Consider the following 112,660-nt stretch of genomic DNA (forward strand, 5'->3'; position numbering starts at 1 on the left):
AACACCCCCCCCCGGGCTCGGTCCACGCCCACCCGGCATAGGACCCCACCCCGCCCGGGAGCCCGGCCACGTTAGGTCCCCGGAGATGGGGGCGCGCCCGGGGGGCCCCCCCCCCCCGCCGGGCACGACCGGCTCAGTCCCCAGGCACACCCCACCCCGAGTACGGCCAGCCCGCCCCACGCCCACGAGGGCCGGGCGTCGAAGGCCAGCCCGGTCAGCACGTTCCCGCCGGCGATCCCCAGCCCGGCGATGCTGCTGTAGCAGCCGTAGTAGGTGCCCACCAGCCGCTCTCCGCCCAGCGTGGTGATCGTGCCCATCTCGAACGGGTAGACGATCATCGTCCCGAGCGTGAGCAGCGCCGCGCAGCCCGCCAGCGCCACCGGCGAGCCGGGGAGGAGCGCCGGGGGCGCGAACGCCACCCCCATCACCGTCAGGCCGCGCGCCATCGCCTGCCGGGCGCTCCATCGGGCCTTGGCCCAGGCGGTGATCCGCACCTGCCCGGCGATGGTGAGCACGCCGGAGAGCACGAACAGCAGCGTCACGCCGAGCTGCCCGCCGCCGCTGCGGGCCATCTCCAGCGGCAGCGCCAGGTAGACCTGGAAGCCGAGCACGTAGGAGCCGGACATGACCAGGGCGAAGCCCAGGAAGCGCCGGTTGCCCAGCACCTCGCGCCAGTCGCGCCACATCGACTGGGCCGCCGGTCCGCCTCGCCGTACCGGCAGGGCCCGGGCCTGGGCGACGGCGAGCAGCGCGAACAGCGCGGCGGCCACCAGGCAGGCGGTGCGGAAGCCGGCGCCCGACAGCAGCAGCCCGAGCGGCGGGCCGAGCAGGATGCCCGCCTGGTAGAAGACGTTGAACAGGGCGAACGCCTCGACCTTGCGCTCGCCCGCCTCCACCGCGAGGTAGGCGCGGGCGGCCGGGTTGAACAGCGCCCCGGCCAGCCCGGTCAGCGCCGAGGCCAGCAGCAGGAGCGGCAGGCTCTCGGCGAGGCCGAGCAGCGCGAACCCGGCCGTGCGCAGGGCCAGCCCGCTCAGGATCATCGGCTTGTAGCCGAGCCGGTCGGCCAGGCTGCCGCCGAGCAGGAACAGGCCCTGCTGGCTGAGGTTGCGCACGCCGAGCACCAGCGCGACCAGCCAGGCGGCCAGGCCGAGCCCGCCGGACAGGTGCCCGGCGAGGTAGGGCATGAGCAGGTAGAACCCGGTGTTGATGGTGAGCTGGTTGACCAGCAGCAGCCGTACCGGCCGGTTGAAGGAGCGCGCCTGCGCGAGGGTGGCCCTCATGCCAGCGGGTCCAGGACGGTCGTGCACCGCGTCCAGCGGGTCGCCTCGGCGTGTCCGGGATGCGGCACCTCGTCCGGATCGGCGGCCGGTGCCCGGACCAGCAGGCCGTGGCGGCGGCAGTAGGCGTCGTTGTAGATCGTGTCGGCGTACCGCTGCGGCCCGTCCGGGAAGATCGCCACGATGCGGGTGCCGGGCGGCTCGGTGCGGGCCATCCACGAGGCGACCAGCGCGACCGCGCCCACGCTCCAGCCGCCGCCCGCGTACCGCCCGGCGGTCAGCCGGCGGCAGGCCCAGACCGCCTCGCCGGGCGCGACCCAGTGCACCTGCTCGAAGGCGGCGTAGTCGACGTTGCGCGGGTGGATGCTGCTGCCCAGCCCGCGCATCAGCCGGGTGCGGGCGGGTTGGCCGAAGATGGTCGAGCCGACGCTGTCCACGCCCGCCAGCCGCAGTCCCGGCAGGTCGCGGCGCAGCGCGCGATAGACGCCCGCGCTGTGCCCGCCGGTGCCCACGCTGCACACCAGCAGGTCGATCCCGCCGAGCTGACCGGCCAGCTCCTCGGCCAGGCTCTCGTAGGCGGCGACGTTGTCGGGATTGTTGTACTGGTCGGGGCAGTAGGCGCCGGGCCGCCGGGCCAGCAGCGCCGCGACCCGGGTGCGCCGCGCCTCCTGCCAGCCGCCCGCCGGGTGCGGCTCGCGGACCAGCTCGACGCGGGCGCCGTAGGCCCGCAGCAGCCGGACCATCGCCGGTTCCATGCCGGGGTCGGCGACCAGCGTCACCGGGTGGCGGTAGGCGAGCCCGGCCAGCGCCAGGCCGAGGCCGAGCGTGCCGCTGGTCGACTCGACGATCGGCGCGCCCGGTTCCAACTCGCCGCGTTCACGGGCGCGGGCCAGCATGTGCAGGGCGGGCCGGTCCTTGATGCCGCCGGGGTTGCGGCCCTCCAGCTTGGCCCAGAACCCGGGGCCTTCCGGGGCGGCCGAGCGGAGCTCGGGGATCCACAGGATCGGGGTGTGGCCGACGAGGTCGGCGGGTGACAGGCAGGCGCGAGTGAGGTCCATCCGGCTTCCTTGGTCTGCGCGTGGACGTGACAGGTCGGAGCGGGACCTGTCACCTTCGCGAGGTCGTGACAGGTCGGAGCGGGACCTGTCACCTCCGCGAGGTGCAGAGCAGGAGCAGCGGATCGGCCACCGCCGGTACGGCAGGCGGCGCCCCGGCGGCGGGCCCGGCGACCGGGGCCTCCGGCGGCACCGGCAGCCACCCTCGCACCAGCCCGTCGAGGGTCAGCTCGGCGGCGCTGGTTCCGGGCGCGGGCGGCACCACCGGAGCGTCGCACTGGTCGTGCTGATGGTCGCTGTGCGTGACCGGGGCGGCCTGGGCGGCGGTCGCGGAGTGCGGGCCCGGCAGGCACATCAGCAGGCAGGCAGCCAGGATCATCACCAGGACCGCACGACCTGAGATGACCATGCGTGGATGCTATCTCACCTACAGTGACCGATCATGCGGGCGGCCTGCCGCTCAGCCGTCCCCGGCGGATTGCGCGGGACGGGCCGCGCCGCGTCGTAGGCCAGCGTGAGCAGCCAGAACAACGCCGGCAGCCGCCGGTAGACCCGCATCCGCGCGACCTCCCCGGCCTCCAGCGGGAACGCGGCGAGGAAGGCGGCGGTGTCGAACTCCGTGTCCACCCAGGCCGAGGTGCTCGACGATGCTCGCCAGCTCGTAGGCCCGGTCGCTGCGGCCGGACTCCTCGAAGTCCAGCAGCCGGATGCGGGAGCCGTCCCAGAGCACGTCGGCCAGGTTCCCGTCGCCCGGGCCGAAGACCGGCTCGCCCGGCTCCGGCAGGTCCTCCGCCAGCCACGGCAGTGCCCGCTCGAAGGCCTCCCGCACCACCGGGGGGCCGGGTGGCGGGGTGCTGCTCCACTCCCGCAGCCGGGCCAGCAGGTCGGCGGGGCTGCCTCGCCGTACCGGCAGGTCGCGGGCGGGCACCTCGGCGAAGACCTCGGCCAGCAGGGTGAGGGCCCGCCATTCGGCCTCGCTGTGCCCCGGTCCGGCGAAACGCTTGCGCACGGTGGTCTCGCCGAGGAAGAGGTCGCGCTCTGGACGAAGGCCCGAGTTCTCTGTCACGATGACAGCATGATCGACAGAAAGGGCGCATCCGCCCTCGTGCGATGAGAGATCCGGCGCAGCGCGAAGCTGCCGGGATCCGTGCTGACTGGCTGGACCACGCGTGCTCCACGCGGCCGGCCGACCGAGCGGCCGCCGAGACGGCCATCTCCGGGCTCTACCGCCTGATCGGGCGGGATCGGCCCCGCTTCCACTGGGTCTCCTCGCCGCTGGCCGCCCTGGCCACGCTGCCGCCGGGCGTGCGCGGCAACGGCGACCCCGCCGACCATCCCGTGGCTCGCGAGCTGACCTCGGCCTCCCTCGACCTGCGGCTGGTCTCCACCGGACACGTGCCGGCGGCGCTCGACCGGCTGGTGAGCTGGGAGATCAGCCGGCCGCTGGCCGCCACGGTGGAACGAGTCCTCCACCCCGCGCTCCGGGCCGCGGACGAGCGCCGGAGCCGGTGGCGGGCTCCGTGGTACGAGACGCTCTCGCCGGCCTGGGTGGCGCACCTCGACGCGCTGGCCCGCCTGGGCGGCGGGCCCGTGGACGAGCGGCTCGGGCTGTGGCGGGCCGCGATGCGCCAGACGAGCTGGTGGTGGCCGCGCGACGGCGTCTGCGTGATCACCGAACGCCCCGTGACGCTGCACACCGAACCGGCAGAGGCGGGCGCGTTGCGCCTGCACGCCGACGCCGGCCCGGCCGTCCGGTACGCCGACGGCTGGGAGGTGCACGCCTGGCACGGCACCGTGGTGCCGCGCTGGGTGATCGACGCGCCGAGCGTCGGGCACATCGAGCGCGAGCCGAACATCGAGGTCAGACGCTGCGCCATCGAACGCCTCGGCTGGGGCGAGTACCTCGACCGGGCCGGGCTGCGCCTGGTCGCCACCGCCGCCGATCCCGGGAACCCCGGCTCGGAGCTGCGCCTGTACGACTACCGGCCGGGCAGCCGGGTGCTGCTGGCGGTCAACGGCTCGCTCGAACGCGACGGCACCCGCCGCCGCTACGGCCTGACCGTGCCCGGCTTCCTCGACGACCCGGTCGCCGCCGCGGCCTGGTCCTACGGCCTGCCGGCCGCCCACTACGCCCAGCTCGCCCGCCGGACCTGAAAGGTGATCTCCATGACCGTGACCCTCGCTTCGCTGACCCGGCAGACCGGGCTGACCGTGCTCGACCACCTGGAGCAGTCGGTGCGCATCCCCGTCGTCGACGGGCTCCAGGCCCAGGGCGACCTGATCGTCGTCCCCTTCGACCTGCTCGCCCGTGACGTCCTGATCCGGCCCGCCGCCCTCTGGCAGCCGGTCCGGGCCGAAGGCGTCGTGCTGGTGCGCGGCGCCGACGGCGGCAACCCGCACACCCTGGTCGCCGACCCCGGCACCTGCCGCTGGACCACCTCCGTCGCCGACTTCACCCGCCTCACCGTCGGCGTGTTCGAGGCCCGGGAGGTCGTCTACCTCCTGCATCCCGAGCACGGCGCCTCCGGCTGCGCGCCCGGCCGCTACGTCGTGCGCCGGCAACGGGAGTTCGAGGGCGCCTGGGGGAACCGCCTGGTCGCCGACTGAACGCCCACCCGGCCGGGGTCCACTACCCTGGCCGGGTGGAAGGTGTGGTCGAGCTGTTCACCGACGGGGCCTGCCGGGGCAACCCAGGCCCCGGCGGCTGGGGCGTCATCCTGCGGTACGGCAAGCACGAGCGCGAGCTGCGCGGCGGCGAGCCCGACACCACCAACAACCGCATGGAACTCATGGCCGCGATCATGGGCCTGGAAGGGCTCACCCGCCCGTGCGTGGTGCGCGTCCACACCGACAGCACCTACGTGCGCAACGGCATCACCTCGTGGATCACCGGCTGGAAGCGCAACGGCTGGCGCACCGCCGCCAAGGAGCCGGTCAAGAACGCCGACCTGTGGCAGCGGCTCGACGAGGCTCGGGGGCGGCACCAGGTCGAGTGGCTGTGGGTGCGCGGCCACAACGGGCATCCGGAGAACGAGCGGGCCGACGCCCTGGCCCGCCTCGGCTGCGACGAGACCACCCCGCGCGTCTAGCCCGGCCGGGTGGCGAGGCGGATCTGCTCCTCCTCCACGATCTGCCGCGCCAGGTCCTGCTCGGACACGTCCACCGCGTGCGGGCTCGACTCGGCCAGGTCGCTGCGCCGCGCGAAGGCGTCGAACAGCCGGCTCTTGCCGCCGAGGATGGCCAGCAGCCGCTGGTCCACCGAGTCGGCCGCGAGCAGCCGGTGCGTCTGCACCCGCCTGACCTGCCCCATCCGGTGCGCCCGCGCCACCGCCTGCGCCTCCACGCTGGGCTTGAGCTGCGGCTCGCAGAGGATCACCACCGAGGCGGCCTGCAGGTTCAGCCCCACCCCGCCCGCCTGCACCTGCGCCAGCAGGACCGCGTGGCCGGGCTCGGCGCCGAAGGAGTCCACGAGCTGCTGCCGCCGGGCCGCCGGCACGTCGCCGGAGATCGGCCCGTACTCGAAGCCGTCGAGCGCCTCCCCGACCGCGTGCAGGACGTCGTGGAAGAAGGAGAAGACGACCACCTTGAGCTGGTTGGCCTTGGCCTCCTCGACCAGCTCGGTCAGCCGCTTCAGCTTGGCGCTCGTCGCCGGCGTCCGGTAGGCGGCCCGGCGCATCGCCATGAAGTTGCCCGACGCCACCGCCTCCCGGTAGGCCTCCAGGTCGGGGCCGCTGAACTCCACCCACTCGTCGGCGTCCACCCGCTCGGGCAGCTCGGTCAGCACCTCCTCCTGGTTGCGCCGCAGGTAGACCGGGGCGACCGCCTTGCGGAAGGCCTGGGCGCCGGCGACCACGTCGCTGCCGCGCAGGCTCTCGGCCAGCGGCGGCTGCAGGTAGCCGATGAGGGTGCGGAACTCCTCGACCCGGTTCTCCATCGGCGTGCCGGTCAGGAAGAGCACCCGCTCCACCCGCCGGCACCAGGCGTGGACGCTGCGCGAACGCCGGGTCACCGGGTTCTTGGCGTAGTGCGCCTCGTCCACGACCAGCAGGCCGACCGGCAGCTCCGGCGGCACCTCCAGCCGCCACAGGCTGTCGAGCGTGACGATCGCGACGCCGCCTTGCCGTACCCACTCGGCCTGGACGGCGGCGCGCTCGTCGCCGTGCAGCGGGAAGGCGCGCAGCGAGCTGCGGGACTCGATCTCGCGCACCCAGTTGATCAGCACGCTGGTCGGGCAGACGACCAGGAAGTGCGTGGCCTCGGTGGCGCGCAGGTGCGCCAGGACCGCGATGGCCTCGACCGACTTGCCCAGGCCCATCTCGTCCCCGATGATCACCCGCCGCTGGGCCAGCGCGAACCGCGCCCCGAACGCCTGGTAGCCGCGGAGCGAGACGCGCCGGTGGGTGTCGTCCAGCGGCTGGGCCTCGACCTTGGCCAGCAGGTCGCCGGAGAGCGCGCCCGCCCCGCCGGTCAGCGGCTCGCCGGTGAGCTCGCCGAGCAGCGCGTAGTACTCCGCCGCGCGGTGCTCGAAGTCGGACCACGCCTCGATCTCGTGCACCGGCGGACGCATCAGGTCGGTGGTGAGCTCGGTCAGCAGCAGCCGCGTCCCGCTGTTGCGGGCCAGCACGTGCTCCAGCTCCTCGACCGCCGCCAGCGCGCGCCGCCGCCGGGCGGGCAGCGTGAAGAACAGTCGCAACCGGCTGCGGGCCGGCCCGGCCTCGTGCAGCAGGGGCGCCATCCGCTGCTCCAGCCGCCGGGCCAGCTCCAGGCCGCGCGGCAGGTCCGGCCCGGCCGCCACCAGCCGGTGCAGCGCGACCACCAGCGCGGTGAGCGCCGGATCCCGCCGCCGCTCGATCTCGATCCGCACCGGCGCCGACGCGGTCGCCGCCTCCGCGATCTGCCTCGCCGCCGCGTGCACCTGCCGCGCGGTGTGCCTGCCGATCCCCGGCACCAGCTCCAGCCGGTACGGCGGAGCATCCAGGACCGCGGCCACCGTGGTGAACCCGGCCTGCTCCAGCGCCCCCAGCCGCAGCCGCCCCCCGGTCACGTCCTTCAGCCGGGCCACCGGGATCGCCGCCAGCTCGGCCCGCGCCGCCTGTGCCTGCACCTCGTGCAGCCGCCCCCTGGCCTCGGCCTCCACGGCGGCATGCTCGTGCAGGAGCGTGCGGGCCGCGTCGTGCAGGGCGGTGGCGTCCTGGATCACCCTTCCGATGCTACTGAGCGGAGTGTCGGAGGGAGCTGGCAAGATCTCCCTTTGTGACCACACAGTCGAGCGACGGCACCTCGGGCGGCATCTCGGGCGGCGCCCCGGACGGTGACTACGGGGTGCCCGGCCTGCTCGCCGCGGTGCTGGCCGACGTGGCCGCCGAGCGGGTGCGCCAGGACGAGCGGTTCGGCATCCAGGAACACCCCGACGGCACCGGCCCCGACCGCACCCAGGCCGCCGACGCCGCCCGCGCGGCCACCGACGCCGCCAAGGCCGCCGGCCAGGTGACCTGGCGGCACATCCTGCACGAGGAGGTCCTGGAAGCCTTCGCCGAACAGGAAGCCGAGGCCCTGCGCGCCGAGCTGGTGCAGGTGGCCGCGGTCGCGGTGAAGTGGATCCAGTCCCTCGACCGCCGTTCACCGCCGGGCGGCCGGGCGGACGTCAAGGAAAGGGAGTGACGATTTGTCGACGATCGGAACGCTGCAGTGCGTGGTGCTCGACTGCCCCGACCCCCGGGCCCTGGCCCGGTTCTACGCCACCGTGCTCGGCGGTGAGGTCAACCGCCCCGACGGCCGCTGGGCGCTCGACGAGAGCTGGGCGACCCTCCACCTCGACGCCGGCTCGGTCCTGTGCTTCCAGGAGATGGCCGACTACCGCCCGCCGACCTGGCCGGAACCGTCCCGGCCGCAGCAGCTCCACCTGGACGTCGAGGTTCCTGACCTGGACGAAGCCGAGCGAGCGGTCCTCGAAGCGGGAGCCACCCTGCTCGACACCGGCACCCCCGGCCAGAGCTGGCGCGTCTACGCCGACCCGGCCGGTCACCCCTTCTGCCTGGTCCGGCACGCATGACGCCGGCCCGCGTCCTGCACGTGGGCTGCGCGATGTGGACCCACACCCCGTGGCAGGGCCGCTACCTGCCCCACCCGCTCCCGCCGGCCGAGCGGCTGCGCGCGTACGCCACCTGGTGCAACGCGGTCGAGGGCAACACCACGTTCTACGCCACGCCCTCCCTGGCCACGGCCGAGTCGTGGGCGCGGCAGCTCCCGCCGGACTTCCGCTTCCTGGCCAAGCTCCCCAAGCCGGTCACCCACGAGCACCGGCTGTCCGGCGGTGACGACGAGCTGCGGGCCTTCCTCGCGGCGGTCGAGCCGCTCGGCGCGCACGCCGAGACGTTGTGGGTGCAGTTGCCCGGCTCGTTCGGCCCGGAGGACCTGGGCGCGCTGGCCGCCTTCCTGCGCAGGCTGCCCCGGGAGCACCGCTACGCCGTGGAGGTCCGGCACCGCGCGTTCTTCGAGGACGCACGCGCCGCCCAGAACCTGGAGCGGGTGTTAGGCGCGGTGGAGGCGGAGTGGGTGCCGTTCGACACGGTCACCCTGTTCGCCCGCCGTCCCGACACCGACGCCGAGCGGGACGCCTGGACGCGCAAGCCCAGGGTGGCCCGCAGGATGCGGGCGCTGACCGCCCGGCCGATCGTGCGCTACCTGGGCAGGGACGACGCCGAGCGGACCGCAGAGGGCTGGCGGCCGTGGGTGGGGGTGGTCGCCGGGTGGCTGGCCGAGGGCCGGTCGCCGACCTTCTTCGTGCACACGCCGGACAACGCCGAGGCGCTGGAGCTGGCCCGGCGCTTCCACGACGAGGTGCGGGCGGTGGTCCCGGGGCTCGCCCCGCTGCCCGACCCCGAACCGGCCGCGCCACCCACCCTCTTCTAGAGCACCCGGCCCAACCTGGCGGCGTGGGCGTAGTGGTAGAGCGACTCGCTGATCTCCGGCCGGGTGGCGAGCCAGGCCGGCACGGTCTCCTCGACCTCGCGCGGGTAGCTGACGTGCCAGTGCCCGAGCCCGTGCAGAGCCCCCTCGACGCACGCCTCGTTCGGTGAGCTGAGCGTGTCCCGCATGACCGCCAGCAGAGCCTGGTCGATCGGCCGCGCCGCGGGGTCGCCGGGCCGGCCCCAGGTGGAGAAGGCGTCCCACCACATGTAGCAGATGGAGTTGAGCGGCTCGTGCCCCTCGGCGCCGGCATGGCCCAGCACCGGCGCGCAGTGCGGCTCGAACAACCGCCGGTACAGCTCGCGGATCGCCGAGGCGCAGGCCAGCCGTTCCGGCAGCGGCACGTCCTGGTTGTACAGCTCCAGGAAGAGCTCGGAGTTCCCGGCCAGGTGCCACAGCCCGCTGCTCACCTCTTCCGGGGTGTAGTCGGCCAGGGCGCGCTCGGGACGGCGGAGGAAAGCGGTGATCACCGCGATGCTGTCGGCGGGGTCGTCGAGGAAGTCGTCGTCGATGCCGAGGACGAACAGCCGGGTGAGCCACGCGTCGAGGTCGATCGCCACCCGCCGACTGTCCCACCGCCTGCTGCCGGCGTCCAGGAGCCGATCGGCCCGAGTGCGTTGACGCGGCCTGGCAACCCCTCTAGCCTGACATCTACCAATCAGTCGGTAGGTTTTGGAGCCGCCCCGTGCGCAGGCTGATCGTCCCCCTCCTCGCCCTTCTCTGCGTCTTACCGCTCTCGACCCCCGCCGCGGCCTCGCCGGCGCCGGACGTCGAGGCGCGAGGCCTGACCACCCCGCTCACCCGCCCCGTCTGGCTCTGCAAGCCCGGCCAGGCCGACAACCCGTGCCTGACCGGCCGCTACCCCGACGGCTACCACGCCCCGCTCGACACCACCGTGGTGCGACCCGACGGCAGCACCGCCGTCCAGCCCCCGGCCCCGGCCGGCGACCCGGGCGTGGACTGCTTCTACGCCTACCCGACGGTCAACCTGCTCAGCAATCCGATCCTGCTGCTGGGCGCCAACCCGCCCTACGTCCGGGACCCGGAAGTCGCCGTCACCCTCACTCAGCTCCGCGCGCTCGCCGGGCACTGCCGGCTGTTCGTGCCGCTCTACCGGCAGGCGCCGCTCACCTCCTACCTGCTGAGCATCCTCGCCCCGCCGGACTTCGAGACCGGCTACCAGGACGTCAAGCAGGCCTTCGCCGAGTACTGGGCGACCGAGAACCAGGGCCGCCGCGGCGTCATCGTGCTCGGCCACTCCCAGGGCGCCGCGGCCGCGGCCCGGCTGCTGCAGGAGGAGTTCGACGGCGTGCCCGCCCGCACCGACAAGCTGGTCGGCGCCTACCTCGTCGGCACGGGCGTGCGGGTCGCGCTCGGCGGGGGCAACGACGCCGGCTCCACCTTCCGGCACCTGCCCGCCTGCACCCGGCCGAGCCCCGCGGCGCCCGTCCCCAGCGGGTGCGTGGTCGCCTACGCCTCCTACGACCTCGACGGGGCCGACCCCCGCGACGCCGTCCTGGCCAAGGACCCCGACGCCGGGCACGAGATGCTCTGCGTCAACCCCGCCCAGCTCCTCACCGGCGGCCAGGGCCGGCTGCCGATCCGGCCCTGGCTCCCCACCCGCAAGCTCACCAAGGGCGGCAGCCTCGACCTGCTGATGGGCGACTACCAGGCGCCGGACTACCCGACCGGCTTCGCCGCCTACCCCGGCCGGATGAGCGCGGAATGCGTGCGCGACCGCGGCGCGACCTGGCTGGAGATCGACGGCAACGAGCCGTTCAAGAGCTCGCACGCGCAGCTCGGCCTGCACGTGCTCGACTACTCGCTGCCCGCCGGCGACCTCGCCGACCTGCTCGGCGCCCAGACCGCCGCGTGGAGGCAACGCCATGGCGGCTGAGCCGGTCGCCGACCGGCCGGGCTTCACCGAGAAGCTCGCCTTCTTCGCCGGCGTGGCCGGCGGCGCCCTGATGGGCGGCGTCTCGGGGTTCCTGCTGCTCTACCTCACCGACGTGGTGGGGATCGGGGCGGCGGCGGTCGGCACGCTCATGCTGGTGGCCAGGATCGTGGACGGCGCGAGCGACCCGATCATGGGGTACCTCGTCGACCACCTCCCGGTCACCCGCTGGGGCCGGTTCCGGCTGTACGTGCTGGTCGGCGGCCTGCTCTGCGCGGTCTGCCTGATCGCGCTGTTCGCCGCGCCCGCCTGGTTCCCCAACGCCCTGCTCGCCGCCTGGGTCACCTACCTGCTGTGGGGGCTGCTGCTCGACCTCTTCCAGATCCCGGTGACCTCGCTCCTGCCCGTCGTCGCCGGCGACGCCCGCACCCGCGGGCAGCTCGCCGGGATCGTCGGCTTCACCGGCCTGCTGGCCGCCGCGCTCAGCACCGGCCTCACGCTGCCGCTGGTCAAGCTGCTCGGCGGCGGCACCGGGGGGTGGCTCACCTACGTCACGATCGTGGCCGGGGTGGGCTGCGTGCTGGTGACGATCATGGCACTCCGGGTACGGGAGCGGGTCGTCCCGCTGTCGGCCGAGCGCTACCGGCTCTCGGACGTGCGGCGGGTGTTCTTCTCGCACCGGGCGGTGCCGATCCTGCTCACCTCCAAGGTGGCCGTCCAGGCGGCCAGCGGCTCGCTCACCGCGGCCATGCCGTACTTCTTCCTCTACTACATCGGAGACCAGGACTACCTCACGGTGGCGGCGCTGGTCATGGCCCTGCCCATGGTGATCGGCGCGCTGGCGGTGCCGGTCTTCGCGCGCCGGGCGGGGGCCAAGCCGGGCTACCTGCTCAGCCTGGGCCTGTCCATCCTGGGCCTGGCGCTGCTCATGGTGGTGCCGCCGGCTCCCGTGCCGGTGATGCTCTGCTTCGTCGTCACCGGCTTCGGCTTCGGCGGGGCGGTCGCGCTCGGGCTGGTGCTGCTGGCCGAGCTCGCCGACTACACCGAGTGGCGGTACGGCTTCCGCACCGAGGCGAGCCTCGCGGCGATGACCTCGTTCGCCACCAAGGCGGGCGCGGGCGTCGGCGGCGGGCTGCTGGCCTACACGCTGGCCCTGACCGGCTACCGCAGCGGCGGCGTTACGCAGAGCCCCGAGGCGGTGCAGGGCATCCTGTACGCGCAGAGCCTCATCCCGGCGGTCATCGGCCTGGTCGGCGCCCTGGCCTTCGCCTTCTACCCGATAACCCACTCGGTCGCCCACCAGGCCGCCGCGGAGCTCGCCACCCGCAAGGCGGCCCAGCGGGAGGCGGTCGCGTGAAGCACGGCGCCCCGCCCCTTGGCCGGGAGGCGGTCGCGTAGGGCACGACGCCCGCCCCCGGCTCGGGGGCGGGCGTCACCCGAGATGTTCGCGCACCGCGCCGACGACCAGGTCACGCCACTCGCGCGCGGACGGCAGGAGCGCGGTCAGCGACTGCGAGCCGTGCACATGCCCCTCGAACAGCCGGAACTCCGCCTTCACCCTGGACGCCACCAGCCGCTCGGCGTACCGCCGCCCGTCGTCGGCCAGCGGGTCGCACTCCGCGCTGACGATCAGCGCGGGCGGCAGCCCGGCGAGCGTGGGCGCGTGCAGCGGGGAGGCCAGCGGATGGGCGGGGGAGTGCCACCCCAGGTAGGCGGCCCGGCACCAGTAGAGATCTTCGGCGGTGATCAGATGCCCGGTGGCGTACCGCTCGATCGAGGGCGAGGCCCAGGTGAGGTCGAAGGGCGCGATCTCCAGCACCTGCACGGCCAGCGTCGGCCCGTTCCGGTCGCGGGCGAGCAGGGCGACGGCCGCGGCCAGGTTGCCGCCCGCGCTCTCCCCGGTCACCCCGATCCGTTCGGGCCGGAACCGTCCGACGGCCCACTCCAGCGCCCGGTAGCAGTCCTCGACCGGGGTGGGGAAGGGGTGCTCGGGAGCCAGCCGGTAGTCGGCGCTGACCACCGTGACGCCCGCGCGCCCGGCGAAGGCACGGCAGCGCCACTCCGACTCGGCCGCCGAGCCGCTCCACCAGCCGCCGCCGTGGAAATGCAGCAGCAGGCCGGGCCCGCCGGGGTAGACCCGGACCGAGAAGCCCTCGGGCAGGGTCTCCTCGTAGACGCCGTCGATCTCCGGCTCGGCCTCGACGAGCGCCTGGTAGGGGTGGCCGGAGCCGCCACGGGACAGGGCGCGGCGTTCCTCGACGGTCCGCCAGGCGGGAACGGGCCGGGCGTTGAGGGCGTCGAGCAACGGGGCTAGGAGGGGGTCGAGTGGCATGGCAAAAACCTACCAACTGATAGGTCGCTTTGCTAGGCTCGGGCCATGCCCGCCAAGAAGCCGTACGCCGTCGGGATCGCCCGCCGCGCGCAGATCCTCGACGCCGCCCGCGACCTGTTCAGCGTCCGCGGCTACCGCGGGGCCTCCATGCGCGACCTGGCCGCCCAGGTGGGGCTCAGCCTGGCCGGGGTGCTGCACTACTTCCCGTCCAAGGAGGACCTGCTCGCGGCGGTGCTGCAGCAGCGCGACGACGTGGACATCCCGTGGTTCGAGGAGCGCTGGGCCGAACTGGGCAGCTTCCGCCGGGCCATCCGCGAGCTGCAACTGCGCAACATGAGCGAGCCGGGGGTGCTGCGGCTGTTCGTGACGCTCTCGGCCGAGGCCACCGACGCCGAGCATCCGGCGCACGACTTCTTCCGCAAGCGCTACCGCACCAGCCGGGCGCTGTTCGCCGCCACCCTGGCCAAGGCCCAGGAACGCGGCGAGATCGGGCCGCACGCCAGCGGGCCGCTGCTCATCGCCGTGCTCGACGGGCTCCAGGTCCAGTGGCTGCTGGAGCCGGAGTTCGACCTGCTGGGCCAGCTCGACGCCTACCTGGACAGCATCACGCCGTAGCGCGGTGGCCATTGATCGGATGACTCCTCGTCTGGCACACTGGCGTGTGTAAGCGCTTACAGCAACGAGGCGGGCATGGACGTGACGATCTACGAGGTGGCCAGGCGGGCGGGCGTGTCGATCGCGACCGTCTCCCGCACGCTCCGCGGCACCGGCCCGGTGGCGTCGAAGACGCGCGAGAAGGTGCTGAAGGCCGTCGCCGAACTCGACTTCACCCCCAGCCGCCTGGGCGTGAGCCTGGCCGAGGGCCGGCACGCCGCCAACGGCATCGTCTTCCCCGACCTCGCCGGCCCCTACTACGCCGAGGTCCTGCTGGGCTACGAGGAGGTCGCCTCCGAGCTCGGCCGCTCCGTGGTGATCCTGTCCACCAAGGACCGGGACAACGTGCGCGACCTGATCCGCGACCTGGCCGGCCGGGTGGACGGCCTGCTCGTCTTCGGCCAGACCGCGCCCGACGACCTGGTCGCCGAGCTGGTGCGGATGAGCGTGCCGCTGGTGTTCGTGGCCCGCGCGCCGCTGCCGGGGGCCGACAGCCTGCGCACGGAGAACATCGGACCTGCCCGCCTGCTCGCCGGGCACCTGCGCGAGCACGGCTACCGCTCCTACGCCTTCCTGGGCGCGCCCTTCGCCGACGGCGACGACATCTCCGAACGCTGGGCGGGCGTGCGCGAGGTGCTGGGCGAGGCCGTCGAACCCGTGCTCACCGCCCGCTACACCGTCGAGTCCGGCTACGAGGCGGCCCTGCGCCTGCTCGGCAGCGACTCGCGGCCCGAGGCGGTGATCTGCTCCGACGACGAGGTGGCCCTCGGCGCGATCCTCGCCGCCGAGGAGCTCGGCCTCGCCGTACCCGACCAGGTGGCGATCACCGGCTGGGACGACATCATGGCCGCCCGGCACGCCCGCCCCGCCCTGACCACCATCCGCCAGCCCATGCGCGAGCTCGGCGCCGGAGCGGCCCGCGCGCTGGACGAGCTCATCGCCGGGCAGCGGGACGAACCGCGCCACCTCACCCTTCCGGCCGAACTGGTCATCCGTCACAGCTGCGGACGCCATCCCCGATGACAAGGAGCCGAACCCCATGCGCACACCCCTCTTAGCCGGCCTGCTGGCCGCCGCGCTCACCACCACGCTCTCGGCCCAGCCCGCCGCCGCCCGGCCCGGTGACCGGGCGACCCTGCTGAAGTACGCCAAGGACACCTGGACCTCGCTGGCCGCCATGGTCGACCCCGGCACCGGCCTGCCGTCCGACAAAATCACCGGCGACCTGAGGACCCGCGCCAAGGTCACCTCGCCCACCAACATCGGCGCCTACCTGTGGTCCACCCTGACCGCCCGCGACCTGGGCCTCATCAGCCCCGGCGACGCGCAGCGCCGGGCCCGCAAGGTGCTCGACGCGCTGGAGCGGATGGAACGGCACGCGCCGACCGGCCAGTTCTGGAACTGGTACGACCCCGCCACCTTCCAGGTCGTCAGGACCTGGCCGGACAACGGGACCGTGGTCCACCCCTTCGCCTCCAGCGTCGACAACGGCTGGCTGGCCACCGCGCTGATGATGGTGCGCACCGCGCTGCCCGCCCACGCCGCCCGCGCCGACCGGCTGGCGCGCTCGATGAACTTCGCCGCCTACTACGACCCCGCCGCCCGCCCCGACGCCGGCACCGGCCTGCTGCGCGGCGGCTTCTGGCCCGAACCGCCGCCCGGCCAGTGCTCCGTGGAGAGCGACTACGCCGGCACCGGCGTCAAGGTCCACTCCACCTGCCATCACTACGGCTCGCCCGGCGAGACCCGCATCGGCACCTACGTCGGCATCGCCCTGGGCCAGATCCCGCGCGAGCACTACTACGGCCTCTACCGCACGTTCCCCGACGCCGGCTGCGACTGGGCCTGGCAGGACCAGAAGCCGGTCGGCTCGTGGAAGGAGTACCTCGGGGTCAAGGTCTGGGAGGGCACGTACGGCTACCGCGGCCTGCGCTTCGTGCCGAACTGGGGCGGCTCCATGTTCGAGGAGCTCATGCCCGACCTGGTCGTGCCGGAGAGCGCCTGGGCGCCGAAGAGCTGGGGCCGCAACCACCCGGTCTTCGTCAAGGGCCAGATCCAGCACGGCCTCGACGACGCCAAGTACGGCTACTGGGGCTTCTCCCCGTCCAACGACCCGCACGGCGGCTACCGCGAGTACGGCGTGGACCCGATGGGCCTGGACGCGGCCGGCTACACCACCGACCGCGAGCGCACCACGACCGACCCGGGCTACGAGGGCTGCCGCCCGGCCCAGCCGGAACCGGCCGCCTACGGCGACGGCGTGGTCACGCCGCACGCCTCCTTCCTGGCTCTGCCGTACGCGAAGAAGGCGGCCCTGGCCAACCTGGCGAAGCTGCGCGGGAACTTCGACGCCTACGGCCCCGGCGGTTTCTACGACGCCGTCGCCGTGCGCTCCGGGGTGGTGTCCCGCTGGTACCTCGCGCTGGACCAGGGCATGGTCATGGCCGCCCTGGGCAACGAGCTGGCTTCCGGCAACATGCGCCGGTACTTCGGCCGCCCCGACGTCGAGGCGTCGCTGCGGCCGGTGATGGAACCCGAGGAATGGGAGGTCGCCGGGTGAGTACGGCAGAAGCCGCACGCCGTGACTGGGAAGCACGGATCTACCAGGCGTCCGGCGCGGTGGCGCCGGTGACCGAGGTCGTCCTGCCCGCGCCGGCCGGGTTGCGGGCCCGGCCGGGCGCCGGGCACGTCACGCTGACGTGGGAGCCGGTGCCGGGGGCGATCGGCTACCTCGTGCACCGCGACGGCGTCTCGGTCAAGCAGCGCGACGTCGACGTCCCGGCGGTGCCGGGCTGCCGGTACGTGGACACCGGGCAGGGGGAGTGCGCCTACCAGGTGGCCGCGATCGCCGCGATGGACGTGGTGGGTCCGTTCAGCGACCCGGTCACGGCGGGGCCCGCCGAGACCGGCCGCGAGGTGGCCGTCTCGGTGGACGCCCGGGCCGTGACCGGAACGCTCCACCGGCCGTGGACCACCATGATCGGCTCCGAGCACCTGTCGTACCTGCTGTGCCGCGAGGAGTCCGGGGGCCGCCCGATCGGCGAGGAGCTGACCGCGGCCCTGCGGACCATGCGCGAGGAGTTCGGCGTCGAGACCGTGCGGGCGCACGCAATCCTCTGCGACGACCTGGAGGTCTACCGCGAGGTCGACGGCAAGGCGGTGCACGACTTCAGCAAGGTCTTCGAGGTCTACGACACCATCATGGCCTTCGGCCTGCGGCCGGTCGTCGAGCTCGGCTACATGCCGCGTGACCTGGCCACCGACCCGTCCAAGACGGTCTTCGGCTACCAGGCGATCATCTCGCCGCCGAAGGACTACGACGCCTGGGGCGAGCTCGTGCGCGACCTGACCCAGGCCCTCGCCGACCGCTACGGCCTGGAGGAGCTCGTCGAGCGCTGGGCCTTCGAGGTCTGGAACGAGGCCAACCTCGCCGTCTTCTGGTCGGGTACGCCGGAGGAGTACTTCCGCCTCTACGACGTCTCGGCCGCCGCGGTGAAGAGCGTCCACCCCGGCCTGCGGGTGGGCGGCCCCAGCTCGGCGGCGAACGGCTGGGTCGAGGAACTGCTCAGCCACGTCGGCAAGTCCGGGGCCGCGCTCGACTTCGTCTCCACCCACACCTACGGCAACGCGCCGCTCGACTGGCGTCCCGCCCTGGCCCGGCACGGCCGCGAGGACACCCCGATCTGGTGGACCGAGTGGGGTCCCACCCCCACCCACTTCCACGGCATCGGCGACGGCCCGTTCGGCGCCACCTTCCTGCTGCACGGCATGAAGTCGGCGGCCGGGCGGCTGGACGCGCTCTCGCACTGGGTCGCCTCCGACCACTTCGAGGAGCTCGGCCGCCCGCCGCGGCTCTTCCACGGCGGCTTCGGCCTGCTCACCGTCGGCAACCTGCGCAAGCCCCGCTTCCACGCGCTCACCCTGGCCCACCGGCTGGGCCCGGAGGAACTGGCCGCGAGCGTCGAGGGCGACCAGGCCGGCGTCGAGGTCTGGGCCGCCCGCCATCCCGACGGCCGCGTCGGCGTGCTCGTCTGGAACGGCACCCTCAACCAGGCCCAGGCCGACGGCGCCCCGGAACTCTCCCGCACCGTACGGCTGGCCGTCACCGGCCTGAAGGGCACCCACACGCTCACCCATCACCGCATCGACGAGACCCACTCCAACATCCGCGCGATCTGGCAGCGGATGTCCGGCGCGGACTGGCCGGAGGGCGAGGAGTGGGAGCGCCTGGCCGAGGCGAACACCCTCGACGAGCTCACCCCGGCGGCCGAGGTGGAGGGCGACGTCCGCCTGGAGTTCGACCTGCCCATGCCGGGCGTCTCCTTCGTCGAACTCACCCCCGCCTGACCTGACGGGCCTCTCCCCGAGACCGGGGAGAGGCCCGTCGCAGCGCGGGTCAAAGGACGCGGTGGCGTTCCCAGACCTCGCGCAGGCCGGATCCGGCCAGGAGTTCGGCGAGCACGGTGGACTCGGTGGCGGCGCGCTGGTTGGCCAGAGCCACCACCTCGGCCTCGACAGCCCGGGGCACGGCGACGAGGCCGTCGTCCTCGGCCAGAACGGTGTCGCCCGGAGCGATCCGGACGCCGCCACAGGTGACGGGCTGCTGGACGGCGACGACTCGCAGGCGCGCCCGGTAGTCGACGGGCAGGGTGCCGAGCGCGAAGACCGGGAAGTCCAGAGCCAGAACCTTGGCGCGGTCGCGGACGTAGCCGTCGCAGACGACACCGGCGGCGCCGCGGCCCTTGGCGGCCGCAGAGAACAGCTCGCCCCAGCAGGCGGAGCGGGCGCTGCCGCCGGCGGCGATGACGACCACCTCGCCGGGCCGCACCGAGTCGATGAAGTCGATCATGTCGTCGTAGGGATCGGGCCCGGCCTCCTCGGCGGGGGCGAACTGCACGGTCCTGGCCCGGCCGAGGGCCCGCATCCCCGCGCGCAGGGGCCGGATCGCGGGGGACAGGACCTGACCGCGCACCCCGGCCTCGTCCAGGGAGTCGGCGACCTGCGCGGCGGCGACGGAGCTAACGAATGACATGGCCCCGCCCCGGCTGGAAGGCGAAGCGGGCCTCGATCTCCGGCGTCAGCCGTACGCCCAGGCCGGGCGCGGCCGGCGGCAGCAGGTGCGAGCCCTCGATGCGCAGCGGTTCGACCAGCAGGTCCTCGCGCAGCGGGTTGGGCAGCGTGCACAGCTCGATCAGGTCCAGGTGCGGGGTGGCGAAGGCGGTGTGCACGCTGGCCATCAGGTTGACGCCGGTGGACCAGATGTGCGGCACGCAGTCGAGCCCGGAGCCGAAGGCCTGCCCCGCCACCCGCTGGAACTCGGTGATGCCGCCGACCATGCCGACGTCCGGCTGGACCAGGTCGACGCCGCCGGCCTCCATCAGGCGCTCGAACTCCTGCCGGGTGGAGTAGCTCTCCACGCCGGAGATCGGCACCTCCAGCGCGGCGCGGGCGGCGGTGTAGCCCGCCACGTCCTCGGCCCGGCAGGGCTCCTCGTACCAGCGCGGCCCGTATCGCGCCAGATGCTCGCCCACGCGCAGCACGTCGGCGAGCGGCCAGGACCGGCCCGCGCAGCCCTGCACGGCGTCGAGGACGAAGCGGGTGCCCGGCTCCAGCGCGGCCACGACCCGGTCGATCAGGCCGATGGTGCGCTCGGGGCCGGTCATCGCGCGGAACTTCACCGTGGCGAAGCCGCGCGCCTCCATCTCCTTGACCCACGCCAGCACCTGCTCCTCGTCCACGCCGAGGCCGCCGCTGGCGTACAGCTCGACGCTCGGGTGCCGGAGCCCGCCGAGCAGCTCGTGCACCGGCACCCCGGCGGCCTTGCCGGCGGCGTCGAAGGCGGCCACCTCGATCGCGGCGATCACGCCGGAGGCCACCCCGCCGCGTGCCCAGAAGGCGGTGCTGGCCCGCAGCGCGTCGCCGACCGTGCCGGGCTCCTCGACGCTCAGGCCCACGGCGTACTGCCGCAGCGCCTCGACCACGCCCGGTACGGCGAGCGCGCCCATGATGCCCTGCGCCACCTCGCCGAGGCCGGTCACCCCGGCGTCCGTGGTGATCTCCACGAGCGCGGCGTCCCAGGTCTCGATGCGCCCGCCCACCCACTCCAGGGGCGGTTGCCCGGCGTAGTCATGGCTGAGCAGGACGGCGCGGATGTCAGTGATCTTCACATGAACCTCCTATTGGTCCAACCAATATAGCCATCTGAAGGCAAAGCGGTAGCTATCCTTGCGAGGAATGGGAAGATTGGTCGGACTAATGCTGAGCGGCGCGGAGGAACGCCTCCACGCCGGCCACGTGCGCGGCGGCCACCGCGCCCGCCCGGGCCGGATCCCGGTCGCGCAGCGCCTCGAAGATCGCCTCGTGCTCGCGGATCGCCCGGTCGAACACGCCCTGGTCCACCCGGCCCCGCCAGGTGCGGGCGCGCAGCGTGCGGGTGCTGAGCGCCTCGATCAGCGCGGCCAGCACCGGGTTGCCCGCCGCCTCGGTGACCACCGCGTGGAACTGCGCGTCGGCGTGCACCACCTCGTCGACGCTGCCGTCACCGCGCTGCGGGTCGTGCCGCATCTCCTCCAGATGCCCGGCCAGCCGGCCGAGCTGCTCGTCGGTGATGCGGGAGGCGGCCTGCGTGGCCGCGACCGACTCCAGGGCCCGCCGTACCTCCAGCATGTCGAGGACGGTCGCGTCCGCCGACAGCTCCACCAGCATCGCGAAGGTGTCGAGCAGCATCGCCGGGGACAGGCTGGTCACGTAGGTGCCGTCACCCTGCCGCGCCTCCAGCAGCCCGGCCAGCGTGAGCGCGCGGATCGCCTCGCGCAGCGTGTTGCGGGAGACGCCGAGCTGCACCGCCAGGTCCCGCTCGGTCGGCAGCCGCCCGCCCGGCGGGAACTCGCCCGAGGCGATCATCTTCTTCAGGTGCTGGATCGTCTCGCCCGAGGCCGAAGTGCGGGTGCCGTTGCCTGCCACGGAGTCAGCGTAGCCGTACCGGCGCGGCCTGCCGCAGGTCCGCTCCCCGGGTCTCCGGTACGGCCAGCACCGCCACCAGCGAGATGAGCGCGAGCCCGCAGACCAGCGCGGCGATCGGCCAGGAGGCACCGCCGGACCAGGCGAGCACGGCCGAGGCCACCAGCGGGGCGGGCCCGCCGATCAGCGCGGCGGTGGACTCGCGGGCCAGCGCGATGCCGCTGAGCCGGAAGCGCGCCTCGAAGAGCTCCGCGAACAGCGAGGCCTGCGCGGCGTACATCGAGGCGATGCCCACCGCCAGCCCGAGCACCACGGCCAGCACGATCGCGACCGGCGCCCTGCTGTCGACCAGCCAGAACATCGGGAAGGCGAACAACGCCAGGAACCCCGCCCCGAGGAACCAGACCGGCCGGCGGCCGATGCGGTCGGACAACATCCCGAACAGCGGGGTGGCGACGATGGCCAGGGCCGAGGCGCTCACGTTGGCGATCAGGCCGGTGCTCTTGGCGACGCCGAGCGTGGTCGTCACGTAGGACAGCACGAAGACCTGGATCAGGTAGGAGATCGCGACGAACGGCCCGTTGGCCGCCATGGCCAGCAGTAGCCGCTTCGGCTGGTGGCGGATCACCTCGACGACCGGCGCCTTGCCGGTCTCGCCGGTGCGCCGCAGTTCGGCGAAGACCGGGGTCTCCTCGACCTGGCTGCGGAAGTAGAGGCCGAGCGCGACGCCGGCCAGGCTGAGCAGGAACGGCAGCCGCCAGCCCCAGCTCTGGAACTGCGCCTCCGGCAGTGAGGAGATGCCGCTGAAGGTGAGCGTGGCGAGCAGGATGCCGATGAACACGCCGGTGCCGGGCAGCGACGACAGGAAGCCGCGCCGCCGCTCGTCGCCGGACTCGGCCGCCATGACCAGCGCGCCTACGTACTCGGCCCCGGCGCCGAAGCCCTGCAGCAGTCGGAGCAGCACCAGCAGGATCGGGGCGAGCACCCCGATGGTGCCGTAGCCGGGCAGCAGGCCGATCGCGGCGGTGGCGAAGCCCATCAGCAGCAGGGTCGCGACCATCATCGGCTTCCTGCCGATGCGGTCGCCGTAGTGGCTGAAGATCACCCCGCCCAGCGGCCGGGCCAGGAAGCCGACGGCGAAGGTGGCCAGGGAGGCGAGGGTGGCGGCCAGCGGGGAGGTGCCGGCAAAGAACTGCTCGCCGAAGACGAGCGCCGCGGCCAGGCCGAAGAGGGTGAAGTCGTAGTACTCCACCACGCTCCCGACCATGCTCGCGGCGGCGACGCGGTTGCCTGACGCGCTCAAGGAGACTCCAAAGGACGGTCCAATATGAGTGTTGGGAGGGAGTTTTTCGTACGATTTCGTCTCTTGTCTATGGATTGGCCCAACCAATACTGTGCAAGGCATGAGACGCAGCAAGTCGCTGGCGGTCGCCGCCGCCGCCGTGGTGGCCTCGGCCGCCCTCCTCACCCCCGCCGCCTTAGCGCAGGCGCCCTACGAACCCACCGACGAGTCGCTCGCCCGGCACGTCGCCCCCCAGTGGTTCGAGGACGCCAAGCTGGGCTTCTTCATCACCTGGGGCGCCTCGTCCGTCCCCGCCTACGCCCCCGTGGACAAGGAGGACGAGAGCAAGTACGCCGAGTGGTACTGGTCCAAGATGAACACCAAGGACACCGCCACCCAGAAGCATCACCTGGCCACCTGGGGCAAGGACGTCGACTACGACGACTTCCTGACCGAGCACTGGAAGGCCGAGAAGTGGGACCCGAAGAATTGGCTGGACCTCTTCCGGCAGGGCGGCGGCAAGTACTACGTCCTGGTCGCCAAGCACCACGACGGCATCGCCCTGTGGGACAGCGCCTACTCCGACCGCACCACCGTCAAGTACGGCCCCGGCCGCGACTTCACCCGTGAGCTGGTCGAGGCCAACCGGGCCGGCGGCTACGGGCTGAAGGACGGCCTCTACTTCTCGATGCCCGAGTGGTACAATCCCGCCTCGCCCGTCCAGTGGGGCGGCTGGTTCGGCCGCGGCGCGCCCAAGAACCCCTTCACCGGCCAGCCCGTGCCCTACACCGGCTACAAACCGGTCGCCGACTACGTCAAGGACTTCCAGCTCCCGCAGATGAAGGAGCTGGTCGACAAGTACGACCCCGACCTGATCTGGTGCGACATCGGCGGCGTCAACGACTCCAACACCTTCATGGCCTACTACTTCAACAAGGCCGCCGAGCGGGGCAAGGAGGTGACGGTCAACAACCGCTGCGGCAACAAGGCGCACGACTTCACCACTCCGGAGTACGCCGTCGAGCCGGACATCAAGAAGAGCAAGTGGGAGGCCTCGCGCGGGCTCGGCCACTCCTACGGCTACAACGCGCAGGAGGGCCTCGACGAGACCCTCACCCCCGACCAGCTCGTCGACAGCTTCGTGGACATCGTCTCCAAGAACGGCAACCTGCTGCTCAACGTCGGGCCCAAGGCCGACGGCACCATCCCCGAGATCCAGGCCACCCGCGTGCGGGCCCTCGGCGCCTGGCTCCAGACGCACGGCGAGGCGGTGTACGGCTCGCGCCACTGGACGCAGGCCGAGGACAAGGGCGCGACCGTGCCGGTGCGCTTCACCACGCAGCCGCGCGCCTTCTACATCACCGCCCTGGACTGGCCCGGCGAGAAGCTGACGGTCACCGCCCCGGTCCCGGTCAGGGACGGCGACGTGATCACCATGCTCGGCGACCCGCTGCCGCTGCCGTACAAGAAGAACCCGGACGGCACGCTGGAGATCACCACGCGCAAGCCCAAGGGCGCCTACGCCTACACCTTCCGCATCGCCCGGCCCGGCTACCTGCCCTCCATGGAGCGGCTGCTCGGCGTCGAGGGCAGCGTCGCGCCGGCCAGGGCGGGGGAGAACGCCAAGGTCGAGATCACCCTGGCCAACCGCGGCGACAAGGAGATCGCGGCCGGCCGGCTGACCGCCCGCGCGCCCTTCGACACGCAGAGCTTCGCCTTCCCCAAGCTCGCCCCGCACACCCGGCTCAAGCAGACCGTCGAGCTGCCCATCCCGGCCGGGACCCGGTCCGGCTCCTACGAGGTGACGCTGGAGGCCGTCGCGGGCGTGCACGGCGCCTTCAGCGCCACCACGCCGCTCAAGGTCGTGGGGGAGAGCGTCCCGGTGGACCTGAGCGCGGTCTACGACCACGACTCGATCGCCGCCGCGGACGCGCCGAACGACGGCACCTTCGGCAACGCGCCGGTGGCCTACCCGGCCGAGGAACTGCCCGCCGCGGGCGAGATCGTCCACGACAACCTGCGCTTCCGGTGGCCGTCCGGCGCCACCGGCGTCAAGAACAACCTCAACGCCAACGGGCAGCAGGTGCCGATCCCTCCTGGGGCCTACAGCACGCTGCAACTGCTCGCCTCCGCCGGGTATGGCCCCGGCGGCAGCGACGTCACCGTCACCTACGCCGACGGCAGCACCGACGCCGCCAAGCTCACCGTGGCCGACTGGATGACCGGCGGCGATCGCGCGGTCCTCACGACCAGCCACCGCTACCAGTGGGGCAAACTGGCCGACGCGGTCACCAAGGTGTACCGCTACGAGATCCCGGTGAACCCGGACAAGCAGGTCACCGGCCTGACCATCGGCCGGCCGGCGGGCCCGAGCCAGAACACGGCCACGCACGTCTTCGCCGTCACCGCCGAACGCTGATCCCCGGCCCTCTTTACAGCTCCGATCTCTGCCTGCAACATTCCGGGAATGGAACCGCTTCCAAAGACTTGGAAGCGGTTCCAGCCAGAAAGGAGTTCCCATGACCGCCACCATCTACGATGTCGCCCAGCGGGCCGGCGTGGGCATCGCCACCGTCTCGCGCGCTCTGCGCGGCTCGGGATCGGTGCGTCCGGAGACCCGCGAGCGCATCCTGCGGGCCGCCGAGGAACTCCACTTCACGCCCAGCCGGCTCGGCGTCTCCCTCGCCCAGGGCCGGCACGCCGCCAACGGCATCGCCTTCCCCAACCTCAGCGCCCCCTACTACGCCGAGGTGCTGCTGGGCTACGAGGAGGTCACCTCCGAGCTCGGCCGGTCGGTGATCATACTGTCGGCCGGCGGCCGCGGCGTCACGCCCGAGCAGGTGCGCGACCTGGCCGGCCGGGTGGACGGGCTGGTCGTCCACGGCAGGACCGTCCCGGCCGACCTCCTCGCCGAACTGGTCGACGGGGGTCTGCCCACCGTCCTGCTCGCCGGCGCGCCGGTGGCCGGGGCCGACCTGCTCACCACCGAGAACACCGGCTCCGCCCGGCTGCTGGCCGAGCACCTGCTCGGCCACGGCCTGCGCCGCCTCGCCTTCCTGGGCGGCCCGAGCGGGGGACCCGACGTGGACGAGCGCTGGTCGGCCGTGGCCGCCGCGCTCGCCGCCGCCGGCGCCCCGCCGCCCCGGCCCGCCCCGCTGACCGAGTACGGCGTGGCCGCCGCCCGCCGGGCCGCGCTGGACCTGCTCGCCGGGCCCGACCGGCCCGAGGCGCTGGTCTGCGCGCACGACGAGGTCGCCCTGGGCGCGCTCGCCGCGGCGCGCGAGCTCGGCCTCGACGTCCCGGGCGACCTGGCCGTCACCGGCTGGGACGACATCATGGCGGCCGAGCACTCCTGGCCGCCCCTGACCACCGTCCGCCAGCCGCTGCGCCTGCTGGGCGCGACGGCGGCGCGGGCGCTCGACGAGCTCGTCAGCGGAGCCCGCACCGAGCCCGGGCACCGGATCCTGCCCACCGAACTCGTGCTCAGGTCGAGCTGCGGCTGCCGCTGAGCGGGACGCCCCGCAACCGCGCCGACCTGCCACGCCCTGTTGTGTAAGCGGTTACACCCACTCCCCGAGGAGAACCATGAGACTCGCCACCAAGGCCGGGCTCGGCCTGCTGGCCGCCGCCCTGGTCCTGACCGGCTGCGGCCGCTCGACCGGCACCGCCGCCCCCGAGCAGGCCAAGGAGGTCGCCACCGACACCCCCGCCACCGGCACCGTCAAGGTCTGGGCGATGGGCGGCGAGGGCGAGAAGCTCCCGCAGCTCGCCAAGGAGTACGAGGCGGCCAACCCCGGCGTCCGCATCGAGGTCACCGCCATCCCGTGGGGTCAGGCGCACGATAAGCTCGCCGGGGCCATCGCCGCCAAGACCACGCCCGACCTGTCCATGATGGGCACCACCTGGATGCCGGAGTTCGGCAGGACCGGCGCCCTCGACCCGGTGCCCAGCCTGATCGACACCACCAAGTTCTTCCCGGCCGCGCTGGAGCCGCCCACGGTCGACAAGACCCTGTACGGCGTGCCGTGGTACGTCGACACCCGCGTGCTCTTCTACCGGAAGGACATCCTCGACAAGGCCGGCATCAAGCAGGCGCCCAGGACCTGGGCCGAGCTCACCGCCGCCGCCAAGGCCGCCCAGGACAAGGGCGGCGCCAAGTACGGCATGTACCTGCCCCCGGGCAAGGGCGGCGCCGCCGACGTCTACCTGCCGTGGATCTGGCAGCAGGGCGGCGACATCCTCGGCGCCGACGGCACGTTCACCTTCGACACCCCGGAGAGCGTCAAGGCGCTCAGCTACTACCAGTCCTTCTTCACCGGCAAGCTGGCCCCGATGGCCACCCAGCCGGGCGACGCCGAGCGCTGGTTCGTCGACGGCAGCCTGGCCATGCAGATCACCGGCCCGTGGATGGTCAGCAAGTTCCTGGAGCTGGGTGGCCCCGGCTTCGCCGACAAGTTCGCCGTCGCACCCGTACCCGGCGACAAGACCCGCACCTCCTTCGTGGGCGGCGCCGACCTCGTCGTCTTCAAGGACTCGCCCAACCGCGACGCGGCCTGGAAGTTCGTCAACTGGCTGAGCGACCCCGCCGTCCAGGTCAAGTGGTACGGCCTGCAGAAGGACCTGCCCAGCGTGCAGGCCGCCTGGCAGAACCCCGCGCTGCGCGACAACGACAAGGTCGCGCCCTTTGGCGAGCAGCTCAAGGACGCCAAGGCCACCCCGCCGATCGGCACCTTCCAGCAGATCCAGAAGCTCATCGAGGACCAGTCCGAGAAGCTGATCGTCGGCGGCGTCTCGCCCGAAAACACCGCCAAGGCGCTCCAGCAGGGCGCCGAGCGCATCGGCACCGGCGCCTGACATGGCGACGGCCACCCTGCCCGAGTCCGCGCGGCGCGCGGCTGGAGCCCGGGCGCGGTCCTCCGACCGCACCCGGCGGGCGGTCGCGGGCTGGGTGTTCGCCCTGCCCTTCGTCCTGCTCTACGCCGCCTTCGAGCTCTTCCCGCTGATCGTCTCGGTCGTCATGAGCTTCACCGACATGAGGTCGACCGACCTGCGCGACCCGCTGAACATCAACACCGTCGGGCTGGACAACTTCGCCCGCATCCTCGGCGACGCCAAGTTCTGGCAGGCGACCTGGAACACCCTGGTCTTCGTCGCCTTCAGCGTGCCGTTCACCCTGGCCATCGGCCTGGCGCTGGGCATCGCGCTCAACTCCGGCGTCCGCCGCCTGAGGACCGTCTTCCGGATCGGCTTCTACCTGCCGGTGATCTCCAGCGGCGTGGCGGTGGCGGTCATCTGGCGCTACCTGCTCAGCACCGACGCCGGCCTGATCAACTCCGCGCTGCGGCTGGTCGGCATCGACGGCCCGGCGTGGCTCAACGACACCAGGACCGCGCTGCCGTCGCTGATCGCCATGGCGGTCTGGCGGCACGTCGGCTTCGCCATGGTGATCTTCCTGGCCGCGCTCCAGGGCATCCCGCGCGAGTTGTACGAGGCGGCCGAGATCGACGGCGCCGGCCGCCGGCAGGCCTTCCGGCACGTCACCCTGCCGCTGCTCCGCCCGGCGGTGTTGTTCATCGTGGTCATCTCGGTCATCGGCAACCTGCAGTTCTTCGAGGAGCCGTTCATCATGACCCAGGGTGGCCCGCTGGACACCACCACCTCGATCTCTTACCAGATCTATACCACCTTCGGCTTCGGCCAGTACGGCTACGCCGCCGCCATGTCGTGGGTGCTGTTCGTGATCATCGCCTGCCTGACGCTGCTGCAGTTCCGGCTGATGAGGGAGAAGTGATGGCGACCGGCACCCGGCCCGGCGAGTACCGCGGCCAGCCCTGGATCTACGGCGTCCTGGTCGTCGGCCTGGTCGTGGTCTGCCTGCCGTTCGTGTGGATGGTCTTCAGCTCCTTCAAACCGGAGGGCGAGATCTGGCGCTTCCCGCCGACCTTCCTGCCGGAGCGGCCGACCACCGCCAACTACGCCGACCTGCTCACTCAGCTCGACTTCGGGCGGCTCGCGTTCAACAGCGTGCTGATCGCGCTGGTCTCGACCGCGGGCAACCTGCTGTTCTGCTCGATGCTCGGCTACGCTCTGGCCAAGCTGGACTTCCCCGGCAAGCGGCTGGTCTTCGGGCTGGTCATGTCCAAGCTCATGATCCCCGGCATGGTGCTGGTCATCCCCACCTTCGTGGTGGTCGCCGCGCTCGGGCTGATCAACACCTACGCCGGCATCATCCTGCCGGGCCTGGCCGGGCCCATGGGCGTCTTCATGATGCGGCAGTTCATGCTCGGGCTCCCCGACGACCTGGCCGAGGCGGCCCGGATCGACGGGGCCGGCGAGTACCGGATCTTCTTCCGCATCTTCCTGCCGCTGTGCAAGCCGGCGCTGGCCACGCTCGGCATCCTCACCTTCCTCGGCTCCTGGAACTCCTTCCTGTGGCCGCTGATGGTCGCCCAGGACAAGGACCTGTTCACCTTGCCGGTCGGGGTCGCGCTGTTCGCCTTCGACCACCAGAACACCGACTACGGGGTGCTGCTGGCCGGCTCGACGATGCTCGTGCTGCCGGTCATCGCGGTCTTCCTGTTCTTCCAGCGCCACTTCGTGCAAGGCATCGCCACGACGGGACTCAAATGAGAAGGTTCCTCACCGCCACCGTGCTGACCGTGCTCACCGCAGTGCTGCTCGCCACCGGCCTGAGCGGTACGGCGGCAGCCGTACCCGCGCGGTTGCCGGACGCCGACCGCGCCGTCCTCACCCAGTACGCCGCCGACACCTGGAAGTCGCTCGAAGCGCTCGTCGCGCCCGAGACCGGGCTGCCGGCCAGCTACGTCAACGCCGACCTCACCGTCCGCTCGCACCAGACCGGGCCGACCCCGTTCGGCGGCTACCTCTGGTCGGCCACCACCGCCTGGCGGGTCGGCCTCATCGGTCGCCGCGCCGCCCGCGAGCGGGTCGAACGCACCCTCGACGCCCTGGGCCGGCTCGACTACCACCGGCCGACCGGCATGTTCTACCGCTGGTACGACCCCTACACCGGCGGGCTGAAGGACGCCACGCCGGCCTCGACCTTCCTGTCCAGCGTCGACAACGCCTGGACCGCGGTCGGGCTCATGGTGGTGCGCAACGCCTTCCCCGAACTGCGCGGCAAGATCTCCCCGCTGCTCGACCGGATGGACTTCCGCGCCTTCTGGCAGGACGGCGCCAAGGGCGCCAACGAAGGCGGCGGCCTGATGCGCGGCGGCATCTGGCCGGTGCCGCCGGGCGATGCGACCTGCACCGAGAAGGTGAACGGCGTCGACTACACCTGCCACTTCTACGGCGCGCTCGGCGAGACCCGGATGGTCACCTACGTGGCCGTCGCGCTCGGCCAGGTGCCCGGCGCGAAGGCCTACTACGGCCAGAACCGCACGCTCGCGCCGGACGACTGCGGCCAGGAGCAGAAGCCGGTCGGCCGCTACCGCACCTACGGCGGGGTCAAGGTCTGGGAGGGCGCCTACACCTACCGCGGCATGCGCCTGGTCCCCAACTGGAACGGCTCCATGTTCGAGGCGATGATGCCCAACCTGTTCGTGCCCGAGGAGCGCTGGGGCCCGCGGAGCTGGGGCGTCAACCACCCGCTCTGGGTGCGCGCGCAGATCGAGCACGGTCTCGACGAGGCGGGCTACGGCTACTGGGGCTTCTCTCCGTCCAACAACCCGGCCGGCGGCTACCGCGCCTACGGCGTGGACGCGATCGGCATGGGCGCCGACGGCGCCTACTCCGACCAGGACCGGACGCCGGTGGACACCGGCTTCGAGGGCTGCCGCCCGGCCCAGCCCGAGCCCGTGCGCTTCGGCGACGGCACGGTCACCCCGCACGCCTCCTTCCTCGCCCTGCGCTATGCGCCGCGTGAGGCGCTGGACAACCTGGCCAGGCTCAAGCGCGACTTCGACGTCTACGGCCCCGGCGGCTTCTACGACTCGGTCTCGGTCAAGAGCGGCCAGGTCGCCAAGGAGTACCTGACCCTCGACCAGTCGATGGTGATGGCCGCGCTCGGCAACGCCCTGGCCGGCGACCACCTGCGCGACTACTGGAGCCTCGGCCGGCCCGCCGCCAGGATCCGGCCGCTGCTGGCCGCGGAGGAGTTCTCCGCCGCGCCCCGCGAGCAGGGCTGGAGCGCCGACGAGGTCACGCTGCGCCGCTACGCCGCCGACACCTGGCGCTCGCTGGACGCGATGGTCGAGCCCGCCACCGGCCTGCCCGCCGACAACATCGGCGGCGACCTGGCCCCCGCCACCCGCAACAAGTCCACCTCGCCGACCAACATCGGCCTGTACCTGTGGAGCGTCGCGGTCGCCCGCGACACCGGGATGATCAGCGAGGCCGACGCGGTGGCCCGCGCGGGCAAGGTGCTGGCCACGCTCGCCACCCTCGCCCACCACCAGGGCATGTACTACAACTGGTACAACCCGGCCGACGGCCAGGTGGCGCAGAAGTACCCCTTCCTGTCCAGCGTGGACAACGGCTGGCTGGCCGCCGGCCTGATGGTCGCCCGCAACGCCTTCCCCGGCCTGCGCGACCAGGCCCAGGCGCTGCTGTCGCGGATGGACTTCCGGCTCTACTACGACCCGGCCGCCAAGCCGGGCACCGGCCTGCTGCGCGGCGGCGCCTACCCGGCCAAGCCCGACGACGGCCGCTGCGTGGTCGAGGGCCAGGGCGTCTGGTACACCTGCAACCACTACGCCGGCCTGGGCGAGACCCGCATCGCCGCCTACGTCGGCATCTCCCTGGGCCAGCTGCCCGCCGAGCTCTACTTCGGCCCCTGGCGCTCGCTGCCCGACACCACCTGCGGCCAGGAGCAGAAGCCGGTCGGCTCCTACCGGACCCACCTCGGCCTCCAGGTCTGGACCGGCACGTACGGCTACCGCGGCATGCGCCTGGTGCCGAACGCCGGCGGCTCGATGTTCGAGGCGCTGATGACCACCCTGGTCGTGCCCGAGGAGGAGTGGGGCGCCAAGAGCTGGGGCCGCAACCACCCGGTCTTCGTCAAGGCGCAGATCGAGCACGGCCTGACCGAGGCCGGCTACGGCTACTGGGGCTTCTCCCCGGCCAACAACCCGGCCGGCGGCTACCGCGCCTACGGCGTGGACGAGATCGGCTTCAGCACCGGCGGTTACTTCTCCGACCAGCAGAACACCGCCGTGGACGTGGGCTTCGAGGGCTGCCGCCCGGCCCAGCCGCGCCCGGCGACCTGGGGCGACGGCGTCGTCACCCCGCACGCCGCGGCCCTGGCCTACCGCTATGCGCCGCGCGAGGCGCTCGACAACCTCGCGAAGCTGCGCCGCAACCTGGACAGCTACGGCCCCGGCGGCTTCTACGACGCGATCGCCGTCAAGTCCGGCCAGGTCTCCAAGCGCTACCTCAGCCTCGACCAAGGCATGTTCCTCGCCGCCGCCGGCAACGCGCTGACCGGCGACAAGCTGCGCGCCTATTTCACCGCGGGCGAGGCCGAAACCAAGCTCAAGCCCGTGATGGGCCTGGAGGAATGGGAGTCGCACCCATGATCGGCAAGACCCTGCTGGCCCTCGCTCTGCTGCACCCGGCCGCCGTGACCGGGGCGGCCGAACCGTACCGGCCGACCTACGAATCGCTCGCCCGCCACCAGGTGCCGCAGTGGTTCGAGGACGCCAAGCTCGGCATCTTCATCACCTGGAACCCCTCGTCGGTGCCGGCCTTCGCGCCGAAGGAGGGCCGGCCGGCCGGCTCGCCGTACGCGGAGTGGTACTGGAAGGAGCTGCAGCAGAACAAGAGCGGCCCGACCTTCAGGCACCACAGCGAGACCTACGGCCCCGGCGTGGTCTACGACGACTTCCTGCGGCAGTGGAAGGGCGAGAAGTTCGACCCCCGCGCCTGGCTGAGCCTGTTCAAGGCGGGCGGCGCCAAGTACTACACGCTGGTCACCAAGCACCACGACGGCGTCGCGCTCTGGGACACCGCGACCAGCGACCGCAACAGCGTGAAGTACGGCCCCGGCCGCGACATCGTCAAGGAGCTGGTCGAGACCAACAACCGGGAGTTCGGGCTGAAGAACGGCCTGTACTACTCGATGCCCGAGTGGTTCCATCCGAACATGCCCAAGGTGGGTGGCGGCTGGTTCGGCGGCACCGGCCCGAAGAACTGGCTGACCGGCGAGGACGTGCCCTACACCGGCTACAAGCCGATCACCGACTACGTCCGCGACCACCAGGCGCCGCAGCTCAGGGAGCTGATCGACCGCTTCTCGCCGGACGTGATCTGGTGCGACATCGGCGGCTTCGACGTGGACGACAGCCCCAACGTGCACGCCTACTACTTCAACAAGGCGGCCGAGCAGGGCAAGGAGGTGGCGGTCAACAACCGGTGCGGCAGCAAGGTGCCGCACGACTTCACCACCCCCGAGTACGCCGTCGAGCCGACGATCAAGAAGACCAAGTGGGAGGCCTCGCGCGGCATCGGCAGGTCCTACGGCTACAACGCGGCCGAGCTGCCCGCCGACTACCTGAGCGCCGACCAGCTCATCGACTCCTTCGTGGACATCGTCGCCAAGAACGGCAACCTGCTGCTCAACGTGGGACCGAAGGCGGACGGCAGCATCGAGGCGACGCAGGACCAGCGGGTGCGCGAGCTCGGCGCCTGGCTGAAGGTCAACGGCGAGGCGATCTACGGCTCTCGGTACTGGACCCAGGCCGAGGACCCCGGGGCGGGCGTGCCCGTGCGCTTCACCACCCAGCCGCACGCCTTCTACGCCACCGCCCTGGCCTGGCCGGGCGCCGAGCTGAAGCTGACCGCGCCGATCCCGCTCCGCGACGGCGACCAGGTGCACCTGCTCGGGCACCGCCGGCCGCTGAAGTGGACCCGCAACGCCGACGGGACGATCTCCGTCGACACCTCCAGGCTGACCGACCCCGGCAGCCACGCCTACGTCTTCCGCTTCGCCCGCCCGGGCTACCAGCACGCGCTGGAGGCGCTGGTCGGCGTGGAGGCGGCGGCCGTGCAGGCCAAGCCGGGGGAAACGGTCGAGGTGCCGGTCACCCTGGTCAACCGCGGCGACCGCCCCACGACAGCGGGCCTGGTCACCGTCACCGGGCCTGGCGGCAGCCGCGCGGTCGCCAAGGCACCCGCGCTCAAGCCGCACAGCCGCGCGAGCGTGCGGGTCTCCTTCACCGCCCCCGGCACGCCCGGCGAGGCCGAGCTCAAGGTGAGCGTGGTGGTCGGCGGCGGCATCCACCCGGTGTTCGAGACGAGGGCGCCGATCAACGTCCTCGGCCCGGTCACCCCGGTGGACCTGTCGGCCGCCTACGACAACGACGGCATCGCCACGGCGGCGGACCCGGCCGACGGGGACTTCGACGGGGCGGGCTCGACCTACCCCGCCGAGGAACTGCCGGCCCCGGGGCTCTGGGAGAGCCCGCAACGGCTCGCCTTCCGCTGGCCGGCCGCCCAGGACGGGGCGGCGAACAACGTCGTCGCCGCGGGGCAGCGGCTGGCCGTACCGGCGGGCAGGTACCGCAAGCTGCACCTGCTGGCCTCGGCCGGATTCGGCCGGGACGGAAGGACCACGGTGACCGTCACCTACGCCGACGGCTCCACGCAGGCGCTGCCGATGACCTTCGCCGACTGGCTGAGCTCCGGCACCACCCCGGTCGCCGTCGCCACCCGCTACCGCTACCTGGCCAGCGGAGCCAAGGACATCGGCGCCCACGTCAACCTGCACTCCTTCGCCGTCGATCCGGCCAAGGAGGTCGTCTCCGTCTCGGTGGGGAAGGCCACCGGCTTCAACCCCCGGGTGGCGCTGCACCTGTGGGCCCTGACCATGGAGAGCTGAACCCATGCGACCCAACATCGTCTTCATCATGGCCGACGACCACGCGGCCCACGCGGTGAGCGCCTACGGCAGCAAGATCAACCACACGCCGCACATCGACCGCATCGCCGAGGAGGGGGTGCGGCTGGACAACTGCTTCTGCACCAACTCGCTCTGCGCGCCGTCGCGGGCCTCGATCCTGACCGGGACCTACAACCACGTCAACGGGGTGCGCACGCTCTCCACCGAGTACGACTCCAGCCAGCCCGCCCTCCCGGAACTGCTGCGCGCGAGCGGCTACCAGACCGCGCTGGTCGGCAAGTGGCACCTCGGCCACGGCCCGGCGCACGACCCGCGCGGCTTCGACCACTGGACGGTGGTGCCGGACCAGGGCCGCTACCACAACCCGGTGTTCATCCGGATGGACGGCACGCAGCACACGGTGCCCGGCTACGCCACGAACGTCATCACCGACCTGTCGCTCGACTGGCTGGACCGGCGCGATCCGGAGCGGCCGTTCTTCCTGATGGTCCAGCACAAGGCGCCGCACCGGAACTGGGAGCCCGAGGCGCGCTACCTCGACCTGTTCGAGGGGCAGGACCTGCCGGTGCCGGAGACCTTCTTCGACCGCTACGAGGGCCGGGCCGAGGCGGCGCGGGCGGCGAAGATGCGGGTCGCCGAGCACCTGCGCATCGACGACCTCAAGAAGCTCCTGCCGCCCGGGCTGACCGAGGACGAGCAGGCGCTCTGGAAGTACCAGGTTTACATCAAGGACTACCTGCGCTGCGTGCAGAGCGTGGACGACAACGTCGGGCGGGTCCTCGACTATCTCGACGAGCACGGGCTGAGCGAGGACACCCTGGTCGTCTACACCTCCGACCAGGGCTTCTTCCTCGGCGACCACGGGTGGTACGACAAGCGCTTCATGTACGAGGAGTCGCTGCGCATGCCGTACGTCATGAGATATCCGCGCGAGATCCCGGCCGGCGGGACGAACGCGGACCTGGTGGTGAACGTGGACTTCGCGCAGACGCTGCTCGACTACGCCGGCGTCGAGCCCCATCCGCGCATGCAGGGCCGCTCCTTCCGCCCCCTGCTGCGCGGCGAGCGCCCGGCCGGCTGGCGCGAGTCGGTCTACTACCGCTACTGGGAGCACGACGACGGCATCCACCACGTCTGGGCCCACTACGGCGTGCGGACCGAACGGCACAAGCTCATCTACTACTACGCCGCCGGCCTGGGCATCCCGGGCGCCTCCGACCGGGTCTTCGAGCCCGAATGGGAGCTGTTCGACCTCGCCGAGGACCCCTGGGAGCTGCACAACCGCTACCACGACCCGGCCTACGCCGCCGTCCGCGCCGAGCTGGAGGCGGAGCTGGCCAGGATCCAGGCGGAGATCGGAGACACCCCGCATGTACGAGCCGACGCTTGAGTCGTTGCGGCGGCACGAGACGCCGCAGTGGTTCGAGGACGCCAAGCTGGGCGTGTTCCTGCACATGGGCCCCTACTCGGTGCCCGCGTGGGCGCCGGTCGAGGGCTGGCCGGCCGGCAGTGACTACGCCGAGTGGTACTGGAAGGAGCTCAACCGGCCCGGCAGCCCCACCCGCGAACGCCACCGCGAGGTGTACGGCGAGCACGTCGAGTACGACGACTTCCTGCACGCCTGGAAGGCCGAGCGCTTCGACCCGGTCGAGGTGCACGCGCTGATCGAGGCGGGCGGGGCGCGGTACTACGTCTTCGGCGCCAAGCACCACGACGGCGTGGCCCTGTGGGACAGCGCCGTCACCGACCGCACCAGCGTCCGGTACGGCCCGCGCCGCGACCTCGTCGCCGAGGTGGTCGCCGCCACCCCGCCGGGGATGCGGGTGGGCCTCTACTACTCGATCCCCGAGTGGTACCACCCGCGCATGCCGGCCATCGGCGGCGGCTGGTTCGGCGCGGGGCCGCCGCGCAACGCCTTCACCGGGGAGCCGGTGCCGTACACCGGGTACCGGCCGGTCGAGGACTACGTGCGCGACCACCAGCTCCCGCAGCTCCTGGAACTGGCCGACCGGTTCGATCCCGACCTGATGTGGGCCGACATCGGGCTGGGCGGGGTCAACGACTCGCACGCCTTCATGGCGCACTACTTCAACCGGCGGCCCGATGTGGCGGTCAACAACCGCTTCGGCAACGGCGTCTACGACTTCACCACGCCCGAGTACTCGGTCGAGCCGGTCATCCGGCCCGGCAAGTGGGAGGCCTGCCGCGGCGTCGGCCGCTCCTTCGGGCACAACGCCGCCGAGGGGCCCGAGCACCACCTGACCGGGGCGGAGCTGATCCGGCTGTTCGCCGACGTGGTCAGCAAGAACGGGAACCTGCTGCTCAACCTCGGTCCAGCAGCGGACGGAACCGTTCCCGAGCTCCAGCGCCGGCCGCTGCTGGAGCTCGGGGCGTGGCTCGCGGTGCACGGCGAGGCGATGTACGGCTCGGCCCCCTGGAGCCGGCCCGACGACCCGCTCGCCTCGGTCCCGGTGCGCTTCACCACGCAGCCGCACGCCTTCTACGTCACCACCCTCGGCGATCCGGCCGGTGAGCTCCGGCTGCGCGCGCCGGTGCCGGTCGAGACCGGTGAGCACGGGACGCGCACCGAGATCGTCCTGCTCGGGCACGGACCGGCCGGGTGGCGGCTCGACGGGGAGGAGCTCGTGGTGGAGGTGCCGTCTGGCCTGCCGCCCGCGCCCGCCCGGACCTTCCGGCTGGCCCGGCCCGGCTACGACCCGGTGAGCGCGATCCTCCTGGGGGTCACCGTCACCGCCGAGCCGGTGCGGCCGGGTGAGGCGGCGGAGGTCACCGTCACGCTGGCCAACCGGGGCGAGACGCACGCCCCGGCGGGCCGGCTCACCTGCGGGCCGGCCGACCTGGCCACGCCCGCGCTCGCGCCGCACACCCGGCACCGCCTCAGCCTCACCGTGCCCTTCGCGGACGTCGTGATCCGGGTGCAGGTCACCAGCGGGGCCGAGCGCTTCGGGGCGGCGACCGCGGTCGTCGAGCTGGGCGACAGCCTGCCGGTCCGCCTGCCGTACGACAACGTGGGGGCGGTCGCCGGACGGGAGACACAGGCCGGTCCCGAGGTGGCGCGGCACATGGAGCAGGACGCCGGGCCGGCCGGTGAGGCCGTGGCGGGGCAGCCGGGCTTCACCGGGACCGGCGGCACCTACCCCGCCGAGCTCCTCCCTCCCCCCGGGCCGTTCCACTCCCGGCGGGTGCGCTTCGAATGGCCGCGGCACGCACCGGGCCGGCCGGACAACCTGCTGGCCAGCGGCCCCGAGGTCGCCATCCCCGAAGGAGCCCGCCTGCACCTGCTCGCCTCCGCCTACGGCCGGTGGAAACCGGTCGAGGCCCGGCTGACCGTCCGGACCCGGAGCGGCGACCGCCACGAGCACACCCTGCTGGTCGGCGACTGGCGCAACCCGGCCGCCGACCCGATCGCCCTCCACCTGCCGTACGTCCACTCACCCCGCGGCGAGCGCGAGCCGGACGGCTTCGTCTACCACCACACCGTCCCGCTCCCACCCGGCGCGCGCTCCTTCACTCTCACCGGCGACAACGTGCACGTGTGGGCGGTCACCGTGGAGACCTGACACCCCACCACTCGACCTCGAGCCCCTCGGGCGCGTCCACCACCCGCAGCGCGGCGAACTCCCCGGACAGCGGCAGCTCGTTCCAGACCGGATACGGCTGGGCGGTCACCACCGCCAGGTCCTCCCACGGACCGCCCGGAGTCCTGGCCCCCTGGAAGCGGGTGCCGCGGACCGCGTCGAGCGCCTCGGCGACCGGCGCGCTCCACCGGCCCGCCTCGGTGCCGCCTTCCGGGACGCGCGGCCGGAACCGCACGCGGGTCACCCGGCCCGCGCCGAGCCGTACCTCACCGGGCACCCGGTCGAGCTCGGTCAGGAAGGCGTCGGCGTCGGGATAGGCGGGCGGGCCGCAGAAGCGCGCGCCGAGCACCTCCAGCGGCCGGCGCAGGTAGGACTCGAAGTAGGCGTCGGGCTCCTGCTCGGCCCAGTCCGCCCAGACGCAGAGCTGGTAGCCGAGCGGACCGGGCGCGGGCCGCCAGTCCTCGTAGAGCCGGCGCGGGTCGGCCGCCACGTACGGCTTGCCCGCCAGGTTCCCCGGCGCGGTGCGCGGGGTGACGTAGTGCGTGGCCGACGGGCTGGCGATCACCTCGTAGCCGTGCCGGAGGAACCAGGCCAGCCGCTCCTCGTCGGTGTCCCAGGCGACGATCCGGATGTCGCGGTCGGGCCAGAGGTGGAAGTCGCCGCCGGAGGCGCGCTCCCACCAGTTCCACATCTCCGGCCGCCGCCCGCGCGAGCGGACCACGCCGGCCAGCTCGTTCATGAACGCCACCAGCGCGTCGCCCGCGGTGTAGGCCGGGTCGAGGCTGCGGGCGTGGTCGTTGAGCGCGGCGCACGCCGACAGGCCCGGTTCGATCGGCCACTCGTCGCCGCCCAGGTGCACCGCGGGCGTCTCCAGCGCGTCGGTGAAGGCGGCGAGCAGTCCCTTGATCCAGTCGCGGTTGGCCTCGCGGGTGATGTCCATGGTCCAGCCGTCGGTGGGGGAGCCGTGCCAGTAGGCGCCGTCGTTGAAGTGCTCGGCGCCGGGTCCGGTGAAGCGCAGCTCGGGGTGGTAGCGGATGATCGCGGTGGCGTGCGCGGGCAGGTCGATCTCCGGCACCACCTCCACCCCGTGCCCGGCGGCCAGCCGGACCAGGTCGTTGATCTCCTCCGGGGTGTAGCTCCGCTCGGCGGCCAGGCCCTCGTAGTCGGGCAGGCGCAGCCGGAAGGCGTTCCACTCGGTGAGGTGGAGCTGGAGCCGGTTGTAGCCCAGCGCGGCGATGCGCGGAATGAAGGCGCGCAGGTAGTCGAGCTCCCAGTAGCGGCGGCCGAGGTCGAGCATCACACCGCGCACGGCGAGTGGATCATTCATGCTGCGCAGTATCCCCTTTATGGGGACATGTCCACGTGACACGCTCAAGCGGTGAACGATCCCCCGGCCGCGGCAGGCCCTCCGGAGGAGGAGCGGCCGTTCACCATCGACGACCTCATGCGCCAGGACGGCACCCCGCGCGACTGGCGGGACCTGCCCCGCCTGCTGGCCGCCTCCTTCCGCCTGGCCCGCCGGGCCGCCCCCAGGGAACTGCTGTGGGCATCCGGGCTGCAGGTCTTCAACGGCGTCGCGGTGGCCGCGCAGCTCCTGGTCGGCCGCGAGCTGCTGGAGGTGCTGTTCGGGCCCGGCGCCAGCCTGCCCGCGCTGCTGCCCTGGCTGGCCGCCCTGGTCGCGGTCGGCGCGCTGCAACGCTTCGCCGCCATCGCCGAGCAGGAACAGAACGAGCTGCTGCGCGAGCTGGTCAACCAGCACACCCAGAGCCGGATCCTGGGCGTGACCGCCAAGGTGGACCTGGCCGAGTTCGAGGGGCACGAGTTCTACAACCGCCTCCAGCGCGCCACCATGGGCTCGGGCATGCGCACCATGCAGATGGTGCAGGGCCTGTTCATGCTCGCCCGCGCGGTGACCGCCGCGGCCGGCGGGCTGGCCGTGCTCTTCGTGCTCCAGCCGCTGCTCATCCCGCTGCTGCTGCTCACCGCGGTGCCGCTGTGGCTGGTGACCAAGCTGAACAGCCAGGCCACCTTCAGGTTCTTCGTCGGCATGACGCCGCTGGAGCGGGCCCGGCAGTACCTCGCCCACCTGCTCACCGACCGCGGCACGGCCAAGGAGGTGCGGGCCTTCGGCCTGGCCGGCTACCTGCGCGACAAGCACGCCGGGCTGAGCGCCGAGCGGGTGCGCGAGCTGCGCGAGATGACGCGGAAGGTGATGCTGCGCTCGCTGGCCGGAGCGGTCGGCTCCGCGCTGGTGGTCGGGGCGGCCTTCGCCGCGCTCGCCTGGCTGCATCTCAGCGGGCGGCTCGACCTGCCCTCCGCCGGGGCGGCCGTCGCGGCGATGATCCAGCTCGCCGGGACCACCGCCCAGCTCGGCGTCGGCACGGCGCAGCTCTACGAGGCGTCGCTGTTCGTCCGCGACTACGAGGAGTTCCTGCGGCTCGGCGCCGGGCGGGAGGCGCCGGCCGAGTCCGAGACGCTGCCGCCCTTCACCGAGCTGCGGGCCGAGGGGGTCACCTTCGCCTACCCGGGCTCCGCCGTACCCGCGCTGCGCGAGGTGGACCTGACCGTCCGCGCTGGCGAGGTGACCGCGCTGGTCGGGGAGAACGGCTCGGGCAAGACCACGCTGGCCAAGCTGCTGGCCCAGCTCTACCGCCCGGACACGGGCCGGATCACCTGGGACGGCCACGACACCGCCCGCTCACCGCAGCACGAGCAGATCACCGTCATCTTCCAGGACTTCGTGCAGTACCACCTGACCGCCCGCGAGAACATCGCCCTGGGCCGCCACCGGCAGGCCGCCGACGACGAGGCGGTACGGCAGGCGGCCCACCAGGCCGACGCGGGCTTCCTGGAGAAGCTGCGCGACGGCTACGAGACGATGCTCGGCCGGGAGTTCATGGGCGGGGTGGACCTGTCGATCGGCCAGTGGCAGCGCGTCGCGCTGGCCAGGGCCTTCTTCCGCCAGGCGCCGTTCATCGTGCTGGACGAGCCCACCGCGGCCCTCGACGCCCGCGCCGAGCACGAGCTGTTCGTGCGGATCAAGGAGCTGTTCGCCGGGCGGACGGTGCTGCTCATCTCGCACCGCTTCTCGACCGTCCGCTCGGCCGACCACATCTACGTGCTGCACGAGGGGCGGATCGTGGAGCACGGCGGCCACGCGGAGCTGATGGCACTGGGCGGACGCTACGCCGAGCTCTTCACCCTCCAAGCCGCCTCCTATACGTGAGCGTCTTCCGGGCCCGCCTCCTACACGTGACCGAGGCGGCGGATCAGGGTGCCGGCCGCCTCGATGACCTCCATCGCCTCCGCCCGCGTCTCGCACATGGCCACCTCCCGCCCCGCCTCGCCCATCGCGCTGGTGAACATGCCGACCTTGAGCCGCTCGAAGGCGCCGCCCCCGGCCCGCAGCAGCACCGAGTTCTGCCGCAGCCAGTCGCGCCCCCGGCCGCGCCGCAGCGCCTCGAAACCGGGCGGCCCTCCGCCGTCGGAGAAGAGCCGGACCAGGTCGCGCCGCTCCCAGCAGCCTTCGAGGAAGGCCCGCGCACCGGCGGCGAACAGCTCGATCGGCTCGGTGCACCCGGCCGCCTTGGCGGCGGCCACGGCCGAGGCGGAGGCCTGCTCGTGGGCGTTCTGGTGCTCCTCGTACAGCGCCAGGAAGAGCTCGCCCTTGTTGCCGAAGTGGTGGTAGAGGCTGCCGGTGCTGCATCCGGAGCGGCGCACCACCTCGGCGATGCTGGCGTCGGCGAAGCCGTACCGGGTGAAGACCTCGCGGGCCGCGTCGAGGATGCTCCGGCGGGTCTCCGCGGTACGGCTCCACTGCCAGGACATCACTCGATCGTAGCCGCGCGGGCGCTGTCCAGGACGCGTTGCGCGTCACGGTCGAAGAACCCGCGCGCCAGCAGGCAGAGCAGCCCGCCCAGGACCATCGGGATCACCAGCACGAACATGGCGGTGAGCAGCGAGCCGCTGCGGTCGGAGGCGATGCCGACCACCAGCGGGCCGACCGCCGCGCCGGCGGTGGTGAACAGTTGCAGCACCGCGAAGGCCAGGCCGCGCGAGTCGGCTCCGACCACGTCGGCGATGGCGGCGGTCATGTTCGGGATGGCGGTGGCCGACAGGATGGTGAAGACGAGCACCATCACGATCAGCGCCAGGTAGCTGTCCATCATCAGGGCCAGCGCCTGGACCACCGCGCCGAGGGTGATGCCGAGCCCGCCGACCAGCAGCCGGCCGCCCTTGCGGGTGCCGTGCGCGCGGCGGCCCATCCAGGCGCCGAGCAGGGTGCCGATCAGCACGCCGACCACGCTGATCAGGCCGGCCACCGAGCTGGCCTCGCCGAGCGGGACCTTGAAGGCGCGGAAGATGTAGGTGGGCATCCAGTAGGCGATGCCGGCCAGGCCGACGGTGAGCACGCCGATGCCGACCGAGACCAGGGTCAGCGTGGGGATCCGCAGCATCGCCTTGACCTGCCCGGCGAACTTGATCCGCCCGGCCAGCCGGTCGGACAGGCCCTCGGTGGGGCGCGGCCCGACGGCGGTCTCGGGGACCGGCACCGGCTCCTTGCCGCCGAGGGCGATCACCCGGTCGAGGAAGCCGCGCGCGGGCTCGCGCAGCCACCACACCAGCAGGGCGGTCAGCACGCCGGGGATGGCCATGATCATGAAGCCGGTGCGCCAGCCGAGCCCGGCGGCGAGCACGCCGCCCAGCGCGGTGCCGAGGCCGCCGAGGTAGGTGGTCACCCGCACCAGCCCGTAGGCCTTGGGCCGGTTGGTGGGCGGGTAGTAGTCGGCCAGCAGGCTGCCCGAGGCCGGGTTGTCGATGTTCTCGGCGGCGGCGAGCACCGTGCGCATCAGGAAGAAGATCGCGAAGCCGGTGGCCAGGCCGGAGCCGAGCGTGGCCAGGCCCCAGACGAAGACCACGACGGCGATGATCCGGGTGCGGTTGTAGCGGTCGGCCAGCCAGCCGGCCGGCAGCGCCACGACCGCCGCGGCCAGCGCCGCCGCGGTCGGGATCGAGCCGAGCTGGGTGTCGCTCAGGCCCCATTCCGCCTTGAGCAGCGGCAGCATGCCGGACAGGAGATTGGCCTCGACCCGGTCGACCAGACCGACGATGAACAGGACGATCAGCGGGGCCCAGCCGTACGGTGCCGGGTCCATCGCGCTGATTCCGGCGCGTGGCGGCGTCCCCAGCCGCCCGCGATCCGCTGCAACGACCATCGTGTGCTCCCTTGCGCTAGAACCTTTTTCTAAAATTTGGTTCTAGTGGGGGAGAGTGCCACAGATCACACCGCACCGGTAGTCTCCGAAGCTGTGAAAGAGCTGACCGAGCGGGTCAGGCGGTTCGCCGACGAGCGTGACTGGCACCGTTACCACACGCCCAAGAACCTGGCGATGGCCCTGGCCGGCGAGGTCGGCGAGCTGCTGGCCGAGCTCCAGTGGCTGACCCCCGACGAGGCCGCCACCGTCATGGACGACCCGGACGCCGCCGCGCGGCTGCGTTCGGAGCTCGCCGACGTGCAGATCTACCTCGTACGGCTGGCCGATGTCCTCGGCGTCGACCTGATCGAGGCCTCGCACGCCAAGATCGACGTCAACGAGGGCCGCTTCCCGCCGGATCCGCCTGATTGAATGCGCCCATGGCGCAGAATTTCGGTGATCACCAGCTCGGCATCTACCTGTCCGGGATGCTGGAGGCCAAGACCCCCGCCCTCACGACCGACCTGGCCGCCCTGGAGGAGCACGCCCGCCACGCGCTCAGCCCCGAGGCGCTCGGCTACATCGTCCCCAGCGCCGGCAGCGGCGCCACCGCCCGCGCCAACCGCGAGGCCTTCGACCGCTACCGGATCGTGCCGCGGATGCTGCGCGGCGTCGAGCGCGAGCGCGACCTGTCGGTGGAGATCCTCGGCACCCGGATGCCCGCGCCGGTCATGATCGCCCCGATGGGCGTGCAGACCCTCGCGCACCCCGAAGGCGAACTGGCCACCGTGCGCGCCGCCGCCGCGCTCGGCCTGCCGTACATCCACTCGACCATGGCCGCGCACTCCTTCGAGCAGGTGGCCGAGGCGGGTGGCGACGCGCCCCGCTGGTACCAGCTCTACTGGCCGGCCGACGAGGACCTCTGCCGGAGCTTCCTGGCGCGGGCCAAGGCGGCCGGGTGCACCGGGCTGGTCGTCACCCTCGACACCGGGCTGCTCGGCTGGCGGCCGGCCGACCTCGACCGGGGCTACCTGCCCTTCCTCAGCGGCGCCGGGCTGGCCAACTACCTCACCGACCCGACCTTCGCCGGCGTGGACAACCCGGTGCTGCGCTGGGCGGGCCTGTTCGGCAACCCGGGGCTGACCTGGGCCGACCTGCCGTTCCTGCGCACGCACTGGGACGGCCCGATCCTGCTCAAGGGCATCGTCTCGGCCGAGGACGCGCTGCTGGCCGCCGAGCACGGCGTGGACGGCGTGGTGGTCTCCAACCACGGCGGCCGGCAGGTGGACGGCGGCATCGCCGCCCTGGACGCGCTCCCGCGGATCGCCGAGGCGGTGGGGGAGCGGCTGACCGTGCTCTTCGACTCCGGCATCCGCACCGGCGCCGACGCGGTCAAGGCGCTCGCGCTCGGCGCGCGGGCCGTGCTCGTCGGCCGCCCGGTGCTGTACGGCCTGGCCCTCGGCGGCCAGGAGGGCGTGGAACACGTGCTGCGCTGCCTGCTGGGCGAGCTGGACATCACCCTCGCGTTGTCCGGCCACTCCGGTCCCGGCGACCTCGCGGGCCTGGTGACCGGCGGCCCGATGTCGCACTGACTGGGCGCTCGTGGGAAACTTCGGATGTCCCCTACACCAGGAGGTCCTCATGACTGATTCCCAGGCTGAGCCCGAGTCGAGCTCTGACTCGCCGGAAGATGAGATGAAGCGCAAGTTCCGCGAGGCGCTGGAGGCCAAGCGTAACCAGCACGCCAGCGCGGAGGCCGGTGGCAGGGGCAAGGATCCGTCCAAGATCCATGGCGCCCATGGCCCGGCCGCCAACAAGCGTTCGTTCCGGCGCAAGAGCGGTTGATGCGCCCGGACCGAAGGGGTGTGGCCCTGGCCACACCCCTTCGTCATGTCCGGGCGACTTCGCTCGCCCTCGCTGCCCGCCGGGCTCGGGCGACTTTGCTCACACTTTCCGTTGGTCATGTCCCGGCTATTTTGATCACGGTCTTGCCCCTGGCCAGCCCCGCCCGGTTGCGGGCCACGGCCTCCGCCGCCTGGTCGAGCGGCACCTCCACGTCGACCCGCACCCGGTAGCGCTCGGCGTCCAGCAGGTCGGCCAGCGTCTCCAGCAGCACCACGCTCGCGCTGTTCTGGAAGTTGACCGCGTGCACCTCCCGCTCGGCCAGCGCGTCCACGTCCGCCACGCCCTGGGTGGTCAGCGCCATGCCACCGGGACGCAGCAGATCGGTGGCCGCCTCGAAGCCGCCCGCGTCCTGCACCAGGTCGAAGAGCACGTCCAGGCCCTCCGGATGCAACGCCCGCACCTGGTCCGCCACGGGTGAGGCGGTGTGGTCGATCACCTCGTCGGCCCCCAGCTCACGCACCAGCGGAGCCAGGTCCGCGGTCGCGGTGGCCACGACCCTGGCCCCCTGCGCGTCGGCGAACTGGACCACGCCCTGCCCGACGCCGCCGGTCGCGCCGACGACGAGCACCGTCTGCCCTGCGTCCACCCGCGCTTCTTTAACCAGGTTGTAGGCGGTCATCGAGGCCGTCGGCACCGCCGCCGCCTGGCTCAGCGTGAGCCCCCTGGGCGCCCTGGCCACCGAGCCGGCCTTGGCGACGGCGAACTCGGCGAAGGAGCCGCCCCCGGTGGACAGGCTCATGAACTGTCCGTAGACCTCCTCGCCCGGACGCAGCTCGGTGACGCCCTCCCCGACCGCCTCGATCACGCCCGCGCCGTCGTTGCCCATGACGAGCGGGAAGGCGTGCGGGACCACGTCCTTCAGCAGCCCGTCGGTGACCTTCCAGTCGAAGGGATTCAGCCCGGCGGCGTACATCCGCACCAGGACCTGCCCTGGTCCAGGCGTCGGAACGGGCACTTCCATGACCTCAGGACGCTCGCCGAATCGGGTGATAGCCACCGCTTTCATGATTCCTCCTCAATGATCGCATTTGAGGGGGATGAAACCCATGTAATCGAAGGCGTTCCGGCCACTCGGGAGGCGGGGTGGACCTGGAGTTTCGTGGGCATCCAAGGTAGATCTTCTGCCCTAATCATGGGTTTAGTTTTGCTTTTGCCCGTTTCTTGGCCTAATGTCCATTGAGTCAGGAGCCCGCTCAGCAGGGCAGACGCCGAATCCCGCGCCGCGCGGGAACCGGGGACCCACTTATCTGGGGTGAATCCGACGCATCGTCGGTAGGGCATCTCCACGCCCGAACCCGTCAGCTAACCCGGTAGGCGAGATGGAGAGGACAACCGCCAGTGCAGCACCGTGACAGATTCTCCGGCCGCGCCGTATCGGCACTCGGGTACTGATACCCCACCGCAACACCAACTGATCTTTTCGCGCCTCGCGTAGCGACCGTCGGCATCCCCTTATTGCCCGGCTACGCCCTTCATTGATCAGGCGCTGCCCCTGTCTCCGCACGAAGGACTTTCGCTTTTCATGACCGCCCGTTTTGGCATGCGCGCTTTCACCCTGCTCTCTTCCGGTGCGCTGGCCGGCCTCATGGCCATGACCGTCCCCGCCCACGCCGACTCCGTGCAGCTCACTCCGGTGGCCAAGCAGGAGCAGAAGCAGATCCTGCTCAAGGGCACCACCACCGCGTCCTACTACTGGGACGACTCCTCCGGCCGCAACGGCGACACCGGCCTGCCGGCCAGCGGCAAGCCCATGCAGAAGGGCATGGCCGCGAGCCCGAGCTGGCCCCTGTTCACCGAGGGCTACGTCGTCTACAAGGGCAAGAAGGCCCCGTTCTTCGTCGGCGACCGCGGTCCCGGCAACCCGTCCAACCGCGGCATCATGCTCGACCTGGACGCCAAGACCTTCGCCTACCTGCTGGGCGGCACCTTCAACGACAGCTCGCTCTCGGTCGAGGGCGTCGGCGGCGAGGGCCACGCCAAGGTGCAGTACGTCATCACCAAGTGGGGCGACGGCGTCGGCAAGAAGAACCACCCGGTCGCCTTCTCCACCGGCGCGTGGGGCCGCAAGGACAGCAACCCGGCCAAGCCCATCCCGCTGGTGAAGAAGACCGAGCCGAAGAAGGACCAGGAGCCCGAGGGCCAGGAGCCCGTCGTGGCCGCCGCCGCGGTCCCGGCCGAGCAGCCGGCCAAGGAGGCCACCTCCGCGGACCTGAAGACCATGGCGGTCAAGGAAGACGCCAACGGCAACAACTGGGGCGGCGTCCTGCTCGTCGGCGGCCTGGCCGTGCTCGGCGGCGGCGCGTACCTCGGTCGCGACCGCGTGCGCAAGCTCGTCCGCCAGTAGACCTTCCTCGAACCCCCCTCCTGAAGAGGCCCGGCACCGTGATCCCCCTCACGGCACCGGGCCTCTTCCTTTTCCTGCATGTGTGAGGGGTCTCTTCACGGCGGCCCTCCCTCCTCGCGGTGGGGTCCCTTTACGGCGGGCTACCAGAATGTCATTCTGTTCCCCGTGACCACGACCGTACCCGCGAACGGCATCGAGATCGCCTACGAGAGCTTCGGCTCCCCCGAGGGCCGCCCGCTCCTGCTCATCATGGGCCTGGGCGCCCAGATGATCCTCTGGGACGACGAGTTCTGCGCCCTGCTGGCCGACCGCGGCCACCACGTGGTGCGCTACGACAACCGCGACGTCGGCCTGTCGACTCACCTGCACGAGGCCGGCCCGCCCGACCTGGCCGCCGCGCTCTCCGGAGCCCCGTTCCAGCCCGCCTACCTGCTGTCCGACCTCGCCGACGACGCCGCCGCGCTGATGGACGCCCTGGGCTGGCCCGCCGCGCACGTGGCCGGCGCCTCGATGGGCGGCATGATCGCCCAGGAACTGGCCCTCTCGCACCCCTCCCGGGTGCTCAGCCTCACCTCGATCATGTCCACCCCGGGCAAGGCCGGTCCACCCACTCCCGAGGCCAGCGCCGCCCTGCTGTCGCCGCCCGCCCGCACCCGCGAGGAGGCGATCGCCGGAGCCCTGACGGCCTGGAAGGTCCTGGGCTCGCCGGGCTTCGGGCTGGACGCCGAACGCATCGCCCGCCGCGCCGGCCTCAGCTTCGACCGCGGCCACGACCCGGCCGGCGTCAGCCGCCAGCTCGCCGCCATCCTCGCCTCGGGCGACCGTACCGAACGGCTGGCCAAGCTCGACGTGCCCACCCTGGTCCTGCACGGCGAGCAGGATCCGCTGATCCAGCTCGCCGGGGGCCAGGCGACCGCCGAGGCCATCCCCGGCGCCCGCCTGGTCACTTTTCCCGGCATGGGGCACGATCTGCCCCGGCCGCTCTGGGAGCGGATCGTCACTGAGATCACCCGGCTCACCGCCGCCTAGAGCGGGGGTCGCGGCGGTGCCGCCCGCGGGCCGGGCGGCTCCGCCGTACGGGCGCTCAGACCTCGAGTTTCTCCTCGATGCCCCGCAACTGGTGCCGCGCGAGCGCCAGGTTGGCGCGGTTGCGGTCCAGCGCGAGGTAGAGGAACAGGCCCTTGCCGCCGCGGCCGGTCATCGGCCGGATGATGTGGTAATGCGTGCCGAGCGTGATGAGGATGTCCTCGATGTGGTCCTTCAGGCCCAGCGTGTCGATCGTCCGCATCTTGGCCTTGACGACCTCGGTGTTGCCCGCCGCCGCCACCTGCAGGTCGAGCTCCTTGGAGCCGCCCAGCACGCCGAGGGCCATGCCGCTGCCGTAGTCGACCACCGCCGCGCCGAGCGCGCCGTCGATGGCCATCATCTCCTTGAGGGAGACGTCCATGCCTGCCATCACTTACCTCCAGATCGTGATGCGATGGCGGCCAGTTTCGCCGCCGCTTTCCGGCCCTCCAGCCGCAGCAGACCGAGGTTGGCCCCCGGATCGGCGACGACTGCGAGGACGATCGTGGGGCCCGCCGCGTAGAACGCGGCGTAGCCGGCGCTCCCGGAGACCAGCGTCTCCTCCAGGGCGCCCTTGCCGACGAGGGTGGTCATCCGCCGGCTGAGGGCCAGCAGCGCCGAGGAGAGCGCCGCGGTCTGCTCGGCGCCGTCCCACTCGGGCTCGCAGGCGATGGTCATGCCGTCGACCGTGCACGCGATGCTCCCGGTGACGTCCGGCGTGCGCTCGCGGAGCAGGATCATCTCCTTGAGCACCTCCTCTTGCAGCTCCATGGACGGCCTCCTCCTTCTGCGGGTGAGGATCCTCACGCCAGCTCCTCCAACGCCTTCCTGAGCCGCAGGAGCACGTCGAGGTCGGTCGGCTCGTACGGCTGCGCCGGTTCGGCGGGCAGTTCGGTCTTGATCCGCCGCGGCAACGACGGCCGTTCGGCCACCGGCGCCACCCGCACCAGCAGCCCCGCGGCCGCCAGTTGCCGTACGGCCAGCAGCACCGTGTAGGCCGGGCGCCCGAGCCGCCGGGCCAGATCGAGCGGGGTCGCCTCGCGATCGGCCTGCACGAGGAGCTCCCACTGCAGGGAGGTGAGCACGACACGATCCCCTGGCAGGCGCCGCACGGGCACCACCGGGACGTTGTCCAGCTCCGTCGAGGACCAGGCCCGCTCCAACTCCGCCCTCCTCCGGCCGCACTCGCGCACGAGCCCGGCCACCTCGAAATACCATTGCGGTCCCAGCCAGTGCCGTTCGCCGGGCACGAACCGGGGACGCGCGCTCCTGGCCGGCAGCAGGAAGAAGGCGGCGTCCATCGTGCTGATCAGCGCGCAGTACTGCAGTTCGGCCCGGGTGAGCAGGCCCTGCTCGACCAGCGAGGCGGCCCCGTCCTTGTGGGCGCGGCGCAACGCGTTCTCGGTGACCCGGCCGTCGGCGGTGAGCACGTCCTCCAGCCGGGTCGAGGCGGAGCACTCGATGTAGGTCACCCGGCCGTCGCTGAGGAAGACCGTGCCGAGCCGGCCGACCCGTAACGCGCCGGTGGCGCGTTCGAGGGCCAGTCCGGACAGGAGGCTGTCGAGCGCGGGCACGGGCTACATGTCCAGCCGCGAGGAGATCGAGTGCAGCAGGTGCCGGGCCAGGGCGAGGTTGGATCGCTCCAGGTCAAGGTGGACATAGATGACCAGAGGCCCGTCGAAGCGGGTCTCCAGCGGGCGGAAGAGGTGGTAGCCGCGGTCGCTCACCACGATCATGTCCTCGATCCGGACCGTGCCGCCGGAGGAGGTCTGGGCTATGCCGTCCGTCATCACGCGCAGCGTCTCGCTCAGCGCGGCGGCGGAGTATTCGGGGTCGGTGCCTGATCCGCCGGCGGCCACGGCCATGCCGCTGTTGTGATCGAGAACGAGCGCGTCGATGGCACCCGGGATGGCCATCACCTCGGAGAGGCAGTCGTCTAGTCCAAGCACCGGGTCAGCGTAGGAGCGCTCGGCGTGATCGCGAGGCGGCCCGGCGGCCCGTCATGTCCCGGGGGAGAGGGTTTCTAGCCCCGGATGCCAAGAATGACCAACCAGTTGCTATCTATGTTGATAAATCGTCTTTTTGGGACGGGAGTTATTCCTCGGGCAGCAGGGCCTTTTCGTCGGGCTTGTGGACCAGCACGTTGGCCACGTACGACTTGACGGCGGCGTCGAGTCCGACGTCCGCGCCCGCCTCCTCCGACAGGTACCACCGATGGTCGAGCACCTCGTGGAAGAGCTGCGCGTGGTCGAGCTTGCGGCGCAGCTCGTCGGGGACCGCGGTGATGGCCGGCTGGAAGATCTCCGCCAGCCAGCGGTGCGCCACGACCGCCTCGTCCTCGTGCCGCAGCCCCTTGGCCACCCGGAAGCCGTCCAGGTCGTTGAGCAGCCGGCGGGCCTGGTTCTCCTCGGTGTCCAGGCCGGTCAGGCGCAGCAGGCGGCGCTGGTGGTGCCCGGCGTCGACCACCTTCGGCCGCACGATCAGCCGGCCGGTTCCGACCTTGCGGCGGACCATCATCTCGGCCACGTCGAAACCGAGCAGGTTGAGGCGGCGGATGCGCTGCTCCACCTTGTGCCAGTCCACCTCCTCGATGATCTCGTCGGAGGTGAGCTCGGCCCACAGCCGGTGGTAGCGGTTGACGATGTCCTCGGCCGTCTCCAGCGGGTCCACGTCCTTGTGCAGCAGGCCGCCCGCCTCCAGGTCGGACATCTCGCCGAAGATGTTGAGGTGCGCGATCTCGATGTCGTGCAGGCGCTGGCCCTCGCTGATCATCGGGTGCTCCTCGCCGGTCTCGGCGTCGACCAGGTAGGCGGCGAACGCCCCGGCGTCGCGGCGGAAGAGCGTGTTCGACAGCGAGCAGTCGCCCCAGTAGAAGCCGACCAGGTGCAGCCGGACCAGCAGCACCGCGAGTGCGTCGAGCAGCCTGGTGAGCGTGTCGGGACGCAACGTCCCCGACATCACCGCGCGGTAGGGGAGCGAGAACTGCAGGTGGCGCGTGATCAGCGCCGCGTCCAGACCCTCGTCGCGGCCGGTCACGTACGCCACCGGCTCCACCGCCGGGGCGTCCAGCCGGGCCAGGTCCCACAGCAGGCCGTACTCGCGCTTGGCGTACCGCTCGCTGATCTCCTTGATCGCGTAGACCTTGCCGCCCACGCGCGCGAACCGCACCACGTGCCGGGAGATGCCGCGGGGGAGATCCACCAGGTGGTGCTCCGGCCACTCGGCGAGCGGCAGGTGCCACGGGAGGCGGATCAGGTCGGGTTCGCCCAGCGCGCCGGTGATCTGGAGTGCCATCGCACCAGGATATGGTGCAAATGTGGACGAGTTTCTCACCTGGTACTTCGCACATAATCCGATCTCCGCGACCCTGCTCGGCGCGCCCGGCCACGAGCACACGCTGGGAGACTTCTCGGCCGCCGGACTCGAGGCCTACGAACGGGAACAGGCCTCCTGGCTCGCCCGGCTCTCCGCCGTCGAAGGCGGCAGCCTCGACGACCGGATCGACCGCGGGCTCGTCATGTCCCACCTGCGCGGCGAACTCGCCCTCGCCGACTGGCCCTGGTGGCGGCGCGACCCCACCGGCTACCTCGGCGCGATCTTCTCCTCCCTCTTCGTGCCGTTCCAGCGGGCCCTGTCGGAGGAGTCCGCCCTGGTCGCCGCCGCCATCTCGCAGCTCGCCGAAGTGCCAGGGGTGCTGGACGCCTGCCGTACCAACCTGGACCCCGACCTGACCGCCGACCTCATGGTCCAGCGCGCCCTCGGCCAGGCCCGTACGGCCCGCGGCCTGCTCACCCGCACCATCCCCGGCATGGTCCGCGACGAGAACCTCCGCGCCCGCCTGGCCGAAGCCGCCGAACCGGCCGCCGCCGCCTTCGACGACTTCGTCACCTTCCTCGAAGGCTTCCGCGCCGGCGGCTCCTGGCGCATGGGCGAGAAGCTCTACTCCACCCTGCTGCGCGAGCGCGAGATGCTCTCGTACGGCGCGGCCGAACTCCACGCCCGCGGCATCGAGCAGTGGAACCTCCTCGACGCCCAGATGACCGAGGTCTCCCGGCGCCTCGGCACCTCCGACGGCTGGCGGGCCGCGCTCGAGACCCTCATGGACGACCACCCGCCCACCCTCGAAGCCATGCGCGCCGAGTACGACGCCGAGACCCAGCGGGCCCGCGAGTTCGTCCGCTCCCGCGACCTGGTCACCTTCCCCGAGGGCGAGGAGTGCGTCGTCCTGCCCTCGGCCGAGTACAACCGGCCCATCCTCGCCGTCGCGCACTACATCGCCCCGCCGCCGCTCAGCTCCTCCCGGACCGGGTACTTCTTCGTGCCCTACACCCCGGACACCTTCACCCCCGAGCAGGTCCGCCAGCGGCTGCGCAGCAACCACCGCGCCGGCATGCCCGACATCGCCGTCCACGAGGCCTACCCCGGGCACCACTGGCACCTGTCCTACATGGCCGGCAACCCCCGTACCGTGCGCAAGGTCTTCCGCACGCCGTACTTCACCGAGGGCTGGGGCCTGTACGTCGAGAAGATGGTCCATGAGCAGGGCTACTTCGACACGCCCGCCACGGAACTCGCCTTCCTCGACGGCCGCATCTTCCGCGCCGCGCGCATCGTCGTGGACACCGCCCTGCACTGCGAGGACATGTCCATCGAGGAGGCCGAGACCTTCATGGCCACCAAGTCGGCGCTCTCGCCCGAGACCGCCCGCGGCGAGGTCAACCGCTACTGCGCCTGGCCCACCCAGGCGCCCTCCTACCTCACCGGGGCACTGGAGATCGACCGGATCCGGGAGTCGTTCAAGGGCAGCCTGAAGGAGTTCCACGACCGGATCGCCGGGTCCGGGGGGCTTCCTCTCGGGCTGGCGGAGCTTGCTGCCCTGGGGTAACTGCGCGGTCCTCGCGCTCGCGCGCTCGGGCTGTGCTTGTGGGGGAGCCGAGCTCCCCCACACCCCCTTGCCGGGGTCTCCCGAGTGTTGGGCGGCGTCGAGAGGTTCCCCGGAAGGCTGAGCATCGGGGATTCGGTGACCTTTCCTCCTGGGCCGGCGAGCGGGCTCGTCGGGCTGACCCGGGCCGATCCCGTGTCCTAGGCCGCTAGTTCAGCAGCCACTCGCCCCGCTGAGGGGCCAGGCCGCTGTCCAGGCCCAGTTGGAACTTCGCCAGGCGGACGCCGTCCGGGACCTCGAAGACGAGGGCGCCTCGGCGGGTGTCGGTGCCGGTCATGGAGACGAGGCCGCCGAAGCCCTGGGCCTCGCGGACGGTGGCGAAGGTGGAGCGGTACTGGCGGCCCTCGGTGTCGATGAGGGTCGATCCTATGGAGGGGGAGTCGCGGTAGGCGGCCTGGCCGGCGTTGGTCAGGGTCACCTCGACGGCCACGAACCGGTTGCCGGCGCTCGGTTTCATGAACAGGTTGTCGGGGGTGGCTGGGTCGAAGACCTTGACGACCTGGACCTCCACCTTGAGGGCGGGGTCGAGGCCCTCCAGGGTGAGTGGCCGGCCCACCGGGACCGCGGACGGCTGCTCGTCGGCGGGCTCCGGCTCTGGCTCCCCTCGGCTGGTTTGCGGGGCCGCCTGTTGGTCGACGGGTGGGGGCTGGGCTCCGGTGGTGACCGCTGGGCCGGCGGTCAGGGCGGCGGACGGCTCGATCCGCTCGCGGGCGGGGATGGCGGCGTCGTCGCCGACGGAGAACACCAGCGCCGTGCAGCCGCCCAGCAGGACCAGGGGCAACCCGATGGCGAGGATCAGAATCAGCGGCAGGTTGCTCCGGCGCGGCGGAGGTGGCGGCGGGGGTGGGAGAGCGGGCTGCTGGTAGCCGTAGGGGGAGGTGCCGGGCTGCGGCCCGTAGTGGGGCAGGTGGGCGGCGGGCTGGGGTGGGTACCCGGGCGGCTGGTGGGGGCCGGTGGGCTGCTGGCCGTAGGGGTCGTGCGGGGGGTGGGGGTAGCCCATGGTGTTCTCCTCGACACGGCTGGGACTGGTGGGACGCCCGGTTCGAGGAGGCGGTTTACGGCGTGCGGGTGTCCACATCCGGACAGTAACGGCCGGCCGTTCATCTGGTCACGCTTCCCCTAGACGGGGACGGGGGCAGCAGGCCGTGGAGCTGAGGGTCATCAGACGCTGGAACGGACCCGGCTGACGTCTCGCTTCTGGCGTTAAGTCAGCGCTTAACGCGGTGTCGCGCGATCCGGCCTTGCCGCTGCTGTGCCGTACCGGCCCGGCCTGCCGGCCTCGGCGCCGGAGGAGGCTCGCCGGTCGGTGGCCGCCGCGGTGGCCGACCCGTCGCTGGCGGCGGTCGCCCGGGAGCCGCGACTCCGGCCGCCCGGCAGCAGCCGGTCCCGGCCGCAACCCACTGAAAGACGGCCCACCGGCTCGGCGGGCGGGCCGGTGTCAGGGCCCGCGTCAGGCCGGCGACGGTCCCGTATCAGCGCAGCCCGCGATCGTAGACCCATCGAAGTTCACCACCGGAAAACAGGAGCTCACCACCATGTCCCTCTCCCTCACCACCCAGGACAAGCTGACCCTCCGCACCGCCGCCTACGGCGCCGTCTCGCTGCTGGCGGCCGCCGACGCCGCCGGTGCGCCGCACAAGTCCGCCACCGCCGGCTCGCTCGCCCTGTACGCGGCGACCGGCCCGGTCGGGCACGTGCTGGCCGAGAAGAAGCCGGGCGTGCAGCTCGAAGGCAAGACCGTGGCCGCGATGGCCGACCACGTCCTGCCCGCCCTGACCGCCTCCATGGCCCTGCTCACCGCGCAGGACCCGGCCGCGGCCGGCGACTTCCGGCACACCGTCCTGCTCGCCGTGGACGCCGCGGCCCGCGCTCACCGGGGCGAGCCCAGCCCGACCGCGGCCGAGATGACCCGCAAGATCACCGCTGCCCTCGACGCCGCCTAGTTCACCGAGGCCGAAGCGCGGGTCCGGATGGAGGTGGCCGCCTCCGGGTGAAGGTCGGCATCGTCCAGCCGGGCGGCTGCTGGACCGACCTCCGCACCGGCATGACCACGACCACCCCGGCGGAGCCGTACGGCCCGCTGCGGGCCGAGCCGGCCGCGCAGTGGGCCGGGGGCTCGATCGACAGCGACCCCCCGCCGGCTGCGAAGGCGCTGCTGGAGCTGGTCGACAGCCCCGAGCCGCCGCTGCTGCTCGGCAGCATGGTCTACGACCTGGCCTTCGACCGCTCCCGCCGCCGGAGGGAGGTCTGGGCGGGCTGGGAGGAGACCAGCCGGGCCGCCGAGCACGCCATCCCCAGGCATCGCCGACTGACCGATTTCCCACATCCACCGAAAGGCGAGGAACCATGAGCACCCAGTCCCCCCGAGCGGCGAAGGCCCTGCGCCGGTCGGCCGTCGCCGTCCTGACCGCCGCGCTGGTGGCCGGCCCGGCCGCCACCGGCGCGAGCGCCGCCACGCCGGACCGTCCTGAGTTGCGTACGGCCATGCAGGCGTTCATCGACGCCGGCTTCACCGGCGTGCAGCTCCGCGTGCGTGACGAGGACGGTGAGTGGACGAGCAGCGCCGGGGTGCGCAAGCTCGGCCAGGCCGCCAAGCCGCCGACCAACGGGAGCTTCTGGACGGGCAGCGTCGTCAAGCCCTTCACCGCGACCCTGGTGCTGCAACTGGCGGCCGAGGGGAAGCTCCGGCTGGACGACCCGGTGGCCGACCACCTGCCTGGCTACGGCTTCGACCGGCGGATCACCGTGCGGATGTTGTTGCAGCACACCAGCGGGTTGTTCAACTACACCGGCGAGTTCACCGCCGACGGCACCCTTGAGCCGGGCATCATCGCCAACGGCGACGAATGGCTGCCGATCCGCTTCCGCGACTACCGTCCTGAAGAGCTGGTACGGCTGGCCCTGTCCAAGCCCGCCCGCTTCGAGCCGGGCGCCGGCCAGAGCTACTCCAACACCAACTACACCGTCGCCCTGCTGCTGGTCGAGCAGGTCACCGGCCGCCCCTACGCCGAGGAGATGCACCGCAGGATCCTGCGGCCGCTCCGGATGACGGGCACGGTCGTCCCCGGAACCCGCTCGCAGCTCCCCGGGCCGCACGCCCACGGCTACTACCGCTACCAGGACGCCACCGGCAAGTGGACGACGGTCGACATCTCCCGGCAGAACCCCTCGTTGCTGGCCGGCGCCGGGGACCTGATCTCGACCACGCGCGACCTCCAGACGTTCTTCTCCGCGCTCAACAGCGGCCGGCTGCTGCCCGCCGGCCTGCTGGCCGAGATGCGGCAGCCGTACGGCCCGCTCAAGTACGGCCTCGGCGTCTTCGCCACGGACCTGGGCCCGGGCTGCGGCACCGTCTACGAGCACAAGGGCAGCCCGCCCCACGGCTACGGGGCGCTGATGTACAGCTCGCCCGATGGCGCCAGGACGGTGACCGGCTCGGTGACCTGGGTGGACGAGGCCACGCGTGGCCCGGCGAAGGACTTCCAGAAGCTGGTCGACAACCTCGTCCGAGAGGTCTTCTGCGACTGACCGGCGGGCCGGGGGCGTCAGGCCGCCCGGCCCGGCTCGCGCAGGACCTCGGCCAGCGCCGCGATGCTGTGCTCGCCGTGTCCCGCCTCCTCGGCCCGCCGGAGCAGGTCGTACAGGGGAGCGAGCCACGCGGCGTCGACGCCGGTCTCCTCGGCCAGCTCCTGGTCGTGCGCGGCGCCGGCGAGGAAGAGGCCGACCGAGGAGGCCGCGGCGGAGTAGTCGCCGCGGTCGATCTCGTCGGCGTACACCGGCAGCAATGACTTGATCATGTCCAGCCACTTGCCGGAGAAGCGCACCATCGACGCGGCCGTCAGCCCGCGCGACCTTAGCGCCGCGGCGCCCTGGAAGAAGCCGACCAGCGCGGGCAGCAGCGTGGCGCCGACGGCCATCTCGTAGAGCGCGGCCAGGTCGGGCTCGTCGCCGAGATGGACGGTGTCGCCGCCGAGCACCGCCAGCGTGCGCTCGTGCTCGGCGAAGACCGCGTGCTCGCCGCTGTAGTAGAGCAACGTGTCGGGCGCGCCGACCGCGGACGGGACGTTCTTGACCGCCCCCGCCAGGAACCGCGCCCCCTGCTTCTCGGCCCACGCGGCCGTCTCGCGGGCGCCGGCGGGGGAGCCGCTGTTCAGCGTGACCAGGTCCCGGCCGCGCAACGCGGCGGCGGCCGGGGCCAGGACCTGCCGCGTGTCGTCGAACGTGGTCAGCACGGTGACGATCAACGGGCTCGCGGACACCGCCTCCTCGACGCTCACCGCCCGGACCGCGCCCTTGGCCACCAGCGCGTCCGCCTTGTGCGCTGTCCGGTTCCACACGGTGGTCGGATGGCCCGCCGCCAGGAAGGCCTCGGCCAGCGCCGCCCCCATCGAGCCCAGCCCGATCACGGTCACCGGCGTGCGGGATTGGTCAGCCATGTTCTGCTCCAGTCGCAGGATCTCATCAGGGTCGAGGCCTCGTGCGATCCATGCTGCTCGCCTTGCTGGTGGAACAGCAAGTACCGACTATTTTCTCAGGTACTGACCATTTTGTTAGTGTGACAAGCATGACGAACCGGTCGTTCACCTGCGGCCTCGACGCCGCCATCGCCGTCATGGGCGGCAAATGGAAGGGCCTCATCCTCTTCGCCCTGCACGAGGGCCCCGTCCGCTTCGGCGAGCTCAGGCGCGCGGTCCCCGGGATCAGCGAGCGGGTGCTCATCCTGCAACTGCGCGAGATGGAGGCCAGCGGCCTCGTGCACCGCGAGGTCTACCACCAGGTCCCGCCGAAGGTGGAGTACTCCCTCACCGACTTCGGCCAGTCACTCAACACCGCCCTGGGCCCGCTGGGCGAATGGGGCGAGCAGCACATGGAACGGATCGAGTCGGTCACGCTCGGGCGCTGAGCCGTACGGTGGCCAGGAAGTTCTCCGCCAGGTCGCGCTGACGGTCGGGTGGGAAGGACGCCGGGTCGAAGAGGGCCTGCACCACCAGGCCGTGGGTGAAGGACAGGACGGTGGCGGCCAGGGCGGCGGGGTCGGCGGTGGCGGGCAGCTCGCCGAGGCGTCGCGCGTCCTCGACGGCGGTGCCCAGGTCGGCGCGGATGCGCTCGTAGCGGGCGGTCTGGGCGGCGTAGAGGGCGGGGTCGGCCAGCGCCATGTCCCAGGAGCAGACCCACACCCGGTTGATCGTCACGCCCTCCGGGGTGAGCGGCAGCATGTTGAGCACCTGCGCGCGCAGCGTGGCCAGGCCCGGGGAGGGGTACGGCAGGCGGGGCCGGGCCTGGGTGCGGGCTTCGAGGATGTCCAGGGCGTGGGCGACGAGCGCCTGCTTGCCGCTGAAGTAGTGCGTGACCAGCCCGGTCGAGGCGCCCATCGCGGAGGCGACGGCCCGCAGGGTGAGGCCGGCGAAGCCGTGCTCGGCGAGCACCTGCCAGACGGCCTCGGAGACGTCGTGCCGGCGGGCGTCGTGATCGGTGCGGGCGGGGCTCATGGCCTGTTAGCGTACATACCGAACGTTTGTTATGCACGTTGCGGAGGAGTGCCATGCTCGCTGTGTCCCTGACGGCCGAGGCGGAACTGCGGGAGCTGGAGCCGTGGCGGGCCGAGGAGTTCCTCGCCCACCTCGACCGGGCCCGGGAGCACATCGCGCCGTGGGTGCCCGCCTCGTTCGTCGCCGCCGATCTGGAGCAGGCCCGGCAGGTGCTGCAGCGGTACGCGGACCTGCGGGCGCGGGACGGGGGCGGGATCTGGGGGATCTGGCTCGGCGGGGTGCTGGTGGGCGGGGTGATGTTCGCGTCCTTCGACGCCGCGCGCGGGGTGTGCGAGGTGGGGTGCTGGCTGGAGCCGGGGGCGCAGGGGCGTGGGCTGATCACCCGGGCGGTGGAGCGGGTCGTCGGCTGGGCGGTGGGGGAGCGGGGGATCGCGCGGGTCGAGTGGCGGACGTTGCCGGCCAACGCCCGCAGCATCGCGGTGGCCAAGCGGCTGGGGATGCGCCTGGACGGGGTGCTGCGGCAGGCGGTGCCCGGCGCGGGCGGCGGACCGCGCGCCGACATCGAGCTGTGGTCGCTCCTCGCCGAAGAGTGGCAGGCGCGCACCACCGAGCCCCGCACCACCGAGCCCGGCACCACCGAGCCCCGCACCACGCTGACCCCGGAGGCCGGGCGGGACAAGGGGGAGATCGACGAGCTGACCGCCGCCTTCTACCGCCTGTTCGGCAACGCCGGCGGCCGCGTCCCCGACCTCGCCGCCATCCACGACCTGTTCGTCCCGGGCGGCGTGATCGTCCAGGGCGGCCCCCGCCAGGCCCTGCACGACCTGGAGGCGTTCATCCGCCCCCGCCAGGCCCTGCTGACCTCGGGCGAGCTGACGGACTTCACCGAGGCGGAGACCGAGGAACACACGGTGATCTTCGGCGACGTGGCCCAGCGCCTGGGCCGCTACACCAAGCGGGGCGTCCGCTACGGCGTCCCCTTCACCGGCGCGGGCACGAAGAGCATGCAGTTCCTCAAGACCCCGCAGGGCTGGCGCATCGCCGCGATGTCCTGGACCGACGACCCCGAGCAGGCCGGCCTCAGCGCCGCGGAAAGACCGGCGGGTTGAGCGACCGCTCGACCACCGCGTCGAGCTGCTCCGGCGTGAGCACGACCGGCTCCCCGACGCCCAGCCCCCGCACGTACACCTCGCACAACCACTCCAGCAGCCGGCTCGCCTCGAAGGCCTGAGCGAGCGTCGCCCCGATGGTCACCCCGCCGTGGTTGGCCATCAGGGCGGCGCTCTTGCCCTCCATGGCCGTCCTGACGTGTTCGGCCAGCTCCGGGGTGCCGTAGGTGGCGTACTCGGCGACCCGGACGGTCCCTCCGAGCTGCAGCGCGTTGTAGTGCACCGCGGGCAGTTCGGTCCTGGTCGTCGCGACCACGGTGGCGAAGGTGGAGTGCGTGTGGCAGACCGCCTGGGCGAAGGTGCTGTGGTAGATCGCCAGGTGCAGCGGCGTCTCCGACGACGGCTGGAGCTCGCCCTCCACCAGGTAGCCGTCCAGGTCCACCACGGGGCACATCTCGGGCGTGAGGGCGTCGAGCGCGACCCCGGCCGGGGTGACCGCCACCAGGTCGCCGGTCCGGACGCTCAGGTTGCCGGAGGTGCCGAGCACCAGCCCGAGCTCCACCGCCCGCCTGCCGTACTCGCAGATGGTCTGCCGCGCCTCGGCGCACCGGGTCATGGTTCGAGCCTTTCGATCGCGGCCAGCATGAGCCGTTCGAGGTCGTCCGGCGACACCCCGTCCGGGTAGAGAAGCAGGTGCAGGCTGAGCCCGTCCACCAGGGCGAGCAGGAGCCGGGCGGCGTCGTCGAGGTCGACGTCCGCGCGGATCTCGCCCGCCGCGCGGGCCTGCTCCAGCAGGTCGCGTACGGCGGAGCGGAGCTCGTCGGTCTCCTGCCGCTGCATCTCGGCCAGGTCGGGGGAGGCCAGGCTGCGGCTCCAGAAGCTCACCTCCAGCCGGGTCTCGCGGTGCCGCTCCTCGTCGAGGGGCAGGTTGTCGAGCAGCACCTCGCGCAGCGCGGCGAGCCCGCCGAGGCCCTCGACCTTGGCCAGGAGCCGCTCGCGGATGCGGCGGTGGGACTCGCGCAGCGCGTCGAGCAGGATCGTGTCCTTGTCGGCGAAGTAGTGCGACAGGACGCCGTTGGACAGCCCGGCCTCGCGGGCGATGGCGCGGCTGGTGGCGGCGTCGATGCCGTCCCGTACGATCACCCGGCGGGCGGCGTTCAGCACGTCGTGTCGGCGCTCGTCGTGGTCCACGATCTTCGGCATGGGAACAGTCTATTGACTTTTTAGTCGGACGTCTGTCTACTAAACCGACATGACGGTCGTCACCCTCGGCGTGCACATCGTGGACATCCTGACCAGGCCGGTCTCGCACCTGCCCGACGGGCAGGACACCGTGCTGGTCGACCAGATCCGGCTCACCGCGGCGGGTTCCGCCGCCGGGACCGCCGTGGATCTCGTCCGGCTCGGCAACCGGGTCGTCAGCCTCGGCGCCATCGGCGACGACGAGCTCGGCGACTTCCTTCTCATGATCATGTCCAGGCACGGCGTCGACGTGTCCGGGCTGCGCCGCCGTACCGGGGAGCAGACCGCCGCCTCGATCCTGCCGATCCGCCCCGACGGCGGCCGGCCCAGCTTCCACACCCCGGGCGCCAACCTCTCGGTGACCATGGCCGACGTCGATCCGGGCGTGTTGCGCACGGCCCGCGCGGTGCATCTGGGCGGCGTGGACGTCACCTTCGGCCTGGGCGACCCGGCCTTCTTCGCGCTCCTGGACGAGATCCGGGCGGCCGGGACGATCGTCACCATGGACCTGCTCTCGGAGCTGCCCGACCTGCTGGGCATGGCCCGCGCCTTCCTGCCGCACGTGGACTACGTGCTGCCCAACGAGTCGCAGGCGATGGCGATGACCGGCGCGGCGACCCCGGAGCAGGCCGCGGAGGCGCTGCTGGCCGACGGCCCGCGCGGCGTGCTGGTCACCCTCGGCGAGCAGGGCAGCCTGGTCGTGACCGAGGCCGGCGCCACCCGCGTCCCGGCCCGGAAGGTCGACGTCGTGGACACCACCGGCTGCGGGGACGCCTACTGCGCGGGCTTCCTGACCGGGCTGCTGCACGGCCACGACGTGCTGACCGCCGCCGCCTGGGGCACCGCCGCGGCGGCCTCGGTCGCCACCGGCCTCGGCTCCGACGCCGGGCTCACCGACCTCGACACCCTTCTGGAGCAGCTCCGATGACAGACGCCGACCTCCGTGCCCGGGCCCAGAAGGTGGTCCCCGGCGGCATGTACGGTCACCTGAACGCGGCCATCTTCGCCCCCGGCTACCCGCAGTTCTTCGACAGCGCCCGCGGCTGCCGCCAGACCGACGCCGACGGCCGCGAGTACATCGACTTCATGTGCTCCTGGGGCCCGATCGTGCTGGGTCACCACCATCCCAGGGTCGAGGAGGCCGCCCGCCGCCAAGCCGCCAAGGGCGACACGCTCAACGGCCCCGGCGAGATCATGGTGGAGCTGGCCGAGCTACTGGTGGACACCGTGCCCAGCGCCGACTGGGCGATGTTCTCCAAGAACGGCACCGACGCCACCACCCAGGCGCTGATGGTCGCCCGCGCGGCCACCGGCCGGCCCAAGGTGCTCATGGCGCACGGCGCCTACCACGGCGCCGACCCGTGGTGCACGCCGTCCCCGGCGGGCACGACCCCGAACGAGCGCGCCGATCTGGTGGAGTTCACCTACAACTCGCTCGCGAGCCTGGAGGCCGCCGCGGCCGAGCACGACGGCCAGGTCGCGGCGATCATCGTCACCCCGTTCAAGCACGACTCCTTTGAGGACCAGGAGCTGGCCGAGCCGGAGTTCGCCCGCGGGGCCAGGGCCCTGGCCGACCGGATCGGCGCCGCGCTGGTGATCGACGACGTGCGCGCCGGCTTCCGCATCGACCTGCGCGGCTCGTGGGAGCCGTACGGCGTGCGCCCCGACCTGACGGCCTGGTCGAAGGCGATGGCCAACGGCTACCCGATCGCCGCGGTGACCGGGACCGACGCGCTGCGCGGCGCCGCGCAGACGCTCTACACCACCGGGTCGTTCTGGTTCTCGGCGGTGGCGATGGCGGCGGCCAAGGCCACCATCGAGACGTTGCGCGACGAGGACGGGATCGCCGCGATGGAGCGCGCGGGCACGCTGCTGCGCGCCGGGCTGCAGGAGCAGGCGAAGGCTCACGGCTTCGAGGTGAACCAGACCGGCCCGGTCACGATCCCGTGGCTGAGCTTCGCCGGCGACGCCGATCTCTCGGTCGCGCTGCACTGGAGCGACGCCTGCCTGCGGCACGGCGTGTACCTGCATCCGTGGCACAACTGGTTCATGTCCGCAGCTCACACCGAGGACGATGTACGGCAGGCGCTGGAGGGCACCGACCGGGCCTTCGCCGAGACTCGATCGCATTTCGGAACCCGGTAGGTCACGGCTAGATTGCACCCACTTGACGCCTCCCGGCGCACCTCCTACGTTCGGGCAAACGATTAGGAAACTTTCCTATTTGATCCACGTCACGGGAGCCCCGAATGACCCACCCGGGAGAGATCACCCGGCGCCAGTTGCTGCGCCGGATCGGCCTGACCGCCGTCGTCGTCGGCCCCGGCGCGGGCCTGTTGTCCGCCTGCGCCACCGGCGGCGGCACCGCGGCCGGCCCGTCGGCCTCCGCGCCCGCGGCGGCCTCCAGCGCTGCCTTCGACCCCAAGAACCCCTTCGCCGTCGACGCCAAGAAGGGCCTTGAGGTCGTCATCTTCACCGGTGGCTTCAAGGACGAGTACGCGACCGGCGTCCACGAGCCGATGTTCACCAAGGCGTTCCCGGGCGTCCAGGTCAAGCACACCGGCACCCAGAACGTCGGCACCATGCTGCGCCCGCGCTTCCTGGCCGGCGACGCTCCCGACGTGGTCAACAACTCCGGCCCCGAGGCCATGGACGTGGCCGCGCTCGCCGCCGAGGGCCACGTGGCCGAGCTCACCGCGCTGTGGGACGCCCCCTCCTACGACGACCCGGGCAAGAAGGTGCGCGACACCGTCACGCCGGCCGCGCTGGAGGAGGGCAAGCTCAACGGCAAGGACATGACGCTCAACTACATCGTGTCCCAGCGCGCCCTCTGGTACAACGCCAAGCTCTTCGAGTCCAAGGGCTGGGCCCTGCCCACCACCTGGGAGGAGTTCACCGCGCTCGGCGAGAAGGCCAAGGCCGAGGGCATGCACCTGTTCGCCTACCCGGGCCAGAAGGGCCCGTACTACCAGCTCTGGAACATGCTCTACACCGCTGCCAAGATCGGCGGCAACCAGGTCATCATCGACATCGACAACCTCGTCGACAACGCCTGGAAGTCCGAGGCCTTCAAGGCGTCCGTGACCGCCTGGCTGGACATCTTCACCAAGTACTCCGACAAGTCCTACCTGGGCCTGGACCACACCCAGACGCAGATCAAGCACCTGCAGGACAAGTTCCTGTTCTACCCGACCGGCTCCTGGCTCGAGAACGAGATGGCCAAGGACAAGCCGGCCACCTTCGAGTACGCCATCGCGCCGTTCCCGAGCGTCACCGCCTCGGACGCCATGCCGTACGGTGCCATCCAGGTCGGCTCCGGCGAGGTCTTCTTCGTCGCGGCCAAGGGCAAGAACCCGCAGGCGGGCCTCGAGTACCTGCGCGTCATGCTCTCCAAGGAGGGCGCGAAGGGCTTCGTCGAGAAGACCAAGAACCTCACCATCGTCAACGGCTCGGCCGAGGGCGTCGACCTGCCTCCGGGCCTGCAGTCGGCGGCCAAGGCGACCGACGCCGCGGGCCAGAACGTCATCACCAGCGCCCGCTTCGAGGGCTGGTACAAGGAGCTGTTCGACTACGCCTGGGCGCAGCAGAACATCCTGTTCGGCGGCCGGATGACCGTCGACGAGTACCTCGACAAGGTCCAGAAGAAGGCCGACGCGATCAAGGCCGACTCCTCCATCGCCAAGCAGACCCGGAACGCGTAAGCGACGATGGAGCGGCTTCGCAAGTACGGTTTCGTCGCGGGATTCCTCGTCGTTCCCGTGACGCTCTACGTGGTGTTCGTGATCAGCCCGTACATCCAGGCCTTTCAGCTCTCGCTGACGAGCTGGAACGGGTACCAGGCGAACCCGGCTTTCGTCGGGCTGGAGAACTTCACCAAGCTCTTCAACGATGAGGTCTTCTGGAACGCCCTGCGGACCCACGGCATCGTCCTGCTCGTGATGCCGCTCGTCGTGCTCGCTCTCGCGCTGGTCTTCGCCTTCCTGCTCAACCTGGGCGGCGGCTCGCGCGGGGCGGGCATGCGGGGCGTGTGGGGCTCGACCTTCTACAAGGTCGTGTTCTTCGCGCCCCAGGTGCTCGCGGTCGCCATCGTCGGCGTGCTGTGGAAGGCGATCTACCGGCCCGACGAGGCCGGGGTGATCAACGGGGCGCTGATCAAGCTGGGCGGCGAGCCCGTCGGCTGGATGAGCGACCCGGACCTGGCCCTCTGGTCGCTGATCGCGGTCATGGTCTGGCAGGCGGTCGGGTTCTACGTGGTGCTCTTCTCGGCCGGCATGGCGGCCATCCCGAAGGACTACTTCGAGGCGGCGGCGCTGGACGGGGCCGGGCGCTTCACCCTGTTCTTCCGCATCACCCTGCCGCTGCTGCGCGACACCGTGCAGGTCGGCTGGGTCTACCTGGGGATCGCCGCCTTCGACTGCTTCGCGCTGGTGCAGGTGCTCACCCTGGACGCCGGCGGCCCCGACGGGGTCACCACCGTGCTCCCGGTCGAGATCTTCAAGAGCGCGTTCTCCTACAGCAAGGTCGGCTACGCCTCGGCCATGGGCGTCGCCCTGTTCTTCCTGACGATCACCTTCGCGGTGCTGACCCTGCGCGTCACCCGGCGCGAGAAGATCGAGCTCTAATGCGTGCTTCCAAGCCCAAGCCGAGTGTGTTCAACGGCCTGTCGCATCTCGCTCTGGTCGTCTGGGCGCTGCTGATCATCCTGCCGCTGCTGTGGACCTTCCTGGCCGCCTTCAAGGACAACACCGAGATCTTCGGCGACGCCCTGCAACTGCCCGGCGAGATCCGCTGGGACAACTGGGCCCGTGCCTGGGAGAAGGCGCACGTCGGCCAGTACATGATCAACACGGTCATCGTGGTCTTCTTCAGCACGCTCGGCACGATGCTCTTCGGCTCGATGGCCGCCTACGTCCTGGCGAGGTACAAGTTCGTCGGCAGCAAGCTGATCTACTTCCTGTTCGTCTCGGGCATGGCCTTCCCGGTCTTCCTGGCGATCACCCCGCTGTTCTTCGTGGTCAAGCAGGTCGGGCTGCTCAACTCCTACCTGGGCCTGATCGTCGTCTACATCGCCTACTCGCTGCCGTTCACCGTCTTCTTCCTGGCCGCGTTCTTCCGCACGCTGCCGGAGGCGGTGGCCGAGGCGGCGAAGATCGACGGCGCGTCGCACACCCGCACGTTCTTCCAGGTCATGCTGCCGATGGCCAAGCCGGGCCTGGTCAGCATCACCATCTTCAACGTGCTCGGGCAGTGGAACCAGTACCTGCTCCCGCTGGCGCTGGTGCCGGCCGACCGCTCGAAATGGGTCATCACCCAGGGCATCGCCGACATCTCCACCATCGCCGGGTACGAGGCCGACTGGCCAGCCCTGTTCGCCGCCATGAACCTGGCGATCATCCCGGTGCTGGTCATCTACATCATCTTCCAGCGGCAGATCCAGTCGGGCCTCGGCGCGGGCGCGCTTAAATAGGCTCATGTGGACGCAGCATGACAACGAGCTCCGGCGCACCATCGAGGCGCCGGACTTCCCCACCGCCATCCGGATCGTCGACGAGATCGCGGTCGAGGCCGAACGGCTGAACCACCATCCCGACATCGACATCCGCTGGCGAAAGCTCCATCTCGTCCTCACCACGCACGACACCGGGGGGCTCACCGAGCTCGACCACCAGCTCGCCGAGATCATCGACGGTATCGCCGCGAAGCACGGAGCGTAGTCACTAGGGTGGGCAGCGTGACAACGCCGCGACTGCTCACCCTCACCTCCGTCCTGGTGCTCGCCGCCGGGTGCGCCGCCCAGCAGCCGGTCTCCGGCACCCCGGCGCACGCGCCCGCGCACACTGGTCCGGCACACAACGGATCGGCGCAGCCCGGATCGGCCTCCGGCGTACGGCTGGCCGGGGGCGACCTGGTCGTCTACGACCGCGCCCTGGCCCCCGAGGGCGCCCGGGCCAGCGCCTCCGTCGACTCCACGGCCACCGGCACGGTCTCCTCGCTCACCGTCGAGGGCCTCCTGCCGCAGCGCACCTACGGCGCGCACCTGCACGCGAACGCCTGCGGCGCCAAGCCCGACGACGCCGGACCGCACTTCCAGCACACCCACGGCCAGGCCAACGCCACCAGCGAGGTGTGGCTCGACCTCACCACCGACGAGGCCGGCACCGGCCAGGCCACCGCCAAGCACTCCTGGAGCCTCGGCGCCATGACGCCGAAGTCGGCGGTGATCCACGCCCAGCCCACCAAGCCCGACGGCACCGCCGGACCGAGGGTGGCCTGCCTCAGCCTCGGCTAGCGCGGAATAGAGCGCACAGGTGCGTGATTACAGGCTTACATGGCAATCACGCACCCTGGGTGGCAACGCCCGAGATTACGGCTGCTCGACACCGGCGAGCGCCGCGCCACCTGGCTCGAACTCCTCTACGACCTGGTCTTCGTCGTCGCCGTGGCCGAACTCGCCGGCCTGCTCGGCGAGCACGACCTGACCGGCTTCCTCGGCCTGTTCGTCCCCGTCTGGTGGGCCTGGGCGGGCTACGTCTTCTACGCCAACCGGTTCGACACCGACGACCTCAGCCACCGCCTGCTGGTCGGCGCCCAGTTGCTGGCCGTCGTGCTCATGGCCGCCGCCCTCGGCGACCCGGTGAACCGCTCGGCGTTGTTCGCCGTGGCCTACGTCGCGGTCCGGCTCCTGCTGATCGTCGCCTACCTGCGCGTCTCGCGGCACGTGCCGCAGGCCAGGCGGCTGGCGCTCAGCTACGTCACCGGCTTCTCGGCCGCCGCGGCCATCTGGCTGCTCTCGCTGGCGCTGACCGGGCCGGCGCGGTACGCCGCCTGGGCGGTGGCGATGGTCGTGGACCTGGCCACCCCGCTGGTGTCGCGCCGCTACCAGGGCGAGCTGCCGCCGCAGTCGGAACACCTGCCGGAGCGGTTCGGGCTCTTCGTGGTCATCGTGCTCGGCGAGGTGGTGGCCGCCATCGTGCTCGGCGTGAAGGGCCACGCGCTCACCCCGCTCACCCTGCTCATCGCCGCGGCGGGGGTGGCCGTGACGGTCGTGGTGTGGTCGCTGTACTTCGACCGTCTCGACGGCCGGGTCGTGCTGCGCACGCGGGCGGCCGGGCAGATCTGGGTGTACTCGCACCTGCCGCTGGCGATGGCGCTGGTGGCCTTCGGCGTCGGGGTCGAGCAGCTCATCCTGCATCCCGGCGGGTACGCGGCGGCCCTGATCGGGGCCGCGCTGGTGGTGGTGGCCGCGACGCTCGCGGCGCAGCGGAAGGTGTCGCGGTGAACGAGCTCTTCGAGCGGCAGCTCAAGGCGATCCGGGAGCGTGACCTCGGCGCCCTGCTGGCGCAGTACCACCCGGAGGCGGTGGTGGTCCGGCTCGACCTGGTCGCGGCCGGGCCGGACGAGATCAGGGACCTGTTCGCCGCCTACCTGGCCAGGGAGCCGGAGGTGGTCGAGCTCACCGCGCTGCGGACGACCGGGGACACGGTCTTCTACAGCGCGGTGATGGCTCTGGACGGCCTGCCGTACACGACCTTCGGGACGCTGGTCGCGCGCGACGGGCTGATCTGGCGGCAGACGGCGGGAGCCGTACCGGCTCAGTGACCGGCGGGGATGCTGCCGAACCTGCCGGACTGGTAGTCCTCGAAGGCCTGGACCAGCTCCTCGCGCGTGTTCATCACGAAGGGGCCGTAGTGCGCGACCGGCTCGCCGATGGGCTCGCCGCCGAGCACGATGACCTCCAGGGGTGACTTGGCCGAGGCGGTGAGGGTGATCGTCTCGGCCTCGGTGGCCAGGCCGGGCCGGTTGCCGAAGCCCTCGAAGACGGCCAGCTGCCCGGCGGTGACCGGCGCCTTCTCCGCGCCCGCGCTGCCCTTGCCGGACAGCACGTAGGCCAGGGCGTTGAAGTCCTTGCGCCACGGCAGGGTGAGCTTCGCGCCCGGGCTGACCGAGGCGTGCAGCAGCGTGATGGGCGTGTGCGTGGCGCCGGGACCGGCGTGGCCGGCGACGTCGCCCGCGATCAGCCGCACCAGCGCGCCGCCGTCGGAGCTGCTCAGCAACACGACGTTGTTCGCGCGGATGTCCTGGTACTTGGGCGCCAGCATCTTGTCCTTGGCCGGCAGGTTCACCCAGAGCTGGATGCCGTGGAACAGGCCGCCCTGCGTGACGAGCCACTCCGGCGGAGCCTCGATGTGCAGGATGCCGGATCCGGCGGTCATCCACTGGGTGTCGCCGTTGGTGATGGTGCCGCCACCGCCGTGCGAGTCCTGGTGGTCGAAGGTGCCGTCGATCATGTACGTGACGGTCTCGAAGCCGCGGTGCGGGTGCCAGGGCGTGCCCTTGGGCTCGCCCGGGGCGTAGTCGACCTCGCCCATCTGGTCCATCATCACGAACGGGTCGAGGTAGGACGGCTTGATGGTGGCGAGCGCCTTGCGGACCGGGAAGCCTTCGCCCTCGAACCCGCTGGGCGCGGTCTCGACGGCGAGGACCTTGCGGTCTCGGCCCAGGTCCTCGGGGATGCGAGGCAGGGCGAGGATGTTCTCAACGGTTACGGCGGGCATGTGTGGTCTCCCTTCGGGGGGACACAACCAAGTTTAGTTTTCAACTATTCCGGCGTGGCCTACCCCGGGATACGGGACATCATCCGCTCCATGCCGTTGACCCAATTGTCGCGCAGGGCCGCGCTCGCGCCGTCGAGGTCCCCGTCGACGAGGAGTTCGGCGATCCGGCAGTGCTCGTCGGCCTCGCGTTCGAGCGGCGCCTCGTCACCCGCCTGCAGGTGCGCGTACCGCCGCATCCCGGCCTTGACGCTGGTGATCAGGTCGAGCAGCCGCTCGTTGGGGCAGCCGCTGAGCAGCAGGTCGTGCCACTCGTCGTCGTGCCGCTCGATCTCCTGCTGCTCGGCCACCGGATCGGGGAAGTCGCGGGCGAGGCTGAGCAGTTCGGGCCCGATCTTGCGCAGGTGACCGGGGTCGGACAGCTCCAGGGCCAGCGACTCCAGCGCCGCGACGATCTCGCAGAGCTCGCGGAACTCCTTGCGGCTGACCGGGGCGAAGCGGAAGCCGCGCCCCTGGTTGCTCTCCAGCACCCCCTCGCCGGCCAGGGTGATGAGTGCTTCGCGCAGGGGGGTGCGGCTGACGCCCAGCTCGGTCGCGAGCGAGGCCTCGTTGATGTCGGTGCCGGCGGAGAAGTCGCCGCGATCCAGCCGGCGCAGGAGTTCGTCCCTGATCTGCTCCCGCAGCGGTCGTCGCTCGATCGGCATGCGCTCACCTTAGCTCTTGACGAGATTCAAAATACTGCACTATGAATTCTGCATACAAAATATTACATGGCATAGATCAAGTTGTAAGGGGAGCTGAGTGCTGAGGTTCGGCGGGGACTACAACCCCGAACAGTGGCCTGAAGAGGTCTGGGCCGAGGATCTTCGGCTGATGTCCGAGGCCGGGGTGAACATGGCGACCGTCGCCGTCTTCTCCTGGTCGCGGCTGGAGCCGGAGCAGGGCGCCTGGGACTTCGCCTGGCTCGACCGGATCCTCGACCTGCTCCACGAGCACGGCATCGACGCCGACCTCGCCACCGCGACCGCGACGCCGCCCCCGTGGCTGGTGCGCGCGCACCCGGAGATGATGCCGGTCACCGCCGACGGCGTCCGCCTGGAGTTCGGGTCCCGGCAGGGCTACTGCCCGAGCTCCCCGGTCTACAGGACGCATGCCGTACGGCTGGCGCGGACCCTCGCCACCCGCTACGCGAGCCACCCCGCGCTCAAGATGTGGCACATCGGCAACGAGTACGCCGACCACACCCTGGAGTGCTTCTGCGAGGTCTCGGCCGCGCACTTCCGCACCTGGCTCGAAGCCCGCTACGGCACGATCGGCGGCCTCAACGCCGTCTGGGGCACCTCCTGCTGGGGCCAGCTCTACACCGGCTTCGACCAGGTCGAGCCGCCCCGCACCGCGCCCGGCCCGGTCAACCCGGCCCAGCTCCTCGACTGGCGGCGCTTCTGCAGCGACGCGCTCCTGGAGCTGTTCGAGGCGGAGAAGGCGGCGCTGCGCGAGGTCACCCCGGACATCCCGGTCACCACGAACTTCATGAGCATCCTGCACGGCCTCGACTACTGGAAGTGGGCCGCCGCCGAGGACCTCGTCACCGACGACGCCTACCCCGACCCGGCCGACCCCGAGTCGCACGTGGCCATCGCGCTCAGCTACGACCTGATGCGCTCGCTGAAGCGGCAGCCGTGGCTGCTGCTGGAGTCCTCGCCGAGCGCGGTCTCCTGGCGGGCGGTCAACGCGCCCAAGCCGCCGGGCATGATGCGCCTGCACAGCCTCCAGGCCCTCGCGCACGGCTCCGACGGCGTGATGTTCTTCCAGTGGCGCCAGGCCCGCTTCGGCCCGGAGAAGTTCCACTCCGCCCTGCTCCCGCACGGCGGCACCGCCACCCGCGGCTGGCAGGAGACGCTCCAGCTCGGCCGCGACCTCAAGGCCCTGGCCGAGGTCGCCGGCAGCTACGAGCAGGCCCAGGTCGCCCTGGTCCTCGACTGGGACTCCTGGTGGGGGCTGGAGGCGCCCGAGTCGATGCCCTCCGACCGGCTCAAGCTCAAGGAGCTCCTGCTCGACTGGTACCGGCCGCTGCACGCCCGCGGCATCGCCGTCGACCTGGCCCCGCCCGGCCGCGACCTGACCGGCTACCGCCTGGTCATCGTGCCCAACCTGTACCTGTGCACCGAGGAGAGCGCCAAGGCGCTGTCGGCCTTCGACGGCGAGCTCGTCGTCGGCCCGTTCAGCGGCGTCGTGGACGCGGCCGACCAGGTGCACCCCGGCGGCGCGCCCGGCCCGCTGCGCGACCTGCTCGGCGTCACCGTCGAGGAGTTCTGGCCGCTGCACGACGGCGTCACCCAGGCCACCACCGCCGGTGCCGCCCGCACCTGGACCGAGTGGATCCACGCCACCGACGCCGAGGTCGTCGCCCGCTACCGGGGCGGCGAGCTCGACGGCCGCCCCGCGATCACCCGCAAGGGCGGCGTCACCTACCTGAGCTGCCGTCTCGACGACCCCGCGCCCTTCCTCGACACCGTGCTCGCCCGGGCGGACGTGCACGGCGTCGAGGTGCCGCGAGGCGTCGAGGCGGTCAGGAGGGCCGGCCACCTGTTCCTCCTGAACCACACCACCGACCCCCAGCGCATCACCCTCCCGCAGGCCGGCACCGACCTGCTCACCGCGACCTCCAGGCAAGGCGAGATCGAACTCGCGCCCCGCGACGCGGTCGTGCTCCGACTCGAAGGAAGAAAGTGACTCACCCCTACATCCCCAACGCGGAGCCCCGCGTCAGGGCCGAGATGCTCGCCGAGCTCGGCGTGGAGAGCGTCGAGGAGTTCTACGCGGACATCCCCGCCGCGCTCCGCCTCGACCGGCCGCTCGACCTGCCGGAACCGCTGGTCGCCGAGTACGAGCTGGTCCAGCACATGCGCGGGCTGTTCGCCAAGAACACCGAGGCGCTCAGCTTCCTCGGCCACGGCACCTACCCGCACTACGTGCCCGCCGTCTGCGACGAGGTCAACTCGCGCAGCGAGTTCCTCACCGCCTACGCCGGCGAGCCGTACGAGGACCACGGGCGGTTCCAGGCGCTCTTCGAGTACGTCAGCATGATGGGCGAGCTCCTGGAGATGGACGTCGTCAACGTCCCGACCTACGACGGCTTCCAGGCCTCCGGCACCGCGATCCGGATGGCCGCCCGCTACACCGGCCGTTCCAAGGTGCTGGTGTCCGGCGCGGTCAACCGCGACAAGATGAGCAAGCTGCGCGACTTCCTCGCCCCCGACATCACCATCGAGCTCGCTCCGGTGGCCGCCAACGGCGAGATCGGCGAGATCACCCTCGACGAGAGCTACGCCGCGATCTACCTGGAGACGCCGAACGTCTACGGCGTCGTCGAGACCCGCGGCCGCGAGCTGGCCGACCTGGCGCACGCCCACGGCGCGCTCCTGGTCGTCGGCGCCGACCCCATCTCGCTCGGCGTGCTGGCCCCGCCCGCCGCCTACGGCGCCGACATCGCCTGCGGCGACATCCAGCCGCTCGGCATGCACCAGTTCTACGGCGGCGGCCACGCCGGCTACATCGCCACCCAGGACCACGAGCCGCTGGTCGCCGAGTTCCCCTCCCGCCTGTTCGGCATCGCGCCGACCGCGGTCGAGGGCGAGTACGGCTTCGGTGACGTCTTCTACGACCGCACCTCCTTCGCCCTGCGCGAGGAGGGCAAGGAGTGGGTGGGCACCGCGGCCGCCCTGTGGGGTATCACCGCCGGCGTCTACCTCGCGCTCATGGGCCCCGAAGGCATGCGCGAGCTCGGCGAGACGATCCTCGCCCGCACCCGCTACGCCATGGACGCGCTGGCCCCGCTGGTCAAGCACGCCGACGCGATCCACTTCCGCGAGTTCGCCCTCGAGGTGCCCGACGCCGCCGCGCTGCTGGCCGGCCTGCGCGCCAAGGGCATCTTCGGCGGCGTCCAGCTCGACGAGCGCACCGTGCTGGTCTGCGTGACCGAGCGCCACTCCATCGCCGACATCGACCGGCTCGCGGCAGCCGTCAAGGAGGTCCTCGCATGAGCAGCGGTCACGGCGAGTCCTTCGCCGAGCTCCCGGTCAAGCCCAAGCCGGCGCTCCGCCGCTTCCACCAGGCCCGCTGGGACGAGCCGGTGATCTTCGAGCTGTCGCAGCCAGGGCGGCGCGGCCTCGCCGTACCCGCGCCGGGCGCGCCCAAGGTGGAGCTGCCCGAGTCGGTACGGCGAGCGCAGCCCCCGGCGCTGCCGGAGCTGTCCCAGCTCCACGTGGTGCGGCACTACCTGCGCCTGTCGCAGGAGAACCTCGGCGTCGACCTCAACATCGACGTCGGCCAGGGCACCTGCACGATGAAGTACAGCCCCAAGGTCAACGACCGCTTCCTGGCCGACATCGCCGACCTGCACCCCGAGCAGCCCACCGACTCGGTCCAGGGCGTCCTGGAGATCTACCACAACCTCGAGCGCATGCTCGCGGAGATCTCCGGCATGGCCCGCGTCTCGCTGCAGCCCGGCTCCGGCTCGGCGGCGATCTACGCCAACATCGCGATGATCCGCGCCTACCACGCCTCGCGCGGGGACACGCACCGCGACCAGGTCATCACCACGATGTTCTCGCACCCGTCCAACGCGGCCTGCGCCAAGACGGCCGGGTACGAGGTCATCACCCTCATGCCGGACGCCGACGGCTACCCCGACATCGAGGCGCTCAAGGCGGCCATCGGCCCGCGCACCGCCGCGCTGATGATCACCAACCCGGAGGACACCGGCATCTTCAACCCGCGCATCGCGGAGTTCGTCGAGCTGGTCCACTCCGTCGGCGGTCTGGCCTGCTACGACCAGGCCAACGCCAACGGCATCCTGGGCATCACCCGGGCCGCCGACGCCGGCTTCGACCTGGGCCACTTCAACCTGCACAAGACCTTCTCCACCCCGCACGCCTGCGGCGGGCCGGCGGCCGGCGCCTGCGGCGTGTCGGAGAAGCTCATCCCGTTCCTGCCCGGACCGGTGGTGGACTTCGACGGCTCGCAGTACGTGCTGACCACGCCCGAGCAGACGGTCGGCAAGATCCGGCCGGGCCTGGGCGTCACGCCGAACATCGTGCGCGCCTACGCGTGGATCATGTCGATGGGCGCCGAGGGCCTGCGCTCGGTCGCCGAGACCGCGGTGCTCAACAACAACTACCTGATGCACAAGATCCTGCAGATCCCCGGCGCGTCGGTCCCGTGGGACAAGCGCCGCGTCGAGCAGGTGCGCTACTCCTGGCAGGAGCTGTCGGAGGAGACCGGGGTGCATTCGGAGGAGATCGGCGTGCGCGCCGCCGACTTCGGCGTGCACTACTGGACCTCGCACCACCCCTACCTGGTGCCCGAGCCCTTCACCCTGGAGCCGACCGAGTCCTACTCCAAGGAGGACCTCGACGAGTACGCGGCCATCCTCGCCCACGTGGCCGAGGAGGCCCGCCGCGACCCGGCCTTCGTCAAGGGCGCGCCGTACAACTCCACGGTCCACAAGATCGACATGTCCCCGCTGGACGACCCCAAGCAGTGGGCGCCCACCTGGCGGGCCTACGTGCGCAAGCACCTGTCGAAGGGCTGACCCGTGGTGAACGCGCCGACCGTGGGGCTCGTGGTCAACCCCGTCGCCGGGCTGGGCGGAAGCGCCGGGCTCAAAGGCAGCGACGGGGCCGACGTGCAGCGGGCCGCGCTCGACCGGGGCGCGGTGCCCCGGGCGGGTGAGCGGGCGGCGCGGGCCGTACGGGCTCTGCTCACCGCGCGCCCGGACGTGCGCCTGGTCACCGCACCGGGCGCGATGGGCGAGGACAGCGTCCGCGCCGCCGGAGGCGCCTGCACGGTGCTCGGCCCGCCATCCGGTGCGGCCACCACGGCGGCGGACACCGTCACCGCCGTGCGCGCCCTGGCCGGGGCGGACCTGATCCTCTTCGCCGGCGGCGACGGCACCGCCCGCGACGTGCTCGACGCCGGGCCCTCGATCCCGGTGCTCGGCATCCCGGCCGGGGTCAAGGTCTACTCCGGCTGCTTCGCGCTCAGCCCCGCCGCCGCCGGCCTGCTGGCCGCCGAGTGGACCGGGGACACCACCGAGGCCGAGGTGGTCGACCTCGACGAGGAGCAGTACCGCAGGGGCGCCGTCACCCCCAAGCTGTACGGCACGCTCCGCGTCCCCGCGGCCGGGCGCAAGCTGTCCAGCCGCAAGGCGGGCTCCTCGGGCACCGCGCCGGGCTCGGCCGAGTCGATCGCCCGCGAGGTGGTCGCCCGGATGGCGCCCGGCGTGACCTACATCCTCGGGCCGGGCGCGACCACCGCCGCGGTGGGCCGCCGGCTCGGCCTGGCCACCACGCTCCTCGGCGTGGACGTGGTCCGCGACGGCGAACTCGTCGCCGCCGACGTGGCGGAGGAAGGGCTCCTGCCCCTGGCGGAGGGCGCCGTGGTGGTGCTGTCGGCGATCGGCGGCCAGGGCTTCGTGCTCGGCCGCGGCAACCAGCAGATCTCGCCCCGGGTGCTCCGCCGTACCCAAGACCTCCTGGTCCTGGCCACCCAGCAGAAACTCGCCGCCCTGCACGGCCGGCCGCTGCTGCTGGACACCGGCGACCAGGACACGGACCAGCGACTCAGCGGACACGTCCGGGTGATCACCGGATACCGCGAAAGCACGATCTATCGGATGGAAAACGCATGAACACACTCGCAGGCAAGGTCGCCGTCGTCACCGGCGGAGCCTCCGGCATCGGGCGCGCCACCGCCCGCCTCTTCGCCGCGGAAGGCGCGAAGGTGGTCGTGGCCGACCTCGACGGCGAGGGCGCCGAGCGCGTCGCCGCCGAGATCGGCGGCCTGGCCGTGGCGGCCGACGTCTCCCAGCCGGGGGACTGCGAGCGCGTCGTCCGCGCCGCCGTGGACACCTACGGCGGGCTGCACGTGCTGTTCAACAACGCCGGCATCATCCGCCGCTTCACCGCGGTGGACCTGGAGATCGAGGAATGGGACCGCGTCATGGCGGTCAACGTGCGCTCGGTCTTCCTGATGTGCAAGTACGCGATCCCGCTCATGACCCAGGGCGGCGCGATCGTGAACACCGGCTCGGGCTGGGGTCTCAAGGGCGGCGGGAACGCGATCTCGTACTGCGCCTCCAAGGCCGCGGTGGTCAACATGACGCGGGCGCTCGCGATCGACCACGCCAAGGACGGGATCCGGGTGAACTCCGTCAATCCCGGCGACACCGACACCCCGATGCTGCGGGAGGAAGCCCGCCAGCTCAACGAGGACTGGGCGGCCTTCGAGAAGGACGCCGCCGACCGGCCCATGGGCCGCTCCGGCACGCCTGACGAGATCGCTCAGGCCGTGCTCTTCCTGGCGAGCGACGCCGCCAGCTACATCACCGGATCCGCCCTCGTCGTCGACGGCGGCGGACTCGCTTAGGAAGGTAACCCCCCATGAAGAAACTGGCTGTGCTGGCCGTACTGGCGCTGGCGGCGACCGCGTGCAGCGGTGGCGGCAACGCGTCGGGACCCGGCGTCAAGCAGGACACCGGCGGCGAGGCGGGCGGTCCCGTGACCATCAGGTGGGCCACCTGGGGTTCGGCCGACGACATGAAGCTCTACGAGGAGTTCACCACGGACTTCCAGAAGCGCTATCCGAACATCAAGCTGAAGCTGGAGTCGGTCCCGAAGTACGCCGACTACCACCCCAAGCTGCTCACCCAGCTCACCGGTAAGACCGCGCCGGACGTCTTCTTCGTCGGCGACGACAACATGGGCAAGTTCGTCTCCGCGGGCGTGCTCAGCCCGCTCAACGACAAGCTGTCCGGCCCGGACTCCAAGAGCAAGCCGGAGGACTTCTCCGAGGGCATCTTCGGCGGCGCGAAGAAGGACGGCCAGATCTACGGCGTCCCGAACGACGTCAACCCCGAGGTGCTCTGGTACGACAAGAAGGCGCTGCAGGAAGCCGGCATCACCGAGGACCCCGCCGCCCTCAACGAGGCCAAGCAGTGGACCATGGCCAAATACCTGGAGATGAACGCCAAGCTGGTGGCGGCGGGCAAGTCCGGCTCGCTCTTCTGGAACTGGTACGGCTCGACCTACAGCATGATCCACGGCTTCGGCGGCAAGGTCTGGGACGGCGGCAAGTTCGTCGCCACCACCGACCCCAAGTCCCGCAAGGCCCTGGAGACGCTGGCCAAGGGCTACGCCGACAAGACCTTCGTGTCGGTCGACCTGCTGCCGGCCAGCAACGGCGCCAACACCCAGTTCGTCAAGCACAAGGCCGGCTTCTACGCAGGCGGCCGCTGGGTGATCGACACCGTCAAGAAGGGCGGTGACCTGGCCAACTACGACATCGTTCCGTTCCCGGGCGAGACCGGTGAGCCGATCTCGGGCGCTGTCGCCGCCTCCTACCTGTCGATGAACAAGGAGACCGCCCACCCCAAGGAGGCCTTCACCTTCCTGACCGAGTTCGTCAGCAAGGAAGGCCAGGCCATCCGGCTCAAGAGCGGCGCCGCGGTGCCGTCGATCAAGGGTGCGGACTCCATCGTCCTCGACGGCAACTACCCGGCGCACGCGCAGACCTTCCTGGACGTTCGGGAGACCGGCTTCGCCAACTACCCCGAGGAGGTCGCCGTGCCGGGCCTCACCGCCGAGATCAACGAGCACCTCATGAAGATCTGGCAGGGCAAGCTCGCCTTCGAGCAGGGCATGACCGAGCTGCAGTCGCTCGTCGAGAGCAAGCTGGGCTAGGTCGTGGCTGTCCTGACCAGGACCCGTACACCGGCCGTCCCCAAGGCGCCTGACCAGATCAGGACCCGGGACGGCTGGTGGGCGGCCTTCTTCCTCGCACCGCAGGTCCTCGCGCTGGTGATCTTCCTGGTCATCCCACTGCTGTACGCGGTGGTGCTGGCCTTCATGAAGTGGGACGGGCTGACCGAGAGCTCCTGGGTCGGCTTCGCCAACTTCTCCGCCCAGCTCACCGACCCCGAGTTCCTGGGTGCGGTGTGGAACACCACGAAGATCGCCCTGCTGACCGTCCCGGTCGGGCTCGGCCTGGCCGTGCTGATCGCCGTCGCGCTCAACAGCATCAAGGGCCGGGCGGCCAACGTCTACCGGGTGCTCTACTTCCTGCCCGTGATCACCAGCTCCGTCGCGACGTCGATCATCTGGCAGGTCATCCTGGCGAACGACGAGAGCGGCGTGCTCAACACGACGCTCAAGAGCTGGTTCGGCATCGAGGGCGTCGACTGGCTGGGCAGCACGACCTGGGTCACCGTGGCGATCTCGATCGTGACCATCTGGTCCTCGCTCGGGCTCAACGTGGTCATCTTCCTCGCCGGGCTGCAGACCATCCCGCCCGCGTTGCTGGAGGCGGCCCGGATCGACGGCGCCGGCCCCTGGCGAGCCTTCCGGTCGGTCACCCTCCCCATGCTCTCGCCCACCATCTTCTTCTCGACGGTGGTCGCGGTGATCAGCTCGTTCCAGGCCTTCGACCTGATCTACGTGCTGGTCAACCCCGCGCACAACGAGGGCGCGCGGACCATCGTCTACCAGGTGTGGAAGCTCGGCTTCCGCGACTTCGAGCTCGGCATGAGCAGCGCCGCCGCGCTGCTGCTCATGGTCCTGACCCTCTTGGTCACCCTCGGCCAGTTCGCGGTGCAGAAGCGCCTCGTCCACTACGACTCCTAAGGCCCGACATGCGCAAAGGTCAGATAGCGCTGCACGGCGGGCTCGCCGTGGGCGGGCTGCTGATGCTCTTCCCCTTCATCTGGATGCTGCTCACCTCCTTCAAGGGCATCCACCAGATGATCAACGATCCGCTCTCCTGGCTGCCCAACCCCTGGCGGGCGCAGAACTATCCGGACGCCTGGGCGAAGATGCCCTTCGGCCTGGCGTACTGGAACAGCTTCTACATCGCCGTGGTCAACGTGCTGCTCACGCTGCTCACCTCGGCGATGGCCGCCTACGCCTTCGCCCGGATCCGCTTCCGCGGCTCGGGCGTGCTGTTCGTGCTCTTCCTGGCCACGCAGATGGTGCCGTTGCACGTCACGATCGTGCCGCTCTACCTCATGCTGGCCAAGATCGGCTGGGTGGACTCCCACATGGCCCTGATCATGCCGACGCTCGCCAACCCGTTCGCCGTCTTCCTGCTGCGGCAGTTCATCCGGGCGGTCCCGGTCGAGCTGGAGGAGGCGGCACGTCTCGACGGCGCCGGAAGGCTGCGGATCTTCTGGAGCATCATCCTGCCCAACATCAAGCCCGGGCTCGGAGCCATGGGCATCATCACCTTCCTGGCCTCCTGGAACTCCTTCTTCTTCCCGATGATCTTCCTTGACACCCCTGAACTGTTCACGGTGCCGTTGTTGCTTCAGCGCTTCTCGGGCGAGCACAGCGCGATCGACTACGGCCTCATCCTGTCCGCCTCGGCGATCGCGGTCGTGCCCACGATGATCGCCTTCCTGATCGGGCAGCGGCGGATCATCAACTCGATGGCCGCTTCCGGACTCGGAGGACGCTGATGGTGCTCGATCTCGACGAGCGGCCCTACACCGAGCGGGGTTCGCGCCTGCTCGTCATGGGGGCCGAGGACGGGACGCTGTGGATCGCGCGGGCGCTCTACGAGACGCGGCTGTCGGCCACGACCGTCCTGACCGGGCTGCGGGTGCGTGCGGGGTCGCGGGAGCTGGCGGTACGGCAGGCGCTGCCGTACCGGGTGGAGTTCGAGGACGGCGTGGTCCTGACCTTCGCCGACCGCGACACCCTGGTCCTCCTCGCGCCCGAGGCGGGGGAGGGGTTCAACGCGTCCTGGGAGGGCGGGGAGGCGGAGATCGCCCCGTGCCTGACCCTGGTCGGCGCGGCCCCGGCCGGTGACCGTGAGGCGATCGTCGCGGCGGCGGAGAGCCGGTGGCGGGGGTGGCTGGAGCGGATGCCTGCGGTACCGGACGACCTGCGGGAGCGGGCCGAGATGGCGTGGTGGACCCTGGGTGTCAACCTGATCGACATCCAGGGCCGCGAGTCGCTGATCCCCTCCAAGTACGGCTACGTCGGCCTCTGGAACTGGGACTCCTACTTCCACGCCATCGGCCTGCGCCACGGCGACCCGGAGCTGGCCCGCGAGCAGATCCGCATCCTGCTCGACAACCAGCGCCCCGACGGCCTCATCCCGGACGTCGTGCACGACCACGGCGTGCTGGCCGAGACCACCGACCTGCCCCGCTCCGACCTGGCCCGGATGGACCAGCACGTCGGCGGCGGAGCGCCGCGCGAGCTGGTGCCGATCACCAAGCCCCCGCTGGCCGCGTGGGCGGTGTGGAAGATCCACGAGGTGGCCCCCGACCGGGGCTTCCTCGCCGAGGTCTACGAGCGCCTGGTGCGTTCGCAGGAGTGGTGGTTCACCGCCTCCGACCCCGACGGGGACGGCCTGGCGGAGTACCTGCACCCCTACTCCTCCGGCCTGGACGACTCGCCGATCTGGGACCTCGGTCCCCGCGCCGAGCCGCCCGACCTCAACGCCTACCTGGCCTTCCAGTACGACCGGCTGGCCGACATCGCCGACGCCCTCGGGCACGCCGGCGACGCGGCGCGCTGGCGAGGGCGGGCCCAGGAACTGGTGGACCTGCTGGTGGCCCGGCGCTGGGACGGCGCCCGTTTCACCACGCTGGTCGGCGACCAGGTCGCCCGTACCAGGACGGCGCTCGACCTCATGCCGCTGTTCACCGGGCGGCTGCCACGGGAGATCGCGGACACGCTGGTCGCACAGCTCACCTCCGCCTCGTTCTGGGCGCCGGTGCCGTCGGTGGCCTACGACGACCCCGACTTCGACCCCGAGGCCATGTGGCGGGGGCCGGTCTGGCTCAACGTGAACTACCTGATCATCGACGGGCTGCGCCGCTCGGGCTATCCGCAGGTCGCCGACGACCTCACCGCCCGGGTGCTGGAGCTCGTGCGGGACGGCGGCGGGCTCTACGAGTATTGGAACCCGCTGACCGGGACCAAGGCCAAGCGCGCCACCACCGGCTTCGGCTGGTCGTCGGCGCTCTTCCTCGACCTGGCCGCCACGTCCCGTTAAAAGCGGGCCAGGAAGGCGAGGACGCGGGTGGTGAGGAGCTCGGCCGCGGCCGGGTCGTAGGAGGGCAGGGTGGGGTCGGCGAACAGGTGCGACGAACCGGGATAGAGGAACAACTCGGCGTCGGCCCCCGACTCCACCAGGGCACGCGCGGCCTCCAGGTCGCCCTCCCCGGCGAAGACCTCGTCCCCCTCCATCCCGTGCACCTGCACCGGCACCCCGGCCGGCCACGAAGGGCCGAACTCGGTGACCGGCACGCACGACTCCACCAGCAGCGCCCCACGCGCCCCAGGACGCGTCTGAGCGAGCGACTGGGCCGGGAGCACCCCGAGGGAGAACCCGGCGTAGACCAGCGCGTCAGGAAGCCCTGAGACGGCGTCATGGCCGCGATCCAGGACGGTCTGGAAGCCGGTCTCCCGCACGTAGGCCAGGCCGTCCTTCAGGTCGGTGAAGACCCGGCCCTCGAAGAGGTCGGGCAGGTGGACGGTGTGCCCCTCCCGGCGGAGCCGGTCGGCGAACTCGCGCACGCCGGCGGTCAGCCCGCAGGCGTGGTGGAACAGCAGGACCTCGGCCATGGTCGGCTCCTTCGCCGGTCGGGGAAGTGACGCCGCCCAGCATGCCCTGCGGGTCCGACAGTTCCCCGCAGGACTCCCGGAAGATCAGCCGAAGACGGCGGGCGGGGGGACCGGCGCCAGGACCGCCTCGCCGTCGTGGATGGGCGCGGCGCCGCCCAGGAAGCGGGTGAGCGCGTCCCCCTCGACCAGCCTGGCCTGGGTGAGCCCACCGGCCGCGCGGCGGCCGAGCAGCTCGATCGGCAGCGGCTGGGCCGAGGCGGCCAGGATGAGGTTGCCGAACCGGCGCCCGCGCAGGATCCCCGGCTCGGCCATGAGCGCCACGTGCCGGAACCGCTCCCGCACGGTCGCGGCGAGCCGGCGCGCGAAGGCCAGCCCCTTGCCGTCGGCCATGTTCACCAGCAACGTCCCCCCGGGCCGCAGGACCCGCCCGATGTCGGCCATGTACTCCAGGGTCGCCAGCTCCACCGGCATGGTCGCGGCGGTGAAGGCGTCGAGCACGAACAGGTCGGCCGACTCGTCCCAGAGCCCGGCCGTGCCCTCACGCCCGCCCGCCACGCGGACCTTGAGCTTGGGCACGGACTTGAGGTCGAGCTGCTCGCGCACCAGATCGACCAGCCGCGCGTCGGGTTCGACCACGATGTGCCGCGAGCCGGGCCGGGTCGCGGCGATGTAGCGCGGGATGGTGCACGCCCCGCCGCCGACGTGGACGCACCCCAGCGGGCCCTCCGGCAAGAGGTCGATCACGTCCGCCATGAGCCGGACATACTCGAAATCCAGATATGTGGGGTCTTGAAGGTCGACGTACGACTGAGGTACGCCTTCCTTGGACAGCACCCAGCCGTCCTGCCGGTCCAGGTCACGCAGCAGCTCGACGTCCCCGAAGGTCGTCTGGTACGTACCGGGCATCGGGTCCCGTCCGCCCCTTCTCATGGAGAAAACCGTATGCGACGCCGCAGGTTGATCGCGCTCGGGATAGGCATCCTGTGCGTGGTCGCCGCCGCGGCCTTCGCGGTGGGGATGGGCAGCGGCGGCGTGCGGGGCAGCGCCGAGCAGACCGCCAGGGCCTACTTCCGCGCGTGGACCGGCCGCGACGTGGACGCCATGCGCAGCCTCGTGGACCGGCCGCCGGCCGACTTCACCCGCCGCCACCTGGGCCTGTCCGAGGCGCTCCAGCTCGAAGGGGTGGACCTGCGCCCCCGCCCGGTACGGCAGGCCGGCGCGGACGCCGCCGAGGTGCCCTTCACCGGCACGATGCGGCTGAAGCGGTTCGGCCCGTGGGAGTTCGAGAGCACGCTGCGCCTGGCCGTACGGGAGCGGCGGTGGAAGGTGGTCTGGACGCCCGAGACGCTGCACCCGCTGCTCAAGGGCGGCGCGACCATCGAGGTCGAGCCGGTCGAGGGCCCCGCGGTCACGCTGGTGACCGCCGAGGGCGCCCAGCTCCCGCGCCGCGGCTACAACGACGCCTACCTCGACGCGCTCCGTACCGAGTTCGAGGGGACGAGCGTCGGCTGGGCGCTGGTGGCGGCCGGCGAGCGGGTCAAGGAGATCCCGCCCAAGACCACCGAGGTCCGGCTGACGCTGTCGAGGCCGGTGCAGGCGGCGGCGGCCCGGGCGCTGGACGAGGTCGAGGACGCGGCGATCGTCGCGCTGCGGGCGAGCACGGGCGAGGTGCTCGCGGTGGCCGACCGGCTGGTGCGCGCCAGCGCGTTCACCGACTACTTCCCGCCCGGCTCGACCTTCAAGGTGGTGAGCGCCGCGGCCCTGCTGGAGACCGGCCTGCAGCCGGACACGCCGGTGGACTGCCCGGCCTCGTACCAGATCCCCTTCCACAGCCCGGTCGGCAACGCCGCCGGCTTCGAGGTGGGCCTGACCACCTTCGAGGGCGCCTTCGCCTGGTCGTGCAACACCAGCTTCGTCCAGCAGGCCTACGAGCGGGAGCTCGGGCCGCGCCTGGCCGGGGTGGCGGCCGACTGGGGGTTCACCGACCGCCCGCTGGCCACCGGGATGGGCGGGCGCTGCGGCCGGCTGACCGAGCCCGGCGATCCCGAGGAGCTCAAGCTGGCGGTGATCGGCCAGGGCACGGTGGAGGCGACGCCGCTGTGCATGGCCGCGGTCGCGGCGGCGGTCCGGAGCGGCACGTGGCAGCCGCCGAGGCTGCTCGGCGACGCCGAGGCCACCCGCATCGACGGGGCCCGGCAGCCTGCCGTACGCCTGGATCCGGTGGTGATCGAGCAGCTCAGGCGGATGATGGGCACGGTGGTCAGCGGCGGTACGGCCAGCGAGGGCGGCCTGCCCGAGGACGTGTACGGCAAGACGGGCACGGCCGAGACCCCCGGCGGCGGCGACCACGCGTGGTTCATCGGCTACCAGGACGACCTGGCCTTCTGCGTCTTCGTCCGGCACGGCGGCTCGGGCGCGAAGGTCGCGGTGCCCGTCGCGGCCAGATTCCTGAGAGGCTTGTGATCGTGAATCTTGGTACGGAGCAGTACGTGTCGGTCACCACCTTCCGCAAGGACGGCACGCCGATGGCGACCCCGGTCTGGGTCGTGCCCTACGGCGAGGGCGCGCTGGCCTTCTGGACCGTGACCGCGTCAGGCAAGATCAAGCGCATCCGGCGCGACCCGAACGTCACCGTCGCCCCCTGCGACGTGCGCGGGAACCTGCGCGGCGAGCCGGTGCCCGGCAAGGCGGAACTGCTCGACCCGGCCGAGACCGCGCGGGTGCGGACGCTGCTGGGCCGCAAGTACGGCGTGCTCGGCCGGCTGATCGTGTGGAGCAGCCGGATCCGCCGTGGCGCGGCCGGCACGGTGGGGGTAAAGATCACCGGGCTGTGACCCTGCTTTGACGGTCGTACGGGCATAGCCGGTGCATGGAACTACTGTCGCGTAATTGGTGGTTGCTGCTGATACGCGGCATCATCGCGATCATCTTCGGCATCATGGCGATGATCTGGCCCGGGATCACGCTCTGGGTCCTGGTGCTCTTCTTCGGCGCCTACGCCCTCGTCGACGGCGTCTTCGCGTTGTTCGCCGGCTTCCAGCAGCCCAAGGGCTCCAAGGCCTGGCTGATCACGATGGGCGTCCTGGGCATCCTGGCGGGCATCGTGGCCTTCGTCTGGCCGGGCATGACCACACTGGTGCTGCTCTACGTCATCGCCTTCTGGGCGATCTTCACCGGTATCACGCAGATCGTCGCGGGCGTACGGCTCCGCAAGACCATCACCAACGAGTGGCTGCTCATCCTGAGCGGCGTGCTCGGGGTGATCTTCGGCATCCTGCTGGTGATCTGGCCGGGCGCCGGGGCACTCGCGATGATCTGGCTGATCGCCGTGTTCGCCATCCTCTACGGGATCACCTTGTGTGTCCTGGCCTTCAAGGTGAAAAGCCTCGCGAAATAGCTCGCCATGGGCGCAAAAATTCCGTATAACGCCGCCAAAAGCGGGGAACGATGCGCTCATGGACGTTCTGGACAGGCTCTCCCGCCATCTGCTCGTCGACGGCTACCGGCTGGTTCTCGATCTCGAACGCAGCAGGGGCTCCTGGTTGGTCGATGCACGGACCGGCCGCCGATACCTCGACTTCTACACCTTCTTCGCCTCGGCCCCGCTGGGCGTGAACCCGCCGCTCGACCCCGCCCGCCTGGCCGGGGTCGCGCTGAACAAGCCCGCCAACCCGGACATGTACACCGAGGAGCTGGCGGGCTTCGTGGACACCTTCTCGCGCGTCCTGGCCGATCCCGACCTGCCGCACCTGTTCTTCGTCGAGGGCGGCGCCCTGGCCGTCGAGAACGCCCTGAAGACCGCCTTCGACTGGAAGAGCCGGCGCAACGAGGCCGCCGGCCGCTCCCCGGACCTCGGCACCCAGGTCATGCACCTGACCAGGGCCTTCCACGGGCGCAGCGGCTACACCCTGTCGCTGACCAACACCGACCCGAACAAGACCGACCGCTTCCCCAAGTTCGGCTGGCCGCGCATCCCCGTCCCGGCCACGCACTTCCCGGACACCGAGGCGATCGAGGCCGAGGCGCTGGCCCAGGCCCGGGCCGCCTTCGAGCGCCACCCGCACGACATCGCCTGCTTCCTCGCCGAGCCGATCCAGGGCGAGGGCGGCGACAACCACATGCGCCCGGAGTTCCTGCAGGCCATGCAGGCGCTGTGCCACGAGCACGACGCCCTGTTCATCCTGGACGAGGTGCAGACCGGCGGCGGCACCACCGGCACCCCGTGGGCCTACCAGCAGCTCGGCCTGGCCCCCGACGTGGTGGCGTTCGCCAAGAAGGTCCAGGTCGGCGGGATCATGGCCGGCCGCCGCGTGGACCTCGTGCCGGACAACGTCTTCCGGGTGAGCGGCCGGATCAACTCCACCTGGGGCGGCGGCCTGGTCGACATGGTCCGCTCCCAGGCCATCCTGGAGATCGTCGAGCGCGACGGCCTCATCAAGCGCGCGGGCACCCTCGGCACGTGGATCGTGGAACGGCTCGGCAAGCTCCAGGCGGAGTTCCCCGGCCTGGTCTCGGGCGCGCGCGGGCGCGGGCTGATGTGCGCGATCGACCTGCCCACGCCGGGCCAGCGAGACGCGCTGGTCGCGGGGCTGCGCGAGGAGGAGGGCGTGCTCGTGCTGCCCTCCGGACCTCGCTCGGTCCGGCTCCGCCCGGCACTCAACGTCACTGAGGAGGAGCTGGACCTCGGACTGACGGCCTGCGCACGCGTCCTGTCCCGCCTCGCCCCGGCCTAGGACACGCGGGCGCCGGCCGCCCGCCGTACGAGCCGCACGGGCGCGGTGAACCACCGCGCCCGCGCGGATCAGGTCTTGAGATCTGGATGGGTACGGCTCAGCCAGACGCCGATCGCCGTGCCGCGGGAGTCCACTCCCAACTTGGAATAGATGCGGTTCACGTGGTTCTTCACGGTTTTCTCGCTGAGGAAGAGCCGTTGGGCGATCTCGCCGTTGGACTCGCCGCGGGCGATGAGGTCCATGACCTCCGCCTCGCGCTTGCTCAGTGACATGGCCACGTGCTCGTAGGCTGCGTCGTCGACTCTCATCCGGCCTCCGGGGCGGCGAAGACGTTTCGGTCGCCGATACCCCCGTGCTTCCGGCGTACGCGCTAGACAGCGAGCATAACTCGCATTGTCCCGATTTGTGGATAATCCGCGAAAAGGCCCGGCCACCTGGGTGACCGGGCCTTCCGACCTGGGGTGAGCGAGGGGACTTGAACCCCCGGCATCCAGGACCACAACCTGGCGCTCTGCCAACTGAGCTACGCCCACCATGCGTGCCGCGCTTGGCGGCACAGAGAAAAGTGTAGCGGGGTTCGGGAGTCTTTACGCCATCGATTAGCGCGTGACACCCTCGGCCAGTGCCCGGGCCGTCGCCGAGTCGGGGCCGGGCTGGGCGACGAACACCGCCGCACGGTAGTACCGCATCTCCCGGACGCTCTCGGTGATGTCGGCCAGGGCGCGGTGACCGCCCTGCTTCTCCGGCGCGGCGAAGTAGACCCGCGGGTACCAGCGCCGGACCAGCTCCTTCACGGAGGACACGTCGATCATCCGGTAGTGCAGGAAGGCGTCGACCGCGGGCATGTCGCGGGCCAGGAAGGCCCGGTCGGTGCCGATCGAGTTGCCGCACAGCGGCGCCTTCTTCGGCTCGCCCACGTGGCCGCGGATGTAGTCGAGCACGAGCGACTCCGCCTCCGCCAGCGTCACGCCCTCGCCGAGCTCGGGCAGCAGGCCGGAGGCGGTGTGCATCTCGCGCACCACGTCCGACATCTGCTCCAGCGCCTCCGGCGGGGGCTTGATGACGACGTCCACGCCCTCGTCCAGCCGGTTCAGCTCGCTGTCGGTGACCACGCAGGCCACCTCGATGAGCGCGTCACGCCCAAGGTCGAGCCCGGTCATCTCGCAGTCGATCCAGACCAGGAAGTCACTCATGAAGTCTCCTTGCTTCCAGCACAAGCGTAGGGGCTCGGCGGCGCCGCGCCCTCCACCCGGCTCAGGAGAGGCGGACCGAGTTCACCAGCTTGGTCGCCAGGTCCGCGCCCAGGTTGTCCGGGACGGAGATGTAGACCAGCGCGGGCGGCTGGTCGCCGCGGTCGATCAGCAGGACCGCGCCGTTCTCCTTCTGCCACTTGTAGCCCTTGGCCTTGGACTCGGCGGAGAAGTCGAACTGGAACTCCACGATCCACGCGCTCCGCTCGCCGACCTTCGTCGCCTCGCTGGCGAGGATCTTGGGCGCGGGGTGCGGCACGGACTCGTAGAAGCGGGCGAAATCGGTGAAGACCGTCTCGGCCGCGCTCTGCAGGCTCTCGACGCCGGTGTAGGGGTAGATCGGGTTGAGCGGTCCGGTGTAGACGTTGCCGACCCAGTCCTCCTCGCTGTCGTACTTGGCGTGCGAGACGGCCTGCAGGGCGCTGGTCCAGCGCTGCATGCGCGGGTCGTTGCCGTTGACGGTCTCGGCCGGGGGCACGGTCCAGCCCTCGGGCACCTCGTAGGACAGGCCGGTCTGCGGGTCGGTGATCCGGCCGTCGGCGGGCTCGGGCAGCTCGACCGCGCCCTGTTGCGGCTGGCTCGGGTCGGGCGTGGGCGAGGTCTCCGGGGAGGCCTCGGGGGAGTTCTCGGGCGAGTTCTCGGGGGTGGGGTCGGGCTGCTGCTCGGTCTGGGCCGGGCCGGGGGTGGGCTGGGCGATCGGGGTCGACTCGCGGTTGACGAAGATGATCGCGACCGTGGCGATCAGGCCGATCACGACCAGGGCCGCCACGCCGGCCAGGATCCACGGGAGCGCGCCGCCCTTCTTGGGCGGGGTCTGGCCGGGGGCGCCGCCCCACTGCTGGCCGCCCGGCTGGCCGGGCCACTGCTGGCCGCCCCAGGGCTGCTGGCCCGGCTGCTGGTGGCCCGGAGCCTGATGGCCGACGGGCTGCTGGTGGGGAGCCGGCTGGTGGGGGTCGTGCGGATGGGGCGGCTGCTGCGGGCCGCTCCACGGCTGCTCGTGCTGCTGCGGGCCGCTCCAGGGCTGCTCGTGCTGCTGGGGGCCGCTCCAAGGTTGTTCGTGCTGCTGCGGGCCGCTCGGGGCCGGGCCGCCGTACGCGCCGTACTGGCCCTGGCCGTACATGGGCTGGCCGTACTGCTGCGTCGGATTGGCGGGCGTCTCCTGCGGCCCCGCCGGGGCCTGCTGCTGGGACGCGGCCGGACCCGTCGCCTGCTGCTCCGTCGGATGCGTGGCGTCGGTCCACTGGTTGCCGTCCCACCAGCGGAGAACGGGTGACCCGTACGGGTCCGGGTACCAGCCTGCGGGGGTCTGCGGAGTCATGGACGTCAGAGTAATAAGAACCGGTTTGTTGTGCATTGCTCAGCAGGAGAAGCTGAACGTCGCCTTGTCCTCGATCTTCTTGCCCTCCGGCTTCGGCGACAGCACCCGGAAGGTCGCGGTCAGCCTGCCCTTGCCGTCGCCTTCGAGCGTCCACAGCAGCGAGACCGTCCACGAGGTCTGCCCGGCGGGGATGTCCTGCTGCTTCTTGTGCCGCTGCTTGGAGTCGCCCTGCTCCCACTCGTAGACGACCGTCCCGGCCTTGCCGTTGGTGGCGATCCGGGCCTGGACCTTGATCGGCTCGGCGCACTTCTGCGTCTTCTTGGGCACGATCACCTCGACCCCGGTCACCGCGATCGGCTCGCTCCTGAACCAGCCGAGCACGGTGTCGCCCATGGTCCAGGCCAGGATCGCGCCCGCGACGATCACCGCGAAGACGATCGCCGCGATGATCGTCCTGAGCCGGCGGCCACGCTCGCGCCGCCGGCGGCGGGGCTGGTCGGCGGCGCCGCCGGAGTTCCGGCCGTCGCGCCAGATCCGCTCGACCGTGCCGCCCTGCCCGGCGTGCTCGGTGGGCACCCCCGGGCCGAAGTGCTGGGCGGCCGAGCCGGGCACGTGCAGCAGGGTGACGATCTCGCCCTCGTCCTGGGGCGGCGCCGCCGTACCAGGACTGAGGGGTGGCGCGGACCAGGTGCGGGCCACCTCGGCCAGCCGGTCGCGGGTGATCTGGCCGAGCGCGTCGCGCCCGGCCAGCAGGACGTCGCGGGCGGCGGCCAGGCCGTGCGTGCCGGCGGTGGCGGCGGCCCGCTCGAACAGCTCGGTCGCGCGGGGCGCGGCGGTCACCCACATGGCCGCCATGCCGCGCGCCAGCGCCGCCCAGGCCGTCACGTCCCGCTGCGGTGAGCCGGCCTGCCCGCGTACGGCGTCGGCCAGCCCGCGCTCGGACAGCAACGTCGCGCCGTCGGAGGCGATGACGACGGTCCCGGGATGCACCGAGCCGTGCGCCAGCCCCGCCGCGTGCAGGGTGAGCAGGGTCTGGGCGGTCTCGATCAGCACCGCGGCGGCCGAGGCGGGGTCGAGGGCGTGCCGCGACATCAGGTCGGCCAGCGACGGGCTGGTGGCCTGCCGGGTCAGCAGCCACACGTCCTCCCCGGCGGCGACCACGTCGTCCACCGGGATCAGCCCGCCGAGCCCCGCCTGGACGAGCTGCCGGTCGGCCAGCACGGTCGCGACGATGCGGTCACGGACGCCGGGCAGCCCCATGACCGCCGGGTCGAAGCGCAGGGCCCCGCCGCGGTCGCCGCTCGGACCGACCGCGTCGATCCAGGTGCCGAGCTCGGTCACCCTGGTCCGCTCGGTGAGCTGGAAGCCGGCGATCCCGCTCCGGGCTCGATGGTCGGCCATCGCCGTTTCCCCCAAGACGCTCTGGATGCCGCCCACGGGAGCGGCTTCTCCCCGCCAGTGTGCCGGGTCCGGCACACCGGTCACCAGCCCTCCTCCTCGTCAGGAGCTCACTCCAGGTGGTTCGTGGGGGTGTCGTCCGGGGTCTCGCCGCCTCCAGGCTCCTCGCCGCCGCCCGGCTCCTCGGTGGACTGGGTTCGCGTCGGGGCCGGCCTGGGGGGCTCCTGCGTGGTGGGCGGGGGAGTCGGGGTCGGCTTGGGGGTCTCGGGGGCCTTGGTCGCGCCCGGCTCGCCCGCCTTGCCCGGCCCCTGATCGTCCTCCTCGGTAGGCGAGGCCGTCGGCGAGGGCTTGACCGGCTTGGGCTTCGGCTTGACCGGAGGCGTGGTGGGCGGCTTGGTGGCGGAGGGCTTGACCGCCGGCGGCTGCTGCTGCTCCTGCGTGGGCTCCGGAGTGGGCGTGACCGTCGGGTCCGGCTCCTCGGTCGGGGTGCTCTCCTCGGTCGGCTCCGGGTCCTCTGTCTCCAGGGTCGGCATGGGGGACGGCGGAGCCGTCGTGGCCGGGCCGGTCTGCGCCACGATCCGGGGCGGGTCCTCGTCGTCGCCGCCGGTCAGCACGATCGCGATCGCGCCGACGACCACGGCGGTGCCCACGAGGCCGGCCAGGGCCTTCATGCCGACCTTGCCCAGGACGCCCTTGCCGCCGAGTTTGGTGCGCACGAGCGTCGTGCTCGTCTCCGGCGGCGCGGCCTCGGGCGCGTTGGGCCACATGACGAGCAGGATCCCGGCCAGCGCGGCCAGGCGGCGCTGCCCGCGCTGCTCCCACTCGGGGCCGTAGGCCGCCTCGGCGACCGCCTCCAGCTCGGTCAGGAAGGCCTGCGCGGACGGCGGCCGGTCGGCGGGCGCTTTTGCCAGCCCCCGCTCCACCAGGCCCTGCAGCGGCGGCGGCACCTCCTCGATCGGCGGCGGCGCGCTGTGGTGCTGGTGCGCCAGCGCCGCCACGTTGGGCGCGCGGTAGGGCCGGGTGCCGGTCAGGCACTCGAAGAACACCGCGGTCGCCGCGTAGACGTCGGTCGCGGGCGAGGCCGCCGCGCCCGACCACTGCTCGGGGGCCATGTACGCGGGCGTCCCGGCCGAGTTGGCCCCCGACCCGGCCCGTACGGCGATGCCGAAGTCGATCAGCTTGCTGGTGCCGTCCCCCTGGACGACCACGTTCTCCGGCTTGTAGTCGCGGTGCACCACGCCGATCGCGTGCGCCGCGGCGAGCCCGCGCAGCGAGCCCTTGAGCACGACGAGCGCCGCCTCGGGCCCGGTCGGCCCCTCGGAGGCCAGGATCTCCCGCAGCGCGACGCCGTTGACCAGCTCCATGACGATCGCCGCGCCGGCGCCGCTCTCGACGTAGTCGATGAAGCGGGCGTTGTGCTCGCTGCGCACCGTGGTGAGCAGCTTGGCCTCGTGCCGGAAGCGCGCGACGAAACCCACGTCGCCGCGGAGCTCGTCGGAGAGGTACTTGATCGCCACTTCCTGGCCGTCGTGATCCCTCCGGGCCAGCACCACCCGACCGGAGGCCCCGGAACCGAGCTCGCGCACGGCGGAGTAACCCGGAACCTCCCACTGCCCCTCAGGTATCCCGTGCATCACGGTCTCCTCAAAGTCATCTGGGCCCCCACCCACATCAGACGGACCGTACCGTAACCCATCCCGATGTGAAATGTCCGCTATTAGCGGGAGAGGTCACTCGACGCAGCCGCCGGTCTTCCCGTCCACCCGGGCCGCGCCCCCGGCCGCCGCGGGATCGGTGGTGGCGACGATCGCCCAGGTGGAACCGCACGGCACAGAACGCCGCTGGTGGGAGATCTGCCGGCTGTAGGCGGTCTCGCCGGCCAGCTCGAACGCCTCGGTGTGGACCGTCTCCCCGCCGATCTGGTAGGCGATGATCAGCCGGACCGGCTGGACCGTCGTGGCCGAGACGGTCACCACGCCGCTGAAGCCGCCCTCGGCGTCGAGCCCGGCCCGCAGGATCGTGACGCTGCGCACCTCGGCCGGGCAGGTCACCTGGGCGCGGGCCGAGGCGCTCTCGCCGCCGGCCCGCGCGACCAGCGACACCACGCGCCCGCACGGCCGCTGCCGCAGCACCCGGGAGAGCTCGACCCGGTAGGCCGTCTCGCCGCGCAGGGCCTCGGCCCGCTCGGCGATGGCCTCGCCGTCCAGGCGCAGCTCGGCGGCCAGGTCCACGGCGTCGGTCCCGCTGGTCCGTACCGTGACCGTGCCGCCGAGCGCGCCGCCCTCGCCGATCGTGACGACCGCGCGCAGTCCGGTCACCCTGGTCGGGCACCTCGGCAGGGTCAGCCGGGCGGTGGCCGACCAGCCAGGGGAGGTGGCGGTCACCGTCACCCGGCGGCCGCAGGGGTGATCGCCCAGGTCGCGGGACAGGGCGCGGGTGTAGGCGGTGGCGCCGCGCAGGCGCAGGTTCTGGGTGGCCACGACCCGGCCGGCGACCGCGTACCGGAGGCGGACCGCGATCGGGGCGGTGCCGGTGGCGCGGGCGGACAGGGTGAGGGTGGCGCGGCCGGACTCGTCCACGGCCAGCCCGGCCAGCGACAGCGCGGCCAGCTCGGTCCTCGGGATCGGCGTGGGCGTCGGGGTGACCGGGGGAGTGGTCGGCGGTTTGGTGGGCGGTTTGGTGGGGGGCTTCGTCGGGGGCTTGGTGGGTGGCTTCGTCGGAGGTTTCACGGTCGGCTTGACCGAAGGCCGCACCGAGGGCCGCGCCGAGGGCCGCACGGAGGGCCGGGTCGAGGGCCGTACCGAGGGTCGCTTGGAAGGGTCGGCCGACGGGCGGTTCTGCGGGGTGAGGGTCACCGTGGGGTCCACGATCGCGGGCGAGACCTCCGGTTCGACCACCTCGGGAGAGGTTTCCACCGGGGCCGGTGTGGGTTCCAGGGAGGGTGCGGGTGTGCCCGGCGTGGGTTGCGGCGTGCTGGGCGCCGCGGCCAGGGCCTCGACCGGTCTGATCGGCGGCGACTCCTGCCCCGCCAGAGCCACCCAGGCCACCCCGCCGGCCACCGCCACCGTGGCCACCCCGGCGGTCAGCCGCTTGGCGTTGCGCCGGGCCCCGTCGAGCACGGTGCGGAACAGGGTGGTGCCGGCCTGCGGCACCGCGGGCGCCTCGGCCCGCTGCGGCAGCAGGAGCGGAAGTAACGCCACCAGCGCCGCCAGCCGCCGCCGCCCCCGCTCCTCCCAGTCCTCGCCGTAGGCCGCCAGCGCCGCGGCCTCCAGCTCGCGCACGAAGGTCAGCGCTCCCGGCGGCCGGTCGGACGGGCTCTTGGCCAGCCCCCGCCGCAGCAGCCCGTGCAGCCCCTCGGGCGCGTCCTGGACCGGGATGGGCGCGTGCAGGTGCTGGTAGCCGAGCACGCTCGGCTCGGTCGAGCGGTAGGGCCGGTGCCCGGTCAGGCACTCGAAGAAGGTCACGGTCGCCGCGTAGACGTCGGTCGCGGGCGAGGCGAGCTCGCCCGACCACATCTCCGGCGCCATGTACGGCGGCGTGCCCTCGGCGCGCAAGGCGGCGCCCTGCCGTACCGCGATGCCGAAGTCGACCAGCTTGCTCTCGCCGTCCTCGCGGACGATCACGTTCTCCGGCTTGTAGTCGCGGTGCACCACGCCCGCCTGGTGGGCGCGCGACAGGCCCAGCAGGGAGCCCTTCAGCACGACCAGCGCCGCCTCCGGCCCGGTGGCGCCGTGCTCGCGCATGACCGCCCGCAGCGAGACGCCGTTGACCAGCTCCATCACGATCGCCGCGCCGCCGGAGTCCTGGACGTACTCCCACAGCCGGGCGATGTGCGTGTCCTGGAGGGTGGTGAGGATGCGGGCCTCGGTCTGGAAGCGCGCCAGCGCCACCGGGTCGCGCCGCAGGTCCTCGGCGAGGTACTTGATCGCGACCTTCACGCCGGTGTCGTCGTGCACCGCCAGCACGACCCGGCCGCTTCCGCCCGTGCCGAGTTGCCTGATCTCCGTGTAGCCGGGGGCGCTCCAGTCCATGGCGCTCTCCTCATCGGGATGGCCCACCCGGTGAGACGCGCGATCCCGGCCTCAGGTTTTCACTTTCGCGTGGCGATGTGAACCGGCAGCTCCACGCCGTCCAGGACCAGGGGGTCGGCCTCGGGCTCGCCCCAGGTCGTGACCAGCGGCAACACCCCCGCCCATACCGGAAGGGCATAGTCCTCCGGTTCGTCCTTCGGCGGGCCGGTGCGGATCTTGACCGAGGCCTCGGCGAGCGACAGCGCCAGCACCGAGGTGGCCGCGAGCTCCTTGCGGCTGGGGCGGCGGGCGTAGTCCCAGGAGCCGGGGGCGGCCTGCTCCGAGAGCGCCCGCAGGGCGTCCTCGCGCTCCTGCTCGTCGGTGACCAGGCGGGCCTCGCCGTAGACCATCGCGGAGCGGTAGTTGACCGAGTGGTCGAAGATCGACCGGGAGTAGACGATGCCGTCGACGTGCGTGACGGTGACGCAGACCTGCGTGCCCTCGCCCAGGCGCAGCGAGCGGGCGCCGGTGGAGCCGTGCAGGTAGAGCGTGTCGCCGATGCGGCCGTAGCAGGTGGGCACGACCATCGGGTAGCCGTCGCGGACCACACCCAGGTGGCAGATCAGGCCGCTGTCGAGCACCTCGTGGAGCTCGGAGTGGTCGGTCGCGGCCCGCTCCTTGGCGCGGCCGAGCTGGGTGCGGGGTGTGGTGGAGAGCATGCGGTCACGCTAATGGGATAGTGGACACCCCGACATGTCCACCGATCTCGGAAACCGAAGGACCACTTGCCGTGCGCGCCGTCGTTGACCTGCCCGTCCTGCTCTCGCGGGAGTCGGAGGTCCCGCTCACCACGCAACTCAGCGACTGGTTGCGCCGGGCCATGCTGGACGGCACCCTGGCCGCCGGCGAGCGGCTGCCCTCCTCGCGCGGGCTGGCCGGCCAGCTCGGCGTCAGCCGTACCGTGGTCACCGAGGCCTACCAGCAGCTCTACGCCGAGGGCTGGCTCGACGGCCGGCACGGGTCCGGCACCTTCGTGGCCGACCTGCAGGCCGCCGCGCCCGAGCCGGTGCCCGCGCCGCCGCCCGCCGACCCGGGCCGCCGGCGGCGCGGCGACCTGATCAACCTCACGCCGGGCGAGCCGTGGGTGCACGACTACGACAACGCCGCCTGGAAGCGGGCCTGGCGCAAGGCCGCCGACCTGCCGCCGGGCAACGACCCCGACCCGCTCGGCCTGCCGTACCTGCGCGAGTTGCTGGCCGCGCACCTGCGGCGCGCCCGCAGCGTGCCGGCCGTGCCGGAGAACGTGCTGGTCACCCGCGGCACCGGCAACGGGCTCGACCTCATCGCCCTGGCCCTGCTCGGGTACGGCAGGCGGGCCGGCGTGGAGGAGCCCGGCTACCGGGTGGCCCGCAACGTGTTCCGGGCGCGCGGCGCGGAGATCGTGCCGTGCCCGGTGGACGAGGACGGCGTGATCGTCGAGGCGCTCCCCGACGACCTCGACGTGCTCTACACCACCCCCGCGCACCAGTACCCGCTCGGCGGCCGGCTGCCGATCACCCGCCGCGAACGGCTGCTGGCCTGGGCCCGCCGGACCGGCGCGATGATCGTCGAGGACGACTACGACGCGGAGTTCCGCTACGACGTCGCCCCGCTGCCCGCCCTGTACGGTCTCGACCCCTCGCGGGTGATCCTGCTCGGCACCCTGTCCAAGACGCTCGCGCCCGACGTCGGCGTGGGCTGGCTGGTCGGCTCGCCGGAGCTGGTGCAGGAGATCGCCCGCCGCCGCGAGGAGGTCTCCGACCGCACCAGCGGCCCGGTCCAGCAGGCCGTGGTCAACCTGCTGGAACGCGGCGACCTGGAGCGGCACCTGCGGCGGATGCGCCTGGAGTACGCGCGCCGCCGGGCCGCCGTCGTGGAGATCCTCGGGCCGGTCTGCGCCCTGCGCGGCGACACCGCCGGGCTGCACGTGCTGGCCGAGCTCCCCGCGCGGGTGGTGCCCCGGATCCTGCGCGGCGCGCTGGAGCGCGGGGTGCGCCTGGAGTCGGTGGACATGGAGCGCTACCACCTCGGGCCCGCGCGGGTGCACGGCCTGGTCATCGGGTACGGCTCGGCCTCCCTGGCGGACGTGCGCCGCGGCTGCCGAGTGGTGGCCGAACTGATCACCGACCTGGGCTGAGCCCACCGGAGCCCACCTGGGCCGGTCAGCGGGCCGGGGTGAGCCGGCGCAACACCGGAAGCGCCCGATCGGCCTGGAGCGGATCGACCGGCAGCACGTGCCGGGCCCACCACCGCGCGTCCTCGGGATCGGGCGACGGCTCGGTGAACCCGGGCGCGTAGTCGTCGTAGGGCGGGTCGTACAGGTAGCCGGTGGACACCCCGTGCCGCTCCAGCGCCGCGATGGCCTCGTCCCGCCGCTCGACCAAGAGCGGCACCCGGAACAACGCCTGCCGCGGGTCCTCCCGCACGGCCGCCGCGGCGCTCGGCAGCTCGGCCAGCCGCGCGACCCCGGCCAGCCGCCGCTCCCGCTGCCGGGGCACGGCCGCGGTGCACCGCGTCTGGTACCACCGCGCCAGCGCCCCGCGCCGCGAGCGGTAGTCGTGCAGGTCCGCCCGCACCCACGGGTCGAAGGCGGGCAACGGCTCGGCCGGAGGCGCCGTCCGGCCCGCCGCGAGCGGCACGTGTGCCACGGCCAGCGCGGCCCGGAGCTCCCGGGCCTGCACCGGGATGCGGTAGCCCTCGCGGGGCTCCTCCATCCCGAGCCGCCGCATCAGCCACAACGCCGGCCGCACCAGGTCGAGCCGGACCGCCGCGCGCCGCGCGACGGAGCTGGCCACGCTGATCAGCTCGGCGCGGAAGGCGCCCGGCCGAAGCAGCCGGTCCCGCGCGGCCCGCAGCGTCTTCAGGTCGTCGGCCTCGGAGACCGCCAGCACCCCGCCCGAGCCGGCGCCGGGGTGCTTGGACAGGCTGAACACCCCGGCCGCCCCGAGGCTGCCCAGCGGCCGGCCGCCGAAGTCGCTCTCCATGGCGTGGGCGACGTCCTCGATCACCAGCTTGCCCGCCAGCGCGGCGTAGTCGTCCGGCAGGCCGTACAGGTTGGTGGTCAGGACCGCGTCCACCGAGCCGAGGTCGATCCGCGAGCTGTCGAGGTTGCCGTCGCGTCGCGACAGCGGCGCGATCACCGGGCGCAGCCCGGCGGCCAGCACGAGGAAGAGGATCTCGTCGGCGGAGATCGGGGACATCAGCAGCCGCTGCCCGGGCGTGCACCAGTGCCGCAGCGCCAGGTAGAGGCCGAGCCGGTTGGAGGGCAGCAGCAGGCACCGGCGGCCGGTGCGGTCGGCGATCAGCCGCTCGGGAGTCATGGCTGAACGGTAGTCCGTACCCGTCCGAAGGCCTTGAGCGCCCGGTCGGCCACGCGCAGCAGCCGCGGGTGGGCCAGGACGGCGGCGCGCAGCCGGCGTGGCGGCACCCGCATCATCCAGTGCGCCGCCGCGCCCGGCCCGGCGGTGGCCACCCGGCCCTCGGCCACGGTGAACTCGCCGGTCTTGAGCTTGTCCTTGTACTCCTTGGCGCCGCGGCCGAGGTCGATCAGCTCGATGCCGTGCTTGGCGGCCTGCTCGGCCATGGACAGGTGGTGGATGAGGCCGGGGGAGTACTTGCCGAAGGCCGGGTCGTAGGCGGGGAACCAGCCGACGAGGGTGGTCGCCGTGCGCAGCCCGAAGTGGCCGGCCATCGGCACGCCGTCCACGTAGACCATGTCCAGGACGCCGGCGAAGCTGTCGGTGCGGACCGCCATGAGCCGCTCGACCAGCTCGACGATCCAGGGGTGGGCGAAGCGGTCGGCCCGCCCGGTGCGCCGGTACTGGTCGGTCTTCCAGCGCAGCAGCGTGCCCAGGGCCGCGTCGTCGGCGACCCCGTAGTCGTGGCGCAGCGGCCCGAGGTCCCGTTCCAGCTTGCGGGCCTTGGCCAGGGTGGACTTGTAGGTCTTGCCCGACTCCCGCACCAGGTGCGCGGTGTAGGCGTCCCAGCCGTCGCGCAGGTCGATGACGGGGGAGGGGTGGCGTTCGTGCCGCGCGGTCAGCAGCGGCTGCCCGGCCACCAGGTGGTCGAACTCGTAGACGGCCAGCCCGGCGTCCTTGATCAGCCGGACCGGGTCGAGCTCGACGTCCTTGGCCACGACCAGGCCCTGCGCGTCGGTCAGCCCGGCGGCCACCGGCTTGCCGATGCCCAGCGCGTGCCGCTCGAAGGGGAAGAAGCCCACGACTCGCGGCCCCTCCTCCAGGACCGCGACCCGGACCTGCGGTCGCACTTCCCCGGTGACCTGCGTGAACTCGGGGGACAGAAAGGGGTTGTCAAGCGCCGGGTCGGCCCGCTGCAGCTCGCGCCACCGGCCGACCTCGGAGTCGCCCAGCTCGCGCGGGTGCACAACGGTGAGTCGCATGGTGTTATCACGTTAGAAGTCGATTTAGCGTGCTTGATGGTACCCCGAGAGATCGTTACCCAACACCACGCTGGTTTTTAGGACCGAGCGGCGTTCTAATGTGATGCCATGACCGTACCCGGGATTGACCAGCCCGCGCTGGTGGCGTGGATGGGCAGGCACCTGCCCGAGGTCGGCGAGCCGCTGTCGGTCTCGCTGATCTCCGGCGGCAGGTCGAACCTGACCTACCGCATCCAGGCCCGCGAGCGCGACGTGGTCCTCCGCCGCCCGCCGCTCGGCCACGTGCTGCCCACCGCGCACGACATGCGCCGGGAGTGGCGGGTCATCTCCGCGCTGGCCCCCACCGCCGTCCCCGTGCCGGAACCCCTCGCCTTCTGCGCCGACGAGGACGTCATCGGCGCCCCCTTCTACCTGATGGGCCACGTGGACGGCGTCGCGGTCCGCGACCGCGACGAGCTCCACGCCGGGCCCGAGCAGGCCAGGAAGCTGGCCGAGCGGCTCGCGGAGATCCTCGCCGCGATCCACGCGCTCGACTACCGCGAGATCGGCCTCGCCGACTTCGGCCGGCCGGAGGGCTACCTGCCGCGCCAGCTCGACCGCTGGTGCCAGCAGTGGGAACGCTCCTCCGACGGCGAGACGCCCGAGTTCACCCGGCTGGTCGCGCGGCTGCGCGAGCGCATGCCCGCCGTCTCCGCCGCGACGCTGGTCCACGGCGACTACCGGCTGGACAACACGCTGGTACGGCTCGCGCCGGACACCGAGATCCTCGCGGTGGTCGACTGGGAGATGTCCACGCTCGGCGACCCGCTGGCCGACCTCGGACTGACCCTCACCTACTGGCACGACCCCGGCGACGACGAGCGGGCCGGCATCCCGGTGGCCGGGGACGTCACCCTGGCCCCCGGCTTCCTCAACACCGCCGAGTTCGCCGCGCACTACGCCAAGATCTCCGGCCGCGACGTCACCGACCTGCCCTTCTACATCGCCTTAGGCAACTTCAAGCTGGCCGTCATCGTCGAGGGTATCCACGCCCGCTTCCGCCAGGGTAAGACCGTGGGGGAAGGCTTCGAGCGCATCGGCGCGGCCGTCCCCACCCTGATCTCCCGTGCCCACCGCATGCTCGACCAGGAGGCCTCCGCATGAGCACTGTCGCACTGATCACCGGCGCGGCCAGCGGGATCGGGGCCTCCGTGGCCCGCCGGCTGGCCCAGGGCGGGGCCCGCTGCGTCCTGGTCGACCTCGACGAGACCGGCGCCGAGCGGCTGGCCAAGGAGGTCGGCGGCGTCGCGCTGGCCGGCGACGTGGCCGACCCCGAGACCTCCCGGCGCGCGGTCGCCCTGGCCGAGGAGCGCTACGGCCGGCTCGACCTGGTGCACCTCAACGCGGGCATCTCCAGCGGCGTCGACTTCGCCGCCTTCGACCTGGCGCGCTACCGCACCACGATGGGCGTCAACGTGGACGGGGTGGTGTTCGGCCTGGAGGCCGCCGTCCCGCTGCTGCTGCGCTCGGGCGGGGGCGCGATCGTGGTCACCGCCTCGCTGGCCGGCCTGGTCGGCTACGACGGCGACCCGATCTACACGATGACCAAGCACGCCGTCGTGGGGCTGGTCCGGGCGATGGCCCCGCCGCTGGCGCGGATGAAGGTGCGCATCAGCGCGGTCTGCCCCGGTTTCACCGACACGCCGCTGGTGGCCGACGTCAAGCAGGTCTTCGTGGACGCGGGATTCCCGCTGCTCACCGCGGACGACGTGGCCGCGGCGGTCGAGACCGCGTTCTACGCCGTGGAGCCCGGATCCCTGCTGATCGTCCAGCCGGGACGGGCGCCGGTGCCCTACCGGTATTCGGGGGTGCCGGGCCCGGCGAGCGGCGAGCGGCCCCCGGAGGGCAAGCCGGAGTCAAGCGACCGCTAAGAAAGCGCGGCTAACCTGGGGCACGGCACCGGGTCGACCGCTCGGTGCCGCGGTACGCACAGAGTGGAGGCCCCGCCGTGATCCCGTCTCGCGGGCAGCACGCTCGCCGCCCCGGGTGGGGAGTCGCCATCGGCGCCGGCGTGCTCGCCCTGCTGCTGATCCTCGCCGTCCTGGTCTACGCCGGCAGCCGCCGCTCGCCCCGCGGCGAGGTGGCCCGGTTGCCCGGCGTCCAGGAGCCGGCGCCGACCCTGGCCTCGCCGCCCGCGCTGGAGAACTGGCCCCGCTGGGGCGTCACGCACACCCAGTACAGCGCCGACAACGAGCCGGCCGAGGTCGAGGACCAGGCCAGAGGCCTGCTCAGGCGCGAGCCGATGCTGCAGAACCAGCACATCATGGGCTGGGGCGCCGACAACCCCGAACCGGCGCCGGGCCGCTACAACCTTCGCGACCTCAACAGCCGGCTCACCTTCATCTCCTCGGCCGGCGGCATCCCGGTCATCACGCTGTGCTGCGCGCCCGACTGGATGAAGGGCGGTACGGCAGGCCGTACCGACTGGGAGAAGAACGCCACCGTCGCCCCGCTGCGCGAGCACTTCGACGACTTCGCCAAGCTCTCCGTGCGCATCGCCAAGCAGTACCCGACGGTCAAGCACTTCCTGGTCTGGAACGAGTTCAAGGGCTTCTGGGACCCGTCGGCCGACAAGTGGGACGCCGCGGGCTACACCGAGATGTACAACAAGGTCTACACCGCGTTGAAGAAGCACGACCCGGCCATCCAGGTAGGCGGGCCGTACATCTCGCTGGGCAGCACCGGCAAGCAGGTGCCGGGCGCGGTGCTGAGCGGCCCGTGGGGCAGCGTCGAGCCGCGCGGGATGGAGGCCCTGGAGCACTGGCTGGCTAGGAAGAAGGGCGCCGACTTCGTCGTGGTCGACGGCTGGTCGACGGCGATCGAGGGCGGCGCGGTGCCCGACGAGTTCACCGCGGTGACCAAGTTCGGCGCGATCACCACCTGGCTGCGCCAGCGCAGCGGCGGGCTGCCGGTCTGGTGGGCCGAGTGGTACGTCGAGCCGGAGAACTCCGGCTGGGACGAGACCAGGCGCACCGCCGTGCAGGCCGCCGCGATGATGGAGTTCGCCTCCAGCGGCGCGGCCACCGCGCTCTACTGGAACCCGCAGCGCAAGCAGGGCCAGGAGTGCCCCGGCTGCCTGTGGGAGCCGGGGACGGGCGCCGAGCTGCCGATGGCCGGGCTGCTCAGCGGCTTCACCAAGTGGTTTCCCGCCGGGATCGAGCTGGAGCGGGTCGAGGCCTCCGACCCGCAGGTGAAGGTCCTGGCCCAGCAACGCATGCTGGTCATGGTCAATACCACCGCGCGCGAGCTGTCGGCTACTGTCGACGGCGAGCAGGTCACCCTGAAGCCCTACGAGATCCGGTGGAGTCCCCGAGTTTGAGCACGCCCGTCCTCAAGGCCGACTGTTCCCGTTGTTTCGGGTTGTGCTGCGTCGTGCCCGCCTTCACCCGCTCGGCGGACTTCGCGCTCGACAAGCCCTCCGGGCAGCCCTGCCCGAACCTCCAGCCCGACTTCCGCTGTGGCATCCACACCCGGCTCCGCGACAGCGGCTTCACCGGCTGCACGGTCTACGACTGCTTCGGCGCGGGCCAGCAGCTCTCGCAGGTGACCTTCGAGGGCAAGCGCTCGCCGCGCATCGACGCCGTCTTCCCGATCATGCGCAACCTGCACGAGCTGCTCTACTACGTGAACGAGGCCGCCGAGCGGGCGCCCTCGGCCGAGCTGAGCGCGGCCCGCGAGCGGCTGGCGGCGCTGACCGGCGCGACGCCCGACGAGCTGGAGCGGCTCGACGTCGACGCCCTGCGCGTCGAGCTCAACCCGCTGCTGGTCAAGGCGGGCGAGACGGTGGCCGCCGGGGCGCCGGGCAAGCGCAAGGACCACCGGGGCGGCATGCTGATCGGCGCCAAGCTCAAGGGGGCCGACCTGCGCGGGGCCAGCCTGCGCGGCGCCTACCTGCTGGGCGCCGACCTGCGAGGAGCGGACCTGCGGCTGGCCGACCTCATCGGCGCCGACCTGCGCGGGGCCGATCTGCGGGGCGCCGACCTGACCGGGGCGATCTTCCTCACCCAGTCGCAGCTCGACGCCGCCAAGGGCGACCGGACGACCCGGCTGCCCGGCACGCTCAGCCGTCCGTCCCACTGGCGCTGACCCGGCTCGGGCCGGGCCGGCGCCAGTAGGTGAGCCAGCGCAGCACGAACTCGACCGGCCCGTAGCGGTGCGCGCGCAGGTACCAGTGGCTGCAGGCGGCCTGCGCGATGAAGATCAGGACCGCGATGCCCACCTCGGCGGGCGGGCTCACCCGCTCGATGAGGGCGAAGCCGTACCCGGTGAAGATCAGCGAGCAGATGAGCGACTGCGCCAGGTAGTTGCTCAGCGCCATCCGCCCCGGCGCGGCCAGCACCCGGGTCAGGAGCGGGAAACGCGGCAGCAGGCGCAGCAGCGTGGCGGCGTAGGCGGCGGCCAGAAGCGGCGCTGTGACCAGATCGACCGCCTGCCCTAGGAACTTGTGCCCGACGCCGTTCCAGGTCGCCAGCGTGTACACCAGGGCCCCCAGGAGCCCCACGGTGAAGCCCAGCCACTGCAGCCGGCGCAGCAGCGCGGTCGCGCCGGACACGTCGCGCAGCGCGCTCATCTTGCCCAGCGCCAGGCCCACCAGGCAGGCGGCCAGCACGGCCGGGCCCTGGAAGAGCACCCGCGCCACCGCGATGAAGGAGAGCTTGCGCACGTGGTCGGAGATCACCTGCGCCGGCGTGCCCTGCTGGAGCTGGTCGGCGAGGTTCGCCTCGGCCACCCCGCCGGCGATCGAGCCGGTGACCGGGTAACCCATCTTGGCCAGCGCGGCCAGCACCAGGAACCCGAGCGCCAGCACCATCGTCAGCGCCGCCGCCAGCCACAGCGCGCGGCGCGGGCTCAGGTTGCGCAGGGCCAGCAGCGCCAGGCCGACCACGGCGTACGTGGTCAGGATGTCGCCGGGGAACAGCAGCACCGAGTGCGCGACCCCCAGCACGAACAGCCCGCCCAGCCGGCGCAGGAACATCGGCGTGAACCCGGCACCGCGCCGGGCCGCCGACGCCATCTGCAACGTGAAGCTGTAGCCGAACAGGAACGAGAACAACAGGTAGAACTTGTTCTCCACCAGCAGGGTGACGCCCCAGCGCACACCCCAGTCGGCCGGCGAGGAGAAGCCGGGCTCGGGCAGCCCGGCCATCCGGTACCCCGACGCCAGGTAGGCGATGTTCACGAGCAGGATGCCGAGCAGCGCGAACCCGCGCAGCGCGTCCACCGAGTCGAGGCGGGTCGACTCCAGTCTCAATTTGCTCATTGGGCGCAATACTCCCGCAGAACGGGGGACCGCGCCTACCCGTTCTGCGCCGCGATGGAGATGAACCGCTCGACGATCACCGCGATCGACACCACGAAGGCCGGGATGCCGATCCACAACAACCGCCGCCGCGCCCGGGGCGCCCGGTCGGGCCCGCCCAGCCGGATCACCTCATAGCCGAACAACGCCATCCAGGTGACCGCCATCGCCCCCAGACCCAGCGGGGTCCACGGCGAGGTCGGGTCGCCCCGGCCCGCGTACGGCTGGGGCGGTGGGATCTCCGTGCCCTTGGCGAACTTGCCCCACACGTAGACGGCCGCGTCCTTGCTGGTGAAGACCTTCTTCACGTCCTTGGAGGCGTCGAGCGCCGCCACGAACCGCTGACCCCAGTCGGGCGCGAAGCCCTCGTTGAGCTGCAGGTAGTTGTACTGGCCCGTGGTCGCCACCAGGAAGGTGTTGCGCGGGCTCTCCTTGAGCTTGGCCACCACGTCGGCGATCTGCGTCGGATCCTTGTGCACCAGGCCCTGCAGGGTCCAGTTGATGTACTCCAGGTCCTTCTCCGCCCACGGCAGGATCGGCGTGCTCTCCGGCCCCACCTTGGGCACCAGGTAGATCACCCGGGCGCTCGGCTTGTCGTGGGCGTAGATGTAGCGCATCGCCTCGACCTCGCCCGTCGTCACCCGCTCGAACTTCTCGTTGCCGTACCGCGCGACGAGGAAGGCCATGGAGAACACCATCGCCAGCACCAGCGCGAGGCCGAGCGAGATCATCCGGGTGATCTTCGGGTTGAAGCGCGGCGCGCGCTTGCGGATCGGGATCGTCTCGTCCCGCGCGTCCTCGCTGTCGGCCGGCAGGTTCGGGAAGAACGCGTAGGCGGCCAGCAGGCAGGCGCCCGGCAGCGCGAACATGTAGATGCGCAGGCCGATCTCGCCGCCGTAGCTCTGCAGGCCCAGCGCCAGCACCGGCACGCACAGCAGGATCAGCGCCGCCCGGTCGAACACCCCGCGGCGCAGCCGCCGCAGCAGGCCGACCGCGGCCAGGCCCAGGATCGCGGCGCAGATGCCGAGCCGTACCTGGAGGACCAGGGCGTGCTCGGGATCGCTGCCGGCGATCCGGTCGCCGGTGTTGCGCTGCAGGTTCGTCAGGATCCTGCCGAGACCGCCGAAGATCGAGTCGATGTTGCCCGCCCAGAACCCGACCGTCTGGTAGCTGATCCAGCCCAGCACCATCAGGCCGAAGAAGAACGGCAGGCCCCAGGTCAGCTTGGTCCGCTTGACCAGCAGGAACGCGGTCAGCACGCCGAGCATCATGAACGGGGTGATCTGGTGCGAGGCGGTCGCGGCGACGAACAGCAACACCAGCAGCAGCAACATCAGCAGCCGGTCGGCGCGGTACGTGCCGGTCTCGGCGATCTCGCCCGGCGTCATCGTGTCCAGCTTGGCCAGCAGCCGGCGCAGCCGGCCCTTCTCCGGCAGCGGCTTGACCCGCGGCTCCACCCGGCCGAACCAGCGCAGCAGGATCGCCACGAAGACCAGGTAGATGGCGAAGGTGAAGCCCTGCGGGGAGAAGTAGTCCTGGCCGATCCACTGCACGATCACGAACAGCAGCGCCGCGTACCAGCGGGCCCGCGTCGTCGCCACCACCTGGCGCAGGATCAGCACGAACGGCAGCAGGTACAGCAGGTTCATCACCAGCGGCGTCCACTGCAGGATCGTCGTCAGGTCGGTGATCCCGGCGGTCCTGGTCACGAACGCGAACAGCGTGAAGAAGCCCGGCCAGCCCATCCGCGCGTCGATGTTGATCGACGCCTCGCCGGTGCGGTTGATGAAGTCCACGAAACCGGCGTGCACGTAGGCCGTCGGGAAGCGCGGCTCGTCACCCACCAGCGCACCCGCGCCGTGCAGGGCGAAGGTGATGGCGGCGATCTGGAACAGCAGCAGGAACTTGCGGTCGACGGACTGGTTCACCGTGATGAAGAACGACACGATCATGATCAGGATCGCGGCGAACGCGCTCAGCGGGAGGGCCGAGATCAGCCCCAGCCCGTCGATGTCCTCCGGCCGGACGCCGCGCAGGGGGCCCGGGGGGAGCTTCAGGGCCAGGACGTACATCACTACGCCCTCGATCATCAGCAACGCCGGCAACCAGTGCGGCGCCGCCGCCATGATCTTGGCCATGCGGCCGGCCTTGGGCTGCCCCGTCTCCCTGGGCGCCACCCTGGTCCCCAGGCTCGCCTGCGCGGGCCTCCTGGGCACCACCTGCGTGTCTTCAGGCCCACTCGGTACGGCAGGCGTGCCCTGAGGTGCGGCAGGCGTGCCTTGAGGTACGGCAGGCGTGCTGTGCGGTACGGCGGGCGCGCCCCCCGGCGTGGTGGCCGCGCCTCCGGGGATGGCGTGCGGCGCCTGAGGCCCCGACCCCACCCGCACCTGCGCGGCCGGCCGAATCCTGTGGGTGACCGTGGAGTCCGTGTCCCCCGTGCCGCCAGCCGAGCCGGCCGCACTGGCAGGGGACGCCGGGGAGCCGGTGACCGCCGAACTGGCGGCGGTGCTTGGGTTGGCGGCGGTGGCTGGGTTGGCGGCGGTGGCCGGGTTGGCGGTGGTGGCCGGGTTGGCGGGGGAAGCGGCGGTGGAGCGGGCAGGGCGGATGACCACGGCTGCGGTGGCGTCCGGGTCGCCGCCAGCCTCCGCCTCTGCGCCACCGTCGCCCTCACCGCCGTCACCCTCGTCACCGGCTGCGGCATCGGCGGCCGAGTCGTCGGTGGCCGGGCGGCCGGCGGCCAGGGCATCGGCGGCCGGGGCATCGGGGGCCGGGGTGTCTGAGGTGGGGCCGTCGGTCGGGGGCTTGGTGCTCAGGGGGCGGGCGGGCAACCGGCCCTCCTGGGTGCTGGACCCCTCGTCCTCCTCGGCCTCGATGACGGCGCGCGGGATGGTCCCCTCAGCCTCGTCCTCAGCCTCGGCGACGTCACCCTCGTCACCGGAATCCTCGGCAGCGGAATCCTCGCCACCAGCAGAGTCCCCACCCTCGGCGGAGGCGCCACCGTCGGCGGTCTCCCCACCGTCGGCGGTCTCCCCACCGTCGGCGGGGTCCACATCGGCGGCCGCATCCACGGAAGAGGTGGTGTCCCGAGCAGGAGCGTCCGCGTCGGTGATCCGAGGGATCACCCCCGTGGCGTCGGGGTCGAACTCCACCTCGGAAGAGGAGGAGCCGGTGGTTCCCGCTGTCATCTCATCGCCTGCCCGTTGCCTCACGATTACCAATCATGCGGTCTCCGAAGACCGCTCCACGACGCTGCGCTGTCCAGTTTTGGCAAAATTGAGCGTCTTGCGAAGATCCCGATAAATCAGTCCCGCAACGAGCAACTCGCTGAGCAGGATCCCCCACCCGACCGCGTTGACATGCGCGAACGGAAAGAGCGCGAAGATCGACACCAGGATCAGCCCAGCCAGCCCGATCTGCACGAACGCCAGCCGCCGAGCCTCTCCCCGGGCCCGCAGCGAGCTCAGGTAGACCTCGATCAACACCCGGGGCACCACCGCGACGGCCATCAGCCGCAACAGGGTCGTGCCCTCCTCGGCGAACTCCGTCCCGAAGATCAGCAGGATGAACGGCGCCCCCACCAGCGTGACCGCGATGATGGGCACGATGATCATGAAAGCCCGCCGCAACGCCCGCCGGCAGTTTGCCGCGAGCTGGGCCGGGTCGAAGGAGCCCTCGACGGTCAGCGAGACCGCCATGTTCATCGCCAGCAGCTCGATCAGGCACCCCAGCGTGTGCGCCATGGAGAAGCGCCCGAAGGTGGCCGGTCCGACCTGGGTGGAGACGATGGTCGGCACCAGGTAGATGATCGCCAGGATGGAGAGCGTGCCGGGGTAGTCGCCGGCCAGGAAGCGGCCGATCTCCTTGAGCCGCGGCGGCCGGCCCTCGATCGGGTTGGCCTTCTGGTGCTTCGGCACGACGTAGCCGAAGATGAACCAGTTGATCGGGATCAGCGCCAGCGCGGTCGGCACGACCCACGACACGAAGATGCCGCCGTGCGGCAGCGCCCCGGCCAGCGCGATGAGCAGTCCCATCTTGACCAGCCCGAAGATCAGGCTGTTCACCGGGACCCACACCGCCTGCCGTAGCCCGGTGAGCACGACGTCCTGCAGCGTGAAGACCGCCCAGACCAGCACCGCGCCCAGGAAGAACAGGTCGGGCCCGAGCCCGCCGAGCCAGGAGTAGGTCTCGCCCCACAGCGGCACGGTGAGCAGGAAGCCCACCGCCGCCGCGCCGCCGGTCGCCGCGGCCAGGCCGTACCCGCGCAGGATCAGTTCCGGCGTGCGGCGGCCCGCGATCGGGATGAACTTGGCCAGGGCCCCGGCCAGGCCGAGCGCGGTGAGCGAGGCGAACAGCCGCATCACCGTGATCATCGCCTGGCCGCGGCCGAACTCCTCGGCCGTGTAGAACTCCTCGGCCAGCAGCCAGTACCCCATGCCGAGCACGGCGGTGATCCCGGTGTTGACCATGAGGGCGTAGCCGTTGCGGAGCAACGGGTTGCGGAGATCGCGGACGATCTTCCGCCACAGGTTAGACATTGCGCATGACCCGCTGCATGCCGTACCTCGTCCGCCGCACGACCGCGTAGCCCTTGGTCAGGACGCGTTCGCGCAGGTAGATGAGAGGTACGGCGTTGCCCTCCACGGCTCGCTTGAACATGCTCAGGGTGGTGTGCCGGGCGACGGTCAGCCGGGGGATGGCCAGCATGTCGTGCTTGTCGGCGGCGATGGCGTTGTTGACCGCGTATCCGGCGAAGTAGCCGGCCTTGTACACCTCGCGGCGCACGCGGGCGCTGCTGTAGCCGTACGGGTAGGCCATGGTCGCCACCGGCGCGCCGATCTTCTCCTCCAGCAGCGCCTTGTTCTTGCGCAGCTCCGCCCGGAGCTCGACGTCGGGAAGCTGGTCGAGCTGCGGGTGGCTGTGGCTGTGGCCGCCGATCTCGATGCCGGTCTGGGCGCACTCGCGCGCCTGGGTCCAGCTCAGCATCTCGTCCAGCGGCCGGCCGGCCGCGTCCTTGCCGGCGTCGGCCACCCAGCCGCTGGTCAGGAAGACCGTGGCCGGGAAGCCGAGCCGCTCCAGGACGGGCAGCGCGTTGCTGTGGAAGTCGGCGTAGCCGTCGTCGAAGGTGACCACGACCGGCTTGGCCGGGATCTGGTTCTTGTTGAAGGCCGCGACCAGGTCGGAGGCGGTCATCGGGGTGAAGCCGGACTCGCTCAGGTAGGCGAGCTGCTCGGCGAAGTCTCCGGTCCGTACGGCCAGCGGAGCGGTCTCCGCCGCCGGCCGGTCGGAGATCGAGTGGTACATCAGGATCGGTACCCGGATCACGAGCGAACCCTCCATCTCCCGAGCACGTAGCCCCACGTCGTCCAGGCCAGCCCGATCACGATCGCGAACGCGCGGCCGAGTCCGCCGGCGTCGCCCTTGGCCACCTCGCCGAGGTTGCGCAGGACGCCGAGCGGCAGGGTCTTCATCGCGTGCGCCCGCTCGCTGGACAGCCCGTCCTCGGTGCCCACGAACTGCGTCACCGTGGCCTTGGACAGGCCTTCGGCGAAGCAGCGCGAGCGGAAGTAGGCGAAGCGCTCACGCACCCGCGAGACCTTGTGCCCGATCAGCGCGGCGGGCTGGTAGATCATGATCGCGCCGGGCTTGCGCTGCGCCAGCCGGATGCAGAACTCGGTCTCCTCGCAGCCCAGCGGCCGGCTCTTGCGCCCCTGGACGCTGCGCCCGATGCCCGTGCGGAAGCCGCCCATCTCCAGCACCGCGGTGCGGAGGAAGGCGGCGTTGCCGCCCATGACGTTGCGGATCGGCGCCTTGACCGGCGGGATGCCGCGGTAGGTGCAGCCGACCGTCCAGTCGAACTCGTGCGGGAACCACTTCGGCCGCCGGCCCGACGCCCACAGGGGGTCGGTCCGGCCGCCGACGCCGACGACCGCCGGGTCCTGGAAGCCCTCCTCCAGCGCTTCCAGCCAGCCCGGATCGGCGACGGCGTCGTCGTCGAGGTAGGCGACGATGTCACCGGTGGCGAGTTCGGCCCCGGTGTTCTTGCCGCCCGACAGGCCCTGCTCGTGGCGGTTCTCCACCACGATGGCCTGCGGGTAGGCGCGCTTGAGCTTGACGTGCAGGTCGGGGTTGTGGTCGACGACCAGCAGCAGCTCGTACGGCTGGCGCCGCTGCTCGCCGATCGACTCGACTGCCTGCCTGATGTCCTCCCAGCGCTCCTCGGTGTAGACGCAGATGACGACTGACGTACGCACGGACAAACCTTCGTTCTAACCCGGCTCGGAGGGTTATGCGACCCCTCGGTCGGCGGCTCGGGTGGTGGCGGGCTCGGGCAGCGGTGCGGCCGGCTGGCGGCGCTTCTCCCGCAGGATGGTGCGCAGCACGCGCATCCCGTCGCGGATCGCGCGCAGGTTGCTCTCGCCGTGGATGCGGCACCGCTCGTGGCTCGGCACCTCGACCACCTTGAGCCCGGCCTTGGCGGCGCGGACGTTCATCAACGTCTCGACTTCGAAACCGTCGCAGTCGAGGTCGAGAACGCTCAGGTGGCGGGACCAGAAGGCGTTGTAGCCATAGCACAGGTCGGTGTACTGCGTCCCGTAGAAGAGGTTGACGAGCTTTGTCAGAATCAAGTTGCCAAAACGACGGCTGAACGTCAGGTCGTCGCTGTTTCCGCCGGAGGCGTAGCGCGAGCCCTTCACGAAGTCGGCGCCGGTGACCAGCGCGCCGACGAAGGTGATGATCTCGTGCCCGTCGGTCGAGCCGTCGGCGTCGATCATCACGATGATGTCGCCGGTCGCGGCGTTGAAACCGGCGGCCAGGGCGTCGCCCTTGCCGCGTCCGGTCTGCGTTACGATCTTCACGTTCGGGCGCAGCCGCCGGGCGACCTCCACCGTGTCGTCGACGGAGTTGCCGTCGACCAGCACGATCTCGTCGATCCACTGGGGCAGGGTCGCGAAGACGTGCGGGAGGTTCTGCGCCTCGTTCATCGCCGGGACGACCACGCTGACCGTGGGCGCGATCGCCAGGTGCGGCGTGATCGGCGTGAAACGCTCAAGGGGCGGCATGGATCGCAGGGGCGCGACCTGGATCTTGCCATTGATCTTGGTGTGCTCGGGACTCATGGTGCGGACGTTCCTTCCGGTTCCGCGGCGTCGCCTGGGCCGGAGGCGGGCCATTGACGGAGCCTGTGGGACTGAGGGTGTGCTTGGTGCTCTGGGTGCCGGGTGAGTGGGGGAATCGCTCAGCGCGCCCCCGAGGGTTCTTGCGGTTCGGGTCGCAGATGGGTACGCACCCGGCCGAAACCCTTGAGCACTCGATCGGCTGCTCTATAGAGAGACGGTCGATCGAGGACGATTGTTCGTGCTTTGTTGAAAGGAGTTCGTCCCGCCCAGTGCACGGCGGCGGTCGCGGAGGGCCGGGAGATCCGTCCCTCGCTGACGTAGAGGGTCCCGCTCTTGAGCCAGTCCTTGTACTCCTTGCCGCCCTTGCCCATGTCCACCTGCTGGATTCCGGCACGCGCGGCGTGCTCGGCCATCTGCATGTGGTGCACGATGCCGGGGGAGTAGCGGGCGTACTCGGTGTCGTAGGCGGGGAACCAGCCGACCAGGGTGGTGGCGGTGCGCAGGCCGAAGTGGCCGGCCACCGGCACGTCACCCGCGTAGAGCATGGTGAGGACGCCGCCGAAGTCGGGCGTGCCCAGCGCGTGCATGCGCTCGGTCAGCTCGACGATCCACGGCTGCGCGAAGCGGTCCACCCGGCCGGTGCGGCGGTACTGGTCCGACTTCCACTGCAGCAGCGTGCGCAGGACCTCGGGGTCCTTGG

Annotated in this window: 104 protein-coding genes, 1 tRNA gene, 1 pseudogene and 1 riboswitch (1 of these 107 cut by a window edge); of the genes and pseudogenes, 60 read left to right on the forward strand and 46 right to left on the reverse strand. The window is 71.8% G+C overall.

Going from position 1 to position 112,660, the window contains the following annotated elements; genetic code table 11:
* Positions 1-71 precede the first annotated feature (71 nt).
* From ACIBG7_RS41885 to ACIBG7_RS41900, 4 genes are all read right to left on the reverse strand, one after another.
* A complete protein-coding gene (locus ACIBG7_RS41885) occupies positions 72-1,280 on the reverse strand; it encodes an MFS transporter (RefSeq protein WP_397339903.1) in 1,209 nt (402 codons plus the stop codon).
* Positions 1,277-2,335 carry a PLP-dependent cysteine synthase family protein gene (locus ACIBG7_RS41890; protein WP_397339904.1) on the reverse strand — a complete coding sequence of 353 codons (1,059 nt, stop codon included), beginning with the start codon at positions 2,333-2,335 and terminating at the stop codon, positions 1,277-1,279. The genes ACIBG7_RS41885 and ACIBG7_RS41890 overlap by 4 nt, the downstream gene beginning before the upstream one ends.
* An 88-nt stretch (positions 2,336-2,423) precedes the next feature.
* Positions 2,424-2,741: a hypothetical protein gene (locus ACIBG7_RS41895; protein WP_397339905.1), complete on the reverse strand. Its 318-nt coding sequence runs from the start codon at positions 2,739-2,741 to the stop codon at positions 2,424-2,426.
* A gap of 51 nt (positions 2,742-2,792) precedes the next feature.
* Positions 2,793-3,398, reverse strand: coding sequence for a phosphotransferase family protein (locus ACIBG7_RS41900; RefSeq protein WP_397339906.1), 606 nt, complete (start codon positions 3,396-3,398; stop codon positions 2,793-2,795).
* Between the two features lie 44 nt (positions 3,399-3,442).
* Between ACIBG7_RS41900 and ACIBG7_RS41905 the strand changes: the two genes are divergently transcribed.
* From ACIBG7_RS41905 to rnhA, 3 genes are read left to right on the forward strand one after another with little or no spacing between them, the layout of a single operon-like run.
* A complete protein-coding gene (locus ACIBG7_RS41905) occupies positions 3,443-4,486 on the forward strand; it encodes a DUF6745 domain-containing protein (protein WP_397339907.1) in 1,044 nt (347 codons plus the stop codon).
* Between the two features lie 12 nt (positions 4,487-4,498).
* Positions 4,499-4,939 (forward strand): hypothetical protein, encoded by a 441-nt coding sequence (locus tag ACIBG7_RS41910; RefSeq protein WP_397339908.1) that lies wholly within the window; start codon positions 4,499-4,501, stop codon positions 4,937-4,939.
* Positions 4,940-4,974: 35 nt separating this feature from the next.
* The gene (rnhA, locus tag ACIBG7_RS41915; RefSeq protein WP_357935146.1) at positions 4,975-5,421 is read left to right on the forward strand and encodes a ribonuclease HI; all 447 of its coding nucleotides are present in this window, start codon (positions 4,975-4,977) and stop codon (positions 5,419-5,421) included.
* Here the strand turns inward: rnhA and ACIBG7_RS41920 are convergent.
* Positions 5,418-7,532, reverse strand: a complete 2,115-nt coding sequence (locus ACIBG7_RS41920) for a DEAD/DEAH box helicase (protein WP_397339909.1) — start codon at positions 7,530-7,532, stop codon at positions 5,418-5,420. The genes rnhA and ACIBG7_RS41920 overlap by 4 nt on opposite strands.
* Before the next feature lie 53 nt (positions 7,533-7,585).
* On the opposite strand from ACIBG7_RS41920, the gene ACIBG7_RS41925 reads away from it, so the two are divergent.
* The 3 genes from ACIBG7_RS41925 to ACIBG7_RS41935 are packed head-to-tail and all read left to right on the forward strand — an operon-like array spanning position 7,586 to position 9,244.
* Positions 7,586-7,993 (forward strand): hypothetical protein, encoded by a 408-nt coding sequence (locus ACIBG7_RS41925; RefSeq protein ID WP_397339910.1) that lies wholly within the window; start codon positions 7,586-7,588, stop codon positions 7,991-7,993.
* Between the two features lie 4 nt (positions 7,994-7,997).
* Positions 7,998-8,384, forward strand: coding sequence for a VOC family protein (locus ACIBG7_RS41930; protein ID WP_397339911.1), 387 nt, complete (start codon positions 7,998-8,000; stop codon positions 8,382-8,384).
* Complete coding sequence (locus tag ACIBG7_RS41935; RefSeq protein WP_357935134.1) at positions 8,381-9,244, forward strand: DUF72 domain-containing protein; 864 nt, start codon at positions 8,381-8,383, stop codon at positions 9,242-9,244. The genes ACIBG7_RS41930 and ACIBG7_RS41935 overlap by 4 nt, the downstream gene beginning before the upstream one ends.
* On the opposite strand, the gene ACIBG7_RS41940 is transcribed toward ACIBG7_RS41935, so the two are convergent.
* On the reverse strand, positions 9,241-9,861 hold the full coding sequence (locus ACIBG7_RS41940) for a hypothetical protein (protein WP_357935131.1): 621 nt from the start codon (positions 9,859-9,861) through the stop codon (positions 9,241-9,243). The genes ACIBG7_RS41935 and ACIBG7_RS41940 overlap by 4 nt on opposite strands.
* Before the next feature lie 125 nt (positions 9,862-9,986).
* Between ACIBG7_RS41940 and ACIBG7_RS41945 the strand changes: the two genes are divergently transcribed.
* Entirely contained in the window at positions 9,987-11,198 is a 1,212-nt protein-coding gene (locus tag ACIBG7_RS41945) for a DUF3089 domain-containing protein (RefSeq protein WP_397339912.1), read from the forward strand.
* Positions 11,188-12,552, forward strand: coding sequence for an MFS transporter (locus tag ACIBG7_RS41950; RefSeq protein ID WP_397339913.1), 1,365 nt, complete (start codon positions 11,188-11,190; stop codon positions 12,550-12,552). The genes ACIBG7_RS41945 and ACIBG7_RS41950 overlap by 11 nt, the downstream gene beginning before the upstream one ends.
* A gap of 75 nt (positions 12,553-12,627) precedes the next feature.
* On the opposite strand, the gene ACIBG7_RS41955 is transcribed toward ACIBG7_RS41950, so the two are convergent.
* Positions 12,628-13,527: an alpha/beta hydrolase gene (locus ACIBG7_RS41955; protein WP_397339914.1), complete on the reverse strand. Its 900-nt coding sequence runs from the start codon at positions 13,525-13,527 to the stop codon at positions 12,628-12,630.
* A gap of 45 nt (positions 13,528-13,572) precedes the next feature.
* On the opposite strand from ACIBG7_RS41955, the gene ACIBG7_RS41960 reads away from it, so the two are divergent.
* The 4 genes from ACIBG7_RS41960 to ACIBG7_RS41975 all read left to right on the forward strand — a co-directional run bounded on the left by ACIBG7_RS41960 (position 13,573) and on the right by ACIBG7_RS41975 (position 18,528).
* Positions 13,573-14,142, forward strand: a complete 570-nt coding sequence (locus ACIBG7_RS41960) for a TetR/AcrR family transcriptional regulator (RefSeq protein ID WP_357935119.1) — start codon at positions 13,573-13,575, stop codon at positions 14,140-14,142.
* Positions 14,143-14,217: 75 nt separating this feature from the next.
* Positions 14,218-15,204, forward strand: a complete 987-nt coding sequence (locus ACIBG7_RS41965; protein WP_357935116.1) for a LacI family DNA-binding transcriptional regulator — start codon at positions 14,218-14,220, stop codon at positions 15,202-15,204.
* Between the two features lie 16 nt (positions 15,205-15,220).
* On the forward strand, positions 15,221-16,741 hold the full coding sequence (locus ACIBG7_RS41970; RefSeq protein ID WP_397339915.1) for a glucoamylase family protein: 1,521 nt from the start codon (positions 15,221-15,223) through the stop codon (positions 16,739-16,741).
* Positions 16,738-18,528 carry a hypothetical protein gene (locus ACIBG7_RS41975; protein ID WP_397339916.1) on the forward strand — a complete coding sequence of 597 codons (1,791 nt, stop codon included), beginning with the start codon at positions 16,738-16,740 and terminating at the stop codon, positions 18,526-18,528. Before ACIBG7_RS41970 ends, ACIBG7_RS41975 begins: the two co-directional genes overlap by 4 nt.
* A 49-nt stretch (positions 18,529-18,577) precedes the next feature.
* On the opposite strand, the gene ACIBG7_RS41980 is transcribed toward ACIBG7_RS41975, so the two are convergent.
* From ACIBG7_RS41980 to ACIBG7_RS41995, 4 genes are all read right to left on the reverse strand, one after another.
* Positions 18,578-19,213, reverse strand: coding sequence for an RraA family protein (locus ACIBG7_RS41980; protein ID WP_397339917.1), 636 nt, complete (start codon positions 19,211-19,213; stop codon positions 18,578-18,580).
* A complete protein-coding gene (locus ACIBG7_RS41985; RefSeq protein WP_397339918.1) occupies positions 19,200-20,348 on the reverse strand; it encodes a mandelate racemase/muconate lactonizing enzyme family protein in 1,149 nt (382 codons plus the stop codon). The genes ACIBG7_RS41980 and ACIBG7_RS41985 overlap by 14 nt, the downstream gene beginning before the upstream one ends.
* Positions 20,349-20,433: 85 nt before the next feature.
* On the reverse strand, positions 20,434-21,144 hold the full coding sequence (locus ACIBG7_RS41990; RefSeq protein ID WP_357935102.1) for a FadR/GntR family transcriptional regulator: 711 nt from the start codon (positions 21,142-21,144) through the stop codon (positions 20,434-20,436).
* Positions 21,145-21,148: 4 nt separating this feature from the next.
* Positions 21,149-22,444: an MFS transporter gene (locus ACIBG7_RS41995; protein ID WP_397339919.1), complete on the reverse strand. Its 1,296-nt coding sequence runs from the start codon at positions 22,442-22,444 to the stop codon at positions 21,149-21,151.
* Between the two features lie 100 nt (positions 22,445-22,544).
* Between ACIBG7_RS41995 and ACIBG7_RS42000 the strand changes: the two genes are divergently transcribed.
* The 9 genes from ACIBG7_RS42000 (at position 22,545) to ACIBG7_RS42040 (ending at position 37,864) form a co-directional block, all read left to right on the forward strand.
* Entirely contained in the window at positions 22,545-24,842 is a 2,298-nt protein-coding gene (locus ACIBG7_RS42000) for an alpha-L-fucosidase (RefSeq protein ID WP_397339920.1), read from the forward strand.
* 100 nt (positions 24,843-24,942) lie between these two features.
* The gene (locus ACIBG7_RS42005; RefSeq protein WP_397339921.1) at positions 24,943-25,932 is read left to right on the forward strand and encodes a LacI family DNA-binding transcriptional regulator; all 990 of its coding nucleotides are present in this window, start codon (positions 24,943-24,945) and stop codon (positions 25,930-25,932) included.
* 76 nt (positions 25,933-26,008) lie between these two features.
* On the forward strand, positions 26,009-27,277 hold the full coding sequence (locus ACIBG7_RS42010) for a sugar ABC transporter substrate-binding protein (protein WP_397339922.1): 1,269 nt from the start codon (positions 26,009-26,011) through the stop codon (positions 27,275-27,277).
* A 1-nt stretch (position 27,278) separates the two neighbouring features.
* Positions 27,279-28,214, forward strand: coding sequence for a carbohydrate ABC transporter permease (locus ACIBG7_RS42015; protein WP_397339923.1), 936 nt, complete (start codon positions 27,279-27,281; stop codon positions 28,212-28,214).
* The gene (locus tag ACIBG7_RS42020) at positions 28,214-29,053 is read left to right on the forward strand and encodes a carbohydrate ABC transporter permease (RefSeq protein ID WP_397339924.1); all 840 of its coding nucleotides are present in this window, start codon (positions 28,214-28,216) and stop codon (positions 29,051-29,053) included. Before ACIBG7_RS42015 ends, ACIBG7_RS42020 begins: the two co-directional genes overlap by 1 nt.
* Positions 29,050-31,962, forward strand: a complete 2,913-nt coding sequence (locus ACIBG7_RS42025) for a glucoamylase family protein (RefSeq protein ID WP_397339925.1) — start codon at positions 29,050-29,052, stop codon at positions 31,960-31,962. The genes ACIBG7_RS42020 and ACIBG7_RS42025 overlap by 4 nt, the downstream gene beginning before the upstream one ends.
* Positions 31,959-34,262: an alpha-L-fucosidase gene (locus tag ACIBG7_RS42030; protein ID WP_397339926.1), complete on the forward strand. Its 2,304-nt coding sequence runs from the start codon at positions 31,959-31,961 to the stop codon at positions 34,260-34,262. Before ACIBG7_RS42025 ends, ACIBG7_RS42030 begins: the two co-directional genes overlap by 4 nt.
* A gap of 4 nt (positions 34,263-34,266) precedes the next feature.
* A complete protein-coding gene (locus tag ACIBG7_RS42035) occupies positions 34,267-35,673 on the forward strand; it encodes a sulfatase (protein ID WP_397339927.1) in 1,407 nt (468 codons plus the stop codon).
* On the forward strand, positions 35,654-37,864 hold the full coding sequence (locus ACIBG7_RS42040) for an alpha-L-fucosidase (RefSeq protein ID WP_397339928.1): 2,211 nt from the start codon (positions 35,654-35,656) through the stop codon (positions 37,862-37,864). The genes ACIBG7_RS42035 and ACIBG7_RS42040 overlap by 20 nt, the downstream gene beginning before the upstream one ends.
* Here the strand turns inward: ACIBG7_RS42040 and ACIBG7_RS42045 are convergent.
* A complete protein-coding gene (locus ACIBG7_RS42045) occupies positions 37,848-39,209 on the reverse strand; it encodes a family 20 glycosylhydrolase (protein ID WP_397339929.1) in 1,362 nt (453 codons plus the stop codon). The two genes, ACIBG7_RS42040 and ACIBG7_RS42045, sit on opposite strands and share 17 nt — an antisense overlap.
* A 51-nt stretch (positions 39,210-39,260) precedes the next feature.
* On the opposite strand from ACIBG7_RS42045, the gene ACIBG7_RS42050 reads away from it, so the two are divergent.
* On the forward strand, positions 39,261-41,108 hold the full coding sequence (locus ACIBG7_RS42050; RefSeq protein WP_397339930.1) for an ABC transporter ATP-binding protein: 1,848 nt from the start codon (positions 39,261-39,263) through the stop codon (positions 41,106-41,108).
* A gap of 20 nt (positions 41,109-41,128) precedes the next feature.
* Here the strand turns inward: ACIBG7_RS42050 and ACIBG7_RS42055 are convergent, their stop codons facing one another.
* The gene (locus tag ACIBG7_RS42055) at positions 41,129-41,710 is read right to left on the reverse strand and encodes a TetR/AcrR family transcriptional regulator (RefSeq protein ID WP_357935065.1); all 582 of its coding nucleotides are present in this window, start codon (positions 41,708-41,710) and stop codon (positions 41,129-41,131) included.
* Positions 41,710-43,098 (reverse strand): MFS transporter, encoded by a 1,389-nt coding sequence (locus ACIBG7_RS42060; protein WP_357935062.1) that lies wholly within the window; start codon positions 43,096-43,098, stop codon positions 41,710-41,712. The genes ACIBG7_RS42055 and ACIBG7_RS42060 overlap by 1 nt, the downstream gene beginning before the upstream one ends.
* Before the next feature lie 93 nt (positions 43,099-43,191).
* Here ACIBG7_RS42060 and ACIBG7_RS42065 point away from each other — a divergent pair, with 93 nt between their 5' ends.
* From ACIBG7_RS42065 to ACIBG7_RS42075, 3 genes are read left to right on the forward strand one after another with little or no spacing between them, the layout of a single operon-like run.
* Complete coding sequence (locus ACIBG7_RS42065) at positions 43,192-43,509, forward strand: nucleotide pyrophosphohydrolase (protein ID WP_397339931.1); 318 nt, start codon at positions 43,192-43,194, stop codon at positions 43,507-43,509.
* An 8-nt stretch (positions 43,510-43,517) separates the two neighbouring features.
* Positions 43,518-44,669, forward strand: coding sequence for a lactate 2-monooxygenase (locus ACIBG7_RS42070; protein WP_357935059.1), 1,152 nt, complete (start codon positions 43,518-43,520; stop codon positions 44,667-44,669).
* Between the two features lie 49 nt (positions 44,670-44,718).
* Positions 44,719-44,922, forward strand: coding sequence for a DUF5302 domain-containing protein (locus ACIBG7_RS42075; protein WP_357935057.1), 204 nt, complete (start codon positions 44,719-44,721; stop codon positions 44,920-44,922).
* Between the two features lie 115 nt (positions 44,923-45,037).
* Here the strand turns inward: ACIBG7_RS42075 and ACIBG7_RS42080 are convergent, their stop codons facing one another.
* A complete protein-coding gene (locus ACIBG7_RS42080) occupies positions 45,038-45,988 on the reverse strand; it encodes an NADP-dependent oxidoreductase (RefSeq protein WP_397339932.1) in 951 nt (316 codons plus the stop codon).
* 190 nt (positions 45,989-46,178) lie between these two features.
* Positions 46,179-46,314: riboswitch (cyclic di-AMP (ydaO/yuaA leader) on the forward strand.
* 190 nt (positions 46,315-46,504) lie between these two features.
* On the opposite strand from ACIBG7_RS42080, the gene ACIBG7_RS42085 reads away from it, so the two are divergent.
* Complete coding sequence (locus tag ACIBG7_RS42085; RefSeq protein WP_357935051.1) at positions 46,505-47,326, forward strand: hypothetical protein; 822 nt, start codon at positions 46,505-46,507, stop codon at positions 47,324-47,326.
* Positions 47,327-47,491: 165 nt separating this feature from the next.
* Positions 47,492-48,355: an alpha/beta hydrolase gene (locus ACIBG7_RS42090; RefSeq protein ID WP_357935048.1), complete on the forward strand. Its 864-nt coding sequence runs from the start codon at positions 47,492-47,494 to the stop codon at positions 48,353-48,355.
* A 55-nt stretch (positions 48,356-48,410) separates the two neighbouring features.
* Here the strand turns inward: ACIBG7_RS42090 and ACIBG7_RS42095 are convergent, their stop codons facing one another.
* From ACIBG7_RS42095 to ACIBG7_RS42115, 5 genes are all read right to left on the reverse strand, one after another.
* On the reverse strand, positions 48,411-48,782 hold the full coding sequence (locus tag ACIBG7_RS42095) for a hypothetical protein (protein WP_357935045.1): 372 nt from the start codon (positions 48,780-48,782) through the stop codon (positions 48,411-48,413).
* Positions 48,782-49,162: a roadblock/LC7 domain-containing protein gene (locus tag ACIBG7_RS42100; protein WP_357935042.1), complete on the reverse strand. Its 381-nt coding sequence runs from the start codon at positions 49,160-49,162 to the stop codon at positions 48,782-48,784. Before ACIBG7_RS42100 ends, ACIBG7_RS42095 begins: the two co-directional genes overlap by 1 nt.
* A gap of 32 nt (positions 49,163-49,194) precedes the next feature.
* The gene (locus ACIBG7_RS42105; RefSeq protein WP_357935039.1) at positions 49,195-49,965 is read right to left on the reverse strand and encodes a DUF4388 domain-containing protein; all 771 of its coding nucleotides are present in this window, start codon (positions 49,963-49,965) and stop codon (positions 49,195-49,197) included.
* 3 nt (positions 49,966-49,968) lie between these two features.
* The gene (locus ACIBG7_RS42110; RefSeq protein WP_357935036.1) at positions 49,969-50,340 is read right to left on the reverse strand and encodes a roadblock/LC7 domain-containing protein; all 372 of its coding nucleotides are present in this window, start codon (positions 50,338-50,340) and stop codon (positions 49,969-49,971) included.
* Positions 50,341-50,485: 145 nt separating this feature from the next.
* Positions 50,486-51,685 (reverse strand): DUF4032 domain-containing protein, encoded by a 1,200-nt coding sequence (locus tag ACIBG7_RS42115; protein WP_357935033.1) that lies wholly within the window; start codon positions 51,683-51,685, stop codon positions 50,486-50,488.
* Positions 51,686-51,707: 22 nt separating this feature from the next.
* Here ACIBG7_RS42115 and ACIBG7_RS42120 point away from each other — a divergent pair, with 22 nt between their 5' ends.
* Positions 51,708-53,276, forward strand: a complete 1,569-nt coding sequence (locus ACIBG7_RS42120) for a DUF885 domain-containing protein (RefSeq protein WP_397339933.1) — start codon at positions 51,708-51,710, stop codon at positions 53,274-53,276.
* 205 nt (positions 53,277-53,481) lie between these two features.
* Here the strand turns inward: ACIBG7_RS42120 and ACIBG7_RS42125 are convergent, their stop codons facing one another.
* Positions 53,482-54,333 (reverse strand): DUF4352 domain-containing protein, encoded by an 852-nt coding sequence (locus ACIBG7_RS42125; RefSeq protein ID WP_397339934.1) that lies wholly within the window; start codon positions 54,331-54,333, stop codon positions 53,482-53,484.
* Between the two features lie 535 nt (positions 54,334-54,868).
* On the opposite strand from ACIBG7_RS42125, the gene ACIBG7_RS42130 reads away from it, so the two are divergent.
* Genes ACIBG7_RS42130 through ACIBG7_RS42140 form a run of 3 tightly spaced genes read left to right on the forward strand, consistent with a single transcriptional unit; the run spans position 54,869 to position 56,861 of the window.
* Positions 54,869-55,276: a hypothetical protein gene (locus ACIBG7_RS42130; RefSeq protein WP_397339935.1), complete on the forward strand. Its 408-nt coding sequence runs from the start codon at positions 54,869-54,871 to the stop codon at positions 55,274-55,276.
* A gap of 47 nt (positions 55,277-55,323) precedes the next feature.
* Positions 55,324-55,683, forward strand: a complete 360-nt coding sequence (locus tag ACIBG7_RS42135) for a hypothetical protein (RefSeq protein ID WP_397339936.1) — start codon at positions 55,324-55,326, stop codon at positions 55,681-55,683.
* The gene (locus ACIBG7_RS42140) at positions 55,680-56,861 is read left to right on the forward strand and encodes a serine hydrolase domain-containing protein (RefSeq protein ID WP_397339937.1); all 1,182 of its coding nucleotides are present in this window, start codon (positions 55,680-55,682) and stop codon (positions 56,859-56,861) included. Before ACIBG7_RS42135 ends, ACIBG7_RS42140 begins: the two co-directional genes overlap by 4 nt.
* Before the next feature lie 17 nt (positions 56,862-56,878).
* Here ACIBG7_RS42140 and ACIBG7_RS42145 read toward each other — a convergent pair whose 3' ends face one another.
* A complete protein-coding gene (locus tag ACIBG7_RS42145) occupies positions 56,879-57,769 on the reverse strand; it encodes an NAD(P)-dependent oxidoreductase (RefSeq protein ID WP_397339938.1) in 891 nt (296 codons plus the stop codon).
* A gap of 128 nt (positions 57,770-57,897) precedes the next feature.
* On the opposite strand from ACIBG7_RS42145, the gene ACIBG7_RS42150 reads away from it, so the two are divergent.
* Positions 57,898-58,236 (forward strand): helix-turn-helix domain-containing protein, encoded by a 339-nt coding sequence (locus ACIBG7_RS42150; RefSeq protein WP_357935015.1) that lies wholly within the window; start codon positions 57,898-57,900, stop codon positions 58,234-58,236.
* Here ACIBG7_RS42150 and ACIBG7_RS42155 read toward each other — a convergent pair.
* The gene (locus tag ACIBG7_RS42155; protein ID WP_397339939.1) at positions 58,220-58,822 is read right to left on the reverse strand and encodes a TetR/AcrR family transcriptional regulator; all 603 of its coding nucleotides are present in this window, start codon (positions 58,820-58,822) and stop codon (positions 58,220-58,222) included. The genes ACIBG7_RS42150 and ACIBG7_RS42155 overlap by 17 nt on opposite strands.
* Positions 58,823-58,875: 53 nt before the next feature.
* On the opposite strand from ACIBG7_RS42155, the gene ACIBG7_RS42160 reads away from it, so the two are divergent.
* Positions 58,876-59,931: a GNAT family N-acetyltransferase gene (locus ACIBG7_RS42160; protein ID WP_397339940.1), complete on the forward strand. Its 1,056-nt coding sequence runs from the start codon at positions 58,876-58,878 to the stop codon at positions 59,929-59,931.
* Here the strand turns inward: ACIBG7_RS42160 and ACIBG7_RS42165 are convergent.
* Together ACIBG7_RS42165 and ACIBG7_RS42170 are read right to left on the reverse strand one after the other, a co-directional pair.
* Entirely contained in the window at positions 59,903-60,547 is a 645-nt protein-coding gene (locus ACIBG7_RS42165) for a class II aldolase/adducin family protein (RefSeq protein WP_397339941.1), read from the reverse strand. The two genes, ACIBG7_RS42160 and ACIBG7_RS42165, sit on opposite strands and share 29 nt — an antisense overlap.
* Positions 60,544-61,134: a TetR/AcrR family transcriptional regulator gene (locus ACIBG7_RS42170; protein WP_357935003.1), complete on the reverse strand. Its 591-nt coding sequence runs from the start codon at positions 61,132-61,134 to the stop codon at positions 60,544-60,546. Before ACIBG7_RS42170 ends, ACIBG7_RS42165 begins: the two co-directional genes overlap by 4 nt.
* A 49-nt stretch (positions 61,135-61,183) precedes the next feature.
* On the opposite strand from ACIBG7_RS42170, the gene ACIBG7_RS42175 reads away from it, so the two are divergent.
* The 9 genes from ACIBG7_RS42175 (at position 61,184) to ACIBG7_RS42215 (ending at position 68,772) form a co-directional block, all read left to right on the forward strand.
* A complete protein-coding gene (locus tag ACIBG7_RS42175) occupies positions 61,184-62,101 on the forward strand; it encodes a carbohydrate kinase family protein (RefSeq protein ID WP_397339942.1) in 918 nt (305 codons plus the stop codon).
* Complete coding sequence (locus ACIBG7_RS42180) at positions 62,098-63,318, forward strand: aminotransferase class III-fold pyridoxal phosphate-dependent enzyme (protein ID WP_357934997.1); 1,221 nt, start codon at positions 62,098-62,100, stop codon at positions 63,316-63,318. Before ACIBG7_RS42175 ends, ACIBG7_RS42180 begins: the two co-directional genes overlap by 4 nt.
* Before the next feature lie 104 nt (positions 63,319-63,422).
* Positions 63,423-64,874 carry an N-acetylglucosamine/diacetylchitobiose ABC transporter substrate-binding protein gene (gene ngcE, locus ACIBG7_RS42185; RefSeq protein ID WP_357934994.1) on the forward strand — a complete coding sequence of 484 codons (1,452 nt, stop codon included), beginning with the start codon at positions 63,423-63,425 and terminating at the stop codon, positions 64,872-64,874.
* 6 nt (positions 64,875-64,880) lie between these two features.
* Complete coding sequence (locus tag ACIBG7_RS42190) at positions 64,881-65,795, forward strand: sugar ABC transporter permease (RefSeq protein WP_357934991.1); 915 nt, start codon at positions 64,881-64,883, stop codon at positions 65,793-65,795.
* Positions 65,795-66,640, forward strand: coding sequence for a carbohydrate ABC transporter permease (locus tag ACIBG7_RS42195; protein WP_357934987.1), 846 nt, complete (start codon positions 65,795-65,797; stop codon positions 66,638-66,640). The genes ACIBG7_RS42190 and ACIBG7_RS42195 overlap by 1 nt, the downstream gene beginning before the upstream one ends.
* Before the next feature lie 4 nt (positions 66,641-66,644).
* Positions 66,645-66,887, forward strand: coding sequence for a 4a-hydroxytetrahydrobiopterin dehydratase (locus ACIBG7_RS42200; protein ID WP_357934984.1), 243 nt, complete (start codon positions 66,645-66,647; stop codon positions 66,885-66,887).
* 17 nt (positions 66,888-66,904) lie between these two features.
* Positions 66,905-67,462 carry a superoxide dismutase family protein gene (locus tag ACIBG7_RS42205; protein ID WP_397339943.1) on the forward strand — a complete coding sequence of 186 codons (558 nt, stop codon included), beginning with the start codon at positions 66,905-66,907 and terminating at the stop codon, positions 67,460-67,462.
* Between the two features lie 39 nt (positions 67,463-67,501).
* Positions 67,502-68,452: a low temperature requirement protein A gene (locus ACIBG7_RS42210; RefSeq protein WP_397339944.1), complete on the forward strand. Its 951-nt coding sequence runs from the start codon at positions 67,502-67,504 to the stop codon at positions 68,450-68,452.
* Positions 68,449-68,772, forward strand: a complete 324-nt coding sequence (locus ACIBG7_RS42215) for a nuclear transport factor 2 family protein (protein ID WP_397339945.1) — start codon at positions 68,449-68,451, stop codon at positions 68,770-68,772. Before ACIBG7_RS42210 ends, ACIBG7_RS42215 begins: the two co-directional genes overlap by 4 nt.
* Here ACIBG7_RS42215 and ACIBG7_RS42220 read toward each other — a convergent pair.
* Positions 68,766-69,728, reverse strand: coding sequence for a pirin family protein (locus tag ACIBG7_RS42220; protein WP_357934972.1), 963 nt, complete (start codon positions 69,726-69,728; stop codon positions 68,766-68,768). The two genes, ACIBG7_RS42215 and ACIBG7_RS42220, sit on opposite strands and share 7 nt — an antisense overlap.
* 59 nt (positions 69,729-69,787) lie before the next feature.
* Positions 69,788-70,429, reverse strand: coding sequence for a GntR family transcriptional regulator (locus ACIBG7_RS42225; protein WP_357934969.1), 642 nt, complete (start codon positions 70,427-70,429; stop codon positions 69,788-69,790).
* A 97-nt stretch (positions 70,430-70,526) separates the two neighbouring features.
* Between ACIBG7_RS42225 and ACIBG7_RS42230 the strand changes: the two genes are divergently transcribed.
* The 9 genes from ACIBG7_RS42230 to ACIBG7_RS42270 are packed head-to-tail and all read left to right on the forward strand — an operon-like array spanning position 70,527 to position 81,785.
* A complete protein-coding gene (locus ACIBG7_RS42230) occupies positions 70,527-72,458 on the forward strand; it encodes a beta-galactosidase (protein WP_397339946.1) in 1,932 nt (643 codons plus the stop codon).
* Positions 72,455-73,768 carry an aminomethyl-transferring glycine dehydrogenase subunit GcvPA gene (gene gcvPA / locus ACIBG7_RS42235; protein ID WP_397339947.1) on the forward strand — a complete coding sequence of 438 codons (1,314 nt, stop codon included), beginning with the start codon at positions 72,455-72,457 and terminating at the stop codon, positions 73,766-73,768. Before ACIBG7_RS42230 ends, gcvPA begins: the two co-directional genes overlap by 4 nt.
* Positions 73,765-75,318, forward strand: a complete 1,554-nt coding sequence (gcvPB, locus tag ACIBG7_RS42240) for an aminomethyl-transferring glycine dehydrogenase subunit GcvPB (RefSeq protein WP_357934961.1) — start codon at positions 73,765-73,767, stop codon at positions 75,316-75,318. Before gcvPA ends, gcvPB begins: the two co-directional genes overlap by 4 nt.
* A 3-nt stretch (positions 75,319-75,321) precedes the next feature.
* A complete protein-coding gene (locus ACIBG7_RS42245) occupies positions 75,322-76,416 on the forward strand; it encodes an ATP-NAD kinase family protein (RefSeq protein WP_397339948.1) in 1,095 nt (364 codons plus the stop codon).
* Positions 76,413-77,153, forward strand: a complete 741-nt coding sequence (locus ACIBG7_RS42250) for an SDR family oxidoreductase (protein WP_357935343.1) — start codon at positions 76,413-76,415, stop codon at positions 77,151-77,153. The genes ACIBG7_RS42245 and ACIBG7_RS42250 overlap by 4 nt, the downstream gene beginning before the upstream one ends.
* Before the next feature lie 14 nt (positions 77,154-77,167).
* The gene (locus tag ACIBG7_RS42255; protein WP_397339949.1) at positions 77,168-78,466 is read left to right on the forward strand and encodes an ABC transporter substrate-binding protein; all 1,299 of its coding nucleotides are present in this window, start codon (positions 77,168-77,170) and stop codon (positions 78,464-78,466) included.
* A gap of 3 nt (positions 78,467-78,469) precedes the next feature.
* Positions 78,470-79,405, forward strand: a complete 936-nt coding sequence (locus tag ACIBG7_RS42260) for a carbohydrate ABC transporter permease (protein ID WP_397339950.1) — start codon at positions 78,470-78,472, stop codon at positions 79,403-79,405.
* 8 nt (positions 79,406-79,413) lie between these two features.
* Positions 79,414-80,235, forward strand: a complete 822-nt coding sequence (locus ACIBG7_RS42265; RefSeq protein ID WP_397339951.1) for a carbohydrate ABC transporter permease — start codon at positions 79,414-79,416, stop codon at positions 80,233-80,235.
* On the forward strand, positions 80,235-81,785 hold the full coding sequence (locus ACIBG7_RS42270; RefSeq protein WP_397339952.1) for an amylo-alpha-1,6-glucosidase: 1,551 nt from the start codon (positions 80,235-80,237) through the stop codon (positions 81,783-81,785). Before ACIBG7_RS42265 ends, ACIBG7_RS42270 begins: the two co-directional genes overlap by 1 nt.
* Here ACIBG7_RS42270 and ACIBG7_RS42275 read toward each other — a convergent pair.
* Together ACIBG7_RS42275 and ACIBG7_RS42280 are read right to left on the reverse strand one after the other, a co-directional pair.
* A pseudogene (locus tag ACIBG7_RS42275) lies at positions 81,782-82,366 on the reverse strand (dienelactone hydrolase family protein); the annotation flags it as partial. The gene ACIBG7_RS42270 and the pseudogene ACIBG7_RS42275 overlap by 4 nt on opposite strands.
* Before the next feature lie 75 nt (positions 82,367-82,441).
* Positions 82,442-83,287 carry a spermidine synthase gene (locus tag ACIBG7_RS42280; protein WP_397339953.1) on the reverse strand — a complete coding sequence of 282 codons (846 nt, stop codon included), beginning with the start codon at positions 83,285-83,287 and terminating at the stop codon, positions 82,442-82,444.
* 12 nt (positions 83,288-83,299) lie between these two features.
* On the opposite strand from ACIBG7_RS42280, the gene ACIBG7_RS42285 reads away from it, so the two are divergent.
* The 4 genes from ACIBG7_RS42285 to lat all read left to right on the forward strand — a co-directional run bounded on the left by ACIBG7_RS42285 (position 83,300) and on the right by lat (position 87,090).
* Positions 83,300-84,820 (forward strand): penicillin-binding transpeptidase domain-containing protein, encoded by a 1,521-nt coding sequence (locus tag ACIBG7_RS42285; RefSeq protein ID WP_357935361.1) that lies wholly within the window; start codon positions 83,300-83,302, stop codon positions 84,818-84,820.
* 2 nt (positions 84,821-84,822) lie between these two features.
* Complete coding sequence (locus tag ACIBG7_RS42290; protein ID WP_357935364.1) at positions 84,823-85,191, forward strand: PPOX class F420-dependent oxidoreductase; 369 nt, start codon at positions 84,823-84,825, stop codon at positions 85,189-85,191.
* Between the two features lie 62 nt (positions 85,192-85,253).
* Entirely contained in the window at positions 85,254-85,754 is a 501-nt protein-coding gene (locus ACIBG7_RS42295; RefSeq protein WP_357935367.1) for an HdeD family acid-resistance protein, read from the forward strand.
* Positions 85,755-85,812: 58 nt separating this feature from the next.
* Entirely contained in the window at positions 85,813-87,090 is a 1,278-nt protein-coding gene (gene lat, locus ACIBG7_RS42300; protein ID WP_397339954.1) for an L-lysine 6-transaminase, read from the forward strand.
* Between the two features lie 68 nt (positions 87,091-87,158).
* On the opposite strand, the gene ACIBG7_RS42305 is transcribed toward lat, so the two are convergent.
* From ACIBG7_RS42305 to ACIBG7_RS42340, 8 genes are all read right to left on the reverse strand, one after another.
* Complete coding sequence (locus ACIBG7_RS42305) at positions 87,159-87,398, reverse strand: response regulator transcription factor (protein WP_357935372.1); 240 nt, start codon at positions 87,396-87,398, stop codon at positions 87,159-87,161.
* 149 nt (positions 87,399-87,547) lie between these two features.
* Positions 87,548-87,623, reverse strand: a tRNA-His gene (locus ACIBG7_RS42310).
* Positions 87,624-87,689: 66 nt separating this feature from the next.
* On the reverse strand, positions 87,690-88,283 hold the full coding sequence (orn, locus tag ACIBG7_RS42315) for an oligoribonuclease (protein WP_357935375.1): 594 nt from the start codon (positions 88,281-88,283) through the stop codon (positions 87,690-87,692).
* Positions 88,284-88,344: 61 nt separating this feature from the next.
* A complete protein-coding gene (locus ACIBG7_RS42320; protein ID WP_397339955.1) occupies positions 88,345-89,658 on the reverse strand; it encodes an APA family fibronectin-binding glycoprotein in 1,314 nt (437 codons plus the stop codon).
* Positions 89,659-89,697: 39 nt separating this feature from the next.
* On the reverse strand, positions 89,698-91,059 hold the full coding sequence (locus ACIBG7_RS42325; protein WP_397339956.1) for a hypothetical protein: 1,362 nt from the start codon (positions 91,057-91,059) through the stop codon (positions 89,698-89,700).
* Positions 91,060-91,166: 107 nt separating this feature from the next.
* Positions 91,167-92,690, reverse strand: a complete 1,524-nt coding sequence (locus tag ACIBG7_RS42330) for a serine/threonine-protein kinase (protein ID WP_397339957.1) — start codon at positions 92,688-92,690, stop codon at positions 91,167-91,169.
* A gap of 96 nt (positions 92,691-92,786) precedes the next feature.
* Positions 92,787-95,087: a protein kinase gene (locus ACIBG7_RS42335; RefSeq protein ID WP_397339958.1), complete on the reverse strand. Its 2,301-nt coding sequence runs from the start codon at positions 95,085-95,087 to the stop codon at positions 92,787-92,789.
* A gap of 59 nt (positions 95,088-95,146) precedes the next feature.
* Positions 95,147-95,785, reverse strand: a complete 639-nt coding sequence (locus ACIBG7_RS42340) for a pyridoxamine 5'-phosphate oxidase family protein (RefSeq protein ID WP_357935388.1) — start codon at positions 95,783-95,785, stop codon at positions 95,147-95,149.
* Between the two features lie 71 nt (positions 95,786-95,856).
* Here ACIBG7_RS42340 and ACIBG7_RS42345 point away from each other — a divergent pair, with 71 nt between their 5' ends.
* Positions 95,857-97,242: a PLP-dependent aminotransferase family protein gene (locus ACIBG7_RS42345; RefSeq protein WP_397339959.1), complete on the forward strand. Its 1,386-nt coding sequence runs from the start codon at positions 95,857-95,859 to the stop codon at positions 97,240-97,242.
* 25 nt (positions 97,243-97,267) lie between these two features.
* On the opposite strand, the gene ACIBG7_RS42350 is transcribed toward ACIBG7_RS42345, so the two are convergent.
* Together ACIBG7_RS42350 and ACIBG7_RS42355 are read right to left on the reverse strand one after the other, a co-directional pair.
* On the reverse strand, positions 97,268-98,425 hold the full coding sequence (locus tag ACIBG7_RS42350; RefSeq protein WP_357935394.1) for a DegT/DnrJ/EryC1/StrS family aminotransferase: 1,158 nt from the start codon (positions 98,423-98,425) through the stop codon (positions 97,268-97,270).
* A complete protein-coding gene (locus ACIBG7_RS42355; protein ID WP_357935397.1) occupies positions 98,422-99,504 on the reverse strand; it encodes a GNAT family N-acetyltransferase in 1,083 nt (360 codons plus the stop codon). The genes ACIBG7_RS42350 and ACIBG7_RS42355 overlap by 4 nt, the downstream gene beginning before the upstream one ends.
* Before the next feature lie 108 nt (positions 99,505-99,612).
* Between ACIBG7_RS42355 and ACIBG7_RS42360 the strand changes: the two genes are divergently transcribed.
* The 4 genes from ACIBG7_RS42360 (at position 99,613) to ACIBG7_RS42375 (ending at position 103,629) form a co-directional block, all read left to right on the forward strand.
* Positions 99,613-100,647, forward strand: coding sequence for a phosphotransferase family protein (locus ACIBG7_RS42360; RefSeq protein WP_397339960.1), 1,035 nt, complete (start codon positions 99,613-99,615; stop codon positions 100,645-100,647).
* Entirely contained in the window at positions 100,644-101,414 is a 771-nt protein-coding gene (locus ACIBG7_RS42365; protein WP_357935401.1) for an SDR family oxidoreductase, read from the forward strand. The genes ACIBG7_RS42360 and ACIBG7_RS42365 overlap by 4 nt, the downstream gene beginning before the upstream one ends.
* A 77-nt stretch (positions 101,415-101,491) precedes the next feature.
* Positions 101,492-102,862 carry a xylan 1,4-beta-xylosidase gene (locus ACIBG7_RS42370; RefSeq protein ID WP_397339961.1) on the forward strand — a complete coding sequence of 457 codons (1,371 nt, stop codon included), beginning with the start codon at positions 101,492-101,494 and terminating at the stop codon, positions 102,860-102,862.
* Positions 102,859-103,629 (forward strand): pentapeptide repeat-containing protein, encoded by a 771-nt coding sequence (locus ACIBG7_RS42375; RefSeq protein ID WP_397339962.1) that lies wholly within the window; start codon positions 102,859-102,861, stop codon positions 103,627-103,629. The genes ACIBG7_RS42370 and ACIBG7_RS42375 overlap by 4 nt, the downstream gene beginning before the upstream one ends.
* On the opposite strand, the gene ACIBG7_RS42380 is transcribed toward ACIBG7_RS42375, so the two are convergent.
* The 7 genes from ACIBG7_RS42380 to ACIBG7_RS42410 form a co-directional block, all read right to left on the reverse strand.
* Positions 103,604-104,803, reverse strand: coding sequence for a DUF418 domain-containing protein (locus ACIBG7_RS42380; RefSeq protein ID WP_397339963.1), 1,200 nt, complete (start codon positions 104,801-104,803; stop codon positions 103,604-103,606). The genes ACIBG7_RS42375 and ACIBG7_RS42380 overlap by 26 nt on opposite strands.
* A gap of 35 nt (positions 104,804-104,838) precedes the next feature.
* Entirely contained in the window at positions 104,839-108,027 is a 3,189-nt protein-coding gene (locus tag ACIBG7_RS42385) for a hypothetical protein (protein WP_397339964.1), read from the reverse strand.
* A 33-nt stretch (positions 108,028-108,060) separates the two neighbouring features.
* Entirely contained in the window at positions 108,061-109,377 is a 1,317-nt protein-coding gene (locus ACIBG7_RS42390; protein ID WP_397339965.1) for a lipopolysaccharide biosynthesis protein, read from the reverse strand.
* Positions 109,370-110,164, reverse strand: a complete 795-nt coding sequence (locus ACIBG7_RS42395) for a polysaccharide deacetylase family protein (protein WP_357935417.1) — start codon at positions 110,162-110,164, stop codon at positions 109,370-109,372. Before ACIBG7_RS42395 ends, ACIBG7_RS42390 begins: the two co-directional genes overlap by 8 nt.
* Complete coding sequence (locus ACIBG7_RS42400) at positions 110,161-111,093, reverse strand: glycosyltransferase family 2 protein (protein WP_397339966.1); 933 nt, start codon at positions 111,091-111,093, stop codon at positions 110,161-110,163. The genes ACIBG7_RS42395 and ACIBG7_RS42400 overlap by 4 nt, the downstream gene beginning before the upstream one ends.
* 33 nt (positions 111,094-111,126) lie before the next feature.
* On the reverse strand, positions 111,127-112,014 hold the full coding sequence (locus ACIBG7_RS42405; protein ID WP_357935423.1) for a glycosyltransferase family 2 protein: 888 nt from the start codon (positions 112,012-112,014) through the stop codon (positions 111,127-111,129).
* Between the two features lie 65 nt (positions 112,015-112,079).
* Positions 112,080-112,660: the 3' portion of a GNAT family N-acetyltransferase gene (locus ACIBG7_RS42410; RefSeq protein WP_397339967.1), read on the reverse strand. 538 nt of this gene lie beyond the right edge of the window; the window shows 581 of its 1,119 coding nt (coding positions 539-1,119); its start codon lies beyond the right edge, outside the window — the gene reads right to left on this strand; it ends in the stop codon at positions 112,080-112,082.

Origin of the sequence: Nonomuraea sp. NPDC050328, from assembly GCF_044459405.1 — a bacterium.
Taxonomy (GTDB): Bacteria; Actinomycetota; Actinomycetes; order Streptosporangiales; family Streptosporangiaceae; genus Nonomuraea.

Excerpts from the sequence above, each read along its gene's own strand:
- ACIBG7_RS41885 (WP_397339903.1), bottom strand. The coding sequence starts at position 1,280 with ATGAGGGCCACCCTCGCGCAGGCGCGCTCCTTCAACCGGCCGGTACGG.
- ACIBG7_RS41890 (WP_397339904.1), bottom strand. The coding sequence starts at position 2,335 with ATGGACCTCACTCGCGCCTGCCTGTCACCCGCCGACCTCGTCGGCCAC.
- ACIBG7_RS41895 (WP_397339905.1), bottom strand. The coding sequence starts at position 2,741 with ATGGTCATCTCAGGTCGTGCGGTCCTGGTGATGATCCTGGCTGCCTGC.
- ACIBG7_RS41905 (WP_397339907.1), top strand. The coding sequence starts at position 3,443 with ATGAGAGATCCGGCGCAGCGCGAAGCTGCCGGGATCCGTGCTGACTGG.
- ACIBG7_RS41910 (WP_397339908.1), top strand. The coding sequence starts at position 4,499 with ATGACCGTGACCCTCGCTTCGCTGACCCGGCAGACCGGGCTGACCGTG.
- ACIBG7_RS41935 (WP_357935134.1), top strand. The coding sequence starts at position 8,381 with ATGACGCCGGCCCGCGTCCTGCACGTGGGCTGCGCGATGTGGACCCAC.
- ACIBG7_RS41950 (WP_397339913.1), top strand. The coding sequence starts at position 11,188 with ATGGCGGCTGAGCCGGTCGCCGACCGGCCGGGCTTCACCGAGAAGCTC.
- ACIBG7_RS41955 (WP_397339914.1), bottom strand. The coding sequence starts at position 13,527 with ATGCCACTCGACCCCCTCCTAGCCCCGTTGCTCGACGCCCTCAACGCC.
- ACIBG7_RS41960 (WP_357935119.1), top strand. The coding sequence starts at position 13,573 with ATGCCCGCCAAGAAGCCGTACGCCGTCGGGATCGCCCGCCGCGCGCAG.
- ACIBG7_RS41965 (WP_357935116.1), top strand. The coding sequence starts at position 14,218 with ATGGACGTGACGATCTACGAGGTGGCCAGGCGGGCGGGCGTGTCGATC.
- ACIBG7_RS41970 (WP_397339915.1), top strand. The coding sequence starts at position 15,221 with ATGCGCACACCCCTCTTAGCCGGCCTGCTGGCCGCCGCGCTCACCACC.
- ACIBG7_RS41980 (WP_397339917.1), bottom strand. The coding sequence starts at position 19,213 with ATGTCATTCGTTAGCTCCGTCGCCGCCGCGCAGGTCGCCGACTCCCTG.
- ACIBG7_RS42000 (WP_397339920.1), top strand. The coding sequence starts at position 22,545 with ATGAGACGCAGCAAGTCGCTGGCGGTCGCCGCCGCCGCCGTGGTGGCC.
- ACIBG7_RS42005 (WP_397339921.1), top strand. The coding sequence starts at position 24,943 with ATGACCGCCACCATCTACGATGTCGCCCAGCGGGCCGGCGTGGGCATC.
- ACIBG7_RS42010 (WP_397339922.1), top strand. The coding sequence starts at position 26,009 with ATGAGACTCGCCACCAAGGCCGGGCTCGGCCTGCTGGCCGCCGCCCTG.
- ACIBG7_RS42015 (WP_397339923.1), top strand. The coding sequence starts at position 27,279 with ATGGCGACGGCCACCCTGCCCGAGTCCGCGCGGCGCGCGGCTGGAGCC.
- ACIBG7_RS42020 (WP_397339924.1), top strand. The coding sequence starts at position 28,214 with ATGGCGACCGGCACCCGGCCCGGCGAGTACCGCGGCCAGCCCTGGATC.
- ACIBG7_RS42025 (WP_397339925.1), top strand. The coding sequence starts at position 29,050 with ATGAGAAGGTTCCTCACCGCCACCGTGCTGACCGTGCTCACCGCAGTG.
- ACIBG7_RS42030 (WP_397339926.1), top strand. The coding sequence starts at position 31,959 with ATGATCGGCAAGACCCTGCTGGCCCTCGCTCTGCTGCACCCGGCCGCC.
- ACIBG7_RS42035 (WP_397339927.1), top strand. The coding sequence starts at position 34,267 with ATGCGACCCAACATCGTCTTCATCATGGCCGACGACCACGCGGCCCAC.
- ACIBG7_RS42040 (WP_397339928.1), top strand. The coding sequence starts at position 35,654 with ATGTACGAGCCGACGCTTGAGTCGTTGCGGCGGCACGAGACGCCGCAG.
- ACIBG7_RS42045 (WP_397339929.1), bottom strand. The coding sequence starts at position 39,209 with ATGAATGATCCACTCGCCGTGCGCGGTGTGATGCTCGACCTCGGCCGC.
- ACIBG7_RS42055 (WP_357935065.1), bottom strand. The coding sequence starts at position 41,710 with ATGTCCTGGCAGTGGAGCCGTACCGCGGAGACCCGCCGGAGCATCCTC.
- ACIBG7_RS42060 (WP_357935062.1), bottom strand. The coding sequence starts at position 43,098 with ATGGTCGTTGCAGCGGATCGCGGGCGGCTGGGGACGCCGCCACGCGCC.
- ACIBG7_RS42070 (WP_357935059.1), top strand. The coding sequence starts at position 43,518 with ATGGCGCAGAATTTCGGTGATCACCAGCTCGGCATCTACCTGTCCGGG.
- ACIBG7_RS42075 (WP_357935057.1), top strand. The coding sequence starts at position 44,719 with ATGACTGATTCCCAGGCTGAGCCCGAGTCGAGCTCTGACTCGCCGGAA.
- ACIBG7_RS42080 (WP_397339932.1), bottom strand. The coding sequence starts at position 45,988 with ATGAAAGCGGTGGCTATCACCCGATTCGGCGAGCGTCCTGAGGTCATG.
- ACIBG7_RS42085 (WP_357935051.1), top strand. The coding sequence starts at position 46,505 with ATGACCGCCCGTTTTGGCATGCGCGCTTTCACCCTGCTCTCTTCCGGT.
- ACIBG7_RS42095 (WP_357935045.1), bottom strand. The coding sequence starts at position 48,782 with ATGGCAGGCATGGACGTCTCCCTCAAGGAGATGATGGCCATCGACGGC.
- ACIBG7_RS42100 (WP_357935042.1), bottom strand. The coding sequence starts at position 49,162 with ATGGAGCTGCAAGAGGAGGTGCTCAAGGAGATGATCCTGCTCCGCGAG.
- ACIBG7_RS42115 (WP_357935033.1), bottom strand. The coding sequence starts at position 51,685 with ATGGCACTCCAGATCACCGGCGCGCTGGGCGAACCCGACCTGATCCGC.
- ACIBG7_RS42125 (WP_397339934.1), bottom strand. The coding sequence starts at position 54,333 with ATGGGCTACCCCCACCCCCCGCACGACCCCTACGGCCAGCAGCCCACC.
- ACIBG7_RS42130 (WP_397339935.1), top strand. The coding sequence starts at position 54,869 with ATGTCCCTCTCCCTCACCACCCAGGACAAGCTGACCCTCCGCACCGCC.
- ACIBG7_RS42140 (WP_397339937.1), top strand. The coding sequence starts at position 55,680 with ATGAGCACCCAGTCCCCCCGAGCGGCGAAGGCCCTGCGCCGGTCGGCC.
- ACIBG7_RS42145 (WP_397339938.1), bottom strand. The coding sequence starts at position 57,769 with ATGGCTGACCAATCCCGCACGCCGGTGACCGTGATCGGGCTGGGCTCG.
- ACIBG7_RS42150 (WP_357935015.1), top strand. The coding sequence starts at position 57,898 with ATGACGAACCGGTCGTTCACCTGCGGCCTCGACGCCGCCATCGCCGTC.
- ACIBG7_RS42155 (WP_397339939.1), bottom strand. The coding sequence starts at position 58,822 with ATGAGCCCCGCCCGCACCGATCACGACGCCCGCCGGCACGACGTCTCC.
- ACIBG7_RS42160 (WP_397339940.1), top strand. The coding sequence starts at position 58,876 with ATGCTCGCTGTGTCCCTGACGGCCGAGGCGGAACTGCGGGAGCTGGAG.
- ACIBG7_RS42165 (WP_397339941.1), bottom strand. The coding sequence starts at position 60,547 with ATGACCCGGTGCGCCGAGGCGCGGCAGACCATCTGCGAGTACGGCAGG.
- ACIBG7_RS42170 (WP_357935003.1), bottom strand. The coding sequence starts at position 61,134 with ATGCCGAAGATCGTGGACCACGACGAGCGCCGACACGACGTGCTGAAC.
- ACIBG7_RS42175 (WP_397339942.1), top strand. The coding sequence starts at position 61,184 with ATGACGGTCGTCACCCTCGGCGTGCACATCGTGGACATCCTGACCAGG.
- ACIBG7_RS42180 (WP_357934997.1), top strand. The coding sequence starts at position 62,098 with ATGACAGACGCCGACCTCCGTGCCCGGGCCCAGAAGGTGGTCCCCGGC.
- ngcE (WP_357934994.1), top strand. The coding sequence starts at position 63,423 with ATGACCCACCCGGGAGAGATCACCCGGCGCCAGTTGCTGCGCCGGATC.
- ACIBG7_RS42190 (WP_357934991.1), top strand. The coding sequence starts at position 64,881 with ATGGAGCGGCTTCGCAAGTACGGTTTCGTCGCGGGATTCCTCGTCGTT.
- ACIBG7_RS42195 (WP_357934987.1), top strand. The coding sequence starts at position 65,795 with ATGCGTGCTTCCAAGCCCAAGCCGAGTGTGTTCAACGGCCTGTCGCAT.
- ACIBG7_RS42200 (WP_357934984.1), top strand. The coding sequence starts at position 66,645 with ATGTGGACGCAGCATGACAACGAGCTCCGGCGCACCATCGAGGCGCCG.
- ACIBG7_RS42210 (WP_397339944.1), top strand. The coding sequence starts at position 67,502 with ATGGCAATCACGCACCCTGGGTGGCAACGCCCGAGATTACGGCTGCTC.
- ACIBG7_RS42220 (WP_357934972.1), bottom strand. The coding sequence starts at position 69,728 with ATGCCCGCCGTAACCGTTGAGAACATCCTCGCCCTGCCTCGCATCCCC.
- ACIBG7_RS42225 (WP_357934969.1), bottom strand. The coding sequence starts at position 70,429 with ATGCCGATCGAGCGACGACCGCTGCGGGAGCAGATCAGGGACGAACTC.
- gcvPB (WP_357934961.1), top strand. The coding sequence starts at position 73,765 with ATGAGCAGCGGTCACGGCGAGTCCTTCGCCGAGCTCCCGGTCAAGCCC.
- ACIBG7_RS42250 (WP_357935343.1), top strand. The coding sequence starts at position 76,413 with ATGAACACACTCGCAGGCAAGGTCGCCGTCGTCACCGGCGGAGCCTCC.
- ACIBG7_RS42255 (WP_397339949.1), top strand. The coding sequence starts at position 77,168 with ATGAAGAAACTGGCTGTGCTGGCCGTACTGGCGCTGGCGGCGACCGCG.
- ACIBG7_RS42265 (WP_397339951.1), top strand. The coding sequence starts at position 79,414 with ATGCGCAAAGGTCAGATAGCGCTGCACGGCGGGCTCGCCGTGGGCGGG.
- ACIBG7_RS42270 (WP_397339952.1), top strand. The coding sequence starts at position 80,235 with ATGGTGCTCGATCTCGACGAGCGGCCCTACACCGAGCGGGGTTCGCGC.
- ACIBG7_RS42280 (WP_397339953.1), bottom strand. The coding sequence starts at position 83,287 with ATGAGAAGGGGCGGACGGGACCCGATGCCCGGTACGTACCAGACGACC.
- ACIBG7_RS42285 (WP_357935361.1), top strand. The coding sequence starts at position 83,300 with ATGCGACGCCGCAGGTTGATCGCGCTCGGGATAGGCATCCTGTGCGTG.
- lat (WP_397339954.1), top strand. The coding sequence starts at position 85,813 with ATGGACGTTCTGGACAGGCTCTCCCGCCATCTGCTCGTCGACGGCTAC.
- ACIBG7_RS42305 (WP_357935372.1), bottom strand. The coding sequence starts at position 87,398 with ATGAGAGTCGACGACGCAGCCTACGAGCACGTGGCCATGTCACTGAGC.
- orn (WP_357935375.1), bottom strand. The coding sequence starts at position 88,283 with ATGAGTGACTTCCTGGTCTGGATCGACTGCGAGATGACCGGGCTCGAC.
- ACIBG7_RS42320 (WP_397339955.1), bottom strand. The coding sequence starts at position 89,658 with ATGACTCCGCAGACCCCCGCAGGCTGGTACCCGGACCCGTACGGGTCA.
- ACIBG7_RS42325 (WP_397339956.1), bottom strand. The coding sequence starts at position 91,059 with ATGGCCGACCATCGAGCCCGGAGCGGGATCGCCGGCTTCCAGCTCACC.
- ACIBG7_RS42330 (WP_397339957.1), bottom strand. The coding sequence starts at position 92,690 with ATGCACGGGATACCTGAGGGGCAGTGGGAGGTTCCGGGTTACTCCGCC.
- ACIBG7_RS42335 (WP_397339958.1), bottom strand. The coding sequence starts at position 95,087 with ATGGACTGGAGCGCCCCCGGCTACACGGAGATCAGGCAACTCGGCACG.
- ACIBG7_RS42340 (WP_357935388.1), bottom strand. The coding sequence starts at position 95,785 with ATGCTCTCCACCACACCCCGCACCCAGCTCGGCCGCGCCAAGGAGCGG.
- ACIBG7_RS42350 (WP_357935394.1), bottom strand. The coding sequence starts at position 98,425 with ATGACTCCCGAGCGGCTGATCGCCGACCGCACCGGCCGCCGGTGCCTG.
- ACIBG7_RS42355 (WP_357935397.1), bottom strand. The coding sequence starts at position 99,504 with ATGCGACTCACCGTTGTGCACCCGCGCGAGCTGGGCGACTCCGAGGTC.
- ACIBG7_RS42360 (WP_397339960.1), top strand. The coding sequence starts at position 99,613 with ATGACCGTACCCGGGATTGACCAGCCCGCGCTGGTGGCGTGGATGGGC.
- ACIBG7_RS42365 (WP_357935401.1), top strand. The coding sequence starts at position 100,644 with ATGAGCACTGTCGCACTGATCACCGGCGCGGCCAGCGGGATCGGGGCC.
- ACIBG7_RS42380 (WP_397339963.1), bottom strand. The coding sequence starts at position 104,803 with ATGAGCAAATTGAGACTGGAGTCGACCCGCCTCGACTCGGTGGACGCG.
- ACIBG7_RS42385 (WP_397339964.1), bottom strand. The coding sequence starts at position 108,027 with ATGACAGCGGGAACCACCGGCTCCTCCTCTTCCGAGGTGGAGTTCGAC.
- ACIBG7_RS42390 (WP_397339965.1), bottom strand. The coding sequence starts at position 109,377 with ATGTCTAACCTGTGGCGGAAGATCGTCCGCGATCTCCGCAACCCGTTG.
- ACIBG7_RS42405 (WP_357935423.1), bottom strand. The coding sequence starts at position 112,014 with ATGGCCCGCCTCCGGCCCAGGCGACGCCGCGGAACCGGAAGGAACGTC.